The organism is Flavobacterium paronense (assembly GCF_030409795.1).
GTDB classification, from domain to species: Bacteria; Bacteroidota; Bacteroidia; order Flavobacteriales; family Flavobacteriaceae; genus Flavobacterium; species Flavobacterium paronense.
Genome location: NZ_JAUFQN010000019.1, coordinates 1,211,099 through 1,326,441 on the forward strand (window position 1 = coordinate 1,211,099; position 115,343 = coordinate 1,326,441).

Genomic DNA, 115,343 nt, shown 5'->3' on the forward strand with positions numbered 1-115,343 from the left:
TTTTATAGTCGCGCCAAAATCGGGCTCATCGCTTTGCGAGTCTTTTACTGGATACCATAAACTGGCTCCTGTACCTTGGCATGCTACACCAACCCACGGCTTTCCTTGCCCATCTTTAGTAAAAATAAATCCACCATCCCAAGGCGCGTTTTTTGCAATTATGGGTTTACCCGAATAATAAAAGCGTATTTTTTCATTGGTACCAATTTTTAAGGATGTGGGGAAATTGATAAAAACGGCATTAAATTCTCTCTTGTAATTCAATTTTTCCGAATTGAAAACAATAGAATCTACTTGCATATTATCAAATAAATCCAATTGAATTTTTGAAGTGTTGTCAACTACTTTAAAGCTAATGTCATTATAGCCAACAACTGATTTTTCATCAGGATTTACTTTGATATTTAAATCATAGCGCAACACATCAAAGCAAGTTCGTTCCGGTCGTAATCCGCCTTGAAGTGAGTCTTTTCGTGTCGTTGTTTCTTGAGAAAAGATGTTTTGGAAACTAATAATAATGAAACTTAAGGCAAGTATTTTTTTCATGAGAATAAGAATAGAAAATCTAAAGCATTAGTTGGTTTGATTTTAATTTTGTTACTATTTATTAAACCTGAATCACACCTAAATTAAATTTCTTTTCAATAGGCGAGTGATTAGCAGCTTCTATTCCCATTGAAATCCAAGTGCGGGTTTCTAAAGGATCAATAATAGCATCAGTCCAAAGTCGTGCTGCAGCATAATAAGGAGAAACTTGCGCATCATACCGCGCCTTGATTTTATCGAATAATTCCTGTTCTACTTTTTCGTCTACTGTTTCGCCTTTGGCTTTTAAAGATGAAGCTTCTATTTGTGCCAATACTTTAGCAGCTTGCGTTCCGCCCATAACGGCAAGTTCGGCACTTGGCCAGGCGAATATTAATCTTGGGTCATACGCTTTTCCACACATGGCATAGTTTCCTGCTCCATAAGAATTTCCGACAATTACAGTAAATTTTGGGACGACCGAATTGGAAACCGCATTCACCATTTTGGCTCCGTCTTTAATGATGCCGCCATGTTCTGATTTGCTTCCAACCATAAATCCGGTAACATCTTGCACAAATACTAAAGGAATTTTCTTTTGGTTGCAATTGGCAATAAAACGAGTGGCTTTATCAGCAGAATCGGAATAAATAACGCCACCAAATTGGATTTCTCCTTTTTTGGTTTTAGAAACCGTACGTTGATTTGCTACAATTCCCACTGCCCAACCGTCAATCCTTGCATAGCAAGTGATAATGGATTGACCATAACCGTCTTTATACATATCCATTTCTGAATTATCAACTAAGCGTTTGATGATTTCCATCATATCGTATTGTTCGGTGCGTAATTTTGGTAGTATTCCGTAGATTTCTTCCTCTTTCAGCATTGGTTTTTGAGAAGCTTCTCTGTTGAAACCGGCTTTATCATAATCACCGATTTTCCCAACGATACTTTTAATTCTGTCCAAAGCGTCTTTATCGTCTTTAGCTTTATAATCAGTAACACCCGAGATTTCGCAGTGTGTTGTGGCTCCGCCTAATGTTTCATTATCAATGTTTTCACCGATGGCAGCTTTTACCAAATAACTTCCAGCCAAGAAAATACTTCCAGTTTTATCAACTATCATTGCTTCATCACTCATAATCGGGAGATAAGCACCACCAGCCACACAACTTCCCATAACGGCTGCAATTTGTGTAATTCCCATGCTGGACATTATGGCATTGTTTCTAAAAATTCTACCAAAATGTTCTTTATCAGGAAAAATTTCATCCTGCATTGGTAAATAAACTCCGGCAGAATCAACTAAATAAATTATAGGTAAACGGTTTTCCATCGCAATTTCCTGCGCGCGCAGATTCTTTTTTGCTGTAATCGGAAACCATGCTCCGGCTTTTACAGTCGCATCATTGGCAACAACAATACATTGTTTTCCTTTGATGTAACCCATTTTTACCACAACGCCACCAGAAGGACATCCGCCATGTTCAGCATACATTCCGTCACCAACAAAAGCGCCAATTTCTATGCTTTTTGCTTTCGCGTCAAGCAAATAATCGATTCGTTCACGGGCAGTCATCTTACCTTCGGTGTGCAGTTTTTCGATACGTTTTTCACCACCACCAACTTTAACTTTGGTAAAACGTTGCTTTAAATCGGTTATTAAAAGTTTATTATGATCTTCGTTTTTATTGAAGTTAATGTCCATGGGTTTTATTTTATATCACTGTGTTCAGCATTAATAGGTATTTCCGAATGTCCACAGGACATTCTCCTCTTAATATCAAATGTGCTAAAATACGAAAACGTTTTCAATAAGATAATTTCTGAAGATTTGAAATTGTAATTCAATAAAAAAAAAGCATATTTTTGATTAGTTAATATTCACTTAACATTAGAAAAATACATTTGTACCAAAGTAAACATAAAAACAATGACTCTTAACAATATTTTCCAGTTTTTAGTTCCAAAGGATAAAAAGTTCTTCCCGTTATTTGAACAAGCTTCAGCAGGTTTAATTTTATTGGCAGAAACACTTCATGAAGCAGTAAACGCACCCAAAGCAGAGAGAGAAGAATATTTTAGAAAAATTGAAGAACTTGAAGCTGAAATAGAAGAGATTACGCATAAAACACATTTAGAATTAAGTCGAAATTTTATCACACCTTTTGATAGAGAAGATATTCATTCGTTAATAAAAGCCATTGATAATGTTGCCGACAACATGCATGGTGCTGCCAGTAGAATGCGCTTGTATCAAGTAGAAAAAATAACAAAATCAATTCGTAAATTAACGGAGATTAATTTAGAAGCTTGTCAATTAATTGGTCTCGGTATCAAAGAATTGAAAGCTATGAATCATAAAGCAATAAAAGAAACCTGCAAAAAAATCAATAAATTAGAAAGTAAAGCAGATTCAGTATTTGATAAAGCAGTTGCAGACATTTTTGAAAATGAAGTCGATGCTAAAAACGTTATTAAATACAAAGAAGTGCTTTCTGCTTTGGAAATGGCTTCTGATAAATGTAAAAGCGTTTCAAATGTTATGGAACAAATTTCAGTTAAGCACTCATAATAAAATCAATTAGGAAATCATGACATTACTAATTGTAATTATAGTTCTTGCACTTTTATTTGATTATATCAACGGATTTCATGATGCTGCGAATTCTATAGCAACTATTGTAGCTACTAAAGTACTAACACCATTTCAGGCTGTGCTTTGGGCAGCTTTTTTTAATTTTTTAGCGTATTGGGTTTTTGGTTTTGGTGTTGCAGATACAGTTGCTAAAACCGCCAAAACCGATAGTATTAATTTGACGGTTATATTAGCTGGAGTTATTGCTGCTATTATATGGAATTTAATCACTTGGTGGAAAGGAATTCCTTCATCATCATCCCACACTTTAATTGGGGGTTTTGCCGGAGCAGCTATTGCACATGCTATTTCTCTTCATGGTTTTTCCGATTATACTGCAATTCAAGATGGTGCAGAAGTCACAAAGCATTGGTACAATATTGTAAATTGGTATAAACCAGGAGAAGATGGAGGATTACCATCGGGAGTTTCGGTCATAATTGCTTTTATAGTTTTAGCTCCTTTATTAGGAATGTTGATTTCCTATTTTATTTCACTTTGGTTGATGTATTCGTCACGCAAAAGTATTTACCCAAAAATATTAACCCTAGTGTTAATGTTATTAGTATTTTGGTTTTTGTCAACAGTATTAGTTGGTTATAATGACATTAAGAAACCAAGATTTGAGAGCCATCTTTGGAGTGTGATTTCTGAACCATCTAATATAAAATGGTCATTGGTAGCTATTATCTTTTTCAGTGTTGCCATATTCAATTTAGTATTCAGTAGCTTTTCAACTTCAAAAGCAGAAAAAGTATTAAAAAGAATGCAGTTGCTCTCTTCTGCTTCTTTCAGTTTAGGACACGGTGGGAATGATTCTCAAAAAGTTATGGGAATCATAGCTGCTGCTGTAGCTGTTTATTTAAATACCCATCCAAATGCTAATATGTCAATGGGTTGGTTAGATTTAAATGTAGTATTACCCTCTGAAAAAGATGGAGTAAAAATTGATGGTGTTATGCCTTCTTGGATTCCGTTAACTTGTTATACCGTTATTGCTTTGGGAACCTTGAGTGGTGGATGGAAAATTGTAAAAACAATGGGTTCAAAAATTACAAAAGTAACCGCCTTTGAGGGTGTTGTTGCCGAATCAGCTGGAGCGTTAACCTTATTCATTACAGAACATTTTAAAATTCCAGTATCAACAACACATACAATAACTGGTTCCATAATTGGAGTAGGAGTAACTAAAAGGGTTTCTGCAGTTCGTTGGGGTGTTACTGTAAAACTTCTTTGGGCTTGGGTGTTAACCATACCAGTTTCAGGTGTTTTAGCAGCTTTGGTATATTATTTATTAAGAACATTTATATAAAAAATATTTTTTAAAGTTTTCAACTCCTAAAGATTTTTCTTTAGGAGTTTTTTATTTTAAAAAGGTTATAAAATTTTTATTTACTTTTTGATTCTCTCTAATGACAGTACTTAACAAGTTTTCAATGTTAAGGTTTTCGTTGAAACGAAAACTTAACATTGGCGAATTGGTTTAAACACTATTTTTGTTAACGTAAAATTTACATTAAATTAACATTAAATATAAAAATACAATTATTACTATGATAAACAATGAATTAACAACAAACGAAGAAGTGTCAAATTCAGAGACAGAAGTTCAGCCAACAATTGAAACCAAACCTGAAGTAAAAACAACTCGCACCAGAATAACTGCTGTAAAAGCTACAGCTAGTTCAACACCAACACGAACTAGATCAAGAGCTGTATCGCCAATAGTAAAAAAGGAAGTTAAACCGGAAGTAATATTAGTAGAACCTACTACTTCCAATGAAGAAAAAGTAGAAACTATGAAAGATTCCAACAAAGAAAAAGCAAAAAAAGCTAAGGTTAAAGAAAAAGAAAAAAAGGAAAAAGCTAAGAAAAAAGAAAAAGCAAAGAAAGAGAAGCAGAAAGCCAAAGACAAAGAAAAAAAGAAAAAAGCTAAAGCAAAAGAGAAAGCCAAAAAGGCCAAAGCCAAAAAGAAAAAATCTAAATCTAAAAAGAAAAAATAATTTTCTGAATTATAAAACCGATAGTCATACTGTCGGTTTTTTTTTAGGACACAATTAACAATTTTTTCGTTTCTGTTTCCTTAAATTTATCAGCTAAAAACTTATTTCTTATGAAAACTAAATTTCTTATGCTGACAGTTATTTTACTGAGCACTTTTACTGTTTTTTCACAATCTAAAGCGGTTGAATATAAAGATGGAAGTCAACTATTAAGTGGCATTAGTGTCAAACCTTCCAAAGCATTAAAAAATAATCCGGGAATACTAATTCTTCCGGCTTGGATGGGAATTGATGATCATGCGAAAGATAGCGCAAATAGATTGGCTGAATCAGGTTATACCATATTTGTAGCTGATATTTATGGCGCTGATCAACGTCCAACAAACTATAATGAAGCTGGTGCAAAAGCAGGTTATTTCAAGAAAAATATCAAAGAATACCAAACCCGAATTCAGTTAGCATTAGACCAATTGGTTAAACAAGGTGCTAATCCGGATGATATAGTAATTATGGGTTATTGCTTTGGAGGAACCGGAGCAGTTGAAGCCGCAAGAGTAAATATGAAAGTAAAAGGAATCGTTTCTTTTCATGGAGGTTTAGGTCGTGATGAAGCCAGAACAATTAATCCTATAGCATCAAAAGTTTTAGTGCTTCACGGAGCTGATGACCCATATGAATCAAAAGAAGAGATTGAAAAATTCCAAAATGAAATGCGAACTGCAAAAGCCGATTGGCAAATGGTTTATTATGCCAATGCTGTTCATTCCTTTACTGATAAAAATGCAGGAAATGATAATTCAAAAGGTGCGGCTTATAACGAAAAGGCAGAAAAACGTTCTTGGGAAGCGATGCTGAATTTTTTAAAGGAAGTGTTATAAAATACAAAAGTCGATCTGGAGCGATCGACTAGTGCGGTGAGGTGTAACTTCCTTTCGGAATCCTCGATGCAAATATAGGATGTTATTTTGAATTATAAATTATAAATTTTGAATTCATTTATAATTTATAATTCAAAATTTATAATTATTTATTTGAGTCTCTTACCAATCGCTTTAAAATGGCCCATTGTTTCAAAGCGTCACGGGCATCAACAGCAGGATATCCTAAAACAACTTTTCCGGCTTCGACATCGGCTGCTACGCCTGAACCTGCACCAACAATAGCACCATCTCCTATAGTTAAATGGTCCTTTATTGAAGCGCTTCCGCCAATCATAACGCCATTTCCTAAAGTAACCGAACCAGCCAAACCTGAATTTCCTGCCATAATACAGAATCTTCCAAGTTTAGAATTGTGTCCAATTTGAACCAGATTATCAATTTTACAACCATCACCAAGAATAGTTGAACTGAATTTTCCTCTATCAACACAAGAGTTGGCTCCAATCTCAACACCATTTCCAATAATAACATTGCCGATTTGTGGAATTTTCACCAACCCTTTTTCCGGACAGGGTCTAAATCCAAAACCATCAGCTCCAATAGTACAGTTAGGATGTAAAATACAATAAGCTCCAATATGACAGCGTTCCCGAATTACCGTTCCAGACCAAATAGTGGTATTTTTGCCAATAGTACATTCGTCAAGAATAGTAACATTCGGATAAATAGTTACGTTTTCTCCTAATGTAACATTTGGTCCAATATAACTTCCGGCACCAATTCGAACTCCGTTTCCTATCGAAACCGAATCATCAATTACGGACGAAGGATGAATGTCAACTGAAAATACAGGTGGAGGAGGAGCAAAGAGTTCCAAAATCTGAGACATAGCCAAATCAGCATTTTTTACTTTTATAAAAGCACGATTTTCTCCAGGTTCAATAGAAATATCTTGATTAACAACAGCAACGCATGCTTTAGAATTCTCCCAAAATTTTTCATATTTTTTGCTTCCAATAAAAGAAATTTCAGTAGCTGAGGCAACTTCTAATTGCTCAGGAGCTGTTATTTGGCAAGATGTTGCACCTACAATTTCGCCATGCAATACGTCATTAATTTCTTGAATTGAATAGGAACTCATGTTTAGGGTGTATTTTGATTATTTCTCAAATTAAGGTAAATGAATTTGAAAATCCTATGATATTAACCTAAAATAATGCGAATTCTATTCTTCTTTCTGTCCCATCATCATCAAATAGGCTTTCAAAAACTTATCTATATTACCATTCATAACTCCATCAACATCGCTTGTTTCAAATCCAGTGCGCACATCCTTAACTAGTTTGTAGGGTTGCATCACATAGTTTCTGATTTGTGAACCCCATTCTATTTTCATTTTACCCGCTTCTATATCTTTACGTTGAGCTTGTTGTTTTTTTAATTCAATTTCGTACAATTGTGACTTAAGCATTTGCATTGCACGTTGTCGATTATCTTGTTGGGAGCGCGTTTCCGAACATTGAATCTGAATTCCAGTTGGCTTGTGAACCAATTGTACTTTTGTCTCTACTTTGTTTACATTCTGTCCACCGGCACCACTCGAACGCGAAGTCGTGATTTCAATATCCGCTGGATTGATGTCAATTTCAATACTATCATCAACTAAAGGATAAACATAAACCGAAGCAAAAGAAGTATGACGTTTGGCATTACTGTCAAAAGGAGAAATTCGCACCAAACGATGTACACCATTTTCGCCTTTAAGATACCCAAAAGAATATTCGCCTTCAAACTCTAAAGTCACCGTTTTTATTCCGGCAACTTCACCTTCCTGAAAGTTAAGTTCTTTAATTTTGTAGCCTTCTTTTTCTCCCCACATCATGTACATGCGCATTAGCATGGATGCCCAATCGCAACTTTCTGTTCCGCCGGCACCAGCTGTAATCTGTACAACTGCACTCAATTTATCACCTTCATCAGAAAGCATGTTTCGAAATTCAAGGTTTTCAATATGCGTATTGGTAGCCTCATAATGGGTGTCAAGTTCTTCTTCGGTAGCATCGCCTTCTTTGAAAAATTCGTAAATAATCTGAAGCTCTTCTGCCATGGCATTGCCTTTTTCGAAATCTTCAACCCATTTTTTCTTAGACCGCAAGTTTTGAACAATAATTTCTGCTTCCTTTGGATTGTTCCAAAAGTCGGGTGCAAAAGTCTTTTCCTCTTCGTTTGTGATTTCTATGAGCTTGGCATCAATGTCAAAGATACCTCCTCAACGCACCAAGGCGCTCTACAATACCTTTAATTTGTTCGGTATTTGTCATAAATAATGTAGTTTTGTGTTTTTAATTTGAAGCTAATCCCGCTATACGTTCCAATCTTTTCTAAAAAGAAAAGGATTTACACTGCTATCGGGGCTAATAATTCACCACAAAAATAGACTAATATTCTTTAAATGGAAATAAATTTAATCAGCGATACGGTAACCAAACCTACACCCGAAATGCTTCAGGCAATGTTCAATGCTAAAGTAGGAGACGACGTATTCAAACAAGATCCAACTGTAAATGCTTTTGAAAAAATGGTAGCCGATTTATTCGGAATGGAAGCTGCCTTATTTTTTCCAACCGGAACTATGGCAAATCAAACAGCAATTAAGTTAAACACCAATCCGGGTGACCAGATTATTTGCGATAAGTGGTCGCATATTCATTTGTATGAATCGGGCGGAGCTTCGGCAAATAGTGGAGTCAACTTCAATCTATTAGATGGAAGTCGTGGAATGATTACTGCAGAACAAGTAAAAGACGGTATCAATGATCCCGAGTTTTATCATACACCCATGTCAAAAATGGTGGGTATTGAAAACACAACTAATAAAGGTGGAGGCGCTTGTTATGAGATTTCAGAATTACAAAAAATAAAGCAAGTTTGTGTCGACCATAATTTGAAGTATCATTTAGATGGCGCACGTTTGTGGAATGCCATGATTGCTAAAAAGCAACAGCCAAAACAATTTGGACAATTATTCGACACGATTTCAGTTTGTTTCTCCAAAGGATTGGGGGCGCCAATTGGTTCGGTTTTGTTATCTGATACAGCAACAATGCACAAGGCTTTGCGTGTCCGAAAAATATTTGGAGGTAATATGCGTCAGTCAGGTTATTTGGCGGCAGCTGGAATTTATGCATTGCAAAACAATATCAATAGGTTAGCGGATGACCATCGCAGAGCAAAAGAATTAGGAGCTCAATTAGAGCAATGTTCTTGGGTTGCTGTTGTCGAACCTGTCGAAACGAATATCGTTGTATTTTCAGCACAACCTCACATTAAAGACCAGGAAGTGATAGAAAAACTCAAACAAAAAGGTATTTCAATTAGTTTATTAGCCAAAGGAAAACTAAGAATGGTTACCCATCTCGATTACCGACAAGTAATGCATGAATATGTTTTGGAAGCTTTGGAAAAAATGAGCCTTTAGTATACTAAAACTTGTTAATTTCTAAGTGCATAACTTCCTGAAATATCTAGAACTCCTGCAGACATAATACTTATTTTTGTTATTACTAAAAAAAAGTAAATGCCTGAAACGTTATTACAAATACCTATAGCCAAAATAATTCCACATGCTATAGAAAAACACGGACATGTCCGTACCGATAATTATTATTGGCTAAACCAAAGAGAGAACCAGGAAGTGATTGATTATCTCAATCAGGAAAACGAATATTACCATCAAGAAACTGCACATACAAAAGAATTTCAAAAGAATTTATTCGAAGAAATGAAATCCCGAATCAAGGAAGATGATGAGTCGGTTCCTTATTTTTACAATGGTTATTATTATATTACTCGTTTTGAAATGGGTAAAGATTATCCAATTCATTCGCGTAAAAAAGGAAATCTGGAAGCCAAAGAAGAAATCTTGTTTGATTGCAACGAAATGGCAAAAGGGTATACTTATTTCAATTTAGCTGGTTTAAGCATTAGCGAAGATAATACATTGGCAGCTTTTGGTGTCGATACAGTTTCTCGAAGACAATACACGATTCAGGTTAAGAATTTAGTTTCAGGTGAAATTTTACCTGTGAAATTAGAAAATACTACCGGCGGTTCTACTTGGGCAAGTGATAACAAGACTTTGTTTTATTCCCGAAAAGATGAAGTAACGCTTCGTGCCGATAAAATATACAAACACAAAATTGGAACAACAGCCGATAAAGACGCATTGGTGTATTTTGAAAAAGATGAAACTTTTGACGTTTCGGTTTATAAATCGAAATCGAAAAAATATTTGATTATCAATTCGAGCAGTACAATGACAACCGAATACCAAACGGTTTTATCGGCGACGCCGGATGCTAAATTCAAAGTATTCCAAAAAAGAACACGCGGATTAGAATACTCGATGTCGCATTTTGGAGACCATTTTTATATTGTAACCAATAAAGACAAAGCAACAAATTTTAAACTGATGAAAACGCCCGAAAGTGCAACTTCAAAAGAAAATTGGGTTGATGTTATTCCGCATCGTCAGGATGTTTTACTTGAAGATATTGATATTTTTAGAGATTATTTAGTTGTTTCTGAACGATTCAATGGTTTGAATCACATTCGCATAATGCCTTGGAGTGGAAAGGGAGAATATTACCTGCCTTTTGACAGTGAAACTTATATGGCGTACACCACAACCAATCTCGATTTTGATACTAAAATACTTCGTTATGGATATCAATCGTTGGCAACGCCGGCTTCTGTGATTGATTTCAATATGAAAACGAAGGAAAAAACAGTTCTGAAAGAGCAGGAAGTTTTGGGTGGAAAATTCAATAAGAACAATTATAAAGAAGAACGCATTTGGGCCACCGCCAAAGACGGAACAAAAGTGCCCATTTCGATGGTGTATCGAAAAGGAATTAAAAAAAACGGAAAGAATCCACTTTTGTTATATGCTTATGGCTCATATGGTATAACAATGGATTGTCATTTTTCATCTGTTCGTTTATCATTATTAGATCGAGGATTTATTTACGCCATTGCGCACATTCGTGGAGGCGAAGATTTAGGAAGACAATGGTATGAAGACGGGAAGTTGTTAAAAAAGAAAAATACGTTTACCGATTTTATAGATTGTTCGCAATTTGTGATAGATGAAAAGTATACATCACCACAACATTTATATGCCGAAGGTGGCTCTGCTGGTGGACTTTTGATGGGAGCAATTATAAACATGGCACCAAATTTGTATAACGGGGTCGTCGCTCAAGTGCCGTTTGTAGATGTTGTTACGACCATGTTAGACGAAACGATACCATTAACAACAGGAGAATACGATGAATGGGGAAACCCGAATGTTAAAAAATATTATAATTATATGTTATCCTATTCGCCTTATGACAATATTGTTGCCCAAGACTATCCAAACTTATATATTTCTACAGGTTTGCACGATTCACAGGTACAGTATTGGGAACCAGCTAAATGGGTTGCTAAATTACGCGTTTTGAAAACAAATAATAATCAATTGTATTTGGATACCAATATGGATGCAGGACATGGAGGTGCCTCGGGAAGGTTTGAAGCCATTAAGGAAATTGCCAAAGAATATACTTTTTTGTTAGATTTAGAAGGAATAAAAAAATAGTTTAAAATATTTTATTAAATTTGCAAAGTTTAGAAGTCGGTAAAATTGGCTTCATAATATGCCTTGACTAGTTTATTTATGAAACAAGATATAAAAGCACACGATAATGTATTAAGCCTAATAGGGAATACTCCTTTAATTAGACTCAACAAAATCACCCAATCTTTACCAGGAAATTTTTACGCCAAGGTTGAAGCTTTCAACCCAGGACACTCCACCAAAGACAGAATTGCATTATATATTATAGAAGAAGCAGAAAGACAAGGAATTCTTTCTCCTGGAGATACTATTATTGAAACTACATCAGGTAATACTGGTTTTAGTTTGGCAATGGTAAGTATTATCAAAGGATACAGTTGTATCTTGGCAGTTAGTTCAAAATCTTCCAAAGATAAAATTGATATGCTACGCAGTTTAGGTGCTAAAGTATATGTTTGTCCTGCACACGTCTCTGCTGATGATGAGCGTTCTTACTATAATGTAGCTAAGCGTTTGCACGAAGAAACTAAAGGTTCAATTTACATTAATCAGTATTTTAATCAATTGAATATTGATGCACATTATAAATCTACTGGTCCAGAAATTTGGGAACAAACCAACGGAAAGATTACTCACTTAATTGCATGTAGCGGAACAGGCGGAACCATTTCGGGAGCAGCTAAGTTTTTAAAAGAAAAAAATCCAAATATTAGAATTTTAGGTGTTGATGCTTTTGGTTCGGTGTTGAAAAAATACCACGAAACCAAAGAGTTTGATGCTGATGAAATCTATCCATACCGAATAGAAGGATTAGGAAAAAATCTTATCCCAACGGCTACCGACTTCGACTTGATTGATCATTTCATGAAAGTTACGGATGAAGAAAGTGCTCACACTACCAGAGAAATTGTTAAAAGAGAAGGTTTATTTGTTGGCTATACTTCGGGCGCTGTTATGCAAGCTATCAAGCAATATGCTGAAGAAGGTGAATTTACAGAAGAAAGTAATGTAATTGCCATTTTCCCTGACCACGGTTCCCGTTATATGAGCAAAGTATTTAGCGATGACTGGATGAATGAACAAGGTTTCTTTGACAGCATCAACGCTGAAGAAGTTCAGAAAGTAGAGTTTATTAAATAGATTATTAGACTGTTAGATTATTAGATATAAAAAAACCTCCGAAATTTTTGGAGGTTTTTCTTTTATCGCATGGTTTTGTTAACGTCATTGTCATCATACTTTGCTTTAAACCGGTTTAGGTTTTCGAGATTAATATCACCTTTCGGGTTGATTACTTTTTCTTCAAGCAATAATGATATTAGGAAATCCCATTTTCTGTTACGGAAGTTTTTGGATTGGATGCTAACCTTTTGTTGCTCAAAAACTATCTTCTTACCATCATCTTGTTTGATTTCGGTACCGTTATTGTCTACCAGCATATGAAACAACTCTTCTTTGGTGTTTAGTTTATAAACATACAATTCATTCCCCATTGCTTTTTTTGTAAAACTAAAAGTTGGAATACCACTAGAATAAACAACATCATCCTTTAATTTAATTTCCTGTGCGGTTAGTGCGGTTACTGTTAAAAATAATATCGTTAAATAAATGAGATGTTTCATAGTTTTTGATTTCATGAAAACTAAGTTACAAAAAAAACGCCAAGCAAAGCCCAACGTTTATATCTAATAATCTATCAAGTCTAATTATCTAATTATTCCTCCATCGTATGATACACGTTCATCACGTCATCATCTTCTTCTATTTTCTCGATTAATTTTTCTACGTCGGCCATTTCAGCTTCGGTTAGTTTTTTGGTAATTTGCGGAATCCTTTCAAATCCTGAAGATAATATTTCAATACCTCGACTTTCTAATTCTTTTTGGATGGCTCCAAAGCTGCCAAAAGGTGCGTATATTAGTATTCCGTCTTCGTCAGCAAAGATTTCTTCGGCACCAAAATCGATGAATTCTAATTCTAATTCTTCGATGTCAACGTTATTATTTGGAATACGAAAATTGCAGGTGTGGTCAAACATAAATTCTACCGAGCCTTGTGTTCCCATAGTACCATTACATTTGTTGAAATAACTTCTGATGTTGGCAACTGTTCTATTATTGTTATCGGTGGCGGTTTCAATTAAAAGGGCAATTCCGTGTGGCGCATAACCTTCAAAAAGCTGCTCTTTATAGTTTGCCGTATCCTTGTCGGTTGCTTTTTTAATCGCACGTTCGACGTTTTCTTTCGGCATGTTAGCCGATTTGGCATTTTGGATAACAGCACGCAAACGGGAATTGGCTTCCGGATTTGGACCGCCTTCTTTAACGGCCATTACAATATCTTTTCCTATACGTGTAAACGCTTTAGCCATGGCTGACCAACGTTTCATTTTTCGTCCTTTTCTAAATTCGAATGCTCTTCCCATTGCTAAGACTATTTTTTTAATGCTAAAATTGAGTGCAAAAATAAGGTATTATTCGGTTATTGCAAATGATTAAATAATTCATTTCTTGTTAACCCAAGTATCACTTTAAGGTTTTAAATTATTTATGTCATATAAAATATTAGTAGCTTCAAGAATGTGAAAGTTTTGTCTAATATTTTTTATTCTCTCGAAAGTATTTGTTTTCATGAAGGCATCTTTCTTTTGAATTTTAATATCAGCAGCATTTAATTCAACAGTTATAGGATATACTTTCTCAGTTTCCGTCTTTATTTCTTTCCAAAGCGAATTCATTTGGTTTACATTATCAAAAACAGAACTGAATTGCAATAGTACTGGAGGCAAATCAGCGTCGTACAAAGGATTTATTTTAGTATTTAGGTTTTCTATTTCAATGGCATCAGTACTTTCTGCGATTCTTTTTTTACTGGCAGCAATCGCATTCTCATAAATAGTATTTTCTATATAATTATACTTTAAAACGCCACGAATTTCATCATTTCTGAGTGCAGTTGCACTACTGTTTTCTCTTGGCATTTGCTTGTCAAACAATAACGGAATTTCAACATCTGGTGTAATGCCATTGTATTGGTTACTTTTTCCGGTTATTCGGTAAAATTTTTCTAAAGTTAATTTAAGAAACTCATCATTATTTGAATTTAAGGGAAGTATGCGTTGCATGGTTGCTTTTCCCAATGATTTGTTTCCAATAATAATCGCACGATTGTAATCTTGCATGGCATTGGCGAAAAATTCACTTGCCGAGGCCGAAAATCCATTAATCATTATAACCATCGGGCCATTATAAATAGTACCAATAATTTCATCCGGAATGATTTCTTTATCGTTTTTATTATTATTCATAATTGCTAAAGGGCCATCGTTAATAAACAATCCTGAAAGTCGCACCGCTTCTTCCATTGACCCGCCACCATTATTCTCGATATCAATGATTAATCCATCGATTTCTTCTTTTTCTAATTTGTATATTTCTTTAACAACATCATTCGTGATACTTGATTTTCCGTTTTCAAAAGTGGAATAAAAACTCGGAATTTTGATATAACCAAAGGTGGATTTTTCTGTTTTTAGTTTGAAACTAAAGACATTGTTTTGGTAATCTTTCAGGATTTTTTTAATTAGTCGAACATTATATATCTCACCGCTTTTTTTTCTGAATGTAAAAAGCGCAGATTTATAATCTTTAGAAGTAATGATTTCATCAATTTTTTTCATTGAAGCACAGGCAATTTCATACTCCTCATCTTTATATTTGATTTTTAGCAACTGATCACCAACATTTATTTTATTGCTAAAATAAGCTGAACTTCCCGGAATAATATCGTCAACGGTTATTTCATCCTTATCAGATAGGGAAACATAAAGACCAAAAGTCAGATTGTCAGAGCTAACAGTTGAGAAAAATTCTGATTTATCATTCTCAGAAAAGTATTCGGTATGCGGATCAAAATAGGAACAAAAAACCGAATAAAAGACTGCGTTAAATTCATCTTCAGTCATTTGGTAGCTTTCCGTTTTGCATTCGTATTTATCAAAAACTTTAGGTTTGTCGGATAATGCTAGTGTATCAAAACTAGCTGATAAAGAATCTTTGTTGGTACTCAACTCAGCTATATCGCGCAAAACATTAAACAGAATTCTTTTTTTGTACATGTTTTTTAATTCTGCTTCATCTTTGGCATAAGGAAAAGCTTTTTTAGAGAAGACCACTTTTTCGTCGCTGGATAAAGCAAAATCCTCATTTTTTAAAGAAGCGATGATAGCAGCATAACGTGTAATAGATTTTGAATAAGCGGTGTAAAAATCATGCAGAAAACCACAATCGTGGGCATTGATATAATCATCAATTTGGTATTCATGTTTTTTTAATTCATTGATTTCGGGAGCGATGAAAAGCCTATTTTCTTCATCCAACCGACTTAAAAAAGTCTTGAAAGCATAAACAGATAAGCTATCGTCAATTGGTTTTGGACGATAGTGATTCTCCTGAATTAGTTTATTTATGCTTCCTAAAGTTTCACAAGGATTTTTCTCTTTTTGACTTAAAGCTAAAAGAGGAAGTAAGAGAATTAATATTAGTGTTTTTTTAAACAAAAGATTTAGTGAATTTCAATGGCAATATCAATGGCAATATAGAAAGCTATTAACTACTTTATTATTGTCATTGTCATTGTTATTTTGATTGTCATTGTCTACTTTTTATAGAAAGGCATTTTTACCACTTTGGCAGCGACTTTATTATTTCGAATTTGAATATAAATGTTGCTATCAATAGCTGAAAATTCAGTTTTAACATAACCCATTCCGATTCCTTTGCCTAAACTTGGCGCCATTGTTCCCGAAGTTACAATCCCGATGTTATTACCATTAGCATCAACAATTTCATAATCGTGACGCGGAATTCCTCTTTCGATTAATTCAAAACCAACCAATTTTTTGGTAACGCCAGCTTCTTTTTGTTTTTTCAGATTTTCTGAATTAGTAAAGTCTTTAGTGAATTTGGTAATCCAACCCAAACCAGCTTCTAGTGGAGAAGTCGTATCGTTGATATCATTGCCATACAAACAGAATCCCATTTCTAAACGCAAGGTATCACGAGCAGCCAAGCCAACAGGTTTGATCCCAAAAGCTTTTCCGGCTTCGAAGACTTTGTTCCAAACTTGTTCGACTTCTGAATTTTTGCAGTAAATTTCAAATCCGCCCGAACCGGTATAACCTGTAGCTGATATAATTACGTGTTCAATTCCGGCAAAATCTGCTACTTCAAAATGATAATATTTAATCGTTGATAAATCTATAGACGTCAAGGATTGCATCGCTTCAACCGCTTTTGGACCTTGAATAGCAAGCAAAGAATAATCTTCAGAAATGTTTTTCATATCTACATCTAAATCATTGTGCGACGAAATCCAGTTCCAGTCTTTGTCAATATTTGAAGCGTTTACAACCAATAAATACTGGTTTTCTTTCATTCGGTAAACAATTAAATCATCTACAATTCCACCTTCATTATTTGGCAAACAGGAATATTGTGCGCGACCAATTTCCAATACCGAAGCGTCATTAGAAGTCACTTTTTGAATTAAAGCCAAAGCATTTTCACCCGAAAGTAAAAATTCACCCATGTGTGAAACATCAAAAACGCCAACACCATTTCTAACAATTTCGTGTTCGGCATTTACACCTTCATATTGAACAGGCATATTGTATCCTGCAAACGGAACCATTTTTGCTCCTAAACTTTCGTGTATGTGTGTTAACGCTGTATTTTTCATTTTAGTTATTGTTAGCCACAGATTCACAGATTATTTTATTGATTTTAAAATTCCGAATTTGTGAATTTGGGTTTAATTTATTTTATATGAATTGTTTATTATTTTAATTTGTGAATCTGTGGCAAATCTACTTTCTAACAAAAGGCGGTAATAATTTACTCGAAACTTCCCCAAAACCAATTCTAACAGAACTGTTTTGACAATACCCTTTCATAATAACGGTGTCATTATCGTTGATGAATTTACGCTCCGATCCATCATTCATTTTAATTGGATTTTTTCCGCCCCAAGTCAGTTCGAGCATTGAACCAAAGCTATCTGGAGTTGGTCCTGAAATAGTTCCGGAACCCATCATGTCGCCTGAATTTATTCGGCAACCGTTAGAAGTATGATGCGCTAATTGTTGTGACATTGACCAATACATATACTTGAAATTTGATTTAGAAACCAACGATGGTTCCACATTTTCCGGTTCTATATAAACTTCTAAATTAATATCGAAAGTGTGTTTTCCTTTTTGTTGTAAATAGGGTAAAGGTGTTGGTTCTTGTACAGGACCTTTTGCTCTAAAAGGTTCTAAAGCATCCATTGTTACTATCCATGGTGAAATTGAGGAAGCAAAGTTTTTAGCTAAAAATGGTCCAAGTGGTACATATTCCCATTTTTGAATATCGCGAGCACTCCAATCGTTCAATAAAACCATTCCAAAGATATAATCTTCGGCTTCGTTTACTGGAATGTTTTCTCCCATTATGTTAGCATCAGTGGTAATAAAAGCGGTTTCTAATTCAAAATCAATTGAGCGGGATGGCCCAAAAACAGGAGTTTCTTCTCCATTAGGCAACGTTTGCCCCATTGGACGGTGTACCGGAATTCCCGATTGAACTATAGTCGAACTTCTCCCGTGATAACCTACAGGAATGTGAAGCCAGTTTGGCAATAAAGCATTCGCCGGATCTCTAAACATTTTACCAACATTGGTTGCATGTTCTTTGCTCGAATAGAAATCGGTGTAATCACCAATTAGAACAGGTAATTGCATTTCTACATCTTCCATTTTGAAAATAACAACATCACGATGGGCTTTATTATCTCTAAGTTTTGGATTATTATGGTCAAAAATATCACCAATTCGGTTCCGCACCAAGCGCCATGTTTTTTTTCCATCAGATATAAAATCATTCAAAGTATCTTGCATGAACATATCATCAGTCAAATCTATACCTTCAAAATAATTCAATTGTTGTAAAGCGCCCAAATCGATAGCAAAATCACCAATTCTCGTTCCTATAGTGATAACATCTTCTTTTGTTAAGAAAACGCCAAAGGGAATGTTTTGTATTGGGAAGTCACTGTTTTCGGGTACAGTAAGCCAAGATTTGCGTTTTGAATTATTGGTATTTAGAGGCATGATTTGTTGATTTATTTGTTGAAAAATTAGTAATCAAATATATCATTTACTATTAATTTACCAAACGATTTTTGTAATTTTGAGCACAATTAATCGAAAAATTTTCAAATGCAACACGACAAACAAATCTTTGACCTAATTCTAGAGGAACAAGACAGACAAATTCACGGAATAGAACTAATTGCATCTGAGAACTTTGTAAGCGATCAAGTCATGGAAGCTGCTGGTTCCGTGTTAACAAATAAATATGCTGAAGGTTATCCTGGCAGACGTTATTATGGTGGTTGCGAAGTGGTAGATGTTATCGAGCAAATCGCTATTGACAGAGCTAAAGAACTCTTTGGTGCTGATTATGTTAATGTACAACCGCATTCTGGATCTCAAGCTAATACAGCCGTATTTGCAGCTTGTTTAAAACCTGGAGATAAAATTCTTGGTTTTGATTTATCTCATGGTGGTCATTTAACACATGGTTCTCCAGTTAACTTCTCAGGGAAGTTATATTCACCTAGTTTTTATGGTGTTGAGAAAGAAACAGGCGTTTTAAATTACGATAAAATTCAAGAAATTGCTACCAAAGAGCAACCAAAAATGATTATTGCTGGAGCTTCGGCTTATTCACGTGATATGGATTTTAAACGTTTCCGTGAAATTGCTGATAGCGTTGGAGCCCTTTTATTAGCGGATATTTCGCATCCAGCCGGATTAATTGCTAAAGGATTGATGAACGATCCAATTCCTCATTGTCATATCGTTACAACAACTACACACAAAACCTTGCGTGGACCAAGAGGTGGAATCATCATGATGGGTAAAGATTTTGAAAACCCATGGGGATTAACTACTCCAAAAGGGGAAATCCGAATGATGTCACATATTTTAGATATGTCTGTTTTTCCAGGAAATCAAGGTGGTCCGTTAGAACATATTATTGCGGCGAAAGCTGTAGCTTTTGGTGAAGCTTTATCAGATGAGTTTTTTGTGTATGCTATGCAAGTTCAAAAAAATGCCAAAGCAATGGCTTCCGCCTTTGTAAAAAGAGGGTATCATTTAATCTCCGGCGGAACAGATAATCACATGATGTTGATTGATTTAAGGAACAAAAATATTTCAGGTAAAGATGCTGAAATAGCCTTAGGTAAAGCAGAAATCACAGTAAATAAAAATATGGTTCCCTTTGATGACAAATCACCATTTGTAACATCTGGAATTCGTGTCGGAACACCTGCAATCACTACTCGTGGAATGATTGAAAGTGATATGGAAACAATAGTAGATTTAATTGACAGAGTGCTTTCAAATGCTACTAATGATGAATTATTAGAAGAAATTGCAGACGAGGTAAATGATATGATGAGCGAAAGAGCCATTTTTGTTTATTAGCGTTTCCAAATTATAGTATAGTATTAAAAAGTCTTCCCAACAGAAGGCTTTTTTTTATGATAATTGTTAGATATATAAGAATGCAATTGTCGTAAATTTGAGTGTCAAAATTGTATAAATGCCAATTCATGAAATGCTACAAATTATTACTCAGTCTTTCTCTTATTTTTATTGTTTGCTGCAGCAAAAAAGAGAATACCGAAATTAAACCTACCAAAGGAAATATTACCGAAAGTGTCTATGCTTCTGGAATTGTAAAATCGGAAAATCAATATACTGTTTATTCGACTGTCAATGGTGTTTTACAGAAAATCAATGTAACTGCTGGGCAAACTATTTCTAAAGGCCAATCCTTATTCCAAATTGAAAGTGATAAAGCATCTCTAACTACAGAAAATTCGCGTCTCGCTTATCAATTGAGTAATGAAAATAGTCGTTACATCCAAGATAAAATAGCCGAAATGGAAACTAAGGTTCAAGCGGCTAAAGATAAATTGGCTTTGGATCAATCGGTTTACAATCGCAATAAAAACATCAAACAGTACAATATCATTTCCGAAGTAGAGTATGAGCGAGTAGAACTAGCCTATAAGAACTCAAAATCAAATTATGAATCAGCTGTAAAACAATTATCGCAACTAAGAATTCAGCTAAAAAATGATCAATACAGAAACAGCAATAACCTAAAAATAAGCGAAAAATCACAAAGCGACTTTAATGTGAAAAGCGCATTTTCAGGTGAGTTGTTTGATGTTTTGGTAAAAGAAGGCACACTAATCACACCCCAAATACCACTTGCAGTTATCGGAAAGAAAAACGCCTATTTACTGGAATTAGATGTTGATGAGTATGATATGGTCAAAGTAAATTTAGGACAAAAGGTAATCGTGACTTTAGATAGTTATAAGGGGAAAGCTTTTGATGCTACTGTAGATAAAATTTATCCTATTATGGATGAACGTTCCAGAACTTTTAAAATAGAAGCTCATTTTGATGCTCCACCAGCAAAGTTATATCCAAATCTTACGGCAGAAGCCAACATTATTATACAAACCAAAAAGAATGTTTTAACCATTCCCAAAAGCTATTTAATAGATGACAAATATGTTTTGGTAAATAAAGATGAAAAACGCAAAGTAAAAATTGGTTTAAATGATTATCAGCATGTTGAAATTTTGAGCGGATTAGGTGCTGAGGAAACAATATACAAGCCAAAATAATGAACTTTAAACTCATTTTAAATATTGCCATTCATTTGCTTCGGGCTAGATTGAAACAAACTATAGTAGCTGCTGTGGGTGTAACTTTTGGTATCGCAATGTTCATTTCGTTGGTAAGTTTTATGAATGGATTGAACGATTTACTCGATGGCTTAATGCTCAACAGAACGCCACATGTTCGTTTATATAACGAGATAAAACCTTCTGAAAATCAACCAATAATGTTGTCTGATAAATATAAAAAAAACATCAATTTTGTATCGTCAATAAAACCAAAAGACAGAGGGAAATCAATATACAACAGTAAAGCAATTATTCACAATTTAAAGCAAGATAGTCGGATTATTGATGTTGCTCCAAAAATTACTACTCCGGTTTTTTTTAATTCGGGTACCATAGAAATTTCGGGAATTATTAATGGAATTGATGTTCCTGCTGAAGAAAAATTATTTACTTTAAGTGATTATATTATAAAAGGTAAAATAGCAGATTTAGATCAAAATAACAGCATAATCATAGGCAAAGGATTAGCCGATAAAATGCTTTTAGTAAAAGGAGACGTTATCAAAATTACTACTGCAAAAGGAAATTTAGCTACCTTAAAAATTGTGGGCATTTCCCAAATAGGCATTGCAGAAATAGACGATGTCAGTAGTTATACTTCTTTGGCAACAGCCCAAAAATTATTAGGTGAAGCCACTAATTACATTACAGATATTCAAATTAAATTATACGATATCACTGCGGCACCAGTTGTTGCAAAAGAATTTCATGAAAAATTTGAATTAGACACAATAGATTACCAAACAGCCAATTCACAGTTTGAAACAGGAAGTTCGGTTAGAAGTATAATCTCTTATGCCGTTGGAATTGTTTTATTAATTGTGGCTGGTTTCGGAATTTATAATATTCTGAACATGATGATTTTTGAAAAGATGGATAGTATTGCCATTCTAAAAGCTACCGGATTTTCGGGTAATGATGTGAAATGGATTTTCATATCGCTTTCGATGATTATTGGTTTTACAGGAGGTGTTTTTGGATTGGTATTCGGATTTGTATTTACCAAAATCATTGATAACATTCCTTTTAATACGGCTGCACTTCCCACAATTTCTACCTATCCGATAAATTACAATCCGTTGTTTTATGTTATTGGAATTACGTTTGCGTTAGTTACTACTTTTATCGCAGGCTTGTTGCCCGCTTTGAAAGCCAGTAAAATTGATCCGGTTGAAATTATTAGAGGTAAATAATTATAGCCACGAAAGCACAAATGTTCAAATTAATGATTTAAAATAATATTTGTAGCTAAAATTTATAAAATGTAGTATGAGCAACACAGTTTTAGAAACCAAAAAGTTAACCAAATACTTTTACGACCCAATAAAATTTCAGGTGTTGAAAGAGATTGACATGAATATTGATCATGGTGAATTTGTTTCTATTGTCGGAAAATCGGGTTGTGGGAAATCGACGCTATTGTATCTGCTTTCTACAATGGATACGGATTATGAAGGCGAATTATACATTCACGAAGAACTTATTACAGGAAAGCCTGATAAAGAGTTAGCCCAACTAAGGAACGAGAAAATAGGCTTTGTCTTTCAGTTTCATTATTTGCTTTCGGAATATAGTGTTCTTAAAAATGTCATGTTACCCGGAATGAAATTGAATAAACGTACCGAAGAAGAAATTGAACACGATGCCATAGAGCATTTGCGAACTTTAGACATGGTAGACCAAGCTCTGAAAATGCCAAATCAATTAAGTGGCGGACAAAAACAGCGCGTTGCTATTGCCAGAGCTTTAATCAACAATCCGCTAATCATCATGGGCGATGAGCCAACCGGCAATTTAGATAAAAAGAATAGCGATTTAGTGTTTGATATTTTCCAAAAATTGACTTTAGAACAAAAGCAAACCATGCTGATTGTAACGCATGATAATGACTTTGCCAAAAGAACCAATCGAACCATAACCATGGAAGACGGAAAGATTATCTCTTAGTATTTTGGCGAATAAATCTTTATTATCAAATCACAAAATCCGTATTTTTGAACTTTAATTTTTAAGCAGCTTTACTATGGGAGTTTTACGTTTAGAATTACCAACCGATCCAAGATGGGTTAACATCGTCGAGAAAAACATTGAAGAAATTCTAACTGATCACGCATGGTGCGAACAAAAAGCAGCTACCAATGCAATAACGATTATTACTAATAATTCGGAACACGAAGATTTAGTGACAGATTTACTGGCACTTGCCAAAGAAGAATTAGATCATTTTGAACAAGTACATGATATCATCAAAAAGCGTGGACTGAAACTCGGTCGCGAACGCAAAGATGATTATGTAAATGAGTTGGCACAATACATGAAACAAAACAATACAGGAAGTAGAGTTTCCGGTTTGGTAGAACGTTTACTTTTCTCAGCAATGATTGAAGCCCGAAGTTGTGAACGTTTTAAAGTCCTTTCAGAAAATATACAAGACGAAGAGCTTTCAAAATTCTACAGAGAATTAATGGAAAGTGAAGCGGGTCATTACACCACTTTTATTACATACGCCCGAAAATATGGCAAAGGCGTTGATGTTGAAAAACGTTGGCGCGAATGGATTGCTTTTGAGGCACAAGTCATAGCCAATTATGGTAATAAAGAAACCATCCACGGATAATGGAATGTGGTGTTTTGGGAGTTTATTAATTTATACTAAGGTTTCGATAAAATATTCACAAGGCTTCAACAAAATGTTCACAAGGCTTCGACAAAATATTTATAAGGCTAAAACAAAATGCCTGTTGATAAATTACTAATTACTTTTTCAGAAAATCAACGCAACATTGTGTCAAAATTCTATATTTGAATCAATAGAATAGTAGCCATATGAGAATTGAAACCGATATAAAACTGGGATTTAAAGACGTGATGATTCGTCCAAAACGTTCCACTTTAAACAGTAGAGCACAAGTAAGTTTGGAACGGGAATTTAAATTTCTGCACAGTACAGTTACCTGGACAGGCATTCCAATTATGGCGGCCAATATGGATACGGTTGGCACTTTCGAAATGGCATTGGCTTTAGCCAAAGAAAAACTCTTTACTGCCATTCACAAACACTATACAGTACAACAATGGAATGATTTTCTAAAATCAGCTCCAACAGATATTTGCGATTATATTGCTGTCAGCACCGGAACAGGAAAAAACGATTTCAAAAAGATAGCTGAAATATTCGGACACAATCCACAACTAAAATTTATCTGCATCGATGTAGCCAATGGCTATTCAGAACACTTTGTTGAATTTTTGCGTCAGGCACGAAAGCAATATCCGGATAAAGTAATTATTGCAGGAAATGTTGTCACAGGGGAAATGGTGGAAGAATTACTTTTAGAAGGTGCCGACATCGTTAAAGTAGGCATTGGTCCGGGCTCAGTTTGTACCACCCGAGTAAAAACGGGTGTTGGTTACCCACAACTTTCTGCAATTATTGAATGTGCCGATGCAGCTCACGGATTGGGTGGACACATTATCAGTGATGGTGGTTGTTCAACGCCTGGTGATGTGGCTAAAGCCTTTGGTGCAAGTGCTGATTTTGTAATGCTTGGCGGAATGCTAGCCGGACATATCGAAAGCGGTGGGGAAATGATTCAAATAAACGGAGAAAAGTACAAACAATTCTACGGAATGAGTTCTGAAACAGCCATGAAAAAACACGTTGGTGGTGTTGCGGAATATCGCGCAAGTGAAGGGAAAACTGTTCAAGTACCATTTAAAGGTGATGTAATTGATACTTTGCATGATATTCTTGGCGGAATAAGAAGTACCTGTACTTATGTTGGCGCTTCTAAACTAAAAGAACTAACCAAACGAACTACGTTTATCCGAGTTATCGAACAGGAAAACCGAGTGTTTACAAAGTAGATCTTACCCAGCACAACTTCGGGTTATAAAAGTTATGACCGCAGATTCGCAGATTAAAAAGAATTACTAAGCTGTGAATCTGTGGCTATTTTAAACTTTAACAATCAAATCATACTTTTCCAAAAGCCCTTTCAAACCATCCGTTGAAAAAATGGCTTTCTTTAATTTGTTTTTTTCTGGGTCGATACTGTAATCATAACTAGTGTAAAAATCAGTCTTGTTGGCGATAGTGTCAATAAAAACAGCTCTTCGCAAATTGCAATTATCAAAAACAGCTTCGGTTAAATCGCTTGCCATAAAATCTACCGAAATCATACTGCAATTGATGAACTGCATTTTCTTTAGCTTCAAGGAATAGAATTTGGCATAATCCAACAAGCAATCTTTGAAGTTAAACTCATAAATGACTTGGTCTGTCATGGCAAAATTCACTGCAGTGAAATCACATTTGGTAAACTGAACACCGCGTAACGAAACGTAATTGATTTTTGTGTCTTTAAAATTGCAATCAAAGAAATTACAATCTACAAAAGAGACCGTTTGAAACGTACAATCGGTGAAATCACAATTGTAGAAGGTACAGTTTTCGTATTCTTTGTATTTGATATCGGCTTCGAGAAAGAAGATAGCATCAAATTTTTCGTCAAGTATATAATCAGAGGACATAGATGGTTTTAAAGTTTGTAAAACTAAATAATTTATTTGGTTACTGTGCCAAACATCAATTCAGTTTATTTCAATATAATCATAAATAGCGCAAAGGTTATTTTTTGTTTCTTGCAAAACACTAAATTTACGAAGTTATCCCAACCGATTTTATAACTTATGGATAAAGAAAACAATACTACACCAAAGACCTCCGGTTTTTTTTATAAAAACCCTTCTCTTAAAATCAAAGAATTTCAATCCTTTCTTACGGCTCGTTTTGGAATCTTATTTGCGTTATATATGCAAACAACCATTTTGTATTATTGGGTGTATCATATTACCAATAGTAAATTGTCATTAGGTTATGTGGGGCTTGCCGAAGTTATTCCTGCTATAGGTTGTTCTTTATTTGCGGGCCATTATGTTGACCTAAATGAAAAAAGAAAAATGGTACTCTTATGTTTGACGGGTTACATAATAATTGGCATTTCTCTTTTTTTAATTAGCATACCAATAGCAAGTGAGTATCTTTCTGTTTCCAACATAGTGCTAATTATTTATGGATTTGTATTTCTGGGAGGCGTGCTTCGTTCGTTTTTTAGTCCGTCAATGTTTTCTTTATTTGGATTAGTAGTTCCTCGTGAACATTATGTTAATGCAACTAGTTGGAGCAGTATGTCTTGGCAAATGGGTTCGGTTTTAGGACCTTTGGTAGCTGGAGTCTTTATTGCTTGGAAAGGAATCGCTGCTGGACTTTTTGCAGTCGTTTGTATTGAAATACTATTGTTTATTCCATTGCTATCTATTTCGGTTAAACCAATATTAAACAAAATAAAAGAGCCTGTTTTACAAAGTGTGGCCGAAGGCTTGCGTTTTGTATTGCGAACACCAACGTTATTGGCTGCGCAATGTTTGGATATGTTTTCCGTATTGTTTGGTGGAGCTGTAGCTTTACTGCCTGTATATCAAAAAGAAATTCTGCATGTAAACGAAATTGGTTTTGGTATTCTTAGAGCTTCTCCGGGAATAGGAGCATTGATTACATTGGGCTTATTAGCTTTTTTACCTTTAAAAAACAAACCGGGTAAAAAACTCTTTTTATGTGTGACCGGATTTGCGCTATCTATTATTGTTTTCGGAATTTCTACAAATTTTTATTTATCGGTTGTGATGTTAATTCTATCCGGAATGTTTGATGCTGTCAGTGTTGTTATCCGAAGTACGATATTACAGTTGGTTACGCCCGATGATATGCGTGGCCGAGTTTCGGCAGTAAATACCATATTTGTGAGTTCTTCTAACGAATTCGGGGATTTCGAGAGCGGGGTAATGGCGCATTGGCTGGGAACAGTTAGAGCCGTTGTAGTTGGCGGTTGTTTGACTATGGGAGTCATAGCAATTACTTTCTTTAAAGCGCCTCAGTTGCGGGAATTTGAATTCGAGGAAAAAAAGAAGCCTTGATTTTGACTTTAACTAAAAATTAATAGTCGTTCTATCTACTTTTTGAACACTATAGTGTAATTTTAAAAATTATGGAAAAGCATACAAAAAAAGGGTTTTTATTTAAAACATACGAAGCACCCTTTCAATCTCCTTTTGATAAATTATTCGAAATTTTTAAGGAGTTAATTACACATACATCAGGAGATTTTGACGAAGCCATTGATTGGTTACGGCAACTAGATATCGAATACAAACTCACAGATGCCAGTTATACCATAGATGATTTTATTGAAGACTTAAAGAAAAAGGGATATATCCGAGACGAACTCAAAGACGATGGTTCATCGGGAACAGCGATAACTGCAAAAACAGAACGAGCCATCCGTCAGCAAGCTTTAGATCAAATTTTCGGAAATTTAAAACGTTCCGGTAGCGGAAATCATAAGACCAAATACTCCGGTAGTGGCGATGAGCAGACAGGTGAATTCAGAGAATATCATTTTGGCGATAGTCTTGAAAGCATATCGCTGACCGAGAGCTTAAAAAATGCTCAAATCAATAATGGTGCAGAAGAGTTTAGATTGACAGAAAACGATTTGGTGGTGGAAGAATCAAAATTCAAAGCCCAAATGAGTACCGTTTTAATGATTGACATTAGTCATAGTATGATTTTATATGGCGAAGACCGAATTACTCCGGCCAAAAAAGTAGCTATGGCTTTGGCAGAATTAATTACTACCCGCTATCCAAAAGATACCATCGATATTCTTGTTTTTGGAAACGATGCGTGGCCAATAACGATTAAAGATTTGCCGTATTTAAAAGTGGGACCTTATCATACCAATACCGTTGCCGGATTACAATTAGCCATGGATATGTTGCGTAGAAAACGCAATACCAACAAACAAATCTTCATGATAACTGATGGTAAGCCAAGCTGCATTCGGGAAAAAGACGGAACCTATTATATGAATAGCAACGGACTAGACGAATACATCGTAGAGCAATGCTACAGTCAGGCGGCTCAAGCCAGAAAATTGCATATCCCAATAACGACTTTTATGATTGCCAATGATCCATATCTGCAAAAGTTTGTAAATCGCTTTACCGAAGCCAACCAAGGAAAGGCTTTTTATACCGGATTAAAAGGGTTAGGAGAGATGATTTTTGAAGATTATGAAACCAATAGAAAGAAGAAAATTAAATAAGATTATGAAAACAGAAAATATAAAAACACTAGGTGAATTAAAAAAAGCAGGATATGTTTCCCGAAGTATTAAAGACGAGTTGAGAGATAATCTACGCGCTAAAATAATTGCAGGGCAACCTACTTTTGAAGGTGTTCACGGATTTGAAAATACTGTGATACCCGAATTGGAACGAGCCATTTTATCACGTCATAATATAAATTTACTGGGATTGCGTGGACAAGCCAAAACTCGATTGGCTCGTAAGATGATTGAATTGTTAGATGAATACATTCCATTCGTAGAAGGCTCAGAAATAAATGATGACCCATTTAATCCCATCTCGCGATTTGCCAAAGATTTAATTGCAGAAAAAGGCGATGCAACTCCAATTTCCTGGTTGCACAGAAGTGATCGTTTCTCCGAAAAATTAGCAACACCCGATGTTACGGTGGCCGATTTAATAGGTGATGTTGATCCGATAAAAGCTGCGAATTTAAAACTCTCGTATGCTGATGACCGCGTTATTCACTTTGGTATGATACCACGAGCCAACCGCTGCATTTTTGTCATCAATGAATTACCTGATTTACAAGCCCGAATTCAAGTGGCCTTATTTAATATATTACAGGAAGGCGATATTCAAATTCGTGGTTTTAAGTTGCGAATGCCTTTGGATATGCAATTTGTATTTACGGCCAATCCGGAAGATTATACCAATCGTGGCAGTATAGTAACACCTTTGAAAGATAGAATTGGTTCTCAAATCTTAACACATTATCCAGAAAATATTGCTGTGGCAAGAACCATTACCCATCAAGAAGCTAAATTGGATCAACAACAATCAGAATCCGTATATGTGCCTTCCTTAGCAAAAGACTTGTTAGAGCAAATTGCTTTTGAAGCTCGGGAAAGTGAATATATTGACAACAAAAGTGGTGTAAGTGCCCGAATGACTATTACGGCTTACGAGAATTTATTGAGCACAGCGGAACGTCGTGCTTTAAAATCGGGTGCTACTACAACAGCCGTAAGATTATCCGATTTTATGGGTATTATTCCCGCTATTACAGGTAAAGTAGAATTGGTGTATGAAGGCGAACAAGAAGGCGCAGCAGTAGTAGCGCAACATTTGATAGGCGATGCTATTCATACGTTCTTTCCGGCTTACTTTCCGAAGATAGAGAAATTAGAAAAAGACATTGATGCCAGTCCGTATGCTAAGGTATTGGAATGGTTTTTTTCAGAAACCGGTTTCGAATTATTAGACGATGCCTCCGATACTGAATATAAAAAACAATTAGATGCCGTTAAACCTCTCGAAGATTTAATACAAAAATACCAACCACAAATACCTTTCGAAGACAAATACTTTTTAAAAGAGTTCGTGCTTTGGGGTTTGGTAGAATATGATAAACTAAGTAAAGATAGAGTAGAAGAAGGCTATCAGTTTAAGGACTTGTATAGTAGTTATATTAATAGATTGTAAATTTATAACAACAATAAAGAAAAACCCAACTGCTATTCAGTTGGGTTTTTCTTTATAATCTAGTTTATTTATAATAACTGGATTTAGCTTCGCAAGAGCCAGTAAAGTTCCGTAGTGGAAATGAAAAGTCTTTTTCAATCTCTGATTGAAAAACTTTTTTTGTGCAAAATTTAATTTTATGAGCAAGCTCAACATTAAATTTTGCACAAAAAAAGCTCTGACTTTCATCAGAGCTTTTCATTCTTAAGTGACCTTGACTGGATTCAAACCAGTAACCTTCTGAGCCGTAATCAGATGCGCTATTCAGTTGCGCCACAAGGCCTTTTTTGTGGGTGCAAATATAGGCAATACAATTAAATTCGCAAATGAATAAGGAATTTTATTTACTTTTTAATGCCCGTGACGTTACATAATACCGCCAACCAATAATAGCCATTTGCCATTTTTTGGCTTTGCTTAAATCCAATTGCTGTTTGGAAAAGCTAGGTAAGAGGAGTTTATTTAGTTTGGCTACTAGTTTATACATAGTTTACGTTTTGTACAAAATTAAAAAAGCAAGTTGAAATTAACTTGCTTTTTTTGAATTTATGCTTTTTGTGTCTTTAAACTTGATTTAGCCTCTTGAAGCTCTTTTTTGGCTTTTTGCATTTCATCTTTAGCCTTTTTCATTTCTTCTGTAGCTTTTTTTATTTCATCGATAGTGCCTCCGCTCTCTGTATCTGATTTTCCTTTATTTGATTTAGAAAAGGATTGCTGCGACATCATTTGGTCTATTTGTTCTTGCATTTTTTTCATTTGCTCTTCCATATCCATATTTCCAAATGTATCTCCATTACTACTATATGACTCTACCTTATTATTCTTTTTGATGTCCTCTATTTCTTCTTTAGTGTAATCCTCTCCGCCTTCAACAATATTGCCATCTTGCAGTATTAAAGGTTTTTTTCCGTCTTTTTTGATGATTACCTTTGAACTCGATTGCCCAAAAGCATTGCCATTCGGAAATTCAAAATGATATTGCTGTTCGGGTAAGCCATCTTCATTATCATTAAACTGAAACCCTTTCATCATGTCATTCGGATTAAAACCATTGGCTAAAGCGGTACCCGACATGAAATCGGAACTACTTGGTTCTCCAAAGCCTACTTCATCATCCTGTTTGTAGAATTTAATGGTGTTGATTGGTTTTTGATTGTCTAATGCCAAACTTCCGTTACTGCCATTTTTATCGGCATAAGCAACTTTAATAGCTGTTATTTCATCTTTGCTATTTCTTTTTACATCCGAGTAGGAAATGGTCACGCCATGTTCTTTTAACGCTTTGATGTCATCGTTCATTTCGCTTTCCGGCGTGTTTTTATTCCACGTCATATAGATGTTATTATTCAGCTTTTGATTTGATGAAGCCGCTGATTTTTTATCCTGAGCAAAGCTGCTAAACGCCAATAGCGTGATGAAAACCAGTGAATAAAACAATGCATTTTTCATAGTACTAAAAATTAAAAAAGGTTTATGAATGTTTTATAAAATCGATATCAAATTTAAAATGATTCCCTTTTCCAGAAAAATAGTTTTACAAATTTTTAACTTTTTTTAGTCTTTATTTCTTCTGATTCTCAAGTTCAGTTCTTGCTTTTTCGAGTTCAGCTTTGGCTGTATCCATTTCAGCTTTGGCCTTTTGCATTTCTTCTTTGGCCTGCTGCATCTCCGCTTTTGCTTTTTCTATTTCGGGTTTGGATGCCTCTATCTCCCGTTTGGCTCTTTCTATTTCTGGTTTAGCACGATCCATTTCTGCTTTGGCTCTTTCCATTTCTTTTTTCAGTATCGGCTGCATTCTTTTCAATTGGATTTTTGCGTTTGCTATAGCCTTGTTCCTGATTTTTACGGCATCGTTCCAATTGATATAAATATTTTTTTTATCACCCTCACTATCTTTGCTTGAGGAATCAATTAATTCGTCTAATTCTTTTTTACTGATAATACTTTCATCACCTTCAATTACTTTACCATTCAGAATCACCAATGGTTTTTCTCCGTCTTTTTTGACAATTATTTTGGTTTCTGTATTGGAGTCACTCCAGAAATGTTTAGGAAACATTGGTGCTTCAGGGGCTTCTACTGCTTCAGGGGCTTCTGCAGGCTCAGGAGCTTCAAGAGCTTCAGGCGCCTCCATATCAAAGTCGAAGTTGAAATCAAAATTGTCAGCTACTTTGGTACTGTCCTCGTCTGCCAATTCAATTAATCGTTCTTCATTGCTGTTGTTGTTAAAGATTCTCACTTGTCTTGGATTTCCAAAACCAATGCTTCTGTCGTTTTTATAGAATTGGATTGGTTTAATAGGTTCTTTTCCGTCTACTTGTGAAACGCCTTTGTTGCCCTCTTTGTCTTTGTATTCAAGTTTAATCCCTGTAATTTCACCGGCACTGTTTCGTTTTACTTTTGAACATTTTAACGTAATTCCGTGCTCTTCTTTAAGTCGTTTGGCTTCTTTTTTTAATTCGGATTCCGACGTGTTTTTGTCGACAACTACACGAATTTCATCACCATAATGCACATTCTTGGTATTCGTTGCTTCTTCTTTTTCTTGGGCAATAGTCTTAATTTGGAATAGTAAGACAAAGCCAATTAATGCCGGAATAACAAGGGCATACTTCCATGAATTTCTTTTGTGTGATTGATTTTTGTTTAACATAACGATTCGTTTTTTGATTAATGATTGATAAAAATTATTGGTTATTGGTAAGCAGCTTTGATGAGAAACTACTTTAAGTAAAGCGCGTTGGTATGATTTTTTGTCTTCCAGTTGCTCGATGGCTTTTTGGTCAGCGATGTATTCCAGGTTTTGTGTAATAGCTTTTTTGTACAACCACACAAACGGATTAAACCAAAATACGATGCAGAACAATTTGGCAATTAAAACATCTACTGAATGCTTTTCCTGACTGTGTATTTTTTCGTGTAAAAGAATGCTCTGTAACTCGTCATTAGAATACAAATCGGCATTAAAAACGATGTAGTTAAAAAACGAAAACGGAGCTATATTCTCATTCAGGTTAACTAATTTAAACTGCTCTTTTTTAATAACTTGCTGTTGGTAAAGCATTCGATATAGCGAAGTGAAATTAAATACTATTCTAATCACTAATACGCAGGCAATAATGACATAACTAATCCAAATAAATTGCATCCAATCAAATGCTTCAACAACAGGAACATCTTGTATTGTTTTGGCCGGAAGCTGGGAATAGGCAACCAGGTCTTCCATAGCCATTTTGGGTCTTTCTACCAGTATTATTTTTTTGATAAAGAAAAACGGCAATAGGAGCGATGTGAATAAACCACTTAGCAAAAACCAACGATTGCTGTTGAAAAAGGTTTCTTTTCGTACCAAAAAATGATACGCTAAGTAGAATACAGCAATTAATGCGCTTGACTTTAAAAGATAAATGAATACTGATTCCATATTTTTTTAATTAAAGATAATAGATGATAGACTAAAGGATGATAGACAGTTATGGTTTTGTCTATTTTCTATCCGTCTATTATCTCTTATCTGATTTGTTTTCTATAATAGCTAAAATCTCCCGTAACTCTTCGGCTGAAATTTTTTCTTCCTCAGCAAAAAAGGAAACCATATTTTTATACGAACTGTTGAAATAAGTATCAATAGCTGTATTCATAAAGCGTTTTCGATAGTCTTCCATTTTTATAACAGGGAAGTACTGATGGGTGTTCCCATAAGCGTTGTGCGAAACAAATCCCTTTTCTTCCAGGTTTCTAATAATTGTCGATAGCGTATTGTAGTGCGGCTGCTCTTCCGTAATCTCAGCCATGACTTCTTTCACAAAAGCTTTCTTTAGCTTCCATAAAATCTGCATGATTTCCTCTTCTTTATTCGTTAACTTTTGCATGTGTATAGTTTTTTTGTCCACGTTTGTGACAGCATGAGACAAACGTACAACTATATTTTTAGTTACACAACTGCATTTATAGTTATTTAACTATTTTTTAAGTTATTTAAGGGAAAGATAAAAGTAAAATGCTGAATCACAATAGTTTGTTTTCTTTTTGAACGAGACGTAAAACCCAAATGCCGGAAAGCATTCCAAGTAAACCTAAGGTTCCCATGAAAAACCAGTTCATTTGATAGCCATAATATTCTATGATTTCCATACCAACCTTGGCGCTTAAGATGTGTGCCAAACTAAAGCTCATAGTATAAATAGCCATGTATCGTCCTTCATGGCCTTTTGGCGCCCGACTAAGGGCAACTGAATTAGAAAAAGGGAAAGTAAACATTTCACCAAAGGTCATAAACAGCATCATTATAACTAACACACCAGCCCAATTGTTGACAAGCATCAGATACAAACTGACGGCCATCAATAAACAACCTGCTGCAACCACTTTGATTTTACTTATTTTATGCCTTTCAACGTAGCTAACTAAGGGCATCTCGAGGAAGAAAATCATCAGGCCGTTCATCGTTAACAACAAACCCGTTTGCAACTCAGTTAAATTAAATTGCTCTTTATGGTACAACGGAATCGTGGTGAAAACCTGAAAAAATAAAACCCCACAAACCAAGCAGGTAAAAAGGAATATCCAAAAGGGTTTGTCTTTAAAAACCGAATGGGTGAGTATTTCGCCCGGATGCTCTTTGTCTCTGAAAGCTGTTTTTTTCTTTTCTTTTACTTTTATCCAAAAAATAAGAATGGCAATAATACACGAACCACCATCAACCCAAAACAAGCCACGATAGCCAATGTTCATAATGATTAAACCTCCTAATGCGGGTCCGGCAGCAAAGCCAAGATTGATAGCCAATCGCACTAAAGTCAGTGCCCGAGTTCTGTTTTCGGGTTTGGCATACGCACCAAGCGACACAAACATTGCTGGTCGGTACATATCAGCAACCACCATAATCAATAACATGCCAATACATAAACCAATAAAACTAGTGATGAATTGTATTGCAAAAAGCATCATTCCACTGACTAGCAAACTAAAAATCATGATTTTATAAAACCCAATTTTGTCTGATAATTTACCACCAAGCCAGGAGCCAATTATAGAACCGGTTCCAAAACAAACCATAATCCAACCCACTTGGCTGTAAGAGAAATGCAAATCTTCCTTTAAATATTTTGATAAAAAAGGCAATACCATCGTCCCGGCACGATTGATAAATGTGATGAACGTAAGTATCCAAATCTCTCTAGAAAACCCTCTGAAGTTGTTGATGTAGCGTTGAAAAGCAGCTTTAAGCATTGATTGTTGATTGATTTTACAAATTTACAATGTTTTTTGAAGCTATTTCCAGCTATCCATTACAATCTTTTATCTCGTTTTTAAAACGAGATAAAAGGATTTCCATTACTATCTGGGCTACGGTTTTTTCTTTTATAATAAAAATAAATGGTAATTTGTGAAATCTGTTTTATTTTTACGCATGAACTTTTTCAATCTGCATACGCACAAATATACAGGCAGTCCTTCTATTACAGAATTAGTCAATCAATATCCTTGGGAATTTGATGGAGCTATTCCGTACTATTCAATCGGAATTCATCCTTGGTATATTAACGAAGAACGATTAGAAACTGATTTGAAAACGATAGAGGAGAAGCTCCAATTAAAAGAATGTTTGGCACTCGGTGAATGTGGTTTAGACAAGCGTATTGAAATCCCAATGGAATTACAAACAGCCGTTTTTGAAAAACAAATCGCTTTAGCCGAAAAGCATGAAAAACCATTAGTACTTCATTTGGTAGCTGCTTTTGATGAACTCATTGAGATTAAAAAACGATTGAAGATTTCTGTACCTATAATCATTCATGGCTTTTCAAAAAATGAGCAAGTGGCAAAGCAATTACTTGCAAATGGATTTTATTTATCGTTTGGGAAATACTTATTGCGCAACCCTGAATTAAAAGAAGTCTTTCAGGCAGTCCCAAATGATAGATTCTTCCTCGAAACCGATACTATCGAAGAAACATTGGAAGAAGTGTATGACTTGGCGGCAAACTATAAAGGAATGACTTTGGTAGAGATGCAAAAGCAGATTGCAGCCAACTGGAAGACAGTATTTAGTTTTTAGGTTATTGCAGCACTATCTTTTTCAGATAACTTTTACTTCCTTCATTTACTTTGGCAATATAAATACCTTTTTGGAAATGGCTCATGTCGATGCTACTATCCGGTAATACATTTTCCGAATGCAGGACTAATTTACCCATCATATCATAGATGCTGATATTGAAATTTGTTGGAGATTCCACACGAATTAAACCTGTTGTAGGGTTGGGATAAATACTAAAGGTTTCCGTTTCCGGTTCTTCAATATCTAAAGCTCCAACTCTCAGGCTGTTTTCGTAAGTTATTAAACTGCCAAAATTGCCGACATAGAGTTTGCTGAATACTGTAGTATTATTTGAAATAATCTCCAATCCGGCAGCAACCGGATTATCATCTGCGTAGGCATCATAATTCCGCCAACCATACCCATTGGAATCCATTAGTTCCACGGTGTAGCAGTCTGGTGTATTTGGTAGTGTTGCGTTTTGCGTAAGAATGGTGTTAGCATAAATACCTCCACAATATCCTGCCGGAGCTCCACCTGTATAAGGACCACCGCTGACTACTGTAGTTCCCATACTGTTTTTTATTCTCCAAGACATATTGCCTGGGCAGCCATAGGTGTGAACTTTAATTTCAAGGTTTATACCAGTTTGGACAGAAGAATGAAAGGTAGCATTTGCCGATGAAAAAGTAGCAACCTTATTAGTTACGTCATTAACACTCGTTACCTGAACCGTGTATTGAGCTGAAGGATTAATGACTATGGGATCAAAAGTAATTTCCTGATTTGCAAATTGAGGTATAAGTCCGGTGAAAGTTTTAGTACTTACTACAGTGCCATTTTGTTTTAAATTCAAAACCATCGTGCTAACATTATTAGTTCCATAATTTTTTACATTGGACTTAAAGCTTCCCGTGGTGCCACAAAATCCGGTTTCGGTATTTAAAACCCTTACATGATTTTGTACTCCGGTTAGTGCACTACAGCTATTGCTCATAAAGTATTTAAGATTAGCAGCAGCGTTTTGACCTATGTTTTGTACCAATCCATTAGAACAGACTGCGAGAATATAAGGCAAATAATTCATGTTATAAGGAGTGTCTAATGTAGGAGTGACTAGTATTGGAAAGGGAGTTCCTTCAATCCAATTGCCAAATGTAGGAGGGTTGGAGATGCCATTTAATTCCTGTAAAGCATAGTCCATAGGGTGGCTGCTACTTTCAATAAATAAAGTGACCACTTCATTAGAACCTAAAGGACCATAGGCATAATAAAAATCAGCCATTGCTTCGGTCTTTTTGTATTTCCAACTTGCACCGCATCCGATACCGGAAAACTCGAGCAGGACTTTTTTGCCAGCGTTAATATAGGAAGAAAGAGTATGTGAAGTACCATTGATATCCGTAAGCGTAAAATTAGGCGCAACCGAGCCATTTGCTAATTGTGCATTTACTCCAAACGAGCAAACTAAGGCTAAAATAGAGGAGATAATTTTATGCATTTGATTAATTTTTGCGCATGAAAAGTAGTAATGGATTACCTTATTTTGCGCTTTATGTTTTGTAAATAACTGATTTTGAAAGCTTAAATATAGTAATTATTTTAATAGAACTATAATTTTTATTTTAATGTTGGGATTAGTTTGGTTCTGTTTTTATTTTTTCTTTATTAGCGAAGGTCATTACAATGCATAACAATACGCTAACAAAACCTCAAGATAAGTTATATAAAAATGCTGGAGTTGGCTTTAACTAAAACACTTTTTCATTCCTTGCTAATTTTCTTGTTTATCGTTCCAAGTTCAGTATTCATTTTTAAAATATATACACCTGTAGTCAAATCAGCTATATCCAGTACTTCAAAATCATTGTTTATAGTCTTAACATTCTGACCTAATGAATTGATGATTTGGATTTTGGAAATCGCTACTTGGTTGGTATTTATATAAAGTACGGACTTTGCCGGGTTTGGGTATAGGGTTATTTGTTCTAATTTAAAGGCTGTTGTGCTTAACGGAAAGTTTTGAAATACGGCTTGTCCAAAGATAGGATTGTTGATTACTAAGCCTAATCCAGTGCCATTAGTATAAATATTATAATAGGCTGCTGATTGCATAAAACCAAAATAACTGTCCTCAAATGAGTTGTGGCTTAGGACTCCACAATCTGTCCCAGCTTCAGAAAAAGATGTGGTTTGCCAATAATTTGAAACTGGACTAGAGAACACACCGTTAAAGGTATTACAGGCACCTTGTCCTGTAAAATTAAGTGTGTTGGAAATCGTAAGCGTGGGTGTTATGGCTGGCGTAATTTGCCAAACATTCGTTAACGGAGATAAATCGCTACTTTGTACGGAACTTAAATACCAAGTTTGGAATAACTGAGGATCTTGCGAAAAACAGTTTATGCTACAGCATAGGGAAGCTAGTAAGATTAAGTTTTTCATAGTTTGCTGAGAATTTAGTATGTTATGATTTATTTGCTTGAGCTAATTTACTACTTTTTTTAAGGTTTCTTGCATACAGTCTTTGTAATAAGTATCAAAAATATCATATCCTTTTTGCCCTATTTGGTAAAGGATTTTTTGAGAACTCTTGTGCTTTTTGATAAACTAACATTAGTCACTTTTTTTTGAAGTTACTAAATAAGATAGTTTTGAAGCTATGAAAAGCATACCGGGTCTGACTATGCGATATAAAAAGGCACCTATCAAACTTAGGATTGTAATTATTATAATGGGGAGCACACCGCCGAAAGTAAAGAGCATCCCCAGCACAAATCCCAGAAAGCATTCTGCCCGATAAATGGGATAAAATAATGCCAACAGCAGTAGGCTAACCATCATATAAAAAGGAGGGTCAGTATACTGTAAAGTAAAAAACACGGAGAGTAAGATACCAAAGGTAAAAGCCCCAAGAAATGCATAAACTATAGTTATCGGGAATTTAAAGGTGGTTAGATCATTACTAATTCTTTTGTGTATTTTATTCAATAAAAACCAGGTAAGCAAAGGAATCAAGATTCCGCCTAACCAATTTGAAAAACTTGGTAAGTCCTCTCGTTGCAATAGGTGATGGGTTGGTACGCCACCATGGTAATGATCCCAAACTAATAGGAACCAAATAGCTATGGTTACTATGGCAGTAAAATACAAACGGATTTTAAAAAAATCGCTGTCAGTCATTTAATTCTCGACTCTTTTAAACGGTTGTAATTTCCAATACGTTAAACTACGCCAAAGCCATTCCAATGGACCAAAGTAAAAATGGCGTAACCATATTGGACTCAGAATTAATTGCAGTACCCAAATAGCCAATGCGACATAGTATATTTGATAAAATTCGAGTACACCATAGTAATTCAATCCGTAACCAAAGAAGAACAACGTACAAATAACCGAGTGCATGATGTAATTGGTAAAAGCCATTTGTCCGACAGCTTCCAGTCGACGGAAAAGCCCTTGCATTGCTTTTGATTTATACAATAAAATTAGAGCTGATGCATGCGCCATCACCAACAAAATACGTTGAAAAGGATATATTAATCCCACCCAATCTATTGAAACTTCCTCCATCCTTTTGAGGTTCGCTTCTAATGTGGAATACGTAACAAAATAATGATACGAACTGTATATTACTAAGGGAAGACCGATACCATATCCGATTAGCATTACTTTTCGGTAGTTATCATTCGACCAATTGCCCGTCAGGAATCCCCATTTGTATAAAGCAAAGCCGAGTAGCATCAGTGCAATAGAATCCCAGATTCCATAAAATAAGTATTTAGTCTGACCATCAAAAGCCATTGGGCGAAGATAGCTGGCTACTGTGCTGTAATCGGACTTCATTTTTTGGGTATTTTCTTTGGCATCTTCCCGATTTGGAATCATGGTTTTTTCTACTTCTCTCCAGGTAATCAAGGCTTTGTCTTGCTCGGCAGTCAGCGTTTTATTTTCGCTTTGTGCTTTTTTGGCTTCAACATAATCGAGACGTTTTTCCCGAAGTCCCTGATAAAAATAAGTACCCATTCCAAAATCTGTTATGGCTACCAAAGGAATAGCTAGTACTAAGTATTTCGGATTTACATTGCGGAACAAATACACTATCATTCCACAAACGGCATATAGGTATAGAATATCACCAATCCACAAAACCAAGTGCGCATGAATTAATCCAAATAACAACAGCCAAAACATACGGCGATAAAACAAACCATGAGTAGATAGTCCATTTTTTACTTTCTTGCCAATAAAAAGCAATATACCGGCTCCAAAAATCATGCTGAACATGGCGCGCATTTTACCTTCAAATAAAACGCCAATAATGTTACTGACCCAAAAGTTGATATTGGAAGGATCGTTTTTATAAACTTCTGAAGCATAATTGGGCATAGAAAAACCCGGTATGTTCATTAGTAAAATTCCCAATAAGGCAACACCTCGCAAGGCATCTATGAGTTTGATTCTGTCATTTTCTGCAACAGGTGCATCTGTAATAGCGTTGATTTTCATGATTGATTTTTTTAGTGTTATACTTCTATAAATTGTCTTCTTATCACCTTTATTGCGCTTACGCTACTTTAACGTAGTTGACTGAATCATAGTTAACTGTGCGTTATAAGGTTGCTGTTATAGGAATTAAAACTACAAATTATCTTACTAAATATAGAAGGCAAGTTTGAAAGTTGTTAACAAAATCCGTCTGATAAAGTACAGAAGTTTGCTTTTCTTTAAGTCAACAAGTTGAGGTAAGACAATGTTTAGTTTACTATTGTTGCTGTTTTTGTTTATTTTTGCGGCTTCTAAAAGAATTACAAATCTAATTATCTAACAATCTAAAGATGGCAAAGTGGCAGGAAAGAGCTGAGCTTTTATTTAAAGCAGAAGGCTTAAACAATTTGAAAAATGCTAACGTACTGGTAGTTGGACTTGGTGGCGTTGGTTCGTTTGCAGCCGAGTTTTTGGCTCGTGCCGGAGTAGGGAATTTAACCATTGTTGACGGCGATGTTGTTGATATTACTAATATTAACCGACAATTGCCAGCCTTGCATTCTACCGTTGGGATGCCGAAAGTACATGTTGTTGGTGATAGATTAATGGATATAAATCCCGAACTGAACTTGACTCGTGTAGAAGAATTTCTTTCGCCTGAACGTTCTTTAGAAATCGTTACTCCTGATTTTGATTATGTGTTAGATTGTATCGATAGTGTTACGCCAAAACTAAATCTGATTGCTGCCTGTAAAAGAAAACGCGTAAAAGTGATTTCGAGCATGGGAGCAGGAGGAAAGATGGATGCATCAAAGGTAAAGGTTGCCAATATAAAAAACACAGCGCATTGTCATTTGGCTAAGACCATAAGAAAGCGACTGAAAAAAGTGCATATAGACAAACTGAAAGTAGTTTACTCTTCTGAAATACAAGATGCCAGCAGTTTAAAAATGACCGATGGCACCAATTATAAAAGATCGTTTTACGGAACCAACAGTTATATGCCATGTCTTTTTGGTTTGTATGCTGCTGAGACGGTGATTCGGTATTTGTTGAAGAAATCTGAGGCATAAGGGATTAGTGAAAAGGGATAAGAAAACTCATACTCATAATTTATAATTCATAACTTTTAATGATACAAACCGTAATTTTTGATATGGATGGTGTTATTGTTGACACGGAACCAGTACACCATTATGCCTACAACCTACAATTTAAGCTCCTCAACATTGATGTTACTCCTGAAATGTACGCTTCATTCACTGGCAATTCTACCAAAAATATTTTTGAAAGACTGAAAGCTCAATTTGATCTTTCAGAAGAAGTTAACACCTTGGTTGAAACCAAACGTAACTTGTTCAATGAGGCTTTTGACAGCAAAGAAGATTTACATTTACTAGATGGTGTAGAAGATTTGATTAAAGATTTGCACACCAAGGGTATGCAATTGGTTTTGGCTTCCTCTTCAGCAACGGTCACTATTAATAGAGTTTTTAACCGTTTTGGATTATTTAAATACTTTACTCATATTGTTTCGGGTGAAGACTTTCCTGAGTCGAAACCACACCCGGCTATTTTTTTAAAAGCAGCTGAATTAGCAAACACTCCAGTAGAAAACTGTATCGTCATTGAAGACAGCACTAACGGAATAATGGCTGCTAAAGCTGCGGGAATCTATTGTATTGGGTATGATAGTTTTCATTCAAAAATGCAGGATTACAGTATGGCAGATAGGGTGATTACTGATTTTAAGGAGTTGAGTTTTGATAGGATAAAGGTTATAGGTTAGGTTTCCCCTCTTGAGGGGAAAATAAAAAACGTACTTCGTTGAATTATTCGTTACTTTAATGACCTATAAAATAATCATGAGAAAACTTTTAATTGGCTTAGTCATTCTGTTTCTTTCGTTGAATAGTTACTCCCAGCAGCAACCATTTTGGGAAGAAATAAAAGCTTTTCGAACTCAGGACAGCATTCAGAAACCAAAAGATGGCATGGTGCTTTTTATTGGAAGTTCCTCTTTTAGGTTGTGGAAAAGTGCTAAAGAAGATTTTCATAATGAAAACATACTGAATCGAGCCTTTGGTGGCGCTACACTAGAAGATTTGATTAGATACCAACAGGATGTTGTATTACAATACAAACCTAAAAAGATATTTCTGTATTGTGGGGAAAATGATATTGCCAGTTCAGAAAAGGTCACACCAGAGCTGGTTTTTGAAAACTTCAAGACTTTATATGAAACGATGCGGGCTCAATTTCCAGAGGTGCTGATTGTATATGTTTCGATTAAGCCTTGCATTTTGCGTTGGTCTATGAAAAATAGAATAATGGCAACGAATACTTTAATCAGCGATTATTTAAGCAAAGAAAAGAATACGGTGTTTGTCAATATTTGGGATAAGATGCTGGAGAATGGTGAACCTATGAAAGATATATTCCGAGAAGACAATCTTCATATGAATAAAAAAGGGTATGCCATTTGGATAAAGGAAATGGCTGCATTTGTCAATGATTAGTTAATTTTTTGAAATAAAAAAAGCCAGTTTTCACTGACTTCTTATTTGAATGAAGTAATGTTATTTAACTTCTACTTTTACATCTTTACTATTGACATCGATACCAGTGCTGTCAACTTTTACTGAAGTTCCTTCTTCTTTAGCTGGTACTTCTTTTACTACTGTATCTTGGACTACCGTTGTAGTTTCAGTTGTTTCCGTTGTAGTCGATTCTTCTTTTTTTCCGCAAGATGATAGCACAATTAGTGACATCAATCCCATACATAATACAATTTTTTTCATAAAAATTATTTATAAGTGAAAGGTAAAGGTACCTTTAAATAAAGGGGTAAACTATTTATTAACCTATTATTAATTAGCCAACAGCCACTTTATAAACTCTAAGGCATTTTTCTCGTGCTTCTTTGTGATCTACAACCGGTTGTGGATATGCAGACGTATTCAGTTCGGGTATCCATTTTTTGATGTAGACTAAGTCTTTGTCAAACTTCTTTATTTGTTCGGTTGGGTTGAATATTCTGAAGTATGGTGCAGCATCAACGCCACTTCCGGCAGCCCATTGCCAATTGCCTACATTGCTCGCTTGTTCGTAATCTAAAAGTTTGGTTGCGAAATACGTTTCACCCCAGCGCCAATCGATAAGTAAATGTTTGCATAGGAAACTGGCCACTATCATTCGCACTCGGTTGTGCATGTGTCCGGTCGTGTTGAGTTCACGCATTCCGGCATCTACAAAAGGGTAGCCTGTTTTTCCTTCGCACCATTTTTGGAATAAATCCTCATTGTTTTCCCATGCAATTGCATCGTATTTAGAGCGAAAACTAGCATTAACGGTTTGAGGAAAATGCCAAAGAATTTGCATGAAGAACTCCCGCCAGATTAATTCCTTCAGAAAGGTTTCGTTTTTGCTTTCGATTGCCTTGGCGACCATTTTTCTTATAGAAACTGCACCAAAACGAAGGTATATGCCAAGATAGGATGTTTTATTCATTGCCGGAAAATTACGAGTCGCTTCGTAATTATCTATAAGTGCATTGGAGATGTCAAATGGGGTGACCTTGATTTTGGAAGTTTCAAAACCAATAGCTTCCAAGCTTAATAACGGATAGGAATGAACAGTAATTTTATTTAGTAACTCTTCTGATTTGTAATGAATTAGTTTAGTTTTTCTAAAGTTATCTTTCCACTTATTGGAATAAGGAGTATAAACTACATAAGGCGTTCCATCGTCTTTTACTACTTCGCTTTTTTCAAAAATAACCTGATCTTTACTGGTTTTAAATTCGATGTTATTTTCTTTAAATAGATGATACATTTCTAAATCACGTTTGCGGGCATAGGGTTCGTAATCGTGGTTGGTAAAAACAGTTTTAATTTGGTTTCCACTAATCAATTTACGGAAGACTTCAGTTGGCTTTCCGTGAAACACAGCTAATGATTTTCCAATTTCTTGTAACTGGTTTTGTATTTTTTCTACTTGTTGGTGAATAAAGGTTACCCGCGCATCATCTTTGGGCAATTGCGAAAGAATAGTATCATCAAATATAAATAGGGGCAGCACTGCTTCACCACTGTTCAATGCGTGAAAAAGTCCGGTATTATCCTCTAACCTCAAATCACGGCGAAACCAGAATATAGTCATTATAGTTGTAAGTTAAGAGTTTACAAACAGATGTAAGATAAAATCTTTTATGAATTCACTAAAAGTGTTGACATCCCGCCATCAACATGAAAGATTTGTCCTGAAATCCAGGAACTCTTTTCTGTCAAAAGAAAGTTTGCCATTTGCGCTATATCATTAGTTGTTCCTACTCGTTTTAAAGGATGACGTAGTGCTGATTTTTCTCTTTTCTCCTCGTTGCTTAAAAACTTTTCAGCCAATGGCGTATCGGTTAATGATGGCGCAATTACGTTTACTCTAATTTTCGGAGCATATTCAGCCGCAAGAGCTTTAGCAAACCCTTCGATGGCTCCTTTTGAAGCCGCAACACTAGTGTGAAAAGGCATTCCCATTTTGACAGCAACCGTACTAAACAAAACAATACTTGATTGTTCAGAAGCCGTTAGTTGAGGTAAAATACTTTGAATAACTTTTACCATCGAAAAGAAATTTAGTTGCATATCACTTTCAAATGTTTCTAATTTTAGCCCACGAAAAGGACGCAAATTAATACTTCCCGGGCAATAAACCAATCCGTCAATAATTGCAGGTAATTTAGAACTGTCAAGGGTATCAGTTGTAGCATCAAAAGCAATATGTGTTATGTTGAGATTAGACAAATTATCATCGGTTCGTGAAGCAACAAAAAGATTGTTTCCATTTTGCAATTCTTTTGCTAATTCAAGTCCGATACCATAGGAGCCGCCAATTAAGAGTATGTTTTTCATGTTTATTTATATTAGAGACGCAATTAATCGCGTCTTTACGATTTGTATTCTCCAAAGAGTTCGATTAGTTTTTTACTACGATAATCAAAGATTTCCTTGAGTTTTGGCGCTACTAAAAAAGGATGCACCAGTTGACCTAAAATTCCCATTGGCACTTTATAATCTACAATGTCTTCCATTTCAACACCACCTGGAATCTCTTTCAGAAAATGTTTATGATGCCATAATGCATAAGGTCCGAAACGCTGTTCGTCAACAAAGTATTTTTTATCCACTACATGTGTAATTTCGGTTACCCATTTCATTGGAATGCTCAAAACAGGAGTCACGATATACTGAATAATTTGACCTGCAAACATTTCTTTCTCATCTCCCGAAAGGGTTTTAAAGCCCATGTAATCAGGTGTTATTGTTTTTAAATTTTTAGGATTTGATAGGAATTCCCATGCTTGGTCTAAGCTAATAGGTAAATTTTGTTTCGTATGTAAAGTATAAATCTTCATCGCAATTTTTTTGTAAAAGTACTATTTTTTGTTTATTTATTTGTCAAAAAAAGTAAACAAAATATTTAAGTTATTCTTAACACATATCAATTCATACTATTTATAAATTTGAAAAACTTCTAAACAAACAACTCATGAAAAGAATTATTTTCGTTTTAGCATCTATCATTGCTAGTTATGTACTTAACGCTCAGGTAAAATCCCCACAACCAAGTCCACACGCTACACTAACACAAGTTGTTGGTTTGACTGATGTAACCCTAGATTATTCTCGTCCGAGTGCTAAAGGAAGAATAATTTTTGGTGATTTAGTTCCGTTTGGTAAGCTTTGGAGAACTGGCGCCAATGCTAATACAACTGTTACGTTTAGCGATGATGTTGTGATTAACGGGACTACACTTAAAAAAGGAAAATATGCTTTGTATACCACACCAAAAGCAGATATGTGGGAAGTGATTTTATATACAGATACTGATAATTGGGGAACTCCAGAAAATTGGGATGCCAACAAAGTAGCAGTTTTAGTTAATGTTGACCCAGTTGCTCTTAATAATGCTGTAGAATCATTCACTATTTCGGTTGGTAATTTAACCAACGATAGTGCCACATTGGATATTGCTTGGGAAAAGACCATGGTTTCTGTGAAGTTTGAAGTGCCGACTCAAAAAACTGCAATGGCGAGTATTGAAAAAACATTAGCCGGACCAACTGCTGGTGATTATTATTCAGCTGGTCAATATTTTTTTCAATCTAATGGTGATATGAATAAAGCTTTAGAATATGTAAACAAAGCAATATCGATGTTAAAACCCGGCGAAGAGGTTCCGTTCTGGCAATTGCGTCAAAAATCTTTAATTCAAGCTAAATTAGGAGATAAAACTGGAGCTATTACTACTGCAAAATTATCATTAGCTGGTGCAGAAAAAGCTAAAAACAATGATTACGTTAAAATGAATAACGATAGTATAAAAGATTGGAGTAAAAAATAAGTTAATACTATTTATCAAAGACCACGATTTCCGTTTAAGATTTCGTGGTTTTTTTATGCTATAACTTTTTGTTTTCTTCTTAAAATGAGTTGGGTAAGTATAGATAAAATGACGGTTAGAGAAGCCCCAATAAAATTCAGCCACAAATAGCCTAATTTTTCCTGACCCGTTGGATAGATATGAATGGTATAATAGTAAATGAAGAATATGGTAATTTGACTAACTACAGCACTATAGAAAATAGCATTTGCTTTCACAAATTTGATGTAAAAGCCAACCAAGAACACTCCCAAAACAGTTCCGTAGAAAATGGAACCAACAATATTAACCAATTGTATCAGGTTTTCAAACAAGGTGCCCACGCAAGCAAAACCGATTGCAATTATACCCCAAAGCAGCGTGAAAGACTTCGTTGCATTCACAAAATGTTTTTCTGATTTTTCTTCTTTGATATTTCGTTTATAAATATCAATCGCGGTTGTGGATGCCAAAGCGGTTAAACCCGAAGCAGAGGAAGACATAGCGGCTGAAAGAATTACGGCTAACAAAAGTCCGATTAAGCCCGAAGGTAAATAATGTAAAATAAAATAGATAAAGACATAATCCTTGTCATTAGTTTCCGCTTTTTCATCGACTTTGCTAATGATTACTTTGGCTTCTTCATGTAAGTCCTTTTCTTTTCCTGAGAGTGAAATTAGTTTTTTTCTCAAAATAGGATTGTCATAATTCTGATTTAAATGATCAATATAAAGCAAGTTGAATTCTTTCTTTTCTTCAGATAATTGTGCTAATTGCTTTTCAAGCGAATGATATTCATCTGCATATTTTGATTTTTCAATCGCAGCTTTATTAACAGGATTGAAATTAAGCGGAACCGGATTGAATTGGAAAAACACAAAAACCATTACACCAGTCAACAGAATAAAGAACTGCATTGGCACTTTCAGAAAACCATTCATTATTAAACCCATTTGGCTTTCTCTATCTGATTTTCCAGATAAGTAACGTCCCACTTGTGATTGGTCTGTACCAAAATAGGAAAGCATCAGGAAAAATCCACCAGTAATACCACTCCAAAAAGTATATCTGTTTTCAGGATCGAATGAAAAGTCTAAGATGTTCATTTTGTCATTGGCACCCGCAATATGCATGGCATTAGAAAACGTCATGTCATTGGGCAACAAATGCAATATCAAAAAGAAGGTTATAAACATGCCTAACATGATGACAAACATTTGCTGTTTTTGAGTAACATTTACGGCTTTTGTTCCACCAGCGAAAGTGTAAATGATAACCAATATTCCGATGATGATATTTAGCATGGTTAAATTCCAACCCAATATAGAAGACAAAATAATGGATGGCGCATAAATGGTTAAACCAGTACCCAAACCTCTTTGAATCAGAAATAAAATAGCAGTAAACGATCGTGTTTTTAAATCAAATCGCTGTTCTAGATATTCATAAGCGGTAAATACTTTTAGTTTGTGATAAATAGGAATGAAAGTCATCGAAATAACTACCATGGCAATGGGCAAACCAAAATAGAATTGCACAAATCCCATTCCGTCATGATAGGCTTGTCCCGGAGTTGAAAGGAATGTTATCGCGCTAGCTTGAGTTGCCATTACTGAAAGACCAACCGTCCACCAAGGCGTTTCTTTGTTTCCAAGGATATAGTCTTCTACATTTTTGCTTCCTTTGGTTTTATAAACGCCATAGAAAACAATAAATAAAAGCGTTACCGATAAGACAATCCAGTCGAGTTGTTGCATATTAATAGAATAATTGCATTAAAAGAAAAAACACAATAATATAAATAGCATTAATAACTAAAACCCAAGTATAGCTGTTTTTCCATGCGCTTGTTTTTTTATTTTCCATAATTATTCTCCTATTGCTATGATGTTTGCCAATAATCTAAAAGCGCCAGAAACACCTTCGGGTAATTCTCTAAAGAAACTTAAACCTGTATATACATAGTTTCCTTTGCCATATTTAGCTATTAATAACGCTCCGTTTTTTGGGTTCTCACCTTTGTCGTTGGAAGAAAGAATAGGAGTAAAGGCAGCATCCCATTCGTTTGGATAATATAAACCTTGTTCTTGTTTCCAATCTTTGAAATCTTCTTGAGTGATTTTATTTGGATAATTCAATACCGGATGGTTTGGATTCAAAAAGCGGACTTCTGCATTTTCTTCTGTAACTCTGTCCCGGGAAATTTTTAAGGGAAACGGAGACATGTCTTTAGTAACTAAATCGTCTGTAGTGTTGTATTGTACAATCATCGTTTTGCCGTTTTTGACAAAATCTAACAAAATATTTTGCTTGAATGCTAAGGCGTTTACAGTATTATAAGCACGAATTCCGGTCATAACAACATCATAGTTTTCAAGCTTTTCTGTAGAAATTTCATCTGGTTTAATGATGTCAACTTCATAGCCCATTTGAGCTAAGCTTTTAGGAACTTCGTCTCCAGCACCCATGATGTAAGCAATCTTTTCATTCTTGGTTTTAATTTTCAAACGAATCGCTTTGGTTTCAGCAGGTTTCAGCACCATTTGTTTGTATATGTGCGGATAATTTATGTCTATTTTATTTAAATTGTAGGTTTGTCCGTCAACGGTTACAATGCTTTTGATGTTTATTTCGCTGACTTCTTTTGATGGAGAAACGCTGAAAACAGCCAAAACTTCTTGTCCTTTTTTATCGATAGAAAAAGGAATTTCTATTGGAGATACTTCCCAACCTTGAGGCATTACTAGTTTTACGTTACCATTAATGGCATCTTTACCTGCTTTTACTTTTACAGTAATAGTTTTGTCTCTATCGTTATTGAAAATATAAACTTTCTCGGCGAACACTGAAGTCACAGCAGGGACAATATCCAGTGGTTGATAGACTTCTCCTTTTACATCGTCGTTGTATTTGTAGACTACGTTTCGTTCAAAAGGGATTTCAACTCCATTTATTTCAATCCAAAAACCAACTTTTACTTGGCGTATCACATCTGGAATGCCAATATTTTCTTGGTTATCTACACGATACATGCCAACGGTTCCCATTTGATTAAGCCAATAGGGATTGGTGTATTCAAATTTTAGACCTTCATTAAAACTCTTTGTAAGATCAAGTAAAATCGTTTTTGTAAACGGAATATTGTTTTTAAGTTCTACATTTTTTTGTTCATCTTCGTGAATATAAGTAGGCACAGCACCAATGCCAGTCAAGTTCATCGCTACAGTACTTCTATTGATAGCTTCAATTTTCAATTTAATACTGCTATTGGGTGTTACTTCTTGTACCTCAGAAACAGCTTCTAAATATAAGCCAGTACAACCAGCAATTATCTTTTTTATTTCTTCTGATTTTACTGTTCTCCAGTGTGAATTGTCTAAATTATCAATCAAAGAATAAGCTTTGACTAATTCATTTATAGAAGCTGATGGGTTTTTAAAATCAAAGTTTTTTTCTACGTTGGCAAGAATATCTCCGATTTCCTTTCCGCCTTTAATACGATTCCAAGTTGTATCTATTCCGTCAAAAAGGTTAGTTTTATCTGTAGGTGAATCACCTTTTAGGAATTCCAAATATTCTTCATCTTCGCCTCGAGTTCCTGTAGAACCAAATCCCTGTGACTGATGGCGACTTCTACTAAGCGCAGCAATTTCCTGATTGGATTTTCCTAACGATTGGTAATAGGTTCCGATTTGTAGTTTGCTTAAATTACTTTTATCGGCAGCATCAAACATTTCTTTGCTACCGTAAAACCACCACGAAGTGTTAAAAAATAAACGCTTTGGTTGCCAAATCGATGTGAACTGTAACTGATTTGGAAAAACGGAGGCATCGTTTACTTTGTCAAAAGCTTCATAACTCAGCATAGCAGATGAAGTGTGATGGCCATGTGTTGTTCCGGGAGAACGATGATCAAAACGGTTAATGATTACATCAGGTTGAAACTTTCTGATTACCCAAATGACATCACTCAACACTTGGTCTTTATCCCAAATTTGCAATGTTTCATCTGGGTTTTTGGAAAATCCAAAGTCATTGGCACGCGAAAAGAATTGTACACCGCCATCAATTTTACGAGCTTCTATGAGCTCTTGTGTTCTTATTACTCCAAGTTGTTCGCGAAGTTCCGGACCAATTAAGTTTTGCCCTCCGTCGCCACGAGTTAAAGATAAATAGCCGGTTTGTGCTTTTATAGTATTGGATAAATAGGCAATCAAACGTGTGTTTTCATCATCAGGATGTGCTGCAATATATAAGACAGAACCCAGAAAGTTAAGTTTCTGGATTTGATTATACAACTCAACTGCATTAGGTTTTGCTGGTTGTTGTGCTACTCCTTTTAAGCTTAATATAAGTAGCAAGTATAGTATAAAGTGTTTCATTGGAAATGGTTTGCCATTGCTCAAATATACTAATTCTTGTTTATAGTTTCGGATTGGTAGATATTGGTTTATAGTTTATTTAACAATTTACCAACTTTAATTTTTGTAGTATATATATAACTAATTTCTTTAATAGTGTAACTTTTAAAGCCATCGTATTAACCAATTTTGTACTATGATTTTAACACCACATATTATGGATACTATTAATAAAAAAGAACTTGAAATATTTAAAATTTCAGGAGATTGGGATTTACAATCAAAACTACTGAGAAGAAAGTTTCCACAATTAACACCCTCCGATTTAGAATTTCAAAGGGATGGAGAAAAGGACTTATTTAAAAGAATTGAAAAACGCCTCAATAAAAAGGAGTCAGAAGTTGTTAAGATTATTAAAGAAACATTACCAGACAAATTTATTAACAACTTAAAAATAAAATATCATGAATAATCTACTGTACACGGTTGCTGTAATCTTAATAATATTATGGGCTTTAGGGTTTTTTGCATTCGGAATGGGTAATCTAATCCACATTCTTTTAGTTATTGCAATTATTGCCATATTAGTTAGAGTTATCAAAGGAGAAAATGTAGTTTAAAAATTAACATTTATAATTAAAAACAATAAAAAAAACAAAATGAAAAAATCAATTCTTGCTATAATTATAGCTATAACTATTCATACAGGTGCAAAAGCTCAAGAAACAATAAAAGCCAAAAGCACTAGTGATTCTGATACCAGAAAGAATATTATTTTAGGAGCAAAATTAGGAGCAAACTACTCAAATGTATATGATAGCCAAGGTGAAGACTTTGTTGCTGATGCTAAATTAGGTTTTGTTGCAGGTGGATTTGTTACTATTCCTTTAGGGAAATTATTTGCCATTCAACCTGAGGTATTGTACTCTCAAAAAGGGTTTAAAGGTTCGGGGACATTATTTGGAAGCCCATATAATTATACACGAACTACAGATTATTTAGATATTCCACTTTTTGTAGCTATTAGACCAAGTGAGTACATCTCAATATTGGCTGGTCCACAATTTTCTTTCTTAATGAGCGAGAAAAATGAATTTACAAGTGCTACTGTAAATGCAACGCAAGAGCAAGCTTTTAACAATGATAATATTAGAAAAAACACCTTTTGTTTAATTGGTGGTATAGATGTTAATATTGACAAATTAGTAATAGGAGCCAGAGCAGGATGGGATTTAAAAACTAATAATGGTGATGGTACTTCAGATACACCACGATATAAAAACATGTGGTATCAGTTAACATTGGGATACAAATTTTAGCAAATATTAATTTAAAATTAAAACAAATGAAAAATTCAAGCGATAGTATGAAAGTAATAGGGGCATTAATAATTGGGGCAGCAACAGGAGCAACCTTAGGAGTATTATTTGCACCTAAAAAAGGTTCAAAAACAAGAAAGAGTATTGTTGGGAGCGCCAAAAAAATGACAAGAAATTTTAAGGAAAAAATGGATGATGAAATAAAAGTTTTAAAAAAGAAAGCAAAAAAAGAGGCCGAATTTTTGAAAGATAAAGGAATTAAAATTGAAAAGGAAATACAAAAGAAATCAGGAAATTTTAAAAGCGTTATCGATAATCAATTGGATCAGGAAGCAGATGCGCTAAATCATAAAAAACACTAACGTTTAACTATAAAAAGTGATAGTTACAAAAAAAACCTCTTATAACATAAGAGGTTTTTTTCATCTAATTATTAACTTAAAAAAACATGAATGAACTTAATCGGAAGATGCAGTTTGATTTGTAAATCGGCCTTTAGAATTATAAGGATACATCTTTTTGTGAGTTGCAAGAAGTTGGTATGGTTCTTCTCCATCAAAATCTGTAATTGCTACTCTTACTTTATTATAAATTGAATACCCACCATAGTTAGTTGGTAAATTTTCTGCTTTTTGCCATTCTCCATTTATCTTATAATGGTATACTAGTTCAAGGTTGTCAAAATAGGCCTCAAGATTTGGAAAATAATAATACCGAACATAACAGTTCGTTTTTGAATCAATAGGCAATGAAGATATTTCATCTTTAGCTGTTTGTGCACTTGATAGATAACAAGTGAAAAGAAACAACATTACGAATATTTTTTTTAATGATTTCATGATTTTGACTTTTTTGTTTTAAGTTTTGGGGCAAAAAATGATACAATCATTTTACAAAACATAAAAATTATCATTACAAATATATAAAATACATTTTAAAAAAATCAGTTAAAAAGTATAAATAATCGATAAAATACATTTTATTTATTTATTTTTAAGAAAAATAGTATTTATTTTGTTGTTTAACAATACTTTAATAAGTATTAGAAGTGAAATGTCAATCCATAAATTCTTTTTCTTCATATTTAGATTTGATAATAGAAATACCTTTCTGAAGAAGTAAGTTATTGGGATAGGTAATGCGTTCTCCTTTATCAGTTTTTAAATAAATATGAAACGCTTTTATATCTTCAATTTCGGCTTTAATAGGGAAGTCTTTATCATGTACCTGAATAATATCTCCTATTCGAAATGGGAAAAAGAAAAATAAAATAATACCCGAAGTAATATTACTTAAGATAGACCATTGGGCAAACATGGCAACACCAACAACGGTTGTGACCGAGGATAAAGTAAAAAGAATGTCTTTTTTTTGTACACCCCAAATTATAATTAGGCAAATTATTGCCAAGATATTTATTAATAAGTGAATGTATTTTATGACCAAATTGGTTCTATGTTCCATAATAGAGGACAATTTAGCGTAACGACGAATCAGTTTTGCCGTAATAATTCTTAGAAATATAATAATGAGTAAAAGTACTCCAGTTGCTATAACTTCTTTAATAAAATTAGAAAAAAAGGACATGATTATAGTTGTGATAATTATTAATCAATTGTGTTTTCAAGAATATTTTCATTGTTTTCTTGAGCGTTTTTTATAGGGTTAGTTTCAGTATCATCAGTATTGAAATCTAAAGCTGTTGTGGTATTATGATAATTATAATGTGGTAATCTGATTTTGTGCCATTCAAAAGTTTTTGGTAAATCGTCACCCAACAAATAACCCCATGGTTCTAAAGAATCTATTCTGTCAAAAATTACTTTTATAATAGCAATTATTGGAATTGCTAAAAACATTCCTGTAATACCTCCTAAAACATTACCGATAATTATACCAACAATAGACACAAACGCATTGATTTGTACTTTTGAATTAACAAATAGCGGAACTAAAATGTTATTATCTATAAGTTGTACAACTATATTAACTACAATTACTCCAATAACTATAGATAAATCTGTTGAACCAGAAAGTGATACAACTATACTTAACCCTCCAGCAAACAATATTCCTATGTAAGGAACCAAATTTAAAATACCAGTTATGATTCCAAGTAAAATGAAATATTCTACTCCAATTAAGTACAAACCAATAGTGGTTAGAATCGAAACGGCAACCATTTCGAATAACAATCCAACTACATAGCTTTGAACTGCAATTTTGATTTGAAATAAAACTTCGCGAAGTTTTTTGTGATTTTCAGGTTTGTATAGTTTGGTAAAAAAAATGATAAAATGATTTTGATACAACAAAAACAGAAAAGTATAAATAGGTATTAATGTTACAGTTAATAATAAGTCACTAAATGAATTTAAGGTACTACCAACAATTTCGTTACCCGATTTAAAACTATTTTTTGCTGCATTGTCTATAATTTCTATTTGTTCTCTTTTGCTTAAATGGAAATTATCTCTAATTATTTGTTGAAAATGTTCAATATGATAGTAAAAATTATTTTTTATTTTCCCCCAATCATCAGCCATATCAGTAACTTGAAGTGATATAAAATAGAAGAGTCCTAAAAAAATTAATACAAATAAAACAATAGCGAAAATCACAGCTATTAAATGTGGAAATCTTAATCTCCTAGTCAAAAATGTGACAACCGGACGAAGAATGATGGCAAAAAGTAATGAAAGTAATATGGGAAAAATAATATCTTGGCCAAAGTATAAAATAACAAATAGTCCAATCAAGCAAAGTAATATGGCTGTAAGCTTGATATAAAAAGGATATTTTATTGTTTCAGTCATAATAGTTTATTTTTAGTAAAGTTACCTTTTTTTTCTTTCACTCGTAATTGCTCAAATACTGATATACTTTCTCAGTTGGAAGTCCAACAACATTAGTATATGAACCATCAATTCTGGTAATGCCAACTAATCCAATCCATTCCTGAATGCCATAAGCACCAGCTTTGTCAAAAGGTTTGTAGTTATCGAGATAATAATGTATTGCTTCATCAGTAAGCTGATTGAAAGTCACTTTAGTAACATCAAAAATAGTTTCTGTTTTGTTAATCGTTGTAAAGCAAACCGAAGTAATTACTTCGTGCGTTTCATTTGATAATGATCTTAAAATAGCAAAAGCGTCATCATAATCTTTTGGTTTTCCCAAGGCTTTATTATTGAGCCAAACAATTGTATCGCTTGTTACTACAAGTTCATTTACAGCTATTTCTCCGTTGAAAGCATTGGCTTTTAGTTGGGCTAAATAGTTGGTAATTTCCAAACCTTGCAAATTATCCGGATAAATTTCTTCGATATCTTTTAATCGAATTTCAAAATCAAGGTCTAAATCTTTGAAAAACTGTTGCCTTCTTGGTGAACCAGAAGCTAAGATTATTTTATAAACTTTAAGTTTATCACTTAACATTTTGCATTATGTTTAAATTGATAGCTAAAATGGAAAGTATCCCAAAAAATATTATCCATTTTAAAATGACACTCAATAAATGGAAATCTTCTTTTGTTTTAGCATTTAATATTTTAACGACAAAGAAAATCATGGGGGCAACAATAAATAACAAACCATAAATAACGGCATAATAAAGCTTTGAAGACATTAAATTACTATTGATATACCATAATAAAATTAATGTAGCAATTATGCCCAATACTCCAACAATTTTTGAAGTCTTTTCATTTCCAATAGCTATTGGCAGTGTACTCATTCCGTTATTATAATCACCTTCTACATCTTCCATGTCTTTAACAATTTCACGTATCAAATTTATTATAAACGCAAAGACAGCATAGTCAATTAATATCGAAAACATAACTCCCATTTCGGCTTGATTGCCATCATAAGTAGCCGGTAATAAGTCAAAAAGACCAATGATAATAACACTAAATGATAGGAGCAAAGCCACAATGATATTACCAATTAAAAGCATTTGTTTTAAACTCGTAGCATACATGTATAAAGTGGCTGAAATGATAATAAACGCACCGGCAAAGCTAGGTTTGTGAATTACACTTGCCAAATAATAACCAATGCCAACACCAGTTATATTGAGAACAAAATAGAAATTATAAGCTGCTTTTTCGGATAGGGATTTACCAACAATTATATTCTCTTTTTTGTTATCATAATCTGTTTCCTGATCTAAAATGTCATTGATAATATAACCAGCAGCTGCAATTAAAACTGTGGCAAGAACTAATAGTCCATATTGCCAATCATTTAGAGATAAAAATATGTTTTGAAATTTTAAAAATCCATAACGAAAAAGCAATTGCATGAAAGCAAGAAGCAGTAAGTTTTGGTAACGTATTAATTTAAAATACTTCATTTATGGTTAATTTAGTTATTTGGTTAATCGTGTTTGCCGTTATAATACATATGCCATTTGCCTTGCACTTTCATCACTTGTTCAATGACATCTCGGACGGCTCCTTTACCGCCATTGATATGTGAAATATATTTAGAAATGGCTTTTATTTCCGGACTGGCATCTTGTGGGCATGTTGGCAAACCAACTAATTGCATCACATGAAAGTCGGGAATATCATCGCCCATGTATAAAACGTGTTCTGGATTGATATTGTATAATTCAATGTATTCTTTAAAAGTGGTTACTTTATCTGATGATGCCAAGTGTATATCCGTAATTCCCAAATTTTTCAAACGAATGCGAACACCTTCGTTATTTCCACCAGAAATAATACATACATTATAACCACTTTCCATGGCAGCTTTCATAGCAAAACCATCGCGAATGTTCATGATTCTCAGCATTTCACCAGTTGGAGTAACATGAACAGAACTGTCGGTTAATACGCCATCAACATCAAGGATAAAGGTCGTGATGTCGTTTAGAATTTCTTTATAACTTTTTTCCATTATCGATAATAGATTTTGTTAGCAATTTATATAGTTCTTTTTGGTTGTCATTTGTTAAGTAATTCAAATGAGCATTTATGGTCTGTGTATCTTTTCTTTTAGCTGGTCCGGTTTGCGCTTCATTTGGCGAAAGCGTCAAAATTTTATTGGCTGTTTCTTGAATTAATGGCTTTAATAGGTCAAAAGACAAATCATTTTCAATGCAAATATCGTTTCCTATTTGATATAAATGATTGACAAAATTACAAACAAAAACAGCAGCAACATGTAATGCTTTTCTTTGTTCGGAATTAATATGAAAGACAACATTCGAAATTGATTTGGCAACCATTTGAAGCGTTTTTAAATCATTATCATTTTGAGCTTCTAAGCAAATCGGAGTGGTTTTAAAATTGATTTCTTTTGATTTGGTGAATGTTTGCAAAGGATAAAAAACACCTTGACGATTTTTACTATTTATTGCTTCAATAGCAATACTGCCCGATGTATGCGCCACTAATTGATTTTCGAAGGGAATTTGGTTAGAAACAGCTGCTATAGCTTCATCAGTAACAGCAATAATAGTTACGTCAACAAGCTTAAGTTCATTTAAATTTACAATGATTTTGTCAACCGAAATCAATTGGGCAACTGATTCTTGGTTTCTGGCAAATACTTGAACCAATTCAATATCAGTAGTTTTACTAAACTCTTGAATAAGATGTTGGGCAACATTTCCAGAACCAATTATTGACACTCGAATCATGGGGCTAAATTATCGAAAAATAATTTCTTTTTTAGAATATTCCGATTATGTTTTTAATCAGGCTTTAATTGGACGAAACCAATAATGACAATAACTAAATTGAACACAGTTACAAGTTAATACAAAATTCACCTATCTGGTTGACACACTCAATAAAAAATACTACTTTTACAACCCAAACAACACTATCATGAGTCAAAAAGTATTGCTCACTTCCAAAGAAGTCAATATCATACTCCATCGTTTGGCTTGTCAGTTAATCGAAAATCATCTTGATTTTTCCAATTCAGTTCTTATCGGCATACAACCTCGCGGAGTTTCTCTAGCCGAAAGATTAAAGACCATTTTAGAAACTGATTACAACATCAAAAATATATCATTAGGATTTTTAGATATTACTTTTTTTCGTGATGATTTCCGTCGTGGCGAAAAACAATTAGAGGCAAATAAAACCCAAATTGATTTTCTGGTAGAAGATAAAAAAGTAGTTTTTATTGATGATGTACTTTTCACTGGAAGAAGTATACGCGCAGGACTAACCGCCATACAATCTTTTGGAAGACCATCAGAAATTGAGTTATTAGTGTTGATTGACAGAAGATTCAGTAGGCATCTCCCAATTCAACCTGATTATCGAGGTCGCCAGGTAGATGTCATTAATGATGAAAAAGTAAAAGTTTGCTGGAAAGAGAAGGATGGGGAAGATGCGGTTTATTTGATTTAAGAGAAAAAAGAAACCAGAAGAAATAAACAAGAAGCAAAAGAAAATAAAGAATATAGATTCAACACAACTTACAACATATAACAATTGGAACTATCAGTTAACCATTTATTAGGGATAAAATATCTGAATAAACAAGATATCGATTTGATATTTGAAACGGCTGACCATTTCAAAGAAGTCATCAATCGGCCAATCAAAAAAGTGCCTTCACTGCGCGACATTACTATTGCCAATATCTTTTTCGAAAACAGTACAAGAACTAAATTGTCTTTTGAGTTAGCTCAAAAAAGATTATCCGCCGATGTAATTAGTTTTTCAGCAGCACAATCCTCAGTAAAAAAAGGCGAAACACTTATTGATACTGTAAACAATATTCTATCAATGAAAGTAGATATGGTTGTCATGCGTCATGCGAATCCTGGCGCGGCTTATTTCTTATCACAAAACGTAAAAGCAAGCATCATAAACGCCGGAGACGGAGCACACGAACATCCGACTCAAGCGTTGTTGGACAGTTATTCCATCAAAGAAAAGTTAGGTGAAGTAGGAGGAAAGAAAGTTGTAATTGTCGGTGATATTTTGCATTCGCGTGTAGCATTATCCAATATCTATGCACTGCAAATGCAAGGAGCCGAAGTAAAAGTATGCGGACCAAAAACCTTAATTCCAAAACATATTGAAAGTCTTGGTGTATCTGTGGAATCTAATTTGCGTAAAGCACTTGAATGGTGTGATGTGGCCAATATGCTTCGCGTTCAAAACGAACGAATGGATGTGAATTACTTTCCGTCAACAAGAGAATATGCACAACAATATGGTGTTGACAAACAGCTTTTAGATTCCTTGTCTAAAGAAATTGTCATCATGCATCCGGGACCAATAAATCGTGGTGTTGAAATCACTTCAGATGTCGCTGACTCTAAACAGTCTGTTATCTTAGATCAAGTCGAAAACGGTGTTGCCATTCGAATGGCTGTAATCTATCTTTTGGCTTCTAAAATATAACCATAAAAAATCCCGAACGAGTCGGGATTTTTGATTTATTCTGATTTGATGCTTCTAAGTTGTTTTAGCTTTTCTTTCCATGTAGCTAATTCTTCTTTTTGTTTTTCAATATTGTCCATTACTTCTTTCACCATTGGATTATCAGCTTTTACTCGTCCAAAAAACTGAATGTTATTTTCTAATTGGAAAAGATTGCTTTGTACTTCCTCAATTTTACGCATGATAAATACTTTCTCGTTGTCTAATTTCCGGCTATTTTCAGCTCCGGAAAGATTATCTAAACGATTAGCATAACGCACCATTTCATTGTCTTTTTTACTTGAGCTTAATTTTTCAAACAAAGCATCCAGGATTTTATTGAATTTTCCTTCGATGTGTCTGCGTGCAAAAGGAACTTTACCAAAACTTTTCCATGTTTCGATATGCGCTTTTATGGCATCTAAATCGGCTTTGTGTTCTCCTATAAGTTCAAACGATTTTATAGTTTCTAAATAGGCTTTCTTTTTTTCAAATGCTTCAACTTCTTCAGCATTCAATTCTGTTTTTTGCTCTTTTAGCTTTTCAAAATACTCGTTACAAGCAGCTCTAAATTCAGTCCAAAGTTTATCTGAAAATTTTCTGGGCACATGACCAATTGTTTTCCATTCTTCCTGAATTTGTTTGAAAAGTGGAGTAGTAGCGGCAAAGTCAGTACTATCTTTTAATTCATGAGCCTTAGCTACCAAGGCTTGTTTTTTAGCAAGATTATCGTTTTGGTCTTTTTTAATGTCTTTATAGAAAGAGTTTTTCAATACGTTGAAACTTCTAACTGCATTTTTAAATTCGGTCCAGGTTTGATCAGTAACTTCTGACGGAACTTTTCCTGCTCCGAAGAACTTATCGCGCAACGCTTCTACTTTTACTATTTGAGCTAACCAAGCGCTATGAGAGTTTACTTTTTCTTGCGCTAAAATTTCAATCTGAGCAATGATTTCTTTTTTCTTTTCAAGATTTGCTGTTTCTACTTCGCGCAGTTTTTCAAATAAACCTTCCCGTTTGTCGTGCATTTGTTTGGTTAATTCACTGAATCGATTCCAAATTTCTTCACGGTTATCTCTTGAAACTGGTCCAATATCTTCTTTCCAGATTCGATGTAAATCCTGCAATTCGCGGAACGCTTTGTTAATGTCTTCTTCTTTTACTAATTCTTCAACACGCTCAATGATCTTAAGTTTTTGAACTAAGTTGTGTTTGAAATCTAAATCGCGAATTTCTCTATCCAAATGCAATACATCGTAGAAATTTTCTAGATGAAAGTGATAGTTATTCCAAACGTGATTGTATTTGTCTTTCGGAATTGGACCAGCCACTTTCCAACGGTCTCTGATATCGTTGAATTTCTTTAATGTAACTGGTATACTTTCCTGACTGTGTATTAGGTTTTTCAATTCCTCTACAATAGCCAATCTGTTTTCTAAATTTGCTTTTAGATTGTTTTGTAAGCTTTGGAAATGATTGTTTTTTTTGTCTCTGTATTGAGAATATAATTGGTCAAATTTGACTTTTAATGGAAAATGATAATGAAAATCTTCAGTGGTTTCCGGATTTTCAGCATGGAATTCTTCTTTCTTTTCATCAATAAAATGATGGTATTTTGATAGGAATGATTTTTTTAGTTCCTCAACATGGTCCTTAACAGACATTAATCTTTCAACTACTACTAATTCTCCTAATTCATCAATCAATTGGTCCATTGACAAGGTGTCGTAATCCAACATTGGAATATCATGACGGTCTTTTAATGTTTCGTCTTCGCTTTCTTCTGCATTTACTTCTTCAATGGCATTTATGGCTGATTGGTTAGCATTTTGTGCAACAAAAGTATCATTAGCAACTTGTTCATCAGTTAATTCGATAATTGTATCTTCAGATGGAGTTTCTTCTGTCGGAGCTTCTTCAATATTTTCAGCAACATCTTCAATTTCTGGTTCTGCTACAACTTCAATAGCCTCTTCCACAAGAGCCTCTTTTTCGGCAGCAACTTCGAGTTCATCTTCTGACAGTTCTTGAGTTAAAACAGCAGCTTTTTCCTCAATAACTTCCTCTACTGGAGCTACTTCTTCAACCGAAGTTTCTACTTCCTTCTGGTTTTCAACAGGAATTTCTTGATTTTCAGCAATGGTCACTTCTTGTGATTCATCGGCTACGTTTCCATCTGCTTCAAGCAGGTTATCATTCTTTTCTTCTAACATTTTATAAAATGTTTTAAGGGTTACACATTTTGAGGGCGAAAGATACTAAAGAAGCGCTAAAGTTCAAAGTAAATCAACGTTTTCTCGATTAAAGTAAAGCTAATTAAGTACTAAAAACAAAAAAACGCTGATGGAATTTCATCAGCGTTTACTTTATATTAGATTTTTGAATTTAGTTTATCAATACTTTTTTAGTAACCGAATTAGAAGCAGAAGATAGTTTTAAGAAATAAAAACCCTTTGGTAAATTACTAATTGTGTAGGTGTTACTTTCAAAAATTGGATTTTTTATTTGTTGTAAAACTTGTCCGTTAATAGTTATAATATTAATTTCGTCAAGAGCAATTACAGTTGAAATATTTACAAAATCGTTAGACGGATTTGGATAAACCGAAACAGCATTCGCTAAATCAAATGTTGGTGTTTCCAGAAAAATAGTAGGCCATCTATTTTGAGCCACTGGTCCGCCCCATATTACTGTTGCTAAGTAAGGATTGTCAATAAAAGGATTTCTATTTCCTTGACCGTAAGTGTTTGAAGCATTTCCTAGATATGTATTTCTGTTATCTTCGAATTGGGTAACTGGGTCATCAGCATTCCACTGTAAAAATAAATCTATCATGTTAGCATCTGAAGCTACTGGAGTTCCTACTCCAACAGCAGTTGGAAGGCATTGGTCACCATATCTTAAATACATATACATCATCATTCTTGCAACATCTCCTTTCCATTCATCACCAGGATACCAATTCAACCCAGTTTCAAATGAATTTCCTGAGCCATTGAAATATTTGTCATTATCTCTATCAGCATTTCTTTTTTTGTCTGCTGCCCTTAAATGATGTAAATCAGCACCTGGTCCGCTTGTCCCCAAATCAGGAACTCCCAGCGCTTTTGGAAATGTGTGTTCTCTGTTATAAAGACATGGATTTGCAGATCCATCATCTTGCATGCTAGCATCTCTTCTTCTATGATCTTTGTCATCACTTGAAGCTACTGGACATAAGTTGTTACTAAATCCATAGACAAGTAATACATTTGTGTTGGTAGCATCAGCAGGATCTAAATCTAAAATAGCTAATGCGTTGTCTGTTTGAGAATAATTTAGTAGACGTGTATGCGTAGTTGTTATTTTTGTTGCTAAGGCATTTTTTAGATTTGCTCCGGTTAAGTTCCAATTAAATCCATTGTAATAAGGGTTCGCAGGCGCTCCGTTTTGTGAAAAAGCAATAGAAATGCTTGATATTAATAATAGGGTAAAGATTTTTTTCATTTGTTTTATATTTCTTTTTTTCGTTCTAATAGTGCCATGTAAAATCCATCAAATCCAGTTTCTTGGGCTAGGATTTTTGTTTCTTTAACAAAAGTAAATGATTTTCCAGTTTCAGTTGTTAAGAAACGCTTAATTTGTTCCTGATTTTCAGAAGGTAAAATCGAGCAGGTCGCATAAACTAACTTACCACCAGGTTTTACTATTTTAGAATAATTTTCTAAAACTTCTGCTTGTACTTTTTTGATGTTATCAATAAATTCAGGTTGTAATTTCCATTTGGCATCAGGGTTTCTTTTTAAAACACCTAAACCACTGCATGGCGCGTCAATTAATACTCTATCTGCTTTTTCGTGTAGTTTTTTGATAACTTTGGTAGAGTCAATTATTCTGTATTCTATGTTGAAAGCGCCGTTTCTTTTAGCTCTTAATTTTAATTGTTTTAGCTTACTTTCATACAAATCCATGGCTATTAATTGTCCTTTGTTTTGCATTAAAGAGGCCATGTGTAATGTTTTTCCACCAGCTCCAGCGCAAGTGTCAACGACTCTCATTCCAGGCTGAACGTCTAAGAAAGCAGCTACTAATTGAGAAGAAGCATCTTGAACTTCGAACATTCCTTCTTTAAAAGCATCGGTTAAAAACACATTTGCTCTTTCTTTCAAGACTAAGGCATCAGGTTGATCTTTTAGAAATTCGGTTTCAATATTTAAATCCATCAAAAGAGAATGAAGATTTTCTTTTGTGGTTTTTAAGGTATTCACACGAAGAATAACTTTCGCAGGTTGGTTTTGTGCTGCAATTTCTTTGGTCCATAGCGCTTCACCTAATTCCTTTACACCTAAATCATCCATCCAATCAGGAATAGATTCCCGCATTTTTCTAATTTTAGAGAGTTCATCAAATCTACCTTTTATTTTTCGTTCCGGAGTTCCTTCAAGTTGTCTCCAGTCTGGGATTGGATAACCTCTTAGAACTGCCCAGACGCTAAACATTCTCCATAAATCTTCTCTGTTGAATGGTTCTTTTACTTCGGCAATTTCGGCGTATAATCTTTTCCAACGAACAACTTCATAAATAGTTTCGGCAACAAATTTACGGTCGGAACTCCCCCAACGTTTATCTTTTTTTAAAGCACGAGCGACTACTTTATCGGCATATTCCCCTTCGTTGAAGACAGCATTTAAAGAATCAATCGTGGTGTAAACTAAATTTCGGTGTAATCGCATAGTGTAAAAAAAATCAGCGGGCAAAGATATTGCTTTTTTGTTATGCTTTATCAAATTTTATTGGTCTTAACATATTGTCATTTTTTTTATTGTTTAATTACATATATTTGATTGAACCAATATTTATAAGAATGGAATTCAGAAAAATACATTTGGTAATTATCTATTTTTTAATTGCATCCAATTTTAGTTATGCTCAACCATTTCAAATCGGACATACTACCATTAATTTTACTGACGTATCAAGAAGTAACCGAGTTATAGCAGCAGAAATATATTATCCTTCGGATGTTGCCGGAGATAATGTTGCTCTGACAACCTCGACAACAGTTACTTTTCCGGTTTTGAGTTTTGGTCATGGATTTGTAATGACATCGGATGCTTATCAAAATTTTTGGAACTTTTTAGTCCCTAATGGTTACGTTATGGTTTTCCCCAAAACAGAAAGTTCACTGTCTCCTTCGCACCTTGATTTTGGTAAAGATTTATCTTTTTTAATTGATCAAATGACAGCTTTGGGGAACAATTCTTCTTCTATTTTTTATAATAGAATTAGTTCGATGAATTGTGTGATGGGGCATAGTATGGGTGGCGGTGCTTCATTTTTGTCTGCACAAATAAATTCAAACATTAAAACACTTCTTACCTTTTCTCCTGCAGAAATATCTCCTTCAGCGATACAAGCTGCTTCATCAATTGCAATTCCATCCTTAATTTTTGCTGGGGTAAATGATTGTGTGACACCTCCAAATACAAATCAAATTCCAATGTATAATGGATTGGTTAGTACATGTAAATCATTGATAAGTATTATTGGTGGCAGTCATTGTCAAATGGCAAATAGTAATTTTTTCTGTGGAATTGGAGAGTCTACGTGTACGCCGCAACCCACAATAACAAGAACCGCTCAGCAAAACACAATTAACCGTTATATATTACCATGGTTAGATTACCAATTGAAAGGGAATTGTGTTCAAGGTAATTTGTTTGACAATCAAATTATAGCAGATAATTCGATAACATTTCAAAAAAATTGTATACAGTGTACTAGTTTAAGTACTGAAAATTCAAGTTTAAAAAATCAAATTGTTCTGACTCCGAATCCTGCAAAAGAATTCATAAAAGTTACAGCTAAAGCCGATGTAATGTATCAAATTTCTATTTTTGATATAGCTGCAAAATGTATTTTAACAAAACAGTTTATAGGTGAAGTAATAATTAATACTTCGGAATTTGCTAAAGGGATTTATTTTTACACAATTAAAAATAAAAATAATAATTGGAGTAATGGAAAATTTATAAAAGAATAAAGAAGCCTAATGAATTCGTGTCATTTCAAATTTTTCAGGTGCATGCAACACCATTGGAAATTGTTCTATTTTTACCGAACTACTATCCAAACCAAATCCTTTTTCTTCGGACAAGCTTAGTTTTTTAAGTAAAAAGTAGCTGTTCATTATTATTTTTTCGAAGAAAGTCAAATCGCTGTCGTTAGAAAGAAACTTTTCAGAAAGAACAAATTTAAAATCACCAATTATGTTATTTTTGTTCAGTGACTCATAGCGACTGGTAACATCAACTTCACCATTTTGAACCATGTCTCTGATTACCTCTTTAAACATCAAGTTAATTTTAGTTGGTTCTCTAAAGCCCAAATTGAAATCGACTCTATACAAATCATCTTTGATAACTTCGGTAACTCTATATTCTCTTTTGTATGGTTCACTAAGAATATTAACATGGACAAACCAATACAAATCAGCTCGTTTTGGTCTTTTCTGTAGAATAGAATACATTACTTTTTCTTCAATTTCGTCAGAACGAGTTGCGTTAGTCATATATATTAAGTGTGTTGCATATTTTGGAATTGATAAATCAACACTCAATTCGGCCAGTACTTTTTTATAGGAATCAATCTTAACAATTTTTGTATATGCTTTGCTGATTTTTTTTGCTAGAAACCATACTGTCATAATCCCAATTAATATACATGCAATCATTAGAGTAACATATCCACCGTGTGGGAATTTATCAAGATTTGCAACTAAAAAGCTTCCCTCTATTGCTAGATACAAAGCAATTATAGGTACAATAAAAAACATAGAGACCCGCTTCATTATCAAATAATAATTCAATAAAATAGTCGTCATAATCATACATAATACAATTGCCAAACCATAGGCAGCTTCCATATTTCCTGATTCTTCAAAGTGAAGTACGATTCCAACACAACCTATGAATAATAACCAGTTTATGGATGGAATATACAATTGTCCTTTTAAATCTGTTGGATATTTGATTTTTACTTTTGGCCAAAAGTTTAATCGCATTGCTTCGTTAATAAGGGTAAAAGAACCGCTAATTAAAGCTTGAGATGCAATTACTGCAGCCATAGTTGCTATTACAATTCCGATAGGTTGGAACCAACTATCCATCATCAAATAAAATGGATTTGCATTTTTACCTCCTAAATCTATTAATCTTTCTCCTTCATGTTTTATCAAATAGGCTCCTTGACCAAAGTAGTTTAGAACTAAAGTAGTTTTAACAAAAATCCAACTAATTCTAATGTTTTTTCTGCCACAATGTCCCATATCTGAATACAATGCTTCAGCACCAGTTGTACATAAAAATACAAAACCTAACACATAAAATCCGTCAGGATGAATTTTTAGTAAATGATAGGCATAGTATGGATTTAAAGCATGAAAAACTTGAAGATTAGAACTTATTTGTATGATGCCAAGAATACCAAGCATACTAAACCAAACGAGCATCATAGGTGCGAAAAACTTACCTACTAATTTAGTTCCAAATTGCTGTATTGTAAACAAGACAAAGAGAATTCCAATTACAATCGGTACTGTATTAATACTTGGATAAAAGGTTCTTATTCCTTCTACAGCCGAAGCTACTGAAATAGGTGGAGTAATAATTCCATCAGCTAAAAGTGCACTCCCACCAACAATAGCTGGGACGATCAACCATTGAATTTTGGTTCTTTTTACTAAGGCATATAAAGCAAAAATTCCTCCTTCGCCATGATTATCAGCACTTAAAGTGATGATTACATATTTTAAAGTAGTTTGCAATGTCAGTGTCCAAAAGATGCATGACAATCCACCTAAAATAATGTCTTCGTTAATGACGTGATGTAATCCAATTATGGCTTTCATTACATATAAAGGAGAAGTTCCTATATCGCCATAAATAATTCCTAAAGTAATAAGTAATCCTGCAACACTAAGTTTGCTATGAAGTTGATGATTATGAGCACTCATAAAAAGTAGATAAAAAACGGATACAAATGTAGTATATTTTTAAAATCAATTTCTTTTTTAATGTTTTAATTTTTGGTATTAGAAATAAAAAAAAGCCCCACATTTCTGTGGCGCTTTTCATTAACAATCTTAACTATAAACCCAACTTAACTTCTTCTGTTTCCGTTTGCGTTACCTCTCGAGTTTCCTTCGCTTCTTTGAGAATTTCCTCTTTGTTGGGAAAACTCTCTTGTACTTGAACTTCTTGGAGATTCAGCACTTCTTTGATTCCCATAACTTCTAGGACTTGATTCGCTTCTAGAACCATTTTGTGTTATTACACTTCTTGGTGATTCCTGAGTTCTATTATTTCCGTAAGTTCTAGGAATTGATTCTCTTCTTTCGTCTCTTGAATCATTTTGATTTTTGATACTTCTTGGAGATTCTTGGCTTCTTACATTTGAGTAAGTTCTTGGAGATAACTCACTACTTTCATCTCTTGAACCGTTTTGATTTCTGACATTTCTTGGAGAACTAGTATCATAAGAATTATTTCGGGTTCCATTTAAGGCAACTTCATTTCTACTATTTGGTTTTTGTGTTCTTCTGTTATTGTCTAATTCATATCGGTTGGCATAACCGTTATTTCTATGTTCAAAAGAACGAGTTGGGTTTTCTCTTTCATATGCATTCCCTCTCCTTCCATGGGAATAATAATTGTTATAGGCAATATCACATCTTCTATAATTTACATAATTATAATGGTGATAATTATTGATACAGATGTTTATATGATTTTGGTAAGTATATATTGGAAACGGTGTCCAAGCAAAATAAAAGCTAGGATAGAATCCCCAATTCCATGAAGAATAATAAGGATGATAATTAGAAACCCAAAACGAAGTATAAATTACAGGAGTGTAAGCATAAACCGGTTCATAAATATAATTATTTCCATACATGTAAACATCACCAACCACCTGAACTTGAACTCTGTTATTTCTATCCCGTTCAACCTCTACAGTAGCAATATCCTGAAATGAATCACGACCTAGAACAGATTGAATAACAATTAAATGTGCATTACCTTCAATAGTTTCTATCACACGTAAATAGTCAACTTTATTATCTCGATTTAAATCTAAATTTGAGATTTGAATTTTTGGATCATTTAGACGTCTTTCAAAATCATCTAAATTTTCAGAATCACCAAAAATTGAAGCAACAGCACGCAAATCTAAATTGTCACTAATTTCAGAGTTGTTAGCCGTTACCGTAGTTCTGTCTTGAGCATTAACACTTGTCATACTCAATATAGACAGTAGCGTCAGGGATAAAATCTTTGTTTTCATAATTATATTTTTTAAGTATTAAATAGTTTCTTTTATGAATAACCAATTACTGTGCCACAAGAATTTTTGAATAAATTTTAACCAAATCTTAACTGAATAAAGATTCGTATATTCATTCATAATAGCTAGAGTTTACTATGATAGAGGGCATTTTTTTAGCCTTTCTTACTGGTAAGAATAAAATCATTAGACTAGAATTCAAAAAATAAAGAGAGCATTTAGCTCTCTTTATTTTATTTTCCCAGTTTTCTGTCCCGATACTGTTGCAATAATTTTCGATTGAAGTTTTCTTCTGCTTTTTTGAGTTTCAGAATTTTTACCGGCGAAATGACTACTTTTAAACTGGTTACAAATTTCTTTTTCAACTGATACAATTCGTCTTCTGTACTTTCCATTTGAGTCAACATTGTTGCAGCATCTTTTTCAGATAATTTATCAAAAGAATTATCATCCATTCTTCTTAAATAACCTTTAAGCTTTTGCGTTTTAATTTCTTGTTGCTTATCTTCAAAAGCATTGAATAATGGCCAAAACTTTGCTGCTTCGTCCGATGTTAATGACAATTCATCGGTTATGAAAGCAACTTTTAGTGCTTTAATCTGCTCTTTCTTTTTACGTATAAATTGTCCGTCCTGAGCAACAGCATTCAAAGAAATGAAAACTATGAGTAGCGGAAGTATTTTTAAAATTTTCATAGTATTAGTCTATTATGTATTGTTCTAAATTTGAGTTTGAGTTTAAAGCATCTTCTATAGCTGCGTCATCAACATTAAAGTTAATTTTCATTTTATCTAAATCTTCTTGTTGTAATAAATTTACAATTTCTTCTTCAGAAATGTTTGATTGATATGCAATATAATTCTCCAAAGTTACCGAATCAATTTCTTCTTGTTTTGTTGAATATTTAGTATATATTGGAACTGAGAGCATCAGAATAAGAATGGCTGCCACAGCAAAATTCCTAATTTTTTGGGAGCTAAAAATTGAAATGATTTTTGATTCTTGCTCTGGTAATTGTACTAAAAGTTTTTCTGAAAATGCATCAAAATAACCATCAGGTATTGTAAATCCCGAGGTTATTTTCGGCTCATTATCTAATTTAAATTCTTTCATATTCGTTTGACAAATGTAATGTTAAATGGTTTAATTCTTTTTTACAAATTCCTCAATCTTTTTCACAGCGTGATGGTAAGATGCTTTCAAAGCACCAACAGATGTTCCGAGAATCTCAGACAGTTCTTCATATTTTAATTCTTCGTAATATTTCATTTTAAAAACTAATTGTTGCTTTTCTGGTAATAATGCAACGGCTTTTTGTAACTTGATTTGAATTTCATTGCCATCAAAATAAATATCTGCTTTTAGGTTATCTATAATTTTGGTTTGCAGAGCTTCGCTGGTTGTGCCGTTTCGTTTTGCTTTTTTATTGATAAATGTAATAGCTTCATTTGTAGCAATTCTATACATCCAGGAAAACAATTTGCTTTCACCTTTGAAATCTTTTAAATACTGAAAGACTTTGATGAATGTATTTTGCAAAACATCATCAGCATCATCGTGATTTAAAACAATATTCCGAATGTGATTATACAACGGTCTTTGATAATCCCGCAAGAGCTTTTGAAACGCAACATTCTGCGTTTTCGGATTTAATAATTCCTGAATGAAATCCTTTTCGTCTTGCAAAGTCAAAATTTAGCTAATTGGAATAAAGATAGAGGAAAAGGTTTAATTTACTGCAAAATTAAGGTGTTTCCGTTGAACTGGTAGTTGTTTTAGGAGTTTCAATAACAGGATTTACCGAAGCCACAGTAAGCTTTGGTAATGCTGTCTGTTTTGGAAAGACCGGAATATAAATCTCCGTAATCCATTTCGAAGGTTGTTTGATATCATCAATGGTTTTTATATAAACTTCTGTATAGCTTCCGGCAAAATTTTCTTTTAAACCATTATCAGTTATATATTTTTTGGCTTTTGCCCAAGCTTCTTTGGTATGTGAATAATCTCCGATTAAGGAAGTTTTCAAACAGGTAAAAGCTATAATTTCTTCTGAAGTAACATCGCTTCCGTCAGAAATTGATATTTGTTGTCTAACCGGAATACAAATTGATATGGTTGCAAAATCATGGGCGACATCATATCTGTCATAGTTAACAAATGGTTTTCCTGCCATTGGGATTTTATTCTTTTTAAAGAAGTGAATCATTCTTGCCATAAGGATTTTGGTATTCTTACCAACGCTTTTTATATGACAGGAAACAGTTTGTTTCAAACAAAAACCAGATGGGCGCTGTACAATTCCATTCACTTTAATTGAATAGGTTTTCATTTCGTAATTCAGGGTTTTATTAAGATTGCGCAGGTTTTTTTCAAACACATCCTCTAAAAGCAAAACTATTCCACCTTTAAAAAAGGTAGAAATTTTAGTCAAAATGTCCATTTTTCCTTTGCTGTAAACAGTTACTTTAGTTCCACCAAGAGTATCTTTAAATTTCCATGAAATAGTAGCTGTCGTTCCGTTGAAATTGACTTTTTGAAGAAGGCTGTCGCTTTCTTTTATATATACCGTTTTAATATTACCCTCATCTGAACCATTTACAAAAGAAAATTTTGCTCCGTTACCAATTGTCTTTGCATCATAATTAAATTTGATATTCGCATCCTTTTGCATCCACGAACCAAAAGTTTCCCAGTTTTTATAATCATTAACATAATCAAAAACGGTACTTCTTTGCGCTTTTATGATGCTACTTTTCGAAACCTGAAAAACGCCCTTTTGGGTGGCTACATAAACCGTAATTCCGACTAACGCTAAAAGGATAAGCAAGAAAATATATTTTAAAATTCTCATGAAACTATGTTTATAAAGTGTCACAAAGTTATGAATTTTCTAATTTGAATATTGACTATATCATAGTGTATTTAAATTAAAATCATTCAAAACTACAGTTAATTCTATGGTGTTTTATTTAAATATTTCATTGAAATTGTATAATGAAGTTAATGCTTTGTCATAAACTTAATAACAAACAGCAACGCAATAAAAACTAAAAAAGCAATCAGTATTTTATAACTTCCTTTATACACTCTTTGGTGGAGTGTTTTGTCTTTCCCGTAGGCAAAATAAGTAGCAATTACAAAACAAACAAAAAAAATAGCGGCGAAAGCCCATTGACCAGTTGTGAACATTTATTTCAAATTTTCAACAAATTTACTCAAATGTATCGGAAAGTTGTAATTTGCATCAACAATAAATTTCACTATAAAATGCAAAAACAACTCAACGCAGTAAAAGAATTTCATACCTCATTCGGACTTGGTGTAAGCCAGGAAATGAAAGCAGATTTGGGAGAGCAAAAAAACATCTTGCGCTTCAACCTCATGAAAGAAGAAAATGAAGAATACTTCGAAGCAGTCCAGAATAATGACTTAATTGAAATTGCCGATGCTCTTGGCGATATGCTATATATTCTTTGCGGAACAATATTAGAACACGGATTGCAGTACAAAATAGAAGAAGTGTTTGACGAAATACAACGTTCTAACATGAGCAAACTTGACCATGACGGAAAACCAATTTACCGTGAAGATGGCAAAGTATTAAAAGGACCTAACTATTTCAAACCAAGCTTTGAGGAGATACTGAGATAGTTAACCATTATACTTGGGTAGAAAAGCTACTTTATTCCTATCAAAGCAAATCATTTGGATAAACTATTGAAAATAAATTTCTTTTTTAGTTCAAAATAAATAAATCCACAACTCATAAAAAAGTATTAAAACCCTAAATAAATAGAATTAAAATCTATTTATTTAGGTTACTTTTGTACGACTTTTTTAAAAAATTATTCCAACTCATGGAAAAGAAAATATACTCAATTTTATTCTCTACACGTTTAATGGCTATTTTGTTTCTCGGTTTTGCTGTAGCAATGGCAGCAGGAACATTTATCGAAAGTAAATACAACACAGATACAGCCAGAATTTTAGTTTATAACTCCTGGTGGTTCGAAGCAATCATGTTATTTTTTGTGATTAATTTCATTGGAAATATCAAGCGTTACCAATTGTACAAAAAAGAAAAATGGGCAACTTTAGTATTACATTTATCTTGGATATTTATCATTTCCGGAGCATTTATTACAAGATACATAAGTTATGAGGGTATGATGCCTATTCGGGAAGGAGCAACGTCTAATCAATTTTATTCTGATAAAAATTATCTAACTGTTTTTGTTGATGGTATTTATGATGGAAAAATGATGCGCCGTGTTTTTGAAAAGCCTTTGTTGCTTTCTCCAGTTACCAACAACCATTTTTCTATTGCTGAAAAGTTTGATAAAATTCCATTTGAACTCGAGTATAAAAACTTTGTGTTAGATGCTAAAGAAACTATTAAAGAATCAGCTATAGGCAATGTTTATTTGAAGTTAGTTGAATCGGGTGGAGGAACTCGGCACGAACACATGCTCAAAGAAGGCGAAATTCAAGACATTCATAACGTGTTGTTTGCTTTGAATAAACCAACCAAAGGAGCGATTAATATTGATACAAAAACCAATACTATTTCTTCACCGTTTGATGGACAATTCATGCGAATGGCGGACAAGTTGCAAGGAAAAGTAACAAAGGATTCTGTTCAGCCTTTAATGTATCGTTCGTTGTATAATGTTGGTGGCGCCCAATTTGTAATTCCCGATCAGCCTAAAAAAGGATTTAAAACCTATGAAGCCAGCGGTAATTTTAAAGCCAAAAATGGAGACGATGCCATCACATTACTAATTAAAACCGAAGGTAAAGAGCAAGAAGTTACACTAGTTGGTTCAAAAGGAAAACAAGGCGAACCAAAGGTTGTAAAGCTTGGTCAACTGGAGTTTACGCTGACTTTTGGCAGTAAAGTATACACTTTGCCCTTTAGTTTAAAACTGAATGATTTTGTGGCATTGAAATATCCAGGAACAGAGAAAAGCTTTTCTTCTTTCGAGAGCAAAGTTACGGTTAAGGATTCAACCAAAAAGTATGATGCCCAAATATACATGAATCATATTTTGGATCATAAAGGATTTCGTTTCTTCCAAGCCTCTTTTGACCCTGATGAAAAAGGAACGGTGCTTTCTGTCAATCATGATTTTTGGGGAACAACAATTACATACATTGGTTATTTCATGTTGTTCTTTTGCATGATGGCTATACTGTTTGTGAAAAATTCTCGGTTTTCTGATTTGAAACGAAAACTAGATAATGTAAAAACGAAAAAAGAAAAACTATTATCTATACTAATTCTGTTGATTTCCTTGAATGGATTGGCTCAAAATCACGGGAATCATACTAAGTTGCCTTCAGAAAAGCAGATAGATTCTGTTCTGAACAAATACAAGGTTTCCGAAAAACATGCGGCTCAGTTTGGCCGATTGATTATACAGGATGATGGCGGAAGAATGAAACCTATCAACACGTTTTCTTCTGAATTGTTAAGGAAAGTGAGTCACAATGACCGATATAACGAAATGAATTCCGATCAGGCATTTATCTCGATGACGCAGTTTCCATCTGTTTGGTTTGAAATTCCATTGATATATATCAAAAGTGGTAATGACAGTATTCGAAAAATTTTAGGAATTAAACAAGATGCTAAATACGCCACCTTCCGTTCTTGTTTTGATGACAGGGGAAATTATAAATTATCTCCTTATTTAGATGATGCATATAAAGCGGCGAATCCAAATCAGTTTGAAAAAGACTTTATAGAAACCGACAAAAAAGTCAATTTGTTAAATGCGGCATTAAGCGGGAAAATATTAAGGATATTCCCAATTCCAAATGATGCCAATAATAAATGGGTGTCTTTTTTAGAAGCCAGTCATCCAACGGGAACTGCTTTAGACACAATAAAAAATGCATTGCCTGTCTATCTTGATGCTTTGTTGAAAGCGACACAGAGCAATAATTACACGATGGCAAATACGTATTTGGTGGGTATGGAAAACTACCAAAAGAAGTATGGAAAAGCCGTTCGTCCATCAGATAAAAAGATAGATTATGAGATATTGTATAACAAATACGATGTACTCCAAAAATTGCCTTATTGGTATTTGACAGCATCAGCTCTGATGTTTTTGTTTATCATAATTGACATTTTTAAAGAAAGAAAATGGGTGACAATTACAGGTAATGGTTTGCACGTATTAATCGGATTGTTATTCACTTTGCATACGGTAGCATTAATTTTTCGCTGGTATATTTCAGGCCATGCACCTTGGAGTAATGCTTACGAAGCCATTGTATATGTAGCTTGGTCAACGATGTTCTTCGGATTGGCATTTGCTTGGAAATTGAAACCTGCTTTTTCACTCAAATTTCTGTTTTCATTAGTTTTCGGAATTTATTATAAAAGCACTTCTAAACTAACGGTTGCTGCCTGCGCTTTTGTATCGGCAATGATATTAACAGCAGCTTATGCGAACTGGATTGATCCCCAAATTGCGAATTTGCAACCTGTGTTAAATTCGTATTGGTTAATGATTCACGTAGCAGTTATTGTGGCGAGCTATGGACCATTTGCGTTAGGAATGATATTAGGTTTTGTATCCTTATTATTGATGCTTTTCACTACCGAAAAGAATAAAGCAATAATGGAACTAAACATCAAAGAAATGACTTATATCAACGAGATGGCTTTAACAGTTGGTCTAGTAATGTTAACTATCGGAAACTTCCTTGGCGGTCAATGGGCCAATGAAAGTTGGGGAAGATACTGGGGTTGGGATCCAAAAGAGACTTGGGCATTAATCAGTATTATGGTGTATGCTTTTGTAATTCATGCTCGTTTTGTTCCTTCTTTGCGCAATAAATGGATATTTAACTTAATGGCTATGTATGCATTTGTATCGATTTTGTTCACTTATTATGGTGTGAATTTCCATTTGGTAGGTTTGCATTCGTATGCTAGTGGAGAAGCAAAATCATTAAGCTGGATATGGCAAACGATTGGAGGAATATCATTGATAGGCTTGTTAACGTATCCTAAATACAGAAAGTTTTATAAGAAGAAGTAGCTTTTAAATTTCTCTACAAAAAGGTTCAGCTTTTGAGTTGAACCTTTTTTTATTGAGTTTAATTTAGAAATATAGAATTTGTAATTTAAATCATCCCTGTCATTTTTGCCATTTGAACTAAGGCCGTGGTATCTCTCACGCCCAATTTATCAATCATCTTGCTTCTATGATTACCAACAGTATTTACGCTGATAAATAATTTTTCAGCTATTTCTTTGGTATCATTATCATCTGCTATTAGTTTTAAAATCTCTTTTTCCCTTACAGACAATAAATCTTTATTGGAGTGTAGTTTGTCCTGGGAATGAAAAGTGTGAACATATTCGCTGTTTTCACCATGTGAAATGCGTATCCAATAATACCTGAAATTCTTTTTAAAAAGGTGATTAATGTTTTGCACATAATTAAAAGTGTAATTGAATTTTCTGCTTTCATCGTAATGAATCGGAGAACCTTTAGAAAAAAGACAAATTGGTTTATCATCCAGTAGCCTGTATCTTATGCCGCAGTGAAATATTTGTATATTCGTTCTTTGTTCAAAAGGAATTTCCTCTAGCACACCAGTGAACCACTTTACGGAATCGGTAAAAAAAGTCAAGTAATCTTTTTCAAGCAGACTCATAATCTGAATCATTCTCTCAGCTTGAGAGACTTCCGGAAGCTCACCCCAAAATTCTTTTTCACCAACTTCTAAAACAGGAGTGTAATTAAGGTGGTCAAATATCCCAATGACAGCATCAGTACCTTTTATTCCGTTAAGTAGCAGATTTGCTTCTTCTCTAAATCGTTCTACTTCTCCAATGGTATTGTCGATAAAAAAAGAGGATGACATGGCAACAATCTTTTTATACAGAAAATCCGCATCCTTCATCTTTCTCAAACTATTTTCCTGCATATCTTTTTAGTATGTTTTATTCCTTGTTTTCCAATATTTTATCACTGCAAATATAATTTGGAAACTGAAATGCTTTTATAAAATGCTAATGTAGTGGATTTTATCTTTTTCAAATAAAATTACCATCAAAAAATGATGATTATCACTATTTCCAGTGCTACTAGCTAAAGCTAGTTTTACTCTATAAAACAGAGCAAGCAAAATAAGCAAAATAGTAGCATTATGATAGCAACAACTACTTATTCTAAACGGCAAGTTATACAAATATTCAGTAGCAACAATGCTAATTTTTTTAATCCAAATAATGATATTGATTCATTAGTAAAACTGGTTCAATCCAAAAGCGAAAGAGGCTTCCACACTTTATATAATAAATATTGTGGAGCACTTTATGGAGTGATTATAAAACTAGTAAAACGAAACGATGTAGCTGATGATTTATTACAAGATTCTTTTGTGAAAATATGGAAAAACATTGAAAGTTTTGACAGATCTAAAGGAACTTTATATACGTGGATGTTGAATATTGCCAGAAACCAAGCTATAGATTACCTTCGTTCATCAAATTATCGAAATCAAATGCAACAGGTAGAAATGGATTTGATTTCTTATAGTATTGATAATATTGGAAATGCAACTTCAAACTGCTGTCCAGTTGAATATGAAGATTTTAAAAATAAGGCCTTGCAATTGGATTCAAAATATACCGAAGTGATTGATTTAATTTACTTTTATGGTTGGACGCAGGAACAAACTGCCGAAATTCTAAAGCTGCCTTTAGGAACTATTAAAACCCGAGCGAGAAAAGGACTTAGTTTGCTTAAAGTTTTGTATTTGCAATGAAACAGTAAAGCCCTTTAACATAATTATTTTAACAACTATTTTATAGTTTACCCAAACTACTTAAATAATATACATAAACAAATGAATATAGGTGACTATATCACAAGCGGGATACTACAAGATTATTGCCTTGGGGTGCTTACCGTTGAGGAAGAAAAAAAAGTAGAAACCATGTGTAATAATTATCCGGCGGTTGCCAATGAACTTCTCTTGTTGCGACAATCGCTTGAAAAATATGCTGACAATGAAAGTATTTGGCGGCGGGATGAATTACGAATCAAAATCTGGCAAGCCGTAAAAAAAATATGGGAAGAAAAGTCTTAGAACTAGATAAATAATTAGCTGTTGTATAGTAATCTTTGTCAAAGTTTCAAACTTTGACAAAGATGTTAAAAAAAGATACTATTAAAATGAAAACACCATTTTGTTCCCTTTATAAATAATTTAGTTACACTTTCCCTAAAGTATACAATTGTTCCATTGTTGGCGATTTACTTCCGCCAGCAGGTTCTAATGTTATGCCAAAAGCTTCCGCACCACTAGTTTTATCTACAGCAAAGATTTTGCTTTCATTCGCTTGAAAATTAGATAAAAGTCCGATACTTGTTGGTGTTAATTGCGGTTGCAGTTTCAAAGACCAAATTTGGTATACTTTTCCTTCTGGTGGCTTTGGCAATCCGCTGGCATCTACATAAACCACTTGGGTTTGTTTGTTCCAGTAGATTTTTGCTTTAGCAGTTGGAGCTGCAGCTTGTCCACCAAGTGAAACAACTGTATTGGTTTCATCTCTAACAACGCCCAAAATAGTTTGTGTTTCTTTATTTTTTAATTCTAAATCAACCACAGATTCTTCTAGTTTTGATTTCTGAACTTCAATAGTTTTGATTTGGTTTTTAGTAACATTTAATTTAGAATATTGAAAACCAATACCAACTAATAATGCTACAGAAGCAGCCCAACCTATATATTGAGATTTATTATTTTTTGGTTTCATTTTAATTACTTTACGCTTTTTTAAGCCTAAATTGTATTTAATTTTCTCATACACGTCCGAAGAAATAATTGGCGAAAAGCTACTCGATAACGCTAGAACACTGTGCTCAATCGAGATGATTTCTTTTTTTATATCCTTATCTTTTATAGATAATTCGGCAATTTGATTTGTCTCACTTTCGTTTAAGATGCCAAAAACATAAAGCTCCAAATCTCCTGAATTTAATAGTTCTGTTGTACTCATTATACTTTTAAATAAGTTCTTAAATCATTAATACACGTTCTGTTTTGTGTTTTGACAGTGCCAAGCGGAATTTCGAGTTCCTCCGAAGCTTCTTGCTGTGTAAATCCCTGAAAGAATAATAATTCTATCAATTGAATACATTTTGGTTTTAGCTTAGCTACAAATTCTCGCATCCCAATAGTATCAATCCTATTGATTAATTTGTTACTGTCATCAAGCAGATGTACGAAATTATCAGCCGATAGGTTTTGTTTGCTATTGTTAAATCCTTTAGAACGTAATTTATCTATGGATGTATTTCTAGCTATATTAAGCATCCAGGTGTATAATCTTCCTTTGCTCTCATTATAGGTTTCAATGTTTTTCCAGATTTTTACAAATACCTCTTGTAAAACATCTTCGGCATCTTCGGTTTCTTTTAACAGATTTGAAATTACCGAAAATAAACTTTTCGAATACATATCATATAATATAGTAAAGGCTCGTTCATCCTTCTTTAGGATCAACGGAATTAATTCTTCTTGCGACATTTTGTTTTGTTTTTGTTGTTATATATGAACATATACGAAGTAAAATAATTATTGGTTTTATAAATGTAATTTTTTTTTAAAATAAAATAACGTTTAAATTAAATTTATTTTAACCATATGAAATTCAACATTTTAAAAAATAGTTTTCATTTTTAAAATCCAAACAAAATCTATTTTCGTATATCCTTTTTTAACTCATTTAAATTTAAAACAATGAAAAAAACAAAACTTTATGTAGGTCTGTCGTTAGTAGCGATTTCAGGTCTGGTTTTTATGGCAGCGGATCACGCAGATGCTCCAGCTGTAACAGGTAATGCCAATGACATTACGGATGTCTATGCTTTTCAAGGGCAAGATACTAACAACATGGTGTTTGTAGTAAACACGCAAGGTTTACTTTCTCCAAGTGCAACCGCTACGGCAGCATTTAGTGAAAACGTAATGACCGAAATCAACATTGACAACAATGGTGATAATGTAGAAGACTTGGTTATCCAAGCTATTAGAAAAGGGGATAGCATGTACTTTTTTGGACCAGTTGCTCCAGGAACAACAGGTGTTACAAGTACCGTTAAAACAAATGCTGAAGCGGGTAAAGTAAAAATTTCTACTTACGGAAACGCACCAATTACTGCAACACAAAACGGAATGAAATTTTTTGCCGGACCAAGAGATGATCCTTTCTTTTTTGATTTAGGACAATTCAAACACATTCTTGCCGGTGAAGCTTCAAGTTTCAATAATCCGGGTACAGATACTTTTGCCAGAACAAATGTGCTTTCTACCATTATTGAATTGCCAAAATCAATGTTGGGTTCTTCTTCTACAATTAATATTTGGGCAGAAACAAAACAAAAACAATAAGTAAAACATAGTAAAATAGAAAAAAATGAAAACAAGTAAATTTAAAATAATAGCATTGTCACTTATCGGAGTTACATCAATGCTTGTAAGTTGTAGTAACGATGATAATTCATCTCCTAGTTTTGCTGGAAGTTATGTACAACAAGATCAAATGGCACGTCCGGCAATAAACACCGTTTTTATTGCACCGGGAGCAACCAAAGATGCATTTAATGCTGCCATTCCTTCAACAATGGGTGCTGCGTATCAAAGTGTTTTTCAATCCAGATTATTGGCTTTAAATGCTGGTTATACAACCAATGCCTTAGGTCAAACAGCAGCTCAATTAACAGGTCTGTTAGCTACAGATGTACTAAACGTTAGTAAAGTGGCACCAACAACTTTCTTTGATGGTACAAACGTATTAACAGGAAGAGCTTTAGCAGATGACGTTATAGATGTAGAATTATTGTTAATTTTTGGTGGCCCAACAGGTGCTTCAAACCCAGGATTAACTTCAGATCATGTTAATGCAAATGATAAAGCATTTTCTACTTCATTTCCTTATTTAGCTTCGGCTTGGTAAAATTATTGCAATCAGAGCGCAAACTAATTGCGCTCTGATTTATAAAACAACAAAACAAAAACAACAAAACATGAAAACAATAGCAATTTTAGTATTTACAGCTTTCCTTATGATAAGTTGCACTTCCAAATCAAATAAAATTATCGCTCAAAAAGATTACGATAAATACATGGAAATTAAAGACAACAAATCAAAAGATTTTGCTCAAAACGAAATCAATTTTTGGCAAGCTAAATACGATAAAGCACCTAATCAAACCAGTTATTTAAGTCAATTAGCCTCTAATTATTCCAAACTATTTGAAAATACAGGAGATGTAAAATACTTATACAAAGTAGAAGCATTATTGCTACAAGTTAATAAGGAATACAAATATACCGCTGTTGGTCCGATACGTTCTTTAGGAAGAAATTATATTTCACAGCACCGTTTTAGAGAAGCATTAGTATTAGCAAACAAAGCCTTAGCTATCGGTGAAGGTATGAAAGAAACGCAAAAATTGCTTTTTGATGTGAACATGGAATTAGGAAATTATGCTGAAGCTGAGAAAAACCTAAAATACCTAACTAATAAAACTGATTTTGATTATTTAATTCGTGTTTCTAAATGGAACGATCATTTAGGCGATTTGAAAACAGCTATTACTTTTATGGAAAAAGCAAAAGAAATTGCGGTTATAAATGATAACAAATCTTTAAAAATTTGGACGTTTTCTAACTTGGGAGATTTGAATGGTCACGATGGAAATATTCAAAAGTCGTATGATTATTATTTAAAAACCTTAGCTATAGAACCAAACAATAGTTATGCACTTAAAGGAATTGCATGGATTGCTTTTTCAAATGAAAAAGATACCAAAGAGGCAACACGAATAATAGACAACATTTCTAAAAGACACCATACACCCGATTTTTATTTGCTAAAAGCTCAAATCGCAGAATATGAAAATAATCAGGCTTTAAAAAGTAAAAACCTATCGGAATATTTTAACATGCTAAACACCATCAATTATGGTGCGATGTATAACAAATACAATACGTTGATTTATGCTGATGATAAAAACACGGCAGCTAAAGCATTAGAAATTGCCAAAATTGAAATTGACCATCGCCCAACTCCGGATTCCTATGATTTATTGGCTTGGTCTTATTATAATTTGGGCGACAGCAAGAAAGCATTAGAAATAGAGCAAAAATATGTAGTCGGAAAATCGTTTGAGCCTAAACTAAACTACCATCTTGCAACCATCTATAAAGCCAATAATATGATGGCTAAAGTTGCCCCAATAAAAAAAGAATTATTAAAAAGCACTTTTGAATTAGGTCCTACTTTGGAGAAAAAAATCACTAATCTATAATGAAAAATTCATATACACTTCTTATGTTACTTTTCTTTGCCTTTGCTCAAAGTCAAATACAAAAAGGAGTTGTTACAGATTCTATCGGCAATCCAATTGACAATGCTTATATTATCAATACCAATTCTCAAAGTCATGCGCATACCAATGAGTTCGGAGCTTTTAGTATCGATAAAACAAGCAAAGGCGATCTGTTAAAAGTTTCCGCTTTAGGATTCAAAAAGACAGATTATAAATTCGAAAGCAATGAATTCACCATTATATTAGAAGAAGATATTTACAAGTTAGATCAAGTGGTTATTCAACCAAAAATGAATGCCATGAATGTGATTTCTAAAATAGATTTACAAACAACTCCCGTAAATTCTTCACAAGAAATATTGCGAAAAGTACCAGGTTTATTTATTGGACAACATGCTGGTGGAGGCAAAGCAGAGCAGATTTTTCTGAGAGGTTTCGACATCGATCACGGAACAGATATTGCTGTTTCAGTTGACGGAATGCCAGTAAACATGGTTTCGCATGCGCATGGTCAAGGCTATGCCGATTTGCATTTTGTCATTCCAGAAACCGTCGATAAAATTGATTTCGGAAAAGGAACTTATTATGCCAACAAAGGTGACTTTGCTACAGCTGGCTATGTAACATTTCAAACCAAAGAACGGGTTGATAAAAGTGCTATAAGTGTTGAAGCCGGACAATTTAATACGTTGAGAACTGTTGGTGTTTTTAATCTTTTAGAGAAAAATAAAATGCAAAATGCCTACTTGGCTACCGAATATATTTTAACTGATGGTCCATTCGATGCGCCACAAGATTTTTCAAGACTGAATTTATTTGGAAAATATACAAGCGTGATGGCTGATAATAGTAAGTTAACCGTAATTGCTTCCAGGTTTACCAGTAAATGGAATGCTTCCGGGCAAATTCCACAAAGACTTGTAGATAGTGGAGCCATATCCAGATTTGGCGCAGTTGATGCTACCGAAGGCGGAAATACAGCAAGAACTAATGTTAATGTCGCGGTCACAAAACCACTTAATGAAAACACTTTTGTAAAGTCAAATGCCTATTATTCTAACTATAATTTTGAACTCTATTCTAATTTTACTTTCTTTTTAGAAGATCCAATTAATGGCGATCAAATTCGTCAAAAAGAAAGTCGAGATATTTATGGTTTGAATACTGAATTTAATAAAAAATATGCAAATTCCTTGTGCCAAGTAGGTTTTGGTTTTAGAGCCGATGCTACAAAAAACACCGAGCTATCACATACAGTAGGAAGATATACGACCTTGCAAACCTTGAAACTAGGTGATATCGATCAAACAAATATATTTTCCTATATCAATGTTGAATATACTTTTGGGAAATTAAAGATAAATCCAGCTATTCGATTTGATTATTTCAAGTTCAATTACCAAGATAAATTGGCACCAACTTTTGTAACCCAAAGTCAGGATAAAGTAAAGTTTTCCCCAAAACTTAATTTTATTTACTCGGCTAACAACAATTTGCAACTGTATTTAAAATCGGGATTTGGATTTCACTCGAACGATACCAGAGTTGTGGTGGCGCAAACTGGAGAAAAGATTTTGCCAACCGCCATTGGAACTGATTTAGGTGCTATTTTCAAGCCATTTCCAAAATTGGTTATCAACACCGCTTTGTGGTATTTGTATTTAGAGCAAGAGTTTGTATATGTTGGTGATGCCGGAATTGTAGAACCAAGCGGTAAAACTAAAAGAATGGGATTTGATTTGGGATTGCGTTATCAATTGACTGATTGGTTGTTCTTTGATACCGATGTTAACTATACACATGCTCGAAGTATTGATGAACCTTCTGGACAAGATTACATTCCGTTAGCTCCAGATTTTACTTCTACAGGAGGAATTAGCATCAATAAGTTAAAAGGTTTTTCAGGCGGAATTCGATACCGGTATTTAAAAAGTCGCCCTGCCAATGAAGATAATTCTATCGTAGCTAAAGGCTATATGGTTTCTGATGTCAATATCAATTATGAGTTTAAAAACTTCACTTTTGGAGTAGCCGTTGAGAATATTTTCAACACAAAATGGAATGAAACCCAGTTTGCCACCGAGTCGCGCTTGCAAAATGAAACCCAAAGTGTAGACGAAATTCACTTTACACCAGGAACACCATTTTTTATGAAAGGAAAAATAACCTACAGGTTTTAAATGTAATTTTTGTTTGTAATAGAAAATGGTTAAAAGTTTTCTATTACGTTTTGTTGGAGAGCCTGACGACTAGTTTTCGGGCTCTTTTACAAACAGTACATTTTTTATTTGATAGTATAGTTTTAAGGGAAAAATCTGCTATGGGATTATTTCGGTTTTTTGTTTTGTGGATAGAAACTGGTTTTCTGTCATGTTTTGTTAGGAGCTCAGTAATTAACATAGTTACTGGGCTCTTTTTTTATAAATTTTAGGAATTGTATAACAGTAACTCCTGAAATTATGTTTAATTTTGACAAAAATAAATTATGAAAAAGATAGTACTATTCGTAACGGCTTTAACCTTATTTAGTTGCCAAAATCAGGCACAAAACAGCAAGAAAACAATGGAAACACAAGCACCTGTAAAAGCAGAAACAATTTATCAATTTAAAGTAAAAGATTTATACGGTAAAGAATTTGACTTTGCCTCATTAAAAGGAAAGAAAATATTAATAGTGAATACAGCCTCAGAATGTGGACTAACGCCTCAATACAAAGATTTGGAATCTATTTACAAAAAGTATAAAGATCTTAATTTTGTTATAGTTGGTTTTCCAGCCAATAATTTTGGTTCGCAAGAGCCAGGAAGCAATGAACAAATTGCTAAATTCTGCGAATTGAATTATGGTGTGACTTTCCCAATGATGAGTAAAATTTCTGTAAAAGGAAGTGACATGGACAAAGTCTATAAGTTCTTAACACAAAAAAGCAAAAACGGTTTACAGGACAGCGAAGTTGAATGGAATTTTCAAAAATATTTAATCAACGAACAAGGCGAATTAGTAAAAGTGTTATCGCCAAGAGTATTACCAACAGATGCTGCAATAGTAGGTTGGATTAATGGGAAATAATAACTAAAAATTGTTTAAATGATAACCTTAAGTTATTCTTATGATAAATAGCCTGATGAATTTCATCAGGTTTTTTGTTTTGATTTTATCGACTAACGTCACTTGTGGTGTGGTTTGAAGAGTTTTTTTTCCTTTAAACGATTTTAAGATAATAACTAAATTATTCTCATTAAGTTTGAATAGAATTTCAAATACCACACACTTCCACAGATGAATAATATATTTAACACCGTATACAGACAAGATTACTTACAAGGCTTTTCTAATGGGTTAAATCCCTATTTGAAAGTTGATGAAAATCAAAATGAAGCTTATCTTTTTGGGTTTAATCAAGGTAGATTAGACTATGAACGAATAAATGGTAAAATTGAATATGGCATTCCAAAATTAATTGTCACTAACAAAGTTTTAGAAGATTTTCTTTTGGCCGGAATGCTTGGAATCAGCATAAATGATGATGGTTACACCGCTTTTCAAATTGATGTTATTTCTAAATGGTATCAAAGCGGAATTGAAAAATATAATCCTTATCAAAGCAGTTACCTGTTAGGAATTTTGGAAGAAAACGGGATTGAGATCATCTAGCTTATTCCAATAGCAACTGCATAATTACAGAGTGCAACCATCGCTCAAACTTATAACCGCTTTCTTTAATAATTCCCACTGTAGCAAATCCGAATTGCTTGTGAAAAGCAACACTATTTTGGTTTTCAGAGTCAATAACCGCAATCATAGTATGCAATTTTTGCTTTTTAGCTAAAGCAATTAAGCTTTGCATAATTAATCTTCCAATACCTTTTCCGTGTTCGTTAGGCATCACATACACAGAATGTTCTACAGTAAATTTATACGCTTCCCTAAAACGAAATTCACTGTAATAGCCAAAACCAACTACGCGTTCCTCTATTGTTGCGACTATTATTGGAAATCCTTTAGCTAATTTTTCTTCAAAAAGGGCTTGTTGCTGTTCCAATGTTCGCAAATCATAATCATACAATGCCGTTGAATTGGCAATATAATAATTCAGAATGGCCACAATGGTTTCCGCATCTTGACTTTGATATGGCCTGATTTTAATTTCCATAGGGTAAAAATAAGAAAACAATTTTCGTTTTGAAAAGGTTTTTTCCACCTTTGTTCGGGTGTTGTTCGCAAATTAAGCCCTTTTTGCGAACAAAACCAGAACATGACCCGAACAACACCCGAATAACGGTATCAAAATGATGGGTTTGATGTGTCACTAAAGGTCACTAAGAGTCAGTAGGTGTCAAAGCACATCATTAAGTGTTATAAGCATTGTTTAAATTCTTTCCGCTATAGTTCTGATAAGAAAACTTTTTTGTGTTGGAAAAGAGATACAATTTGTATCTTTGTTCCCATTAAAATGCACCCATGATTTACCCAAAAATACCTCTAGCGCAAAGCATTATAGAAATATGCCATGCCAAAGGAGTTTATGATATTATAATTTCCCCGGGTTCCAGAAATGCACCGCTGACAATTGGCTTTACCAACAACTCAAAGTTTAACTGCTATAGTATTGCAGATGAACGCTGTGCCGCTTTTTTTGCGTTAGGTATTGCACAACAAACCAACAAACCGGTTGCGGTAGTTTGTACTTCGGGTTCGGCTTTACTGAATTATTATCCGGCTTTGGCCGAAGCTTTTTACAGTCAGATTCCGTTTATTGTTATTTCGGCAGACAGACCTTTTGATAAAATTGATATTGGTGATGGACAAACCATTCGTCAGGAAAATGTTTTTATAAATCATTCACTATACAATGCTAATTTAACCGAAGAAGCTTCTGAAGAAAACGATGTTTTTATCAATGAGGCTATCAATGTGGCCATTGCCCGTAAAGGTCCGGTGCACATTAATGTTCCTTTTGAAGAACCATTATATGAAATTACTAATAAACTTTCGGTTGATTTTAACGTAACGGGTTTAAATATTATTCATCAATCGGTGAATGTTGACGATATTATTGCCTTTACAACTTTATGGAATCATACCTCAAAAATTTTAATCTTAGTTGGCGAATGCAAACCTAATGCTGTCGATCAGGAATGGTTAGAAAAATTAGCTTCATTGCCATCTGTGGTCGTAATGACTGAAACAACTTCGAACTTGCATCATCCAAGTTTTATCAACAATATAGATACGCTTATCACACCGTTTTCTAATGCTGATTTTTTGATGTTACAGCCTCGAATACTTATTACGTTTGGTGGAATGATAGTTTCTAAACGAGTGAAAGCTTTCTTGAGAAAATACAAACCAAGGCATCATTGGCATATTGATAAACATCGGGCTTATGATACATTCGGAATTTTAACCAAGCATTTCCATGTTAGTCCAAATCAGTTTTTCTCTCAGTTTCTACCTTTCATAAAACCTATTAGAAGTGATTATAAAGCAACTTTTCAAACTATTCACAAGCAACGAAAAGTAAAACATGACGAGTATCTTTCTAAAGTTTCTTTTTGTGATTTAAAAGCATTTGAAAAGATTTTATCAAGTTTGCCAAAGGATATTCAATTGCAAATTAGTAACAGTTCAGCCATTCGCTATGCACAATTATTTGACATTGATAAATCGATAGAAGTGTTTTGCAACAGAGGAACAAGTGGGATTGACGGTAGTACTTCAACCGCTATTGGAGCAGCCGTTGGAAGCAAAAAACCAACCGTTTTAATTACTGGAGATATTGGATTTCTATATGATAGTAATGCACTTTGGAACAATTACATTCCAAAGAATTTCAAAATTATTTTGATAAATAATGGCGGCGGTGGTATTTTTAGAATATTACCTGGACATGAAGAAACCGAAACCTTCAACACTTATTTTGAAACTTCACATTGTTTAACGGCGGAACATTTAGCCAAAATGTACCAGTTAGATTATCTTACGGCAAGTGATGGTAATTCGTTGAAAAAAGGCTTGGCAAAGCTTTATGAGCAAAATGAGAAACCAATGATTCTTGAAGTTTTTACTCCAACTCGCGAGAATGACAAACTATTGTTGAACTATTTTAAAGCTTTGGTATAAATTTATATCTTTACTAAAACACCGATTTGTGAGCAACACCAATAAACTTAAAATATTCAACGACCCAATTTATGGTTTTATTACCATTCCGAATACGTTAATTTATGATTTAATTCAGCATCCTTATTTTCAGCGCCTTCGACGTATAACTCAGATGGGATTGTCTTATTTGGTTTATCCCGGTGCGCATCACACTCGTTTTCATCACGCCATTGGCGCTATGCATTTGATGCAAAAAGCAGTGGAAGTATTGCGTTTCAAAGAAGTTTCCATTTCCAAAGAAGAAGAGAATGCCTTATATATTGCGATACTTTTGCACGATATTGGGCATGGACCGTTTTCACATACGTTGGAACACAGCATTGTGGAAGTGAATCATGAAGAAATTTCACTATTGTTCATGAACAAACTTAACGAAGAGTTTGACGGACAATTAAGTTTAGCAATCCAGATTTTTAAAGGCGAGTATCATAGAAAATTCATGTTACAATTGATATCAAGTCAACTGGATATGGACAGAATGGATTATTTGAAACGCGATAGTTTTTATTCGGGTGTAGCCGAAGGAAATATCAATTCGGACCGGCTGATTCAGATGCTGAACGTGGCAGATGATTTTTTAGTTATGGAAGAAAAAGGAATCTATTCTATAGAAAAATTCCTGATGGCAAGACGATTGATGTATTGGCAGGCCTATTTGCATAAAACGAGTTTGGTGGCTGAACTGACTTTGACCAATGCCTTGAAAAGAGCTAAAGAGTTGCTTCATAAAAAGGTTCACATTGAATGCAGTGAGCCATTAAAGCATTTTATGGAGCATAAAATTACACTCGGAAATTTTTCCAATACTAATTTAGATAACTTTGCGCAACTTGATGATTTTGATATCATTAGTGCTTTAAAAAATTGGCAGCATCACGATGATTTTATTCTGAGTAGTCTGAGTAAAATGATCATCAACAGAGACTTGCCAAAAATAAAACTCAACAGTGAAAAGTTTCCGAAAGAAGTATTAGCCGAAATGATTATTGGTTTTGCTAATGACAATAATATAACGACACAGGAAGCCAACTATTTTATCTTTAAAGGAAAGATTAAAAACCAAGCGTATAGCAAAGACGCGGAACCCATCAGAATTTTGAAGAAAGACAAAACGATTGAAGATGTGGTTGAGGCTTCTGACCAATTGAATTTAAAAGCATTGTCAAAACCGGTTACTAAGTATTTTATATGTTTTCCAAAACTACTTGATGAAAACTACCATTAAAATTGATTTTTTTATACTTTTGTGATGATGAAACAAACTCCAAATACTTTATTTCTATTAACGGGCATTTGTCTTGTGTGTTCCTTCTTATTCCTAAAAAAAGTAAATTAGCATAAGATGAAATTTACAGCAGCTCAAATAGCAGAGATACTTGAAGGCGAAGTGATAGGTAACCCTGATGCTAAAGTCTTTAAATTAGCCAAGATAGAAGAAGGCACTGAAGGTTCGCTAACGTTTTTAGCCAACCCAAAATATGCTAATTTCATATATACTACGCAAGCTACTATTACCATTGTTAATGCTGATTTTGTTGCTGAAAATGAGTTGACTACAACTTTGATAAAAGTAGAAGACGCTTACCAATCCTTTTCAAAATTATTAGAATATTACAACCAAGTGAAGCTTATGAAATCAGGCATCGAACAGCCTTCAGTGATTTCAGAGAATGTGACTTATGGCGAACAACTTTATTTGGGAAGCTTTAGTTATATTGGAAAAAATGTAACAATTGGCAGCAACGTAAAAATATATCCAAATTGTTTTATCGGAGATAATGTAAGTATTGGTGATAATTGTATCTTTTTTGCAGGCGTTAAAATATACTCTGAAACAGTAATTGGAAACAATTGCAACTTTCATTCAGGAAGTGTAGTAGGTTCAGATGGTTTTGGTTTTGCACCAACAGAAGAGGGAACATTTAATAAAATTCCACAAATTGGTAATGTAATCATCGAAGACAATGTTGAAATAGGAGCAAACACAACTATCGACAGAGCTACACTAGGGACAACGTTAATCCGAAAAGGAGTAAAATTGGACAATCATATTCAAGTTGCTCATAATGTTGAAATAGGTGAGAATACAGTAATCGCAGCACAAACCGGTATTGCAGGTTCGACTAAAATTGGCAGCAATTGTATGATTGGCGGTCAGGTAGGTATTGCGGGACATATTACAATTGGAAATAATGTTCGTATTCAAGCGCAATCTGGTGTTGGGAAAAATATAAATGATGGCGAAGTGTTACAAGGCAGTCCCTCTTTTGGCTATGCAGACTATAGTAAATCGTATGTTCATTTTAGAAATTTGCCTAAGATTGTTGCCGATATTGAAGAATTAAAAAAGAATAATAATACTAATTAAATAGCTTACCATGGTTAAACAAAAGACCATCCAGAACGAAATTTCTCTTACTGGTGTTGGACTACATACTGGAAAAGAAGTAAAAATGACTTTCAAACCTGCTCCCATAAACAATGGTTATACCTTCGTTAGAGTAGATCTTGAAGGTTCACCAGTTATAGAAGCCGATGCCAATTATGTAGTAAATACACAACGTGGTACCAACCTTGAAAAATTAGGCGTTAAAATCCAAACTTCAGAGCATGTATTGGCAGCTTTTGTAGGTTGCGATGTTGATAATGTTATTATAGAGTTAAACGAGTCTGAGCCGCCAATCATGGATGGTTCTTCAAAGTTTTTTGTTGAAGCTATCGAGAAAGTTGGTGTTGTTGAACAAGAGGCAGAACGCCATTATTATATTGTGAAAGAAGTAATTTCTTTTATGGACGAAGCAACAGGCAGTGAAATTCTACTGATGCCATCTGAAGACTACCAAGTGACAGCAATGGTTGATTTTGGCACTAAAGTTTTAGGTACGCAAAACGCTACTATGAAAAACATTTCAGAATTTAAATCTGAAATTGCTGATGCCAGAACGTTTAGCTTTCTGCACGAATTGGAAACGCTTTTAGATAATGGACTAATAAAAGGTGGCGATTTGAACAATGCTATTGTTTATGTTGACAAAGAAATTTCACCAAAAACCATTGAAAACCTTAAAGTCGCTTTTGGTAAAGATTCTATTTCGGTTAAACCCAATGGTATTTTAGATAACCTAACGTTACATTATCCAAATGAAGCAGCACGTCATAAACTGCTTGATGTGGTTGGTGATTTAGCTTTGGTCGGTACACGAATCAAAGGAAAAGTGATTGCCAATAAACCTGGTCATTATGTAAACACTCAGTTTGCTAAGAAATTGTCTAAGATTATCAAAATAGAACAACGCAATCAAGTTCCGGTATTTGATTTGAATTTGGAACCTTTAATGGATATTCATAAAATCATGAGTATCTTGCCTCATCGTCCTCCTTTTTTGTTTATTGACAGAATTATTGAAATGTCAGAAAGCCATGTAGTAGGGATGAAAAATGTCACAATGAACGAAGGTTTCTTTGTTGGGCATTTTCCGGAAGCTCCAGTAATGCCGGGTGTTATTATTGTGGAAGCGATGGCTCAAACCGGAGGAATATTGGTTTTGAGCACCGTTCCTGATCCGGAAAACTACTTGACCTTTTTCATGAAAATTGATAATGTGAAATTCAAACATAAAGTATTGCCAGGTGATACTTTGATATTTAAATGTGATTTAATTACTCCAATTAGAAGAGGAATTTGCCACATGCAAGCTAAAGCCTACGCTAATGGAAAATTAGTTGCAGAAGCAGAATTAATGGCACAAATCGCAAAAAAACAATAAACTATGAACCAACCTTTAGCATACGTACATCCGGGAGCAAAAATTGCGAAAAATGTAGTGATTGAACCTTTCACAACCATCCATAACAATGTAGTCATTGGTGATGGAACTTGGATTGGTTCCAATGTAACCATCATGGAAGGCGCACGAATTGGTAAAAATTGTAACATTTTTCCAGGCGCTGTAATTTCAGCCGTTCCACAAGATTTGAAATTTGGTGGAGAAGAATCACTTGCTGTAATTGGGGATAACGTAACTATTAGAGAGTGTGTTACAATTAATCGTGGCACTATAGCTTCGGGACAAACCAAGATTGGAAATAACTGTCTTATCATGGCAACAGCTCATATTGCTCACGATTGTCATATTGGAGATAATGCTATTATAGTAAACGGCGTTGCTTTGGCTGGACACGTTATCGTTGGTAATTTCGCTATCATTGGAGGATTAGCAGCTATTCACCAGTTTATCCAAATAGGTGATCACGCTATGATTTCGGGAGGTTCGTTAGTTCGTAAAGATGTACCACCTTATACCAAAGCGGCAAAAGAACCACTTTCTTATGTTGGAATTAATTCGGTTGGATTAAGACGAAGAGGGTTTACATCGGAAAAAATTAGAGAAATTCAAGATATATATAGAATCTTGTACCAAAAAAACTATAACACCTCACAAGCTGTTGGCATTATAGAAGCTGAAATGTCGGCCTCACCAGAGCGAGATGAAATTCTGGATTTTATCAGAAACTCATCAAGAGGTATTATGAAAGGCTATTCGGGAACTTAATAGAAAGAGCAAAGAAAAATAGAAATTAAATAAAATAAAACCAAAATGGCATCTACATCAGATATTAGAAACGGATTATGCATCAAGTTCAATCACGATATTTATAAAATTATTGAATTCCTTCACGTTAAACCCGGAAAAGGTCCGGCTTTCGTTAGAACTAAATTGAGAAGTTTAACTAACGGAAAAGTCCTCGACAACACCTTTTCGGCTGGACATAAAATTGATGAAGTGCGAGTAGAAACACAAAACTTTCAGTTTTTATATGCCGAAGGAGATCAATTTCACTTTATGAATACGGAAACATACGAACAAATCACTTTGGATAAAAAAGTGCTGGATGCTCCTGACTTGTTAAAAGAAGGAACAGTCGTAATGGTTCAAATCAACACTGAAACCGAATTACCACTTTCTGTTGATATGCCAGCTTCTATTGTTTTAGAAGTTACTTATGCTGAGCCAGGTGTAAAAGGAAACACAGCAACCAATGCTACAAAACCGGCGAAAGTAGAAACCGGAGCTTCAGTAAACGTTCCTTTGTTTATTAATGAAGGTGATAAAATCAAAATTGATACGGCTACAGGTTCTTATATGGAAAGAGTAAAGGAGTAATGATTTGAAGATTAACCGATTTGAAGATTTGAAAATTGTTTCATCTTCGAATTAACACATTTTCAAATTTTCAAATTAAATAAATGAAGTTTCCTAAAACACATACACTCAAAGAAATCGCCTCCATTATCGGATGCCACTATGTTGGTGCTGATGATTTTCCGGTTGAAGGCATGAACGAAATTCATGTGGTTACGCCAGGCGATATTGTTTTTGTTGACCATCCAAAATACTACGACAAAGCATTGCAATCGGCAGCAACTATTGTTTTAATAAACAAAGAAGTTGATTGTCCGGAAGGAAAAGCATTGCTAATTTCGGATGATCCTTTTAGAGATTTTAATACGTTGACCAAACATTTTCGTCCTTTTGTAGTTTCAAATGATAGCATTTCAAATGCAGCTTCAATCGGAGAAGGAACAGTTATTCAACCCAATTGTTTTATCGGTAATAATGTTAGTATTGGTAAAAACTGTTTGCTTCACGCCAGTGTAATTGTGTATGACAACACAGTAATTGGCGATAACGTGATTATACATTCGGGAACCATACTTGGAGCTGATGCTTTTTATTATAAAAAACGTCAGGAAGGTTTTGATCAATTATTTTCTTGTGGAAGAGTTGTGATTGAAGATAACGTTGGAATAGGAGCGTTGTGCACTATTGATAAAGGCGTTACCGGAGACACTACCATTGGTGCCGGAACAAAAATTGACAATCAGGTGCATGTGGGTCACGATACTGTTATCGGCAAAAAATGCTTAATTGCGGCACAAACCGGAATTGCAGGTTGTGTTATCATTGAAGATGAAGTTACTTTGTGGGGACAAGTCGGAACCACCAGTGGAATAACCATAGGTGCCAAAGCAGTTGTTTTGGGACAAACAGGTGTGAGCAAATCTATTGAAGGTGGAAAGACATATTCAGGAACGCCAATTGATGAAGCGAGAGAAAAGATGAAACAGTTTGCTAACCTCAAGAAAATACCAGAAATTTTAAATAAAATAAAGTAAACCATGACTGCTAAAAAAATCGTTCAAGATTTTTATAAATCCGATGTGCTTTTAGATTCAGAAAAAGTAAATAGTTTTTTGCATCCTGATGTAGTATTAGAATGGCATAGTAGCCAGGGATATCATAAATTAAAACACGATCAGATTATTGATTTAAGCAAAGAATTCAGCAAAGCTTATATTCGATCTAAGTCAAGAATAAGTCATATTTTAGTAAAAGGAAATATGGTTTCGGTTCGGTATGCCCATTATGTAAAAACTATTGAAAACCCTAGAGAAGAAATGTTTTTGGCTCACTTCATGGTGATTTGGGAATTGAAAGACAATAAATTGTATCGCGGTTTTCAGATGAGTCAACTATAGTAATTTTGCAAAAAAACTAATAGCTAATTACTAATTACTAATTACTATTTTCTACTTTTACACCACTTAAAATAATCACAATAAACAAACACAAACATGAGCGTTTTAGTTAATAAAGATTCAAAAATAATAGTTCAGGGATTTACAGGAAGTGAAGGAACTTTTCATGCTTCACAAATGATTGAATATGGTACCAATGTTGTTGGTGGCGTTACACCAGGAAAAGGAGGGACAACGCACTTAGACCGTCCGGTATTCAATACAGTAAAAGATGCTGTTGAAAAAGCCGGTGCTGATACTTCTATTATTTTTGTTCCGCCTGCTTTTGCTGCTGATGCTATTATGGAAGCTGCTGATGCCGGTATCAAAGTAATTATTGCAATTACTGAAGGTATTCCGGTTGCCGATATGATTAAAGCATACGAATATATCAAAGAAAGAGATTGTACATTAATTGGTCCAAACTGTCCCGGAATTATAACTCCGGAAGAAGCTAAAGTAGGTATTATGCCTGGTTTTGTATTCAAAAAAGGAACAGTTGGAATTGTTTCTAAATCAGGAACGTTGACTTATGAAGCGGCAGATCAAGTAGTAAAACAAGGCATGGGAATTACAACAGCTATCGGAATAGGTGGTGACCCAATTATTGGAACAACTACTAAAGAAGCGGTTGAGTTATTAATGAACGACCCAGAAACCAAATGTATCGTAATGATAGGTGAAATAGGTGGTCAATTAGAAGCCGATGCTGCCAAATGGATTAAAGCTGATGGTAACCGTAAACCGGTTGTTGGGTTTATCGCAGGAGAAACCGCTCCAAAAGGAAGAACCATGGGACACGCCGGAGCCATCGTTGGTGGTGCCGATGATACCGCAGAAGCTAAGAAACGCATCATGAGAGAATGTGGTATTCACGTAGTAGATTCTCCTGCTGAGATTGGTAAAAAAGTAAAGGAAGTGATGGGATAATCATCATTATCAATATATAAATTTAAAGCTTCACATTTGTGAGGCTTTTTTTATCATAATATTTTATATATTTGATTATCAATTATTCATATTATGAAAAAGCTGTACTCACTTTTATTTTTTGCGATAAGCATTTTTACTAATGCTCAAATAATAGATTTTCCGGATGCCAATTTTAAAACAAAATTGTTAGAAGCGAGTGCAAGCAATCAAATTGCCATTGATTTAGCCGGGAATTATAATAAAATAGATATCAATGATAATGGTGAAATTGAGCAAAGCGAAGCATTGCAGGTGCTCGTGTTAAATGTTAGCAACACTTCCATAACCAATCTAAGCGGTATTAATTACTTTGTGAACTTAGGAACACTTTATTGTGCTAATAATCCATTAACCAGTTTAGATCTAACAAGCCTTGTAAACCTCACGGGTTTAAATTGTGCAAATGATTTGCTGACGACATTAAATGTAAGTGGTTTAACCAATTTATGGGAATTATACTGCTTTAACAATCAGTTGACATCGCTGAATTTAAATGGCTTTAGCAATCTTCACCTGTTATATTGCAGTTCAAATCTACTTCAAGATTTGCAGGTTAACGATTTGGTTAATCTTAATATATTGCAATGTCAAAATAATCAGCTGCCGTCCTTGAATCTAAGTGGGCTTGTTAACATAAATTCATTAATCTGTTTCAACAATCAACTCACTACTATAAATTTAAGTGGCTTAGTTTCGCTTCGAGATTTTATGTGTTCACAAAATCTTCTACCGGAAATTAATTTAAATGATTCACCGCACCTAAGAACAATGTATTGCAATGACAATCAATTGATATCATTATTTGTTAAAACCGGAAGTCCTAATATAGATTTGGATATTAGATTTAATAATAATCCGGGTATACAATTTATATGTACAGATGATGCGTTAGTAGAGAGTTTTCAATATTTCTGTACATTATACGGCTATACAAATTGTGCCGTAAGTTCTTATTGTTCTTTTGTTCCGGGAGGAGATTATTATATTATTGAAGGAAATTCAAAATTTGACGAAACCAATAATGGATGTGATAGTACTGATTTAAATATGTCATATTTAAAATTTACGATTAGTGATGGTATAGAAACAGGTACATTAATAGCAAACGAAACTGGAAATTACAGTATACCGGTTTCTTCAGGAACACATACAATAACTCCAGTTTTGGAAAATCCGACATATTTTACAGTTTCTCCAGCAGTTTCGAATGTTACTTTCCCGACTTCAGTCACCCCTTTTGTTCAAGATTTTTGTTTATCAGCAAACGGAATCCACAATGATTTAGAAATTACATTACTTCCAACTAGTGCAGCTCGTCCAGGTTTTGATGCCACTTATAAAATCATTTATAAAAATAAAGGCACTTCGGCGCAAAGCGGAACGGTTTCGCTTGATTATTATAATCCGATAGAAGATTTTATTGCTGCCAATCCTAGCGTTACCAATGAATCAAGTGGTTTCTTTAACACTTTAAATTGGAACTTTAGTAATTTGCTGCCTTTTGAAAGCCGAGAAATAACGGTTACTTTTAATTTGAATTCTCCGCTGGAAACTCCGCCATTGAACTCAGGTAATCTTATAGATTATAATGCTAGGATTGTCGGAGCAACTGATGAAACCCAAACAGATAACGTATCAAGTATAACCCAAACAATTGTCAACTCTTTTGATCCAAATGATAAAACCTGTACAGAAGGATATAGCCTACCGCTTTATAAGTTGGGCGATTATCTGCATTATATTATTCGTTTTGAAAATACGGGTACTGCTATTGCAGAAAACATAGTTGTTAGTGATGTAATAGATACAACAAAATTTGATATTAACACACTAATTCCAATAGGCGGACGTCACTCTTTTGAAACCAGAATCTTATCAACCAACAAAGTAGAGTTTATTTTTCAGCATATTAATCTCCCTTTTGACGATGCTAACAATGATGGATTTGTAGCTTTTAAAATAAAAACATTGCCAACACTAACCGATGGTCAGATTATAGATAATTCGGCAAATATTTACTTTGATTACAATGTCCCGATTCTGACAAATACTTATAGCGTGAATGTATTTAATCCTTTGTCCAATCCTGACTTTGTGTTCAGCAACGTGTATAACTTGTCTCCGGTTCCTGCGAAGAACAACTTGACTATTACAACTAAACAAAATGTAATGATTAGTTCAGTAAGTATTTACAATACACTTGGGCAATTGGTGCAGGTAAATACAAATCCAAATGAAACCATTGATGTTTCAGGTTTGAAAACGGGAAACTATTTTATCAAGATTGTAAGTGATAAAGTAACGGCGAGTAGTAAGTTTGTTAAAGAATAAATTAATTATGAAAAAATTCAGCACAATTCTGGTTTTACTTTTTTTTGGAATGACATTCCAAGCTCAGATTATTAATTTTCCGGATGCTAATTTTAAAACAAAGCTACTGCAGTCGGATACCAATAATTATATAGCTAAAAATTTGAATGGGAACTATTTCAAGATTGATGCCAACAGTAACGGGCAAATAGAAGTCAGTGAAGCCCAAAACGTATCTTACATTGATGTCTATAGGTATTATAATGATCTCTATATTGCTAACTTGACAGGTTTAAGCAGTTTTACTAATTTAAAATTTTTCAGATGCAGTAACCATTCCATTACCAATTTAAATTATTCAGGGCTATCTAATTTGCAAGAACTGTATTGTAGCAATATCCTGCTAACCACTATCAATCTGGCCAATTATCCTAATTTAAAGAATTTTGACTGTGGCGCTAATCAACTGACGAGTTTGTCTCTAATTAACTTGCCCAACCTGGAACTTTTATATTGTGGTTCAAACCAACTTACCAGTCTTAATCTGTCAAATTTACCCAATTTAAAGATTCTTGATTGTGGTTCCAATCCATTTAATACACTGGATTTATCAAATAACAATGCCCTTACATATTTGGGATGTAGTCAACTTGGTTTAACCAACCTGAATGTTTCCAACCTATTGAATTTAGAGCATTTGGTTTGCCTAAACAATCAGTTAACACAATTGGATATTTCGGGCTTGACAATGTTACGCGATTTACAATGTCCCAACAATAGGATTGAATATATTGATTTAAGTGATTTTGCAACCGGCGGACCTCCCAATCAAGGTAATGGATTTTATGAACTCCGATTTAATAATCTACAGGCCATCAACGTCAAAAATGGTAATTTTGACAACTTTGGTATGATTGCTGAAGGAAATCCCAACATAACGTATGTGTGTTGCGATGAATCAGAAGTTTCAATGGTTCAGAGTTATTACAGCAGCGCTGTTTGTAACACAAACACTTATTGTAATTTTACACCAGGAGGCATATACTATACAATTCAGGGAAATCACAAATTTGATGTTGATAATAACGGTTGTGACAACAACGATATTACTATTCACAATCTAAAGTTTTCCTTTACTGACGGAACTAATTCGGGAACCATAATCAGTAATTTATCCGGAAATTATGCGATACCTATTTCTGCCGGGGACTATACCTTAGCACCGATTTTAGAAAACCCAAATTATTTTACGGTTTCTCCAACAACTACTTCGGTTAGTTTTCCAACAACAGCCAGTCCGTTTACTCAAAATTTTTGTATTACTCCCAATGGGTCACACCTGGATGTTGAAACATGGATTGTCCCTTTAACTCCTGCCAGACCTGGATTCGATGCAACATATAAAATATATTACAGAAATAAAGGAAATATATCTATCTCTGGAAACGTTACATTTTCTTTTAACGATGACTACATGGATTTTATTTCTGCAATCCCTACTCAAACCTATCAAAATCCTAGTTTATTAACATGGGACTATGTCAATCTGCTACCATTTGAAACCAGGGAAATTGAGGTAAAAATCAACATTAACACCCCCATGGAAACGCTTCCTGTTAACAATGGTGATATAATAAAATTTCAGTCAATAGTCTCGCCATTAAGCGGAGATGAGTATTTAACTGATAATGCTAATCGTTTAAGTCAGGTTGTTGTTGGTTCAATTGATCCAAACGACAAGACGTGTGTTGAAGGTGATAAAGTCGAACCGGACATGATTGGAGAATATGTTCACTATGTAATACGATTTGAAAACACCGGAACTTATGCCGCTGAAAATATTGTGGTTAAGGATTTGATAGACACTGATAAGTTTGACATTTCAACTTTATTTCCATTAAATGGAAGCCATAGTTATATAACTAAAATTACTAATACCAATCAGGTTGAGTTTATCTTTGAAAATATAAACCTCCCATTTGATAATGCTAACAACGATGGCTATGTAACTTTCAAAATCAAAACCAAACCAACATTGGTAGTAGGTGATTCTTTTAGCAATACGGCAAATATTTATTTTGATTATAATTTCCCGATAGTTACTAATACAGCTACAACGACAATTACAGCTTTAGGGAATCAAGACTTTGAGTTCACCAACCTATTTAGTTTATCACCAGTTCCTGCGAAGAACAGCTTGACTATTACAACCAAACAAAATGTAACGATTAGTTCAGTAAGTATTTACAATACCCTTGGGCAATTGGTGCAGGTAAATACAAATCCAAATGAAACTATTGATGTTTCCGAATTGAAAGCCGGGAATTATTTTATCAAGATTGTAAGTGATAAAGGAACGGCAAGTTCTAAGTTTGTTAAAGAATAAATAATATATTTGATTTTATACAAACTGTTTATGAAGAAACTTTACTTTTTCTTGACCTTAGTTTTTACTGTAGTTACGGGCAATGCCCAAATAGTGACTATTCCGGATGCCAATTTTAAGGCGAAGTTATTGTCAGCTACTGTTGGTAACGGAATTGCTGCAGATTCGGCTGGAAATTTTATAGCAATTGATACCAACAGTGATGGTGAGATTCAAGTAAGTGAAGCTTTAACTGTTTACCGTTTAGATGTTTCCTATTCTTATGTAAGCAATTTAACTGGTATTGAAGCTTTTTTGAATTTACAATTCCTGCAATGCCATAACAATCAACTTACTTCATTAAACTTAAGTCCTTTAGTAAACCTTACTTTTTTACTTTGTCATGACAATCAGCTCACTTCATTGGATGTTAGTAATTTATTAAATCTGCAAACTTTGGATTGCGGATATAATTTATCCCTGAATTCAATAAATTTGGGAAATGTATCAACTATACAAAAATTAACCTGCAACCAATGTCATTTGGCAAGTATAGATTTAAGCCATATAACAAGTCTTCAAGAGTTGATTTGCAGCTACAACCTATTTACTACATTAGACCTAAGCGGTCATGCCAATCTTCAAAAATTGTATTGTTACAATAATAACCTTACTTCTATAAATCTGGCGGGAGCAACTAACCTTCAACAGTTGGCTTGTAATAACAATCATCTCCAATCATTAAACGTAAGTGGCTTTGTTAATCTTTTATCATTGGCATGTTCTAGCAACCAAATTCCGTCGTTAGATGTTAGCGGCTTAGTTAACCTTGAATTTTTAGATTGCTCTGATAATCAAATTCATTCATTAGAATTGAATGGTATGGTTAATCTTCAAAGGCTTTATTTTTCAAATAATCAATTTGCGTCAATAGATTTAAATGGTTTAAGAAATATTCAATTTTTGATTTGTTCTTCAAATCATTTAACCACATTAGATACAAGCGACTTAGTCAATCTGCAATATTTATGGTGCGGTCTTAATAGTCTAACTTCACTAATAATTAAAAATGGAAGTATTGAAGGCACTTTAAATTTTTCAGGCAATCCTAATCTGGCATACATTTGTGTTGATGATGGTCAGATTGATTCCGTTCAAAACCAAATTGTATCATATGGTTATGCAAATTGTGTGTTAAACTCTTATTGCAGTTTTACACCGGGTGGCGATTATTATACTATTCAAGGAAAGAACCGTTTTGATGTTAATAATAATGGTTGTGATGCTTCTGATGTTTTTTTTCCTAATTTGAAGATTAACATCACTGATGGTGTAAACAGCGGTAGTTATATTTCTAATTTAACCGGAGATTATTCTATACCGGTAACAGCTGGCTCACATACTATGACGCCACAAGTTATAGAGAATCCTACTTATTACACTATTTCTCCTGCATCGGCAACAGTTAGCTTTCCGGATTTAGCAAGCCCGTTTCAACAGGATTTTTGCCTCACTGCTAATGGATCCCATCAGGATATTGAATCTTGGATTATACCACTAACAAGAGCCAGACCTGGTTTTGATTCCAGATATAAAATCAAGTATAGAAACATTGGAAACGTTACTGTTTCAGGATATTTAAACTTTTCTTTTGATGATGATTATATGGATTTTGTATCGGCAACACCAGTAGTAAATAATCAGGCCTACAGCTTATTGACTTGGAATTATACTAATCTAGTACCTTTTGAAACACGTGAAATGGAGGTTACTTTTAATTTAAACACCCCTGCAGAAAGCCTTCCGCTTAACATAGGTAACTTGATAAAATTTCAATCAACAGCTTTCCCATTATCAGGAGATGAACATCAAACGGATAATTCAAATTACTTAAGACAAATTGTTGTTGGTTCTTTAGATCCAAATGATAAGACTTGTGTAGAAGGAAATGAAGTAGCGCCAGAATTTATTGATGAATATGTGCATTATGTTATTCGTTTTGAAAACACCGGAACAGCCAATGCAGAAAACATTGTTGTGAAAGACATGATTGATACAGCCAAATTTGATATCTCAACAGTAGTTCCATTAGATTCGAGCCATTCATTTACAACCCGCATTAAAGATCCAAATCAGTTAGAATTTATCTTTGAAAATATTAATCTTCCTTTTGATGATGCAAACAACGATGGCTATGTTGCATTTAAAATAAAAACAAAACCAACATTAGTAGTGGGAGATTCTTTTAGCAATACAGCAAATATTTATTTTGATTATAATTTCCCGATAGTTACTAATACAGCTACAACGACAATTACAGCTTTAGGGAATCAAGACTTTGAGTTCACCAACCTATTTAGTTTATCACCAGTTCCTGCGAAGAACAGCTTGACTATTACAACTAAACAAAATGTAACGATTAGTTCGGTAAGTATTTACAATACACTTGGGCAATTGGTGCAGGTAAATACAAATCCAAATGAAACTATTGATGTTTCCGAATTGAAAGCCGGGAATTATTTTATCAAGATTGTTAGTGATAAAGGAACGGCGGGTTCTAAGTTTATAAAAGAATAAAAAAGCCCCGATAACTCGGGGTTTTTTATTTTACCTGATGCATGCCTGAAATTCTATAAAACTCTGGCATTTTTTTTGTTTGTAGCAAAAAAAATGTAGCAAACCGAAATGCTACAAAAAAATCGCTACAGATATGAAAATACGAAAACTAATCAGAGAAGAATTAAACCTAACACAGGATGAGATGGCAATGCTTTTAAACATCAGTCGTAGCCAATGGTCGCTTTATGAACTTGGATTAAGGGAATTGTCAACTATGGGATTGATTTGGGATAGTAGGGTAGGTCGTTTTTTTACTGCATTGGAAATGAGCGAACCAAAACAGCTTCCGCAAATAGCATTGTTGGAGTCAGAGAAAGATAAATTCATTGCAGCTGCATTACGGAAAAATGAAATTGATCAATATACTTGTGCAAAAAAGACAGAAAAAATGAAGAAAGCGTATAAAGCTGCGCTAAAGCTATTTCACTTAACTGACTTTATGCTCCAGTCTGAAGATCAGAAAGACGCCATCCATCTTGCTGCATTGGAAACCCTTAAAGCGAAGGCAGTCGTATTATTTCGCAAAAATGGGCCACAGCAATTGATAAAACTGGAAGTAAGACAGCAACTGTTGGAACAGGAAAAGTTGTTGCTGACTGCATTGTTAAAATAAAAAACCCCCGAAGTACTCGGGAGTTTTTATTTATTCAATTATTATTTTTTTTACAAATTGATTGGTATCAGAGCTGACTTTTAAATAGTATAAACCAGCAGAAAATTGATTTACATTAATTGATAGGGTATTTGAATTTATTGCAGTAGAATAAACAGTTTGACCAATATTATTTATCAAGGTCAAATTTGCAGAAGTGAATTGAACAGGCAAATTGATGTTCAAAACATTTTTTACGGGATTGGGATAAATAACCAAATTATTCTCATTTACCATGTTAGTATTTGCCAACGTTAAACTACAATTGTCTGATACGGTATTCGAATTTTCAATAGTATTTCCGGGAGTTAATGTATGTCCGGTAAACCCACTATAAGTATTTGCATAAAACGAACAACGGAAAACTAAGTTTTGTGCTGGCGCCGTACCTTGACTTAAAATGCCTGATAGTGCTACCGGATTGATGTATTTCCATACTTGTGTTCCGGCATTTGTAACTTCGGTAAAGGTTCCTGACGGACCGTTACACATCAAAACATTACCGTTAGACAATTGTTGCGCACCTGAAATATTTTGTGCATAATAACTATTAGGGTTACCCGAATTATAAATCCAAGAAGCAGCTGTTGGTAAATAGGGAAGTGTGTTGGTATAATTGTATCCATTAACAGGTGGTTCAATTATTTCTACAGTTGAATAATTTCCGCCGGTTCGGCCATTTCCATTATTAAAAACCAAAATGTCATTGGCAAATGGCAGTCCGTTTTGAATCCACTGTGCATTATGTTGTCCAAAGAATTTTTTATCAGCAACTGTACCGATGTTATAAGCTAATGGATTTCCCCAACGGTATAAAATGTCACCACCTTTGCCCGAATTTCCATTAGTGTGAGAAGCGGCTTGGGTTGTTGAAGTGCTGTGATCAATAATCCAGATTTCATTAAAGTTATGGGAACTGACCATAATTTGATCTAAAGTTGGATTATAATCAATGGCATTCATATGAATCCAATCCGTAACCGATGCACTGGCATTGTAGTTAAGATTTATAAGTTGTGGATTCGAAGCTACTGTTCCGTAATTTGGTTTTGAATTGTCATATTCTTGTATCATATGATCCCATAAATGCCATTCCCAAACTATATTGCCACCGGTTGCACCAACAGGTTGAATTTCGAGAATTTGTTCACTCCAAACGGTTGACGGAACTAATGATGGATTTCTCCCCTGAGCAATGGCTTGCGTATTGGTTTTTGATTCCCAAGCAATAACTAATATATTGCCATTGGGCAAGGCTTTTACATCATGGTGTTGGCATTTAGTGGCATCCGAAAGGGTATAACTCCAGGTTACATTACCATTCCAATCTATTTTTTCTATAACTCCTCCTTTTCCACCAGCATTAAAAGTAGTGTTATTAGCATTGCCGGTATGAAGCAAGGTGCCATCAGGAAGAATATATACAGCTTGTCCGGGTTTGTAATTGCTATTCCAGGTTTTTACTTGTTTACCACATTTATCAATTAAATATGTTGTGTTACTATTTATAGGCGCAAATAAAATATATCCGTCATCTAGCGTGCCAGCGTTATGTTGAATTAATCCAATAGTTTGACTTTTGGTTACACTCCAAATTAGGATGAATGCAAATTGAAATAGTTTCTTCATAGTTTAACACATAGCTCTAAACTATTTATTAACGATTATTTTAAAGGTTTTATTGTCTTTTGCATTGGCAATTCTCACAAAATAAATTCCGTTGTAAACCGTTGTTAAATCCATAATACAAAGTGTACTTCCTTGAAGGATTTCATTAGTTTGTATTACTTTTCCAAGTTCGTCAATCAGTGTTACCTTTAGATTATCTTCAATCATATCCGATTGAATTGCAATGAATTCTTGCGCCGGATTTGGATATACTTTTACATTTAATTTTGAAAGGTTAAAATCAGCATTTGCTAAAGTGTATTGTGTTGTGCTTTCAGAAATTGTAGCAGTGCCTCCCGTTTTATTGCCATAAAATGTTGGACCAACTACATAAGGATATGCTGAATTGTGATTGGCATCTACTGTAGTAAAATAGCAATAAATCCCTGAAGGATATTCTGGAGTTACACAAAATCTACCGTTGTGTACATCTAAATAACTAGCGTCTGATGCATGAGCAATCCATTCGTAATCTTCGCGGTATAATCCTAAAGGAAAGGTAGTGCTAACAGCTGGACCATCAGTAACATTGGTTCCATCGGCATAAACTGTTCTAGTGGTAATATTTCTTAGTTGGTAACCCGATTTCATTCTGACAATGCCTCCGGTTCCGTCTGCGTTAGCATAACCATAAGCACCATATATTGGGAATCCATCGTAAGCAAAACCTAGTAACGGAGAATGTTGTGTTGTGTTGATAACATATAGCCCATCAGAAGGGTAAGTACTGCAAACCGTTGAAATCACTTGTAAATCTAAACTAAAAGCACTCGGATTTTGATGATGGTGGTAATTTCCCATTGCCGGATGCGCTTTGGCACAATCAAATCCGACTCTTTCGGCAACTACAGCATCTCTGTTCCAAATTCCGTCTCCAGCTCCACCTAAAGGTCCACCAGCATTGGCACCAGTTGAGAATTTATAGGAAACACCATCGCGGTAATCAAATAAAGCGACTCCGTTTTTAAACAAACCAATATTTCCACCGCTTGTTGCGGTAGCTGTTCCAGTATTTTGAGTTGGACTTAGAGGAAATTTGAAAATGGCATTATTACGTGTTGTTGCTAAAGAAGGATTACCATCTAAAAAAGGGCCAGTGATATAAGCCGGAATACCATTCGTAGTTACATAAACCCAATTGGTTGAGTATTGTACAGTTTGCACATTGGCAGCCACCGCATCAGTTATTGGAGTGGAGTTTCCAGAAACATAATGACGACCAGTAATTCCTGTGGTGTTGCGCAACCATTGTGTAATGGCTGGATTGGTTTGTGCGGATAAAAATCCGTTAAACATCAATAAACTTGCGATTACTATTTTTTTCATAAATAACATTTTAAATTAGTTGGTTTTCATTTTTTGTGGTTCTCCTCTGTAAAATATTCTGCAACCAAAGGATTCTGTTTTGGTATTAGTGACTGTTTTGTTTTGTAAAAGTTCGTTAACTGCTTCGGCCAAAAAAGGTTTTGCATTGGCAGCATCTCCTGCGTTATCATCAATAGCACCTTCATATTTGATGTCGTATTTACCCGATTTGTTTTTCCAAATGATAAAAGCTTGTGGCGTATGTGTTGCTTTAAATTGTTTGGCAACTACTTGTGATTTATCTTGTAAATAGGGGAAATTAAGCTTGTCAGCCTTAGCCTTTTTTTGCATCAATGTAAAAGATTCTTCTTTATAAGCCAGAGTATCCATAGCGTCAATGGCTAACAGATAAACGCCTTTTGTCTTGTAATATTTGTTTAAGGTATTCAATCGATTAGAATAGAATTTCGCCATTGGACATTTATTACAGGTAAAAATAACCATAAATCCTTTGGCATTTTTATAACTTGAAAGAGAGACTTTTTTATTATCAACATTTTTCAAACTAAAATCTGTTATTGTTTTTGTATTCGAATTATTGTCAATGACGGAAAAGCTCAACGATAGAACAGCAAACAAAATGGCAATAAGTAAATATCCTAGGCGATTCATAACTTACTTTTTAATGAATTTTTTAGTAGTTACGGATTTTGTTTTTTTATCCATCATTTGAACAATATAAACTCCCGAAGACAAACTAGAAATATCAATTCCGTTTTGCCATTGCGGTTGCGGTAACATCATGGCAACTCTTCCTTCAATGGTAGTTAAAGTTAAATAATAGATTTCGGTTGAAGCATCACTCAGATTAATATACAATTTATCTTGAGCCGGATTTGGGTATAAACTGAAATCGGTATTTAAAGTGTTTTGATCATTACCCAGGTTTCCGGTAACAATAAATTGTCCCATCATTCCACCATCTTCATGACCTGCAAAATGGCAGTGATACATATAAGGATGCGTTACATCGGCATCAGCAAAATCGTCAAACTTTGCTACAAAAGTCACCGATTCATTTCGGGGTAAATAAAAAGTATCTTTCCAACCACTTTCATGAGTTCCAACTCCGGTTGCCGAACCATTACGAGCTACAATTTTAAACTCGATGTCATGAATGTGAAACGAATGTCCGAAGATGTTATTATTGGTAACGGTCCATTTTTCGATATCATTAAGGTTAACCGTTTTGTCAATATAATCAAAAACAAAAGTGTGATTGTCTAACGAAAATGGCGTAGCACCTTGTCCGCCTGTAACAGTCATTGTTCTTGTAACTGTTGCATTAGCTGCTGTCCAGTAGGTATTGCTAGCCAATATTGATGGCACAGCAGTAATTGGAGTTGTTGCCGTTGTAGTTGCGGCCACATTGATATGTAAAACGGAGAAATCAATATTATTTAATAAGCTTCCGAATTGACCTGTAGTATTTGGTTCGCCTCCGGGAAATCCTAAAGTTTGTCCCGAATTATAAGCTTTTAAATCAACTGACGAACCAACAGTATCATTTCCTAAGTTAACCATAATTTCGATACGTTCGCCAACCATCAACTTAACACGGGTTGCTGCTACTGGTGCATTCAACAATCCACCATCATTGGCAACAATATAAAAGGTTCTGTTATCGCTAAAGCCAAGATTATAACCACGTTCTACTTCAGCATTTAAAATTCGAAGACGAACATATTGTTTTGGTAAACTGATTTGACCATTTGGAGTTCCGTTAGTCAACATATAATCACCATAAACACGCACCGAAGTTGGAGGGGAGTCAAACTGATTGGCTGTTGAATAACTTCTACTGGTTAATGCTAAAACAATATCATCAACACCGTAAGTTCTTGGCAATGCCAGAGCCGTTTCTTGAGGATCTTTAACGATTATAAAACCACCAACTCCTTTAGTTATTTGTTCTTGTGTTGTTTCATGTAAGTGTGGATGATACCAAAGTGTAGCAGCCTGATTCATCACAGTCCAATAAGGTTGCCAAAGTGTTCCTGCCGGAATAATTTGGTGTGGTCCACCATCCATAACCGCCGGAAGATGCATACCGTGCCAGTGTAGTGTTGTAGACTCGTTAAGATTATTGGTTACATTCATGTGAACTTCTTCTCCTTTATTGATAATCAAAGTTGGTCCCCAAAAAGTTTCGTTGTTAATTGAGCCAGTCACCGTTAAATTACCAGTACGGATTTGTTTGGTCGACTCATGAATGTTTAAATTAAAATTAGTCCCGTATAAAGCTTCAGGAATTGTAATGGTATTGTATTGCGCTTGAAGGATGATTACACTAGATAAGGCAAGTAAAGTAAAGAAAGATTTTTTCATATGGTTTGGGTTGATTATAAGGGTTTAGACGAAAGATGTTTTTATTTCTTGCGCAGCAGCATAAAATCTATTCTCTCGGAAATGAAAAACGGTTATTAAACAGAAAGTCTTTATCGGTTAAGGTTACTAAAAAGGCCACTAAATCAACTCTGTCATTGTTAGATAAATTCATTGGCTTATCTAGTTCTTTTGGTAGATTTTTATCATGACCTAACGAATTGTAATGCTTTATGACTTCCGTCAGGGATTTAAATCTGCCATCATGCATATACGGAAATGTAAATTGAATATTTCTAAGTGTTGGTGTTTTAAATCTCAGATAATCTTCAGGTTTATTTGTAATTTTTATTCGGCCAAAATCATTTAACGTTTCATCAATTGACAATCCATTTTTCTCAAATCTGTCATCACTAAATAATGGTTCTTTGTGACATGATGCACAATTAATTTTGAATAAATCATAGCCATGTTGCTCTTGTGTGGTGAAACTTTCTTCTTTGCGCATCACTTTATCATACTTAGCATTAGAGGATGTAAGCATTACAGTGAATTGAGCTAATGCTTTCAACAACCGTTGACTGGTAATTTTTTCATCGCCAAAAGCTTTAGCAAATAAGATTCTGTATTTTTCGCTTGCTTGTAATTTGGCAATCACATGTTCAATTGTTTCATCCATTTCTAACGGATTAGTAATTGGATTTATAGGTTGCATTTCTAAATTATTCACGCCACCATCCCACATAAAATCTTTGTTCCAAGCCAGGTTGATTAAGGCCATCGAATTTCGGTTGCCAATTTTTCCATCGATGCCATGACTCAGTTGATGATCCACATGCGTAAATCCGGTTTGCTGCAAATGACAACTTTGGCAGGAAATGGTATTGTCACGTGATAAAATGGGGTCATAAAATAAGTTTCTCCCAAGCTGGAAACCTTCTTCGGTTAAAGGGTTTCTTTTAAAATCATATTTTGGCTTTGGCCAATTTTTGGGAATTTCAAAATATAATGGCGTTGTATATTTATTGGTAAACGAGAATCCAATTAGAACTAATAATAAAAGAAATTTCCAATATATTCTCATTCCAAATGAAACATTTTGACACTATCATTAGCTAATTCCGTGGCAAGTTTACATGGAATCATAACGCTGTTAGTTTGTGCCAGATTTATATTCGAAAAAAAGTCTTTTAAATCAATCGCAATAGTAATATTGTCATTGCTGTTGCAATTGAATTCCACTTTTCTCATCATATAATTCGGCTCACGGTAACCGCCAATGTGAAATTGAAATTCATTATTACGTGTTTTACAACTTGTACTTTTACCTTCAATTTTTATATTAATGTAACCACTTTGCCAAGCCCAATACATTCCTTTTGTAGGATCTAAATCACCATCCATTGCTCCAGCTGTATTGGTTAAACTATCTATACCTATATTGAAAGTAACTTTAGAAATTAGCTTGTCACTCTTTTTGGTGATTGGAATTTGAAATGAATTGGGATTGTCAAAATCGAGTAGGTGATAGCTGTTTTTTTTATAAAAAACAAAATTGTCGGAATATTGTATTTGAATATTGGATATATAGCATCTAAAGGTTTCTATTGACAAAGTGTCTTTGGATGCTGAAACATATTTTTTGTTTAGTTCGAACGGAAGCTTGTTAAATTCTAAATGAAAATTAACGTAAAGTGAATCGTTTTTACTTTGAGAATAAGCCTGAAAGCAAAACAAAAAAAGGAAAACAGTATGTATTCCTTTTTTAGTCATGTCTTGGTCTGCGTGGTTTTGGAGCAAATATTCTTCCTAAGTCTTCGGTCAGTTCGTTGAAGTCTTCCATTTGGTCTTTGTGACATAGTTTTTTGATGTCTACAAAATGTTTGAAATGGGTTTCTTCAACTTGTTTTTGATAGGAATTTAAGAGCGTAATCAAACTGTCTTTAGTTTTTACATTGACTTCCGTTTGGTTTAACTGATCGTATAATTCATTTTTAGTTTGGCGAATATCACTATCAAGTCTTGTTATTTCTCCGTGATGCCATTTGATTAATTTATCATACTCCTTTTGTTGCTGTTCATCAAAATGAAGTTTTTCCACAATAATTTCTTTTGGCATTGGTCTGCCTTCATGTGGTGGTCTGTTACCTTTAGGACCATTTAAGAATAAGAAACTTAAGGTTGCTAAATTGATAACTAACAATCCGATAACGGCAATCGTTAATAGTTTAGTTTTTTCCATTGTTATTAATATAACTGATTACTTTTATTGACAGTCATTTCTAAATAGGCTGTAGATGAATTTGTTTTACGTTTGGTTTTAGATGCTATAGCAGAAAAGTTTAACATTACTAAAACCGCAATTGATGCGGCAACAAGCCAAACTGTTTTTGAAGGGACTTTACTTTCCAGTTGGATTCTTTGCTGAATTTTTGAAAATAAAGCATCACTTGGTACTACAGGCGTCATTCCGTTAGTGCTGTTTAAAATATTTTCTATCCAATTATTTCTTTCCATGATTTCTTTGACGAATATTATTATTTTTTCTTGCGATAGTTATTGAATTTTTGAGATAATTTATCCTGAAGTACCACTTTTGCTCTAAAAATAAGAGATTCAACTGAGGAAATGCTCAATTGCATAATCTCCGAAATTTCAGGATTACTCAAGCCATCAAGTTTTGAAAGCAGCAATGCTGTTTTTTGATTTTCGGTAAGTGTATTAATAACTTCAAATAGTATAGCAGCATCTTCTTTGTTTTCCATCAAAATTCCAGGATGTTCAAAGGTTGCTTTGTTCAAGTATTCTGCTTCGTTTTGACTTTTTTTTCCAAAAATAAAAAAGCGTTTCTGACTGTTTTTTTGTTTGATACAATCCAGACATTGATTAATTGTAATGCGGTAAATCCAAGTCTTATGTGATGATTTTTGATTAAAACTTTCAAGTGAATTATAAACTTTTACAAATACATCCTGTGTTATTTCTTCTGCATCTTCAACATTTTGCATGTAATTCAACGCCACAGTATACACTAACGTTTTATAGTCGTGATATAATTTTTCAAAATGGAATTGGTTTTGAATCATCTGGTTAGTTTGTCAACTTTCGATTTGCAATGATACTAAAGGTTTAGTTATAAATGATTTTTTAAAAGTATAAATTATTCTATATTTGAACTTTGATTAAACAAATAAAACTAATCGTTATTATATGAAATAGCCACGAGAGTTTTACATGAAAAAGTATACTATTTTTTTTGTGGCTATTGCATAAGACAATAAAAAAACAATAACTAAGACTTATGAAATTATTAGAAGGAAAAGTAGCCATAATAACTGGTGCAAGTAGAGGAATTGGAAGCGGAATAGCGAAAGTATTTGCCCAACACGGAGCAAATGTTGCCTTTACTTATAGTTCATCAGTCGAATCAGCACAAGCTTTAGAAAATGAATTAACGGCAATGGGAATTAAATCCAAAGGTTATAAATCAAATGCAGCCGATTTCAACGAAGCACAAAAATTAGTTGATGATGTTATGGCTGAATTTGGAAATGTTGACATATTAATAAACAACGCCGGAATTACCAAAGACAATCTTTTGATGCGTATGTCGGAAGAAGATTTTGATAAAGTAATTGAAATCAATTTGAAATCTGTTTTCAATATGACCAAAGCGGTTCAAAAAATTATGTTGAAAAACCGCAAAGGTTCTATAGTAAATATGAGTAGTGTAGTAGGAGTGAAAGGAAATGCCGGACAAGCCAATTATGCTGCGTCTAAAGCTGGAATGATTGGTTTTACTAAATCAGTTGCTCTGGAGTTAGGTTCAAGAAACATTCGTTGCAATGCTATTGCTCCCGGTTTTATTGAAACAGAAATGACAGCTAAATTAAATGAAGACGTTGTTCAAGGTTGGAGAGATTCGATTCCGTTAAAACGTGGAGGAACTCCTGAAGATGTTGCTAATGCTTGTCTTTTCTTTGCTTCTGATATGAGCGCATATGTTTCGGGACAAGTGTTGAATGTGTGTGGAGGAATGTTAACTTAATTTTACGATAAACTATTATAACAAAAATGAAAAATAAATTATTCTTATCATTAGCCTTATTTTTTTGTGCAACAAACATAATGCTATCCCAAAATATTGAAATTAAAGACGATAAGGTTTTAGTTGATGGCAAAGAAATCTTGAAATATGAGAAAATAAACTTCTTTCAACATTCGTTCTATTCATTGACTGACGATGAAGAAATATTGATGTATAAATATAATGATAACGAAAGCAGAGAGTATAAGGAAGATGATTATTTTATACTCAATTTCCTGACTGCAAAGAAGAAAATCGAATGCGGCGACATCCAAAAGGTGGTTACAGGTTTAGGAATGAGTTCCAAAAAAAATATGGAAAAGTTGATTACTTGGCTATTAAAAGAAAAAGTTATTGATGTCAATGGTATTTTGAATACCAATAAACTAGATACTTTTTACGAAAAATATAATGAAAACATAACGGAAAGAACTATCAGATAATCTCCGATTTAAGAATAATTTTTAGTTTTTTTCAACCTTAAAATATATGACTACCACAACAATTTTGTTATTACTCGTATCCATACTAATTGCTGCTGGTTTATCATTTTACCATTATCTGTATAAAGTCAAAAGCAAGTCGAATGTGACTTTGTTTTTGGCTTTTTTGCGTTTCTTCAGCATTTTTGGGTTGTTATTGTTGCTTATAAACCCAATCATTTCAAGGAAGACAATTGAAACCGTTAAAACACCTTTACCCATAGTTATAGATAATTCAGCTTCTATAACTGATTTGAAAGCAGATAAATCAGCAATGGAAGTCTTTCAAAAACTTTCAGAAAACAAAGAACTTGATGATAAATTTGATGTTCAAACCTATCAATTTGATACTGATTTTTTACCGTCGGATACTATTGATTTCAAAGGAACGCAATCGAATATTGATGTGGTTGCCAAAAATCTAAAAAACATTTACAAAAATCAGCATTATCCAACGGTTTTAATTTCAGACGGAAATCAAACTTCGGGTGAAGATTATGTTTTTGGATTTGATCCGGAAAACAAGGTTTATCCATTGGTAGTTGGTGATACGGCGACTTATTTAGACTTGAGGATTTCTCAATTGAACGTCAATAAATACGCATTTCACAAGAATAAATTTCCAGTTGAAGTTTTTCTGAATTATGCCGGAAACAAAAGTATCAACACCACATTTAAAATATCGCTGGGAAATACTATTCTGAACGAGCAAACAGTTGCCTTTTCAGCTTCAAAAAAATCGGCAACACTAAATATTTTGTTACCAGCAGACAAAGTTGGTTTGCAGATTTTAAAAGCCACCATCGCATCAAAAGAACAAGAAAAGAATACTTATAACAATGTCAAAAATTTTGCTGTAGAAGTTATTGATCAA

The 115,343-nt window shown here is 34.1% G+C and carries 108 protein-coding genes and 1 tRNA gene (2 of these 109 running past the window's edge); 54 read left to right on the plus strand and 55 right to left on the minus strand.

Annotated elements, in window-relative coordinates; genetic code table 11:
* Together QWY90_RS06575 and QWY90_RS06580 are read right to left on the minus strand one after the other, a co-directional pair.
* Positions 1-546 carry the beginning of a M1 family metallopeptidase gene (locus QWY90_RS06575; RefSeq protein WP_290283853.1) on the minus strand. The gene continues 1,071 nt to the left of window position 1, outside the view, so 546 of the gene's 1,617 nt are visible here — the first part of the coding sequence; it begins with the start codon at positions 544-546; its stop codon lies off the left edge, out of view.
* Positions 547-607: 61 nt separating this feature from the next.
* Complete coding sequence (locus QWY90_RS06580) at positions 608-2,236, minus strand: acyl-CoA carboxylase subunit beta (RefSeq protein WP_290283852.1); 1,629 nt, start codon at positions 2,234-2,236, stop codon at positions 608-610.
* A 225-nt stretch (positions 2,237-2,461) separates the two neighbouring features.
* On the opposite strand from QWY90_RS06580, the gene QWY90_RS06585 reads away from it, so the two are divergent.
* The 4 genes from QWY90_RS06585 (at position 2,462) to QWY90_RS06600 (ending at position 6,047) form a co-directional block, all read left to right on the plus strand.
* Positions 2,462-3,103 carry a DUF47 domain-containing protein gene (locus QWY90_RS06585; RefSeq protein WP_290283851.1) on the plus strand — a complete coding sequence of 214 codons (642 nt, stop codon included), beginning with the start codon at positions 2,462-2,464 and terminating at the stop codon, positions 3,101-3,103.
* 19 nt (positions 3,104-3,122) lie between these two features.
* Positions 3,123-4,478, plus strand: a complete 1,356-nt coding sequence (locus tag QWY90_RS06590) for an inorganic phosphate transporter (RefSeq protein WP_290283850.1) — start codon at positions 3,123-3,125, stop codon at positions 4,476-4,478.
* Between the two features lie 241 nt (positions 4,479-4,719).
* Positions 4,720-5,169: a hypothetical protein gene (locus QWY90_RS06595; protein WP_290285079.1), complete on the plus strand. Its 450-nt coding sequence runs from the start codon at positions 4,720-4,722 to the stop codon at positions 5,167-5,169.
* A gap of 110 nt (positions 5,170-5,279) precedes the next feature.
* Positions 5,280-6,047, plus strand: a complete 768-nt coding sequence (locus QWY90_RS06600) for a dienelactone hydrolase family protein (protein WP_290283892.1) — start codon at positions 5,280-5,282, stop codon at positions 6,045-6,047.
* Positions 6,048-6,192: 145 nt separating this feature from the next.
* On the opposite strand, the gene lpxD (QWY90_RS06605) is transcribed toward QWY90_RS06600, so the two are convergent.
* Together lpxD (QWY90_RS06605) and prfB are read right to left on the minus strand one after the other, a co-directional pair.
* Positions 6,193-7,191 (minus strand): UDP-3-O-(3-hydroxymyristoyl)glucosamine N-acyltransferase, encoded by a 999-nt coding sequence (lpxD, locus tag QWY90_RS06605; protein WP_290285080.1) that lies wholly within the window; start codon positions 7,189-7,191, stop codon positions 6,193-6,195.
* Between the two features lie 84 nt (positions 7,192-7,275).
* Positions 7,276-8,371 (minus strand): peptide chain release factor 2 gene (gene prfB / locus QWY90_RS06610; RefSeq protein WP_290285081.1). Its coding sequence is split into 2 segments (ribosomal slippage): positions 7,276-8,307 and positions 8,309-8,371, totalling 1,095 coding nucleotides; the frame shifts between segments, so codons are not numbered across the junction.
* A 131-nt stretch (positions 8,372-8,502) separates the two neighbouring features.
* Here prfB and QWY90_RS06615 point away from each other — a divergent pair.
* The 3 genes from QWY90_RS06615 (at position 8,503) to capA (ending at position 12,810) form a co-directional block, all read left to right on the plus strand.
* Positions 8,503-9,528 (plus strand): threonine aldolase family protein, encoded by a 1,026-nt coding sequence (locus QWY90_RS06615; protein ID WP_290285082.1) that lies wholly within the window; start codon positions 8,503-8,505, stop codon positions 9,526-9,528.
* Between the two features lie 99 nt (positions 9,529-9,627).
* Positions 9,628-11,691 carry a S9 family peptidase gene (locus QWY90_RS06620; RefSeq protein WP_290285083.1) on the plus strand — a complete coding sequence of 688 codons (2,064 nt, stop codon included), beginning with the start codon at positions 9,628-9,630 and terminating at the stop codon, positions 11,689-11,691.
* A 78-nt stretch (positions 11,692-11,769) separates the two neighbouring features.
* Positions 11,770-12,810, plus strand: coding sequence for a cysteate synthase (gene capA, locus QWY90_RS06625; protein ID WP_290285085.1), 1,041 nt, complete (start codon positions 11,770-11,772; stop codon positions 12,808-12,810).
* A 62-nt stretch (positions 12,811-12,872) separates the two neighbouring features.
* Here capA and QWY90_RS06630 read toward each other — a convergent pair whose 3' ends face one another.
* The 5 genes from QWY90_RS06630 to fahA all read right to left on the minus strand — a co-directional run bounded on the left by QWY90_RS06630 (position 12,873) and on the right by fahA (position 18,820).
* A complete protein-coding gene (locus QWY90_RS06630; RefSeq protein ID WP_290285086.1) occupies positions 12,873-13,292 on the minus strand; it encodes a hypothetical protein in 420 nt (139 codons plus the stop codon).
* Positions 13,293-13,384: 92 nt separating this feature from the next.
* Entirely contained in the window at positions 13,385-14,095 is a 711-nt protein-coding gene (locus QWY90_RS06635) for a YebC/PmpR family DNA-binding transcriptional regulator (RefSeq protein WP_290285087.1), read from the minus strand.
* A 105-nt stretch (positions 14,096-14,200) separates the two neighbouring features.
* Positions 14,201-16,228 (minus strand): S41 family peptidase, encoded by a 2,028-nt coding sequence (locus QWY90_RS06640; RefSeq protein WP_290285088.1) that lies wholly within the window; start codon positions 16,226-16,228, stop codon positions 14,201-14,203.
* 98 nt (positions 16,229-16,326) lie between these two features.
* On the minus strand, positions 16,327-17,409 hold the full coding sequence (gene gcvT / locus QWY90_RS06645) for a glycine cleavage system aminomethyltransferase GcvT (RefSeq protein WP_290285089.1): 1,083 nt from the start codon (positions 17,407-17,409) through the stop codon (positions 16,327-16,329).
* 127 nt (positions 17,410-17,536) lie between these two features.
* Complete coding sequence (gene fahA, locus QWY90_RS06650; RefSeq protein ID WP_290285090.1) at positions 17,537-18,820, minus strand: fumarylacetoacetase; 1,284 nt, start codon at positions 18,818-18,820, stop codon at positions 17,537-17,539.
* Between the two features lie 108 nt (positions 18,821-18,928).
* Between fahA and glyA the strand changes: the two genes are divergently transcribed.
* The 6 genes from glyA to QWY90_RS06680 all read left to right on the plus strand — a co-directional run bounded on the left by glyA (position 18,929) and on the right by QWY90_RS06680 (position 25,353).
* Entirely contained in the window at positions 18,929-20,203 is a 1,275-nt protein-coding gene (gene glyA / locus QWY90_RS06655; RefSeq protein WP_290285091.1) for a serine hydroxymethyltransferase, read from the plus strand.
* Positions 20,204-20,331: 128 nt separating this feature from the next.
* Positions 20,332-21,423 (plus strand): efflux RND transporter periplasmic adaptor subunit, encoded by a 1,092-nt coding sequence (locus tag QWY90_RS06660; protein ID WP_290285092.1) that lies wholly within the window; start codon positions 20,332-20,334, stop codon positions 21,421-21,423.
* Positions 21,423-22,679, plus strand: coding sequence for an ABC transporter permease (locus QWY90_RS06665; RefSeq protein ID WP_290285093.1), 1,257 nt, complete (start codon positions 21,423-21,425; stop codon positions 22,677-22,679). Before QWY90_RS06660 ends, QWY90_RS06665 begins: the two co-directional genes overlap by 1 nt.
* Positions 22,680-22,755: 76 nt before the next feature.
* On the plus strand, positions 22,756-23,433 hold the full coding sequence (locus tag QWY90_RS06670) for an ABC transporter ATP-binding protein (protein ID WP_290285094.1): 678 nt from the start codon (positions 22,756-22,758) through the stop codon (positions 23,431-23,433).
* A gap of 76 nt (positions 23,434-23,509) precedes the next feature.
* Positions 23,510-24,103 carry a MiaE family protein gene (locus QWY90_RS06675; RefSeq protein WP_290285095.1) on the plus strand — a complete coding sequence of 198 codons (594 nt, stop codon included), beginning with the start codon at positions 23,510-23,512 and terminating at the stop codon, positions 24,101-24,103.
* 209 nt (positions 24,104-24,312) lie between these two features.
* Complete coding sequence (locus tag QWY90_RS06680; RefSeq protein WP_290285096.1) at positions 24,313-25,353, plus strand: GMP reductase; 1,041 nt, start codon at positions 24,313-24,315, stop codon at positions 25,351-25,353.
* Positions 25,354-25,443: 90 nt separating this feature from the next.
* Here QWY90_RS06680 and QWY90_RS06685 read toward each other — a convergent pair whose 3' ends face one another.
* Positions 25,444-26,019 carry a pentapeptide repeat-containing protein gene (locus tag QWY90_RS06685; protein WP_290285097.1) on the minus strand — a complete coding sequence of 192 codons (576 nt, stop codon included), beginning with the start codon at positions 26,017-26,019 and terminating at the stop codon, positions 25,444-25,446.
* Positions 26,020-26,178: 159 nt separating this feature from the next.
* Between QWY90_RS06685 and QWY90_RS06690 the strand changes: the two genes are divergently transcribed.
* From QWY90_RS06690 to QWY90_RS06700, 3 genes are all read left to right on the plus strand, one after another.
* The gene (locus QWY90_RS06690) at positions 26,179-27,462 is read left to right on the plus strand and encodes an MFS transporter (RefSeq protein ID WP_290285098.1); all 1,284 of its coding nucleotides are present in this window, start codon (positions 26,179-26,181) and stop codon (positions 27,460-27,462) included.
* A gap of 71 nt (positions 27,463-27,533) precedes the next feature.
* Positions 27,534-28,652 (plus strand): vWA domain-containing protein, encoded by a 1,119-nt coding sequence (locus QWY90_RS06695; RefSeq protein ID WP_290285099.1) that lies wholly within the window; start codon positions 27,534-27,536, stop codon positions 28,650-28,652.
* Between the two features lie 4 nt (positions 28,653-28,656).
* Complete coding sequence (locus tag QWY90_RS06700; protein WP_290285100.1) at positions 28,657-30,120, plus strand: magnesium chelatase; 1,464 nt, start codon at positions 28,657-28,659, stop codon at positions 30,118-30,120.
* Positions 30,121-30,368: 248 nt separating this feature from the next.
* On the opposite strand, the gene QWY90_RS06705 is transcribed toward QWY90_RS06700, so the two are convergent.
* The 6 genes from QWY90_RS06705 to QWY90_RS06730 all read right to left on the minus strand — a co-directional run bounded on the left by QWY90_RS06705 (position 30,369) and on the right by QWY90_RS06730 (position 35,391).
* Positions 30,369-30,442 (minus strand) — tRNA-Arg (locus tag QWY90_RS06705).
* A gap of 57 nt (positions 30,443-30,499) precedes the next feature.
* A complete protein-coding gene (locus QWY90_RS06710; RefSeq protein WP_290285101.1) occupies positions 30,500-30,646 on the minus strand; it encodes an SsrA-binding protein in 147 nt (48 codons plus the stop codon).
* Between the two features lie 59 nt (positions 30,647-30,705).
* On the minus strand, positions 30,706-31,608 hold the full coding sequence (locus QWY90_RS06715; protein WP_290285102.1) for a hypothetical protein: 903 nt from the start codon (positions 31,606-31,608) through the stop codon (positions 30,706-30,708).
* Between the two features lie 112 nt (positions 31,609-31,720).
* Positions 31,721-33,583 (minus strand): M56 family metallopeptidase, encoded by a 1,863-nt coding sequence (locus QWY90_RS06720; protein ID WP_290285103.1) that lies wholly within the window; start codon positions 33,581-33,583, stop codon positions 31,721-31,723.
* Between the two features lie 79 nt (positions 33,584-33,662).
* Positions 33,663-34,031 carry a BlaI/MecI/CopY family transcriptional regulator gene (locus QWY90_RS06725; RefSeq protein ID WP_290285104.1) on the minus strand — a complete coding sequence of 123 codons (369 nt, stop codon included), beginning with the start codon at positions 34,029-34,031 and terminating at the stop codon, positions 33,663-33,665.
* A gap of 136 nt (positions 34,032-34,167) precedes the next feature.
* Positions 34,168-35,391, minus strand: a complete 1,224-nt coding sequence (locus QWY90_RS06730; protein WP_290285105.1) for an MDR family MFS transporter — start codon at positions 35,389-35,391, stop codon at positions 34,168-34,170.
* 181 nt (positions 35,392-35,572) lie between these two features.
* On the opposite strand from QWY90_RS06730, the gene QWY90_RS06735 reads away from it, so the two are divergent.
* Entirely contained in the window at positions 35,573-36,220 is a 648-nt protein-coding gene (locus QWY90_RS06735; protein WP_290285106.1) for a TatD family hydrolase, read from the plus strand.
* A gap of 1 nt (position 36,221) precedes the next feature.
* Here QWY90_RS06735 and QWY90_RS06740 read toward each other — a convergent pair whose 3' ends face one another.
* From QWY90_RS06740 to QWY90_RS06755, 4 genes are all read right to left on the minus strand, one after another.
* Positions 36,222-37,703, minus strand: coding sequence for a T9SS type A sorting domain-containing protein (locus tag QWY90_RS06740; RefSeq protein WP_290285107.1), 1,482 nt, complete (start codon positions 37,701-37,703; stop codon positions 36,222-36,224).
* Positions 37,704-37,966: 263 nt separating this feature from the next.
* On the minus strand, positions 37,967-38,647 hold the full coding sequence (locus tag QWY90_RS06745; RefSeq protein ID WP_290285108.1) for a T9SS type A sorting domain-containing protein: 681 nt from the start codon (positions 38,645-38,647) through the stop codon (positions 37,967-37,969).
* A gap of 171 nt (positions 38,648-38,818) precedes the next feature.
* Entirely contained in the window at positions 38,819-39,385 is a 567-nt protein-coding gene (locus tag QWY90_RS06750; RefSeq protein WP_290285109.1) for a hypothetical protein, read from the minus strand.
* Positions 39,386-40,711 carry a DUF418 domain-containing protein gene (locus tag QWY90_RS06755; RefSeq protein ID WP_290285110.1) on the minus strand — a complete coding sequence of 442 codons (1,326 nt, stop codon included), beginning with the start codon at positions 40,709-40,711 and terminating at the stop codon, positions 39,386-39,388.
* A 329-nt stretch (positions 40,712-41,040) separates the two neighbouring features.
* Between QWY90_RS06755 and QWY90_RS06760 the strand changes: the two genes are divergently transcribed.
* The 3 genes from QWY90_RS06760 to QWY90_RS06770 all read left to right on the plus strand — a co-directional run bounded on the left by QWY90_RS06760 (position 41,041) and on the right by QWY90_RS06770 (position 43,209).
* Positions 41,041-41,763 carry a tRNA threonylcarbamoyladenosine dehydratase gene (locus tag QWY90_RS06760; protein WP_290285111.1) on the plus strand — a complete coding sequence of 241 codons (723 nt, stop codon included), beginning with the start codon at positions 41,041-41,043 and terminating at the stop codon, positions 41,761-41,763.
* Positions 41,764-41,822: 59 nt separating this feature from the next.
* Positions 41,823-42,479, plus strand: coding sequence for an HAD family hydrolase (locus tag QWY90_RS06765; RefSeq protein ID WP_290285112.1), 657 nt, complete (start codon positions 41,823-41,825; stop codon positions 42,477-42,479).
* A 76-nt stretch (positions 42,480-42,555) separates the two neighbouring features.
* Complete coding sequence (locus QWY90_RS06770; protein WP_290285113.1) at positions 42,556-43,209, plus strand: GDSL-type esterase/lipase family protein; 654 nt, start codon at positions 42,556-42,558, stop codon at positions 43,207-43,209.
* A 60-nt stretch (positions 43,210-43,269) separates the two neighbouring features.
* On the opposite strand, the gene QWY90_RS06775 is transcribed toward QWY90_RS06770, so the two are convergent.
* The 4 genes from QWY90_RS06775 to QWY90_RS06790 form a co-directional block, all read right to left on the minus strand.
* Positions 43,270-43,491 (minus strand): hypothetical protein, encoded by a 222-nt coding sequence (locus QWY90_RS06775; protein ID WP_290285114.1) that lies wholly within the window; start codon positions 43,489-43,491, stop codon positions 43,270-43,272.
* A 73-nt stretch (positions 43,492-43,564) separates the two neighbouring features.
* Positions 43,565-44,851 carry a cryptochrome/photolyase family protein gene (locus tag QWY90_RS06780; protein WP_290285116.1) on the minus strand — a complete coding sequence of 429 codons (1,287 nt, stop codon included), beginning with the start codon at positions 44,849-44,851 and terminating at the stop codon, positions 43,565-43,567.
* 47 nt (positions 44,852-44,898) lie between these two features.
* A complete protein-coding gene (locus QWY90_RS06785; RefSeq protein ID WP_290285118.1) occupies positions 44,899-45,597 on the minus strand; it encodes an SDR family NAD(P)-dependent oxidoreductase in 699 nt (232 codons plus the stop codon).
* A gap of 35 nt (positions 45,598-45,632) precedes the next feature.
* On the minus strand, positions 45,633-46,100 hold the full coding sequence (locus QWY90_RS06790; protein ID WP_290285119.1) for an SRPBCC family protein: 468 nt from the start codon (positions 46,098-46,100) through the stop codon (positions 45,633-45,635).
* Between the two features lie 134 nt (positions 46,101-46,234).
* On the opposite strand from QWY90_RS06790, the gene QWY90_RS06795 reads away from it, so the two are divergent.
* Positions 46,235-47,089, plus strand: a complete 855-nt coding sequence (locus QWY90_RS06795; protein ID WP_290285120.1) for a DUF2911 domain-containing protein — start codon at positions 46,235-46,237, stop codon at positions 47,087-47,089.
* A gap of 53 nt (positions 47,090-47,142) precedes the next feature.
* On the opposite strand, the gene QWY90_RS06800 is transcribed toward QWY90_RS06795, so the two are convergent.
* Together QWY90_RS06800 and QWY90_RS06805 are read right to left on the minus strand one after the other, a co-directional pair.
* Positions 47,143-48,864, minus strand: a complete 1,722-nt coding sequence (locus QWY90_RS06800; protein WP_290285121.1) for a sodium:solute symporter family protein — start codon at positions 48,862-48,864, stop codon at positions 47,143-47,145.
* Positions 48,865-48,975: 111 nt separating this feature from the next.
* Entirely contained in the window at positions 48,976-51,489 is a 2,514-nt protein-coding gene (locus QWY90_RS06805) for a PIG-L family deacetylase (protein ID WP_290285122.1), read from the minus strand.
* A gap of 175 nt (positions 51,490-51,664) precedes the next feature.
* Between QWY90_RS06805 and QWY90_RS06810 the strand changes: the two genes are divergently transcribed.
* From QWY90_RS06810 to QWY90_RS06825, 4 genes are read left to right on the plus strand one after another with little or no spacing between them, the layout of a single operon-like run.
* A complete protein-coding gene (locus tag QWY90_RS06810; protein ID WP_290285123.1) occupies positions 51,665-51,940 on the plus strand; it encodes a hypothetical protein in 276 nt (91 codons plus the stop codon).
* Complete coding sequence (locus tag QWY90_RS06815) at positions 51,933-52,088, plus strand: lmo0937 family membrane protein (RefSeq protein ID WP_290285124.1); 156 nt, start codon at positions 51,933-51,935, stop codon at positions 52,086-52,088. The genes QWY90_RS06810 and QWY90_RS06815 overlap by 8 nt, the downstream gene beginning before the upstream one ends.
* A 39-nt stretch (positions 52,089-52,127) precedes the next feature.
* Positions 52,128-52,787 (plus strand): porin family protein, encoded by a 660-nt coding sequence (locus QWY90_RS06820; protein WP_290285125.1) that lies wholly within the window; start codon positions 52,128-52,130, stop codon positions 52,785-52,787.
* 26 nt (positions 52,788-52,813) lie between these two features.
* Complete coding sequence (locus tag QWY90_RS06825; protein ID WP_290285126.1) at positions 52,814-53,149, plus strand: YtxH domain-containing protein; 336 nt, start codon at positions 52,814-52,816, stop codon at positions 53,147-53,149.
* A gap of 96 nt (positions 53,150-53,245) precedes the next feature.
* Here QWY90_RS06825 and QWY90_RS06830 read toward each other — a convergent pair whose 3' ends face one another.
* From QWY90_RS06830 to QWY90_RS06860, 7 genes are all read right to left on the minus strand, one after another.
* Complete coding sequence (locus QWY90_RS06830; protein ID WP_290285127.1) at positions 53,246-53,626, minus strand: hypothetical protein; 381 nt, start codon at positions 53,624-53,626, stop codon at positions 53,246-53,248.
* 217 nt (positions 53,627-53,843) lie between these two features.
* Positions 53,844-54,374, minus strand: a complete 531-nt coding sequence (locus QWY90_RS06835; protein ID WP_290285128.1) for a mechanosensitive ion channel domain-containing protein — start codon at positions 54,372-54,374, stop codon at positions 53,844-53,846.
* Positions 54,375-54,394: 20 nt separating this feature from the next.
* On the minus strand, positions 54,395-55,603 hold the full coding sequence (locus tag QWY90_RS06840; RefSeq protein WP_290285129.1) for an AI-2E family transporter: 1,209 nt from the start codon (positions 55,601-55,603) through the stop codon (positions 54,395-54,397).
* Positions 55,604-55,640: 37 nt separating this feature from the next.
* On the minus strand, positions 55,641-56,225 hold the full coding sequence (locus tag QWY90_RS06845; RefSeq protein ID WP_290285130.1) for a Maf-like protein: 585 nt from the start codon (positions 56,223-56,225) through the stop codon (positions 55,641-55,643).
* Positions 56,215-57,144, minus strand: coding sequence for a geranylgeranylglycerol-phosphate geranylgeranyltransferase (locus QWY90_RS06850; RefSeq protein ID WP_290285131.1), 930 nt, complete (start codon positions 57,142-57,144; stop codon positions 56,215-56,217). Before QWY90_RS06850 ends, QWY90_RS06845 begins: the two co-directional genes overlap by 11 nt.
* Positions 57,145-57,167: 23 nt before the next feature.
* Positions 57,168-57,695: a KdsC family phosphatase gene (locus QWY90_RS06855; RefSeq protein ID WP_290285132.1), complete on the minus strand. Its 528-nt coding sequence runs from the start codon at positions 57,693-57,695 to the stop codon at positions 57,168-57,170.
* Positions 57,679-58,440, minus strand: a complete 762-nt coding sequence (locus QWY90_RS06860) for a Rossmann-like and DUF2520 domain-containing protein (protein WP_290285133.1) — start codon at positions 58,438-58,440, stop codon at positions 57,679-57,681. Before QWY90_RS06860 ends, QWY90_RS06855 begins: the two co-directional genes overlap by 17 nt.
* Positions 58,441-58,630: 190 nt before the next feature.
* Here QWY90_RS06860 and pyrR point away from each other — a divergent pair, with 190 nt between their 5' ends.
* Both pyrR and QWY90_RS06870 read left to right on the plus strand, forming a co-directional pair.
* The gene (gene pyrR, locus QWY90_RS06865; RefSeq protein WP_290285134.1) at positions 58,631-59,164 is read left to right on the plus strand and encodes a bifunctional pyr operon transcriptional regulator/uracil phosphoribosyltransferase PyrR; all 534 of its coding nucleotides are present in this window, start codon (positions 58,631-58,633) and stop codon (positions 59,162-59,164) included.
* Between the two features lie 84 nt (positions 59,165-59,248).
* Entirely contained in the window at positions 59,249-60,169 is a 921-nt protein-coding gene (locus QWY90_RS06870) for an aspartate carbamoyltransferase catalytic subunit (RefSeq protein WP_290285135.1), read from the plus strand.
* A 35-nt stretch (positions 60,170-60,204) separates the two neighbouring features.
* Here QWY90_RS06870 and QWY90_RS06875 read toward each other — a convergent pair whose 3' ends face one another.
* From QWY90_RS06875 to QWY90_RS06885, 3 genes are all read right to left on the minus strand, one after another.
* Positions 60,205-62,400 carry a DUF349 domain-containing protein gene (locus QWY90_RS06875; RefSeq protein ID WP_290285136.1) on the minus strand — a complete coding sequence of 732 codons (2,196 nt, stop codon included), beginning with the start codon at positions 62,398-62,400 and terminating at the stop codon, positions 60,205-60,207.
* 172 nt (positions 62,401-62,572) lie between these two features.
* Positions 62,573-63,673: an endonuclease gene (locus tag QWY90_RS06880; RefSeq protein WP_290285137.1), complete on the minus strand. Its 1,101-nt coding sequence runs from the start codon at positions 63,671-63,673 to the stop codon at positions 62,573-62,575.
* Positions 63,674-63,678: 5 nt separating this feature from the next.
* A complete protein-coding gene (locus tag QWY90_RS06885) occupies positions 63,679-64,899 on the minus strand; it encodes an RsmB/NOP family class I SAM-dependent RNA methyltransferase (protein WP_290286945.1) in 1,221 nt (406 codons plus the stop codon).
* Positions 64,900-65,030: 131 nt separating this feature from the next.
* On the opposite strand from QWY90_RS06885, the gene QWY90_RS06890 reads away from it, so the two are divergent.
* Positions 65,031-66,209: a poly(ethylene terephthalate) hydrolase family protein gene (locus tag QWY90_RS06890; RefSeq protein WP_290285138.1), complete on the plus strand. Its 1,179-nt coding sequence runs from the start codon at positions 65,031-65,033 to the stop codon at positions 66,207-66,209.
* A gap of 6 nt (positions 66,210-66,215) precedes the next feature.
* Here the strand turns inward: QWY90_RS06890 and QWY90_RS06895 are convergent, their stop codons facing one another.
* The 6 genes from QWY90_RS06895 to QWY90_RS06920 all read right to left on the minus strand — a co-directional run bounded on the left by QWY90_RS06895 (position 66,216) and on the right by QWY90_RS06920 (position 72,362).
* Positions 66,216-68,180, minus strand: a complete 1,965-nt coding sequence (locus QWY90_RS06895) for a KUP/HAK/KT family potassium transporter (protein WP_290285139.1) — start codon at positions 68,178-68,180, stop codon at positions 66,216-66,218.
* A gap of 146 nt (positions 68,181-68,326) precedes the next feature.
* A complete protein-coding gene (locus QWY90_RS06900; protein ID WP_290285140.1) occupies positions 68,327-69,511 on the minus strand; it encodes a hypothetical protein in 1,185 nt (394 codons plus the stop codon).
* Positions 69,512-69,744: 233 nt separating this feature from the next.
* The gene (locus QWY90_RS06905; protein WP_290285141.1) at positions 69,745-70,206 is read right to left on the minus strand and encodes a sensor of ECF-type sigma factor; all 462 of its coding nucleotides are present in this window, start codon (positions 70,204-70,206) and stop codon (positions 69,745-69,747) included.
* 4 nt (positions 70,207-70,210) lie between these two features.
* On the minus strand, positions 70,211-70,624 hold the full coding sequence (locus QWY90_RS06910) for a hypothetical protein (protein ID WP_290285142.1): 414 nt from the start codon (positions 70,622-70,624) through the stop codon (positions 70,211-70,213).
* A 30-nt stretch (positions 70,625-70,654) separates the two neighbouring features.
* On the minus strand, positions 70,655-71,197 hold the full coding sequence (locus QWY90_RS06915) for an RNA polymerase sigma factor (protein ID WP_290285143.1): 543 nt from the start codon (positions 71,195-71,197) through the stop codon (positions 70,655-70,657).
* Between the two features lie 58 nt (positions 71,198-71,255).
* Positions 71,256-72,362, minus strand: a complete 1,107-nt coding sequence (locus tag QWY90_RS06920; protein ID WP_290285144.1) for a GyrI-like domain-containing protein — start codon at positions 72,360-72,362, stop codon at positions 71,256-71,258.
* 416 nt (positions 72,363-72,778) lie between these two features.
* Between QWY90_RS06920 and QWY90_RS06930 the strand changes: the two genes are divergently transcribed.
* Positions 72,779-73,162 carry a pyrophosphohydrolase domain-containing protein gene (locus QWY90_RS06930; RefSeq protein ID WP_290286947.1) on the plus strand — a complete coding sequence of 128 codons (384 nt, stop codon included), beginning with the start codon at positions 72,779-72,781 and terminating at the stop codon, positions 73,160-73,162.
* A 206-nt stretch (positions 73,163-73,368) separates the two neighbouring features.
* Entirely contained in the window at positions 73,369-76,566 is a 3,198-nt protein-coding gene (locus QWY90_RS06935; protein ID WP_290285146.1) for a cytochrome c biogenesis protein CcsA, read from the plus strand.
* A gap of 85 nt (positions 76,567-76,651) precedes the next feature.
* Here the strand turns inward: QWY90_RS06935 and QWY90_RS06940 are convergent, their stop codons facing one another.
* Entirely contained in the window at positions 76,652-77,461 is an 810-nt protein-coding gene (locus QWY90_RS06940) for a response regulator transcription factor (RefSeq protein ID WP_290285147.1), read from the minus strand.
* Between the two features lie 222 nt (positions 77,462-77,683).
* On the opposite strand from QWY90_RS06940, the gene QWY90_RS06945 reads away from it, so the two are divergent.
* Together QWY90_RS06945 and QWY90_RS06950 are read left to right on the plus strand one after the other, a co-directional pair.
* Entirely contained in the window at positions 77,684-78,304 is a 621-nt protein-coding gene (locus tag QWY90_RS06945) for an RNA polymerase sigma factor (protein WP_290285148.1), read from the plus strand.
* An 81-nt stretch (positions 78,305-78,385) separates the two neighbouring features.
* The gene (locus QWY90_RS06950; protein ID WP_290285150.1) at positions 78,386-78,628 is read left to right on the plus strand and encodes a hypothetical protein; all 243 of its coding nucleotides are present in this window, start codon (positions 78,386-78,388) and stop codon (positions 78,626-78,628) included.
* A gap of 124 nt (positions 78,629-78,752) precedes the next feature.
* Here the strand turns inward: QWY90_RS06950 and QWY90_RS06955 are convergent, their stop codons facing one another.
* Together QWY90_RS06955 and QWY90_RS06960 are read right to left on the minus strand one after the other, a co-directional pair.
* Positions 78,753-79,541 carry an anti-sigma factor gene (locus QWY90_RS06955; RefSeq protein ID WP_290285151.1) on the minus strand — a complete coding sequence of 263 codons (789 nt, stop codon included), beginning with the start codon at positions 79,539-79,541 and terminating at the stop codon, positions 78,753-78,755.
* On the minus strand, positions 79,541-80,071 hold the full coding sequence (locus QWY90_RS06960) for an RNA polymerase sigma factor (RefSeq protein WP_290285152.1): 531 nt from the start codon (positions 80,069-80,071) through the stop codon (positions 79,541-79,543). The genes QWY90_RS06955 and QWY90_RS06960 overlap by 1 nt, the downstream gene beginning before the upstream one ends.
* Before the next feature lie 213 nt (positions 80,072-80,284).
* Between QWY90_RS06960 and QWY90_RS06965 the strand changes: the two genes are divergently transcribed.
* The 6 genes from QWY90_RS06965 to QWY90_RS06990 all read left to right on the plus strand — a co-directional run bounded on the left by QWY90_RS06965 (position 80,285) and on the right by QWY90_RS06990 (position 86,533).
* Entirely contained in the window at positions 80,285-80,935 is a 651-nt protein-coding gene (locus QWY90_RS06965; protein ID WP_290285153.1) for a DUF4331 family protein, read from the plus strand.
* Positions 80,936-80,960: 25 nt separating this feature from the next.
* A complete protein-coding gene (locus tag QWY90_RS06970; protein ID WP_290285154.1) occupies positions 80,961-81,500 on the plus strand; it encodes a DUF4331 family protein in 540 nt (179 codons plus the stop codon).
* A gap of 70 nt (positions 81,501-81,570) precedes the next feature.
* Positions 81,571-82,857, plus strand: a complete 1,287-nt coding sequence (locus tag QWY90_RS06975) for a tetratricopeptide repeat protein (protein ID WP_290285155.1) — start codon at positions 81,571-81,573, stop codon at positions 82,855-82,857.
* A complete protein-coding gene (locus QWY90_RS06980) occupies positions 82,857-85,058 on the plus strand; it encodes a TonB-dependent receptor (RefSeq protein WP_290285156.1) in 2,202 nt (733 codons plus the stop codon). The genes QWY90_RS06975 and QWY90_RS06980 overlap by 1 nt, the downstream gene beginning before the upstream one ends.
* 305 nt (positions 85,059-85,363) lie before the next feature.
* Positions 85,364-85,948, plus strand: a complete 585-nt coding sequence (locus tag QWY90_RS06985) for a glutathione peroxidase (RefSeq protein ID WP_290285157.1) — start codon at positions 85,364-85,366, stop codon at positions 85,946-85,948.
* Positions 85,949-86,158: 210 nt separating this feature from the next.
* On the plus strand, positions 86,159-86,533 hold the full coding sequence (locus QWY90_RS06990; protein WP_290285158.1) for a hypothetical protein: 375 nt from the start codon (positions 86,159-86,161) through the stop codon (positions 86,531-86,533).
* A 1-nt stretch (position 86,534) separates the two neighbouring features.
* On the opposite strand, the gene QWY90_RS06995 is transcribed toward QWY90_RS06990, so the two are convergent.
* Positions 86,535-87,032: a GNAT family N-acetyltransferase gene (locus tag QWY90_RS06995; protein ID WP_290285159.1), complete on the minus strand. Its 498-nt coding sequence runs from the start codon at positions 87,030-87,032 to the stop codon at positions 86,535-86,537.
* A gap of 308 nt (positions 87,033-87,340) precedes the next feature.
* Between QWY90_RS06995 and menD the strand changes: the two genes are divergently transcribed.
* The 13 genes from menD (at position 87,341) to QWY90_RS07060 (ending at position 104,503) form a co-directional block, all read left to right on the plus strand.
* Positions 87,341-89,002 carry a 2-succinyl-5-enolpyruvyl-6-hydroxy-3-cyclohexene-1-carboxylic-acid synthase gene (menD, locus tag QWY90_RS07000; protein ID WP_290285160.1) on the plus strand — a complete coding sequence of 554 codons (1,662 nt, stop codon included), beginning with the start codon at positions 87,341-87,343 and terminating at the stop codon, positions 89,000-89,002.
* A 28-nt stretch (positions 89,003-89,030) separates the two neighbouring features.
* Complete coding sequence (locus QWY90_RS07005) at positions 89,031-90,269, plus strand: HD domain-containing protein (protein ID WP_290285161.1); 1,239 nt, start codon at positions 89,031-89,033, stop codon at positions 90,267-90,269.
* Positions 90,270-90,386: 117 nt separating this feature from the next.
* Entirely contained in the window at positions 90,387-91,412 is a 1,026-nt protein-coding gene (gene lpxD, locus QWY90_RS07010) for a UDP-3-O-(3-hydroxymyristoyl)glucosamine N-acyltransferase (protein ID WP_290285162.1), read from the plus strand.
* A 10-nt stretch (positions 91,413-91,422) separates the two neighbouring features.
* A complete protein-coding gene (locus QWY90_RS07015) occupies positions 91,423-92,811 on the plus strand; it encodes a bifunctional UDP-3-O-[3-hydroxymyristoyl] N-acetylglucosamine deacetylase/3-hydroxyacyl-ACP dehydratase (protein ID WP_290285163.1) in 1,389 nt (462 codons plus the stop codon).
* A 3-nt stretch (positions 92,812-92,814) separates the two neighbouring features.
* On the plus strand, positions 92,815-93,597 hold the full coding sequence (gene lpxA, locus QWY90_RS07020; protein WP_290285164.1) for an acyl-ACP--UDP-N-acetylglucosamine O-acyltransferase: 783 nt from the start codon (positions 92,815-92,817) through the stop codon (positions 93,595-93,597).
* Between the two features lie 45 nt (positions 93,598-93,642).
* The gene (gene efp / locus QWY90_RS07025) at positions 93,643-94,209 is read left to right on the plus strand and encodes an elongation factor P (protein WP_290285165.1); all 567 of its coding nucleotides are present in this window, start codon (positions 93,643-93,645) and stop codon (positions 94,207-94,209) included.
* Positions 94,210-94,292: 83 nt separating this feature from the next.
* The gene (locus tag QWY90_RS07030; protein ID WP_290285166.1) at positions 94,293-95,222 is read left to right on the plus strand and encodes a UDP-3-O-(3-hydroxymyristoyl)glucosamine N-acyltransferase; all 930 of its coding nucleotides are present in this window, start codon (positions 94,293-94,295) and stop codon (positions 95,220-95,222) included.
* Positions 95,223-95,225: 3 nt separating this feature from the next.
* Positions 95,226-95,585, plus strand: coding sequence for a nuclear transport factor 2 family protein (locus QWY90_RS07035; RefSeq protein WP_290285167.1), 360 nt, complete (start codon positions 95,226-95,228; stop codon positions 95,583-95,585).
* A gap of 96 nt (positions 95,586-95,681) precedes the next feature.
* On the plus strand, positions 95,682-96,554 hold the full coding sequence (sucD, locus tag QWY90_RS07040) for a succinate--CoA ligase subunit alpha (RefSeq protein WP_290285168.1): 873 nt from the start codon (positions 95,682-95,684) through the stop codon (positions 96,552-96,554).
* A 93-nt stretch (positions 96,555-96,647) separates the two neighbouring features.
* Complete coding sequence (locus tag QWY90_RS07045; RefSeq protein WP_290285169.1) at positions 96,648-98,927, plus strand: DUF7619 domain-containing protein; 2,280 nt, start codon at positions 96,648-96,650, stop codon at positions 98,925-98,927.
* A 7-nt stretch (positions 98,928-98,934) separates the two neighbouring features.
* Positions 98,935-101,292 carry a DUF7619 domain-containing protein gene (locus tag QWY90_RS07050; RefSeq protein ID WP_290285170.1) on the plus strand — a complete coding sequence of 786 codons (2,358 nt, stop codon included), beginning with the start codon at positions 98,935-98,937 and terminating at the stop codon, positions 101,290-101,292.
* Positions 101,293-101,322: 30 nt separating this feature from the next.
* Positions 101,323-103,848: a DUF7619 domain-containing protein gene (locus QWY90_RS07055; RefSeq protein WP_290283921.1), complete on the plus strand. Its 2,526-nt coding sequence runs from the start codon at positions 101,323-101,325 to the stop codon at positions 103,846-103,848.
* A 133-nt stretch (positions 103,849-103,981) separates the two neighbouring features.
* Positions 103,982-104,503, plus strand: coding sequence for a helix-turn-helix domain-containing protein (locus tag QWY90_RS07060; protein WP_290283914.1), 522 nt, complete (start codon positions 103,982-103,984; stop codon positions 104,501-104,503).
* 30 nt (positions 104,504-104,533) lie between these two features.
* Here QWY90_RS07060 and QWY90_RS07065 read toward each other — a convergent pair whose 3' ends face one another.
* From QWY90_RS07065 to QWY90_RS07105, 9 genes are all read right to left on the minus strand, one after another.
* Positions 104,534-106,171, minus strand: coding sequence for an aryl-sulfate sulfotransferase (locus QWY90_RS07065; RefSeq protein ID WP_290283913.1), 1,638 nt, complete (start codon positions 106,169-106,171; stop codon positions 104,534-104,536).
* Positions 106,172-106,192: 21 nt separating this feature from the next.
* The gene (locus QWY90_RS07070) at positions 106,193-107,536 is read right to left on the minus strand and encodes a YHYH protein (RefSeq protein ID WP_290283922.1); all 1,344 of its coding nucleotides are present in this window, start codon (positions 107,534-107,536) and stop codon (positions 106,193-106,195) included.
* A 15-nt stretch (positions 107,537-107,551) separates the two neighbouring features.
* A complete protein-coding gene (locus QWY90_RS07075; protein WP_290283923.1) occupies positions 107,552-108,187 on the minus strand; it encodes a thioredoxin family protein in 636 nt (211 codons plus the stop codon).
* A 3-nt stretch (positions 108,188-108,190) separates the two neighbouring features.
* Positions 108,191-109,903: a multicopper oxidase domain-containing protein gene (locus QWY90_RS07080; protein WP_290283924.1), complete on the minus strand. Its 1,713-nt coding sequence runs from the start codon at positions 109,901-109,903 to the stop codon at positions 108,191-108,193.
* Between the two features lie 67 nt (positions 109,904-109,970).
* Complete coding sequence (locus tag QWY90_RS07085) at positions 109,971-110,984, minus strand: cytochrome-c peroxidase (protein WP_290285171.1); 1,014 nt, start codon at positions 110,982-110,984, stop codon at positions 109,971-109,973.
* On the minus strand, positions 110,981-111,673 hold the full coding sequence (locus QWY90_RS07090; protein WP_290285172.1) for an MbnP family protein: 693 nt from the start codon (positions 111,671-111,673) through the stop codon (positions 110,981-110,983). The genes QWY90_RS07085 and QWY90_RS07090 overlap by 4 nt, the downstream gene beginning before the upstream one ends.
* Positions 111,666-112,142 (minus strand): periplasmic heavy metal sensor, encoded by a 477-nt coding sequence (locus QWY90_RS07095; RefSeq protein WP_290285173.1) that lies wholly within the window; start codon positions 112,140-112,142, stop codon positions 111,666-111,668. The genes QWY90_RS07090 and QWY90_RS07095 overlap by 8 nt, the downstream gene beginning before the upstream one ends.
* A gap of 5 nt (positions 112,143-112,147) precedes the next feature.
* Positions 112,148-112,417 (minus strand): hypothetical protein, encoded by a 270-nt coding sequence (locus QWY90_RS07100; protein ID WP_290285174.1) that lies wholly within the window; start codon positions 112,415-112,417, stop codon positions 112,148-112,150.
* Positions 112,418-112,437: 20 nt separating this feature from the next.
* Entirely contained in the window at positions 112,438-112,986 is a 549-nt protein-coding gene (locus QWY90_RS07105) for an RNA polymerase sigma factor (protein ID WP_290285175.1), read from the minus strand.
* A gap of 215 nt (positions 112,987-113,201) precedes the next feature.
* On the opposite strand from QWY90_RS07105, the gene fabG reads away from it, so the two are divergent.
* The 3 genes in view from fabG to QWY90_RS07120 are tightly spaced (at most 46 nt apart) and all read left to right on the plus strand, a layout consistent with a single transcriptional unit that may run on beyond the window.
* The gene (gene fabG, locus QWY90_RS07110; RefSeq protein ID WP_290285176.1) at positions 113,202-113,948 is read left to right on the plus strand and encodes a 3-oxoacyl-[acyl-carrier-protein] reductase; all 747 of its coding nucleotides are present in this window, start codon (positions 113,202-113,204) and stop codon (positions 113,946-113,948) included.
* Between the two features lie 26 nt (positions 113,949-113,974).
* Positions 113,975-114,430 carry a hypothetical protein gene (locus QWY90_RS07115; RefSeq protein WP_290285177.1) on the plus strand — a complete coding sequence of 152 codons (456 nt, stop codon included), beginning with the start codon at positions 113,975-113,977 and terminating at the stop codon, positions 114,428-114,430.
* A gap of 46 nt (positions 114,431-114,476) precedes the next feature.
* Positions 114,477-115,343, plus strand: the start of a protein-coding gene (locus tag QWY90_RS07120; protein WP_290285178.1) for a hypothetical protein. 1,161 nt of this gene lie beyond the right edge of the window; 867 of the gene's 2,028 nt are visible here — the first part of the coding sequence; it begins with the start codon at positions 114,477-114,479; its stop codon lies beyond the right edge, outside the window.

Bases quoted from the DNA above. Each gene is read 5' to 3' on its own strand.
- QWY90_RS06670 (WP_290285094.1), top strand. From the start codon at position 22,756: ATGAGCAACACAGTTTTAGAAACCAAAAAGTTAACCAAATACTTTTAC.
- QWY90_RS06690 (WP_290285098.1), top strand. From the start codon at position 26,179: ATGGATAAAGAAAACAATACTACACCAAAGACCTCCGGTTTTTTTTAT.
- QWY90_RS06965 (WP_290285153.1), top strand. From the start codon at position 80,285: ATGAAAAAAACAAAACTTTATGTAGGTCTGTCGTTAGTAGCGATTTCA.
- QWY90_RS06710 (WP_290285101.1), bottom strand. From the start codon at position 30,646: ATGTATAAACTAGTAGCCAAACTAAATAAACTCCTCTTACCTAGCTTT.
- QWY90_RS06950 (WP_290285150.1), top strand. From the start codon at position 78,386: ATGAATATAGGTGACTATATCACAAGCGGGATACTACAAGATTATTGC.
- QWY90_RS06845 (WP_290285130.1), bottom strand. From the start codon at position 56,225: ATGTTAAGTGATAAACTTAAAGTTTATAAAATAATCTTAGCTTCTGGT.
- QWY90_RS07045 (WP_290285169.1), top strand. From the start codon at position 96,648: ATGAAAAAGCTGTACTCACTTTTATTTTTTGCGATAAGCATTTTTACT.
- QWY90_RS06935 (WP_290285146.1), top strand. From the start codon at position 73,369: ATGGAAAAGAAAATATACTCAATTTTATTCTCTACACGTTTAATGGCT.
- lpxA (WP_290285164.1), top strand. From the start codon at position 92,815: ATGAACCAACCTTTAGCATACGTACATCCGGGAGCAAAAATTGCGAAA.
- QWY90_RS06735 (WP_290285106.1), top strand. From the start codon at position 35,573: ATGAACTTTTTCAATCTGCATACGCACAAATATACAGGCAGTCCTTCT.
- QWY90_RS06760 (WP_290285111.1), top strand. From the start codon at position 41,041: ATGGCAAAGTGGCAGGAAAGAGCTGAGCTTTTATTTAAAGCAGAAGGC.
- QWY90_RS06730 (WP_290285105.1), bottom strand. From the start codon at position 35,391: ATGCTTAAAGCTGCTTTTCAACGCTACATCAACAACTTCAGAGGGTTT.
- QWY90_RS07070 (WP_290283922.1), bottom strand. From the start codon at position 107,536: ATGAAAAAAATAGTAATCGCAAGTTTATTGATGTTTAACGGATTTTTA.
- QWY90_RS06600 (WP_290283892.1), top strand. From the start codon at position 5,280: ATGAAAACTAAATTTCTTATGCTGACAGTTATTTTACTGAGCACTTTT.
- QWY90_RS07095 (WP_290285173.1), bottom strand. From the start codon at position 112,142: ATGGAAAAAACTAAACTATTAACGATTGCCGTTATCGGATTGTTAGTT.
- sucD (WP_290285168.1), top strand. From the start codon at position 95,682: ATGAGCGTTTTAGTTAATAAAGATTCAAAAATAATAGTTCAGGGATTT.
- QWY90_RS06695 (WP_290285099.1), top strand. From the start codon at position 27,534: ATGGAAAAGCATACAAAAAAAGGGTTTTTATTTAAAACATACGAAGCA.
- lpxD (WP_290285080.1), bottom strand. From the start codon at position 7,191: ATGAGTTCCTATTCAATTCAAGAAATTAATGACGTATTGCATGGCGAA.
- QWY90_RS06715 (WP_290285102.1), bottom strand. From the start codon at position 31,608: ATGAAAAATGCATTGTTTTATTCACTGGTTTTCATCACGCTATTGGCG.
- QWY90_RS06720 (WP_290285103.1), bottom strand. From the start codon at position 33,583: ATGGAATCAGTATTCATTTATCTTTTAAAGTCAAGCGCATTAATTGCT.
- QWY90_RS06620 (WP_290285083.1), top strand. From the start codon at position 9,628: ATGCCTGAAACGTTATTACAAATACCTATAGCCAAAATAATTCCACAT.
- QWY90_RS06955 (WP_290285151.1), bottom strand. From the start codon at position 79,541: ATGAGTACAACAGAACTATTAAATTCAGGAGATTTGGAGCTTTATGTT.
- pyrR (WP_290285134.1), top strand. From the start codon at position 58,631: ATGAGTCAAAAAGTATTGCTCACTTCCAAAGAAGTCAATATCATACTC.
- QWY90_RS07080 (WP_290283924.1), bottom strand. From the start codon at position 109,903: ATGAAAAAATCTTTCTTTACTTTACTTGCCTTATCTAGTGTAATCATC.
- QWY90_RS07035 (WP_290285167.1), top strand. From the start codon at position 95,226: ATGACTGCTAAAAAAATCGTTCAAGATTTTTATAAATCCGATGTGCTT.
- QWY90_RS06990 (WP_290285158.1), top strand. From the start codon at position 86,159: ATGAATAATATATTTAACACCGTATACAGACAAGATTACTTACAAGGC.
- QWY90_RS06755 (WP_290285110.1), bottom strand. From the start codon at position 40,711: ATGAAAATCAACGCTATTACAGATGCACCTGTTGCAGAAAATGACAGA.
- QWY90_RS06885 (WP_290286945.1), bottom strand. From the start codon at position 64,899: ATGCGATTACACCGAAATTTAGTTTACACCACGATTGATTCTTTAAAT.
- QWY90_RS07050 (WP_290285170.1), top strand. From the start codon at position 98,935: ATGAAAAAATTCAGCACAATTCTGGTTTTACTTTTTTTTGGAATGACA.
- QWY90_RS06615 (WP_290285082.1), top strand. From the start codon at position 8,503: ATGGAAATAAATTTAATCAGCGATACGGTAACCAAACCTACACCCGAA.
- QWY90_RS06980 (WP_290285156.1), top strand. From the start codon at position 82,857: ATGAAAAATTCATATACACTTCTTATGTTACTTTTCTTTGCCTTTGCT.
- menD (WP_290285160.1), top strand. From the start codon at position 87,341: ATGATTTACCCAAAAATACCTCTAGCGCAAAGCATTATAGAAATATGC.
- QWY90_RS06725 (WP_290285104.1), bottom strand. From the start codon at position 34,031: ATGCAAAAGTTAACGAATAAAGAAGAGGAAATCATGCAGATTTTATGG.
- QWY90_RS06970 (WP_290285154.1), top strand. From the start codon at position 80,961: ATGAAAACAAGTAAATTTAAAATAATAGCATTGTCACTTATCGGAGTT.
- QWY90_RS06765 (WP_290285112.1), top strand. From the start codon at position 41,823: ATGATACAAACCGTAATTTTTGATATGGATGGTGTTATTGTTGACACG.
- QWY90_RS07015 (WP_290285163.1), top strand. From the start codon at position 91,423: ATGGTTAAACAAAAGACCATCCAGAACGAAATTTCTCTTACTGGTGTT.
- gcvT (WP_290285089.1), bottom strand. From the start codon at position 17,409: ATGAAAAATACAGCGTTAACACACATACACGAAAGTTTAGGAGCAAAA.
- QWY90_RS07065 (WP_290283913.1), bottom strand. From the start codon at position 106,171: ATGAAGAAACTATTTCAATTTGCATTCATCCTAATTTGGAGTGTAACC.
- QWY90_RS06895 (WP_290285139.1), bottom strand. From the start codon at position 68,180: ATGAGTGCTCATAATCATCAACTTCATAGCAAACTTAGTGTTGCAGGA.
- QWY90_RS06665 (WP_290285093.1), top strand. From the start codon at position 21,423: ATGAACTTTAAACTCATTTTAAATATTGCCATTCATTTGCTTCGGGCT.
- QWY90_RS06740 (WP_290285107.1), bottom strand. From the start codon at position 37,703: ATGCATAAAATTATCTCCTCTATTTTAGCCTTAGTTTGCTCGTTTGGA.
- QWY90_RS06920 (WP_290285144.1), bottom strand. From the start codon at position 72,362: ATGAGAATTTTAAAATATATTTTCTTGCTTATCCTTTTAGCGTTAGTC.
- QWY90_RS06830 (WP_290285127.1), bottom strand. From the start codon at position 53,626: ATGAAATCATTAAAAAAAATATTCGTAATGTTGTTTCTTTTCACTTGT.
- QWY90_RS06975 (WP_290285155.1), top strand. From the start codon at position 81,571: ATGAAAACAATAGCAATTTTAGTATTTACAGCTTTCCTTATGATAAGT.
- QWY90_RS06960 (WP_290285152.1), bottom strand. From the start codon at position 80,071: ATGTCGCAAGAAGAATTAATTCCGTTGATCCTAAAGAAGGATGAACGA.
- QWY90_RS07055 (WP_290283921.1), top strand. From the start codon at position 101,323: ATGAAGAAACTTTACTTTTTCTTGACCTTAGTTTTTACTGTAGTTACG.
- QWY90_RS06945 (WP_290285148.1), top strand. From the start codon at position 77,684: ATGATAGCAACAACTACTTATTCTAAACGGCAAGTTATACAAATATTC.
- QWY90_RS07105 (WP_290285175.1), bottom strand. From the start codon at position 112,986: ATGATTCAAAACCAATTCCATTTTGAAAAATTATATCACGACTATAAA.
- QWY90_RS06685 (WP_290285097.1), bottom strand. From the start codon at position 26,019: ATGTCCTCTGATTATATACTTGACGAAAAATTTGATGCTATCTTCTTT.
- fahA (WP_290285090.1), bottom strand. From the start codon at position 18,820: ATGCCTCTAAATACCAATAATTCAAAACGCAAATCTTGGCTTACTGTA.
- QWY90_RS06875 (WP_290285136.1), bottom strand. From the start codon at position 62,400: ATGTTAGAAGAAAAGAATGATAACCTGCTTGAAGCAGATGGAAACGTA.
- QWY90_RS06900 (WP_290285140.1), bottom strand. From the start codon at position 69,511: ATGAAAACAAAGATTTTATCCCTGACGCTACTGTCTATATTGAGTATG.
- glyA (WP_290285091.1), top strand. From the start codon at position 18,929: ATGCAACACGACAAACAAATCTTTGACCTAATTCTAGAGGAACAAGAC.
- QWY90_RS07090 (WP_290285172.1), bottom strand. From the start codon at position 111,673: ATGACTAAAAAAGGAATACATACTGTTTTCCTTTTTTTGTTTTGCTTT.
- QWY90_RS06940 (WP_290285147.1), bottom strand. From the start codon at position 77,461: ATGCAGGAAAATAGTTTGAGAAAGATGAAGGATGCGGATTTTCTGTAT.
- QWY90_RS06785 (WP_290285118.1), bottom strand. From the start codon at position 45,597: ATGAAAAACATACTCTTAATTGGCGGCTCCTATGGTATCGGACTTGAA.
- QWY90_RS07075 (WP_290283923.1), bottom strand. From the start codon at position 108,187: ATGAATCGCCTAGGATATTTACTTATTGCCATTTTGTTTGCTGTTCTA.
- QWY90_RS06580 (WP_290283852.1), bottom strand. From the start codon at position 2,236: ATGGACATTAACTTCAATAAAAACGAAGATCATAATAAACTTTTAATA.
- QWY90_RS07060 (WP_290283914.1), top strand. From the start codon at position 103,982: ATGAAAATACGAAAACTAATCAGAGAAGAATTAAACCTAACACAGGAT.
- QWY90_RS06820 (WP_290285125.1), top strand. From the start codon at position 52,128: ATGAAAAAATCAATTCTTGCTATAATTATAGCTATAACTATTCATACA.
- QWY90_RS06880 (WP_290285137.1), bottom strand. From the start codon at position 63,673: ATGAAAAAAATCTTTACCCTATTATTAATATCAAGCATTTCTATTGCT.
- capA (WP_290285085.1), top strand. From the start codon at position 11,770: ATGAAACAAGATATAAAAGCACACGATAATGTATTAAGCCTAATAGGG.
- fabG (WP_290285176.1), top strand. From the start codon at position 113,202: ATGAAATTATTAGAAGGAAAAGTAGCCATAATAACTGGTGCAAGTAGA.
- QWY90_RS06795 (WP_290285120.1), top strand. From the start codon at position 46,235: ATGAAAAGAATTATTTTCGTTTTAGCATCTATCATTGCTAGTTATGTA.
- QWY90_RS06660 (WP_290285092.1), top strand. From the start codon at position 20,332: ATGAAATGCTACAAATTATTACTCAGTCTTTCTCTTATTTTTATTGTT.
- QWY90_RS06995 (WP_290285159.1), bottom strand. From the start codon at position 87,032: ATGGAAATTAAAATCAGGCCATATCAAAGTCAAGATGCGGAAACCATT.
- QWY90_RS06780 (WP_290285116.1), bottom strand. From the start codon at position 44,851: ATGACTATATTCTGGTTTCGCCGTGATTTGAGGTTAGAGGATAATACC.
- QWY90_RS06585 (WP_290283851.1), top strand. From the start codon at position 2,462: ATGACTCTTAACAATATTTTCCAGTTTTTAGTTCCAAAGGATAAAAAG.
- QWY90_RS07100 (WP_290285174.1), bottom strand. From the start codon at position 112,417: ATGGAAAGAAATAATTGGATAGAAAATATTTTAAACAGCACTAACGGA.
- QWY90_RS06630 (WP_290285086.1), bottom strand. From the start codon at position 13,292: ATGAAACATCTCATTTATTTAACGATATTATTTTTAACAGTAACCGCA.
- QWY90_RS06825 (WP_290285126.1), top strand. From the start codon at position 52,814: ATGAAAAATTCAAGCGATAGTATGAAAGTAATAGGGGCATTAATAATT.
- QWY90_RS06800 (WP_290285121.1), bottom strand. From the start codon at position 48,864: ATGCAACAACTCGACTGGATTGTCTTATCGGTAACGCTTTTATTTATT.
- QWY90_RS06855 (WP_290285132.1), bottom strand. From the start codon at position 57,695: ATGGAAAAAAGTTATAAAGAAATTCTAAACGACATCACGACCTTTATC.
- QWY90_RS07115 (WP_290285177.1), top strand. From the start codon at position 113,975: ATGAAAAATAAATTATTCTTATCATTAGCCTTATTTTTTTGTGCAACA.
- QWY90_RS06595 (WP_290285079.1), top strand. From the start codon at position 4,720: ATGATAAACAATGAATTAACAACAAACGAAGAAGTGTCAAATTCAGAG.
- QWY90_RS06790 (WP_290285119.1), bottom strand. From the start codon at position 46,100: ATGAAGATTTATACTTTACATACGAAACAAAATTTACCTATTAGCTTA.
- QWY90_RS06860 (WP_290285133.1), bottom strand. From the start codon at position 58,440: ATGATTCGAGTGTCAATAATTGGTTCTGGAAATGTTGCCCAACATCTT.
- QWY90_RS06750 (WP_290285109.1), bottom strand. From the start codon at position 39,385: ATGACTGACAGCGATTTTTTTAAAATCCGTTTGTATTTTACTGCCATA.
- QWY90_RS06815 (WP_290285124.1), top strand. From the start codon at position 51,933: ATGAATAATCTACTGTACACGGTTGCTGTAATCTTAATAATATTATGG.
- QWY90_RS06905 (WP_290285141.1), bottom strand. From the start codon at position 70,206: ATGAAAATTTTAAAAATACTTCCGCTACTCATAGTTTTCATTTCTTTG.
- QWY90_RS06910 (WP_290285142.1), bottom strand. From the start codon at position 70,624: ATGAAAGAATTTAAATTAGATAATGAGCCGAAAATAACCTCGGGATTT.
- QWY90_RS06890 (WP_290285138.1), top strand. From the start codon at position 65,031: ATGGAATTCAGAAAAATACATTTGGTAATTATCTATTTTTTAATTGCA.
- QWY90_RS06985 (WP_290285157.1), top strand. From the start codon at position 85,364: ATGAAAAAGATAGTACTATTCGTAACGGCTTTAACCTTATTTAGTTGC.
- QWY90_RS06775 (WP_290285114.1), bottom strand. From the start codon at position 43,491: ATGAAAAAAATTGTATTATGTATGGGATTGATGTCACTAATTGTGCTA.
- QWY90_RS06590 (WP_290283850.1), top strand. From the start codon at position 3,123: ATGACATTACTAATTGTAATTATAGTTCTTGCACTTTTATTTGATTAT.
- QWY90_RS06930 (WP_290286947.1), top strand. From the start codon at position 72,779: ATGCAAAAACAACTCAACGCAGTAAAAGAATTTCATACCTCATTCGGA.
- QWY90_RS06850 (WP_290285131.1), bottom strand. From the start codon at position 57,144: ATGAAGTATTTTAAATTAATACGTTACCAAAACTTACTGCTTCTTGCT.
- QWY90_RS06635 (WP_290285087.1), bottom strand. From the start codon at position 14,095: ATGGGAAGAGCATTCGAATTTAGAAAAGGACGAAAAATGAAACGTTGG.
- QWY90_RS06810 (WP_290285123.1), top strand. From the start codon at position 51,665: ATGATTTTAACACCACATATTATGGATACTATTAATAAAAAAGAACTT.
- QWY90_RS06835 (WP_290285128.1), bottom strand. From the start codon at position 54,374: ATGTCCTTTTTTTCTAATTTTATTAAAGAAGTTATAGCAACTGGAGTA.
- QWY90_RS06770 (WP_290285113.1), top strand. From the start codon at position 42,556: ATGAGAAAACTTTTAATTGGCTTAGTCATTCTGTTTCTTTCGTTGAAT.
- lpxD (WP_290285162.1), top strand. From the start codon at position 90,387: ATGAAATTTACAGCAGCTCAAATAGCAGAGATACTTGAAGGCGAAGTG.
- QWY90_RS06675 (WP_290285095.1), top strand. From the start codon at position 23,510: ATGGGAGTTTTACGTTTAGAATTACCAACCGATCCAAGATGGGTTAAC.
- QWY90_RS06805 (WP_290285122.1), bottom strand. From the start codon at position 51,489: ATGAAACACTTTATACTATACTTGCTACTTATATTAAGCTTAAAAGGA.
- QWY90_RS07085 (WP_290285171.1), bottom strand. From the start codon at position 110,984: ATGAGAATATATTGGAAATTTCTTTTATTATTAGTTCTAATTGGATTC.
- QWY90_RS06745 (WP_290285108.1), bottom strand. From the start codon at position 38,647: ATGAAAAACTTAATCTTACTAGCTTCCCTATGCTGTAGCATAAACTGT.
- QWY90_RS06840 (WP_290285129.1), bottom strand. From the start codon at position 55,603: ATGACTGAAACAATAAAATATCCTTTTTATATCAAGCTTACAGCCATA.
- QWY90_RS06700 (WP_290285100.1), top strand. From the start codon at position 28,657: ATGAAAACAGAAAATATAAAAACACTAGGTGAATTAAAAAAAGCAGGA.
- efp (WP_290285165.1), top strand. From the start codon at position 93,643: ATGGCATCTACATCAGATATTAGAAACGGATTATGCATCAAGTTCAAT.
- QWY90_RS06680 (WP_290285096.1), top strand. From the start codon at position 24,313: ATGAGAATTGAAACCGATATAAAACTGGGATTTAAAGACGTGATGATT.
- QWY90_RS07030 (WP_290285166.1), top strand. From the start codon at position 94,293: ATGAAGTTTCCTAAAACACATACACTCAAAGAAATCGCCTCCATTATC.